The sequence below is a fragment of the Ewingella sp. AOP8-B2-18 genome (assembly GCF_052376015.1).
Taxonomy (GTDB): domain Bacteria; phylum Pseudomonadota; class Gammaproteobacteria; order Enterobacterales; family Enterobacteriaceae; genus Ewingella; species Ewingella allii.
The window spans coordinates 1-115,343 of record NZ_JBQSVB010000011.1 but is presented as its reverse complement, the minus strand read 5'-3'; the positions used below and the strand labels follow the sequence as shown (position 1 = coordinate 115,343).

The window sequence follows — 115,343 nt, the reverse complement described above, 5'->3', positions numbered from 1 at the left end:
ATCGGCCTTGGTCAGCAGCAGCATAACTGGCGTGCCCACCGCGACAGCCCATTCAATCATTTGGCGGTCGAGGTCTTTTAACGGGTGGCGAATGTCCATCAGTACGATCAGACCCTTCAGGGAGTTACGCATCTGCAGGTATTCACCTAAAGAGCGCTGCCATTTGATCTTCATCTCTTCCGGAACCTGCGCGTAGCCATAGCCCGGTAAGTCGACCAGACGAATGCCCGGCTCCACTTCAAACAGGTTAATCAGCTGAGTACGGCCCGGCGTTTTACTGATACGCGCCAGCGCTTTTTGCTGGGTCAGGGTATTTAGCGCACTGGATTTGCCGGCGTTTGAACGACCAGCAAATGCGACTTCAATGCCTTCATCACTTGGCAGATGCCGGATGTCCGGGGCGCTCATGACGAAATGGGTCATATGATAGTTGTAAGTTTGGCTGGTCAAAACGTGCTTCTCCGAAATGCTTAGGTATCTGGCTGGCGATTATAGCTGCAACAGGGGCGGGATGCGTTTCTGTTTTTGTGATCCGAATGATGATGAGAAGGGGTCATAGAAATGAAGGTGTAGAAAATATTCCTTCACGATGTAAGACATTTGCCATTCAAAATGCGGGCTATCACGCTTTATTTCGCGCCGTGATTTATAAAAATATTTAAATTCAGTGAGATATCAGAACACCCAAGAAATCACACTCTCTTCATATGCTGCGTATCTTGAGCCTTAAGCTGATTGGGGTAAAGTAATTCTTACGCGATGAAGGAAAGAATGGAAGCACGGATGAATCAGCCTTCATGGATCATAGGAACTGCATCGCAATCATGGATGAACAAAGCTGGACGCTTTGAAAGGTAAGGGAAAAATTGGGACGTTGAGACCAAACATGGAACGTAATGTCAGAATAACCTTCTTCGGAAGGAGATAAAAAGGCAGCAAGGCTTACTTGCTGCCTTTTTTCTTTGTTCGCTTTCTGCTAGATTCCGCCGCAAATCTATACTAATTGAACACACCTAAGAGCAGATGCCATGAAACAGCCAGCGAAAGCGCCGAGCGCCAATACCGCGACAGCAAAACCTAAGAAGAAAAAAAATCGCGTTGAACTCGATATCGAAGCGCGCCAACGCAAGCGTGATAACAAACGCCGTGGCCGTAAAGCGGGTTCACGCGCTAACCCAGACGCCGCCAAAGAGCAGAATGCAGCAGGTGGCAAGAAAGCCGATCCGCGCATTGGCAGCAAGAAAGCCGTGCCGCTGGTGGTTGAAACTGTTTTCAATAACGCGACTAAAGCCAAGAAAACCGCAAAACCTCAGGCCGAAGCCAAACCTCAGCTGCCGCCAGAAGAAGAGCTGACGCTGCTGGAGAACGATCCGCGCCTCGATAGCCTGCTGGATAAGCTGGACGACGGCGAAACCCTGAGCGCAGAAGATCAGTCTTATGTTGATCAGACTCTTGACCGTATCGACGTGTTGATGGAGTTGCTGGGTATTGAACTTGGCGATGAAGACGACGAAGTTGACGAAGAAGAGAAAAAAGAAGACATGATGCAGCTGCTTAAGCGCGGGAATCCGAAAGAAGATTTCTAAAAATTGCGCTGGGTCATCCCAACGGCAATAGCCTTACTCTTTGCATGTTATATGCTTTGGTTATTCGTTAAACTACGCCGGTTATCGAAAACCAAAGCACGTTTGCGTCATGCGAGCACGATGCGGCAGGCTAAACACCTGCCCGTTATGCGTTCGCGCAGGAGCAGACGTCGCAAGGAGTGAGCATCATGATCTCAACCAGCGCTGCGTCATCGGCTTCTCAATCGCAACCCACCGCCGAGTGGGATTTGGCCCTGATCCAAAAATATAACTATTCCGGCCCGCGCTATACCTCTTATCCCACGGCTCTCGAATTCAGCGAAACCTACGACGACGCTGCTTTTCGTCGCGCCGCCCAGCGCTACCCCGATCGCTCACTCTCCCTGTACGTCCACATCCCGTTTTGCCACAAGCTTTGCTACTTCTGCGGCTGCAACAAGCTGGTCACTCGGCAGCAGCATAAAGCGGAAGAGTACCTCAATGTCTTAGAGCAAGAGATTCGTCAACGCTCCGCGCTGTTTAAAGGCCGTCAGGTGAGTCAGCTGCATTGGGGAGGGGGTACGCCCACTTATCTGGATAAAGCGCAGATAAGCCGTTTGATGGGCCTCCTGCGGGATCATTTCGACTTCCAGCCCAACGCCGAGATGTCGCTGGAGCTAGATCCGCGTGAAATCGAGCTGGACGTGCTCGATCACCTGCGCGCCGAAGGCTTTAATCGCCTGAGCATGGGCGTGCAAGATTTCAATAAAGAAGTTCAGCAACTGGTGAATCGCGAACAGGACGAAGACTTTATTTTCGCCTTGATTGCCCGGGCTAAAGCGCTGGGATTCAATTCGACCAATATCGACCTGATCTACGGTTTGCCGAAGCAGACGGCGGAGAGCTTCGCCTACACCTTGCAGCGCGTGGCTGAACTCAGCCCCGACCGCCTCAGCGTGTTTAACTATGCCCATATGCCCAAGCTGTTTGCCGCCCAGCGTAAAATCAAAGATGGGGATTTGCCGGGTGCCGAAGAGAAACTGCGCATTCTGCAAGAAACCATCTCTTCGCTGACCGACTCGGGTTATCGCTTTATCGGCATGGACCACTTTGCTCGCCCGGACGACGAGCTGGCTATCGCCCAGCAGCAAGGCAAGCTGCACCGCAACTTTCAGGGTTACACCACTCAGGGCGACAGCGACCTGCTAGGACTTGGCGTCTCGGCCATCAGCATGCTTGGCGATACTTACGCGCAAAATGAGAAAGACTTAAAAACCTATTATCGGCGCGTCGCAACCGACGGCCACGCGCTGTGGCGCGGCTTAGAGATGACCGACGATGACTGCCTGCGCCGCGAGGTGATTAAGTCGCTGATTTGCCACTTCGCGCTGGATTTCGAGCCAATCGAACAGCGTTATGCCATTGATTTCTCAAGTTACTTTGCCGAGGATCTGAAGCTGCTTCAGCCATTAGCCAAAGACGGGCTGGTGGACATCAGCCCAACCGGCATTCAAGTTACGCCGCGCGGGCGTCTGCTAATCCGCAACGTTTGCATGTGTTTTGATATCTATTTGCGCAAACAGGTGCGCCAGCAGCAGTTCTCTCGGGTGATTTGATCTGCGTTCGGTCCAAATAAAAACAGCCGCTAATGCGGCTGTTTTTGTCTGCGGACGGCGAGTTATTTCAGCCCGCGTTACTCCATTCCCAGCTCTTTCAGCTTGCGGGTCAGGGTGTTACGCCCCCAGCCCAGCAGCCGTGCGGCTTCCTGCTTGTGGCCCTGAGTGTGGCGCAGCGCGGTGGTCAGCAGCGTGCGCTCCATTTCAGGTTGAGCTTCCGACAGCAGGTTTTGATGACCGGAACGCAGCGCGCGGTCCGCCCACTGTGCCAGCAGCGTCGCCCAGCTGTCCGGCAGGCTTTGCCCGCTAGACTCCGGCGCGGAGCTTTCAAACAGTTCGCTCGGCAGGTCCTGAATCAACACTTCTTGCCCGGCGGCCATTACGGTCAACCAGCGGCAAGTGTTCTCCAACTGGCGCACGTTCCCCGGCCAAGGCAGGCGAGTCAGCGCAGTTTCGGTTTCAGGATGAAGGTTTTTAGCCTCCACACCCAGCTCTTTGGCTGCCACTTGCAGGAAGTAGCGCGCCAGGCGTGGAATATCCTCACGGCGCTCGCGCAGTGGCGGAAGATGGACGCGAATCACGTTCAGACGGTGGAACAGGTCTTCACGGAATTTGCCCTCCTGCACGCGCAGCTCAAGGTTTTGGTGCGTCGCGGCAATAATGCGCACATCGACCTTAACCGGCGCGTAGCCACCTACGCGGTAAAACTGGCCGTCGGCCAACACGCGCAGCAGGCGAGTTTGCACATCGAGCGGCATGTCACCGATTTCATCGAGGAACAGCGTGCCGTTGTCGGCTTGCTCAAAACGCCCCTGACGAATGGTGTTTGCGCCGGTAAACGCGCCTTTTTCATGGCCGAAAAGTTCGGACTCAATCAGGTCTTTCGGAATAGCCGCCATATTCAGCGCGATAAACGGCGCTTTGGCGCGCGGGCTGTGGCGATGCAAAGCGTGCGCCACCAGCTCTTTACCGGTACCAGACTCACCGTTGATCAGCACGCTAATGGAGGAGCGTGAAAGGCGACCAATGATGCGAAACACGTCCTGCATGGCAGGGGCTTCGCCGATGATATCTGCGGTTGGGCCGCTGGCAGGCTGGCTGCGCGGTGGCTGCTGCTGCTCCTGATAATGGCTGATAGCGCGCTCGACCAAGGCCACGGCTTCATCAATATCAAAAGGTTTTGGCAGGTAGTCGAAGGCACCCTGTTGATATGCACTAACCGCCGCATCCAAATCAGAATGCGCTGTCATTATGATGACCGGGAGCATCGGGTGGCGCTGCTTAATCTGCTTTAGCAGCGCTAAACCGTCCATGCCGGGCATGCGAATATCGGACAACAACACGTCAGGGGTTTGGGTGGCGATGGCTTCGAGCACATCATTGCCGCTGTCAAAAGCGGTGCAACTTAAGCCCGCCCCAGTGAGCGCTCGTTCAAGAACCCAGCGGATGGAGCTATCGTCATCGACGATCCAGACTATCCCTCGTTGCATAAGAACCTCACTGGCGAATAGGCAGGTAAACCGAGAATTCGGTATGTCCTGGCCAACTGTTAAATTCAACTTTACCCGAATGCTGGTCAATCAAACTGCGCGCGATAGACAGGCCCAGTCCTGTTCCCCCCTCGCGGCCACTGACCATTGGGTAAAAAAGTGTATCCTGCAAATGCGCCGGCACGCCGGGACCGGTATCTTCGATATCGATACGGGCGGCTAAGCGGTAACGCACGCCATGCAGGGTTATCTGGAAGGCGGTGCGTGTGCGCAATGTTATGGTTCCGCCTTCCTCACCCAGAGCCTGCAAGGCGTTGCGGGTAATGTTCAGCAGAATTTGTTCTATTTGATCAGGATCGTGCGCCAGCTCGGGCAGGCTCGGATCGTAATCACGTATTAGCTCAACATTGTCCGGCTTTTCCATCGAGACCAGCTGGCAAACGCGCTCAGCCACCTGATGGATACTCTGAGTCACGTGCTGGCTCGGGCGCTGTGGGCCGAGCAGTCGGTCCACCAGATTGCGCAGCCGGTCTGCCTGCTCGATGATGACTTTGGTGTATTCCAGCAGGGCGGGATCGGGCAGGGCGCGTGATAAAAGCTGCGCCGCGCCGCGTAATCCACCCAGCGGGTTTTTAATCTCGTGCGCCAATCCGCGAATCAAATCACGGGCGGCCACTTGTTGGGCGTGTTGCAGCTGCTCTTGGCTCAGGCGACGCTGATTGTCCATCGGGGCCAGTTCGACCAGAATAAAACCTTCTGGCAAAGCCTGCGCCGTCAAGGACAGGACGTGTGCCCGACCATCAACCACTAACGTCACTTCACTGTCTGTAAATCCTTGACCTGCCTGTAAGTTTTCGCGCATCAACTCAATATTGAGTGAAAAATAGCCCACCAGTTCCGGCAGCGGCGTGCCAAACAGTTTCCGGGAGCTTTGCGCCAACAATTGTTGTGCGGCAGGGTTGGCATAATGCACAGCCAGTTCGTCATCCAATAGCAGAACGCTATTGATTAGAGAATTCAAAATCTGCCCCGAATCAGGCAGCTTACCAGTTGCCATACCGCTGTCTCCCGCACCGTCGTGGTGCATTTTATCCGGCTACCCGGCAGATTCACGGGTCAGATTGGTTAAGCAGGAAAGAGTGTGGAGAAAAAAGCCCATCCGAAGATGGGCTGAAAGTTTCCACGGCAACAAAAAAATGTCTTACTTATTTTAAGACGCTGAAGGTCTTCACACTGCTGGCCTTCAGTCGGGTGTTTCTTGAGCGCCAGTTGCCCGGCGCTCAGTAGCGATTAAACGCTGTAGTACAGTTCGAACTCAACTGGGTGTGGAGTCATGCGAACACGATCCATCTCTTCTTTACGCAGAGCGATATAAGCGTCGATAGCATCGTCAGTAAACACGCCGCCACGAGTCAGGAACTCACGGTCTTCGTTCAGCGCATTCAGGGCTTCTTCCAGAGAACCTGCAACTTTTGGAATCTCTGCTTCTTCTTCCGGTGGCAAGTCGTACAGGTTTTTGTCCATCGCATCGCCAGGGTGGATCTTGTTGATAACGCCATCCAGGCCAGCCATCAGCAGAGCGGCGAAAGCCAGGTATGGGTTAGCCGCTGGATCTGGGAAGCGAGCTTCGATACGTACTGCTTTAGGGCTAGATACGTGTGGAATACGGATAGATGCAGAACGGTTACGCGCAGAGTAAGCCAGCATAACTGGCGCTTCGTAGCCCGGGACCAAACGCTTGTAGGAGTTGGTAGTCGGGTTAGCGTAGGCGTTGATCGCTTTCGCGTGCTTGATGATACCGCCGATGTAGAACAGTGCCATTTCAGACAGGCCGCCGTATTTGTCGCCAGAGAACAGGTTGTTACCGTTCTTAGACAGAGACATGTGGCAGTGCATACCTGAACCGTTATCGCCAAACATTGGTTTTGGCATAAAGGTCGCAGTTTTGCCAAATGCGTGAGCCACGTTGTGAACCACGTATTTGTAGATTTGGATTTCGTCAGCTTTTTTGGTCATGGTGTTGAAGCGGGTTGCCACTTCGTTCTGACCCGCTGTTGCCACTTCGTGGTGGTGAGCTTCAACAACCAGACCCATTTCTTCCATGGTCAAACACATGGTAGAACGCAGGTCCTGAGAGGAGTCAACTGGAGGCACTGGGAAGTAACCGCCTTTCACCGCTGGACGGTGGCCTTTGTTGCCGCCTTCGTATTTGGTGCTGGAGTTCCATGCGCCTTCGATATCGTCGATAGCAACGTGAGAGCCGGAGATGCTGCTGCCGAAGCGCACATCGTCAAACAGGAAGAACTCTGGCTCAGGTCCGAACAGAACGGTGTCCGCGATGCCTGAAGAGCGCAGGAAGTCTTCTGCACGTTTTGCAGTAGAGCGTGGGTCACGGTCATAACCTTGCAGCGTAGTTGGCTCAAGGATGTCGCAACGAATGATCAGCGTGGTTTCTTCGTAGAATGGGTCAAGAACAGCAGTGCTGGCATCTGGCATCAGAACCATGTCAGATTCGTTAATACCTTTCCAGCCACCGATTGAAGAACCATCAAACATTTTGCCTTCTTCGAAGAAGTCAGCGCTCACTTGGTGAGATGGAATGGTGACGTGCTGCTCTTTGCCTTTGGTATCAGTGAAACGTAAATCTACGAATTTCACTTCATGCTCATTCAGCATCGTCAAAACGTGTTCAGCGGACATACTAGTTCTCCCGAAATTCTCATTATCGTCGTGGAACGAATAACCAATTAGTTGGCATTTATTTGTAAACAACAACCCTAGTGGAACTGGCGTGTGGCCTAAACAGCTTTTATTTATCCCGCGTAATTTTAGGTTGCCGCCTGGGTGGCAACTTCAACGTACTGGGGAATAGCTCTGATAAGACTTTTTTCACCCTTAAAAGTAATAGCGAAATCTGTGCCAACTTTGAGAAAATGCAAACAACGCCATTTTAAAGGGCTTTTGCACCTTTTGAGTATGCACCATAACGGAGTTTTTGCACCTTTTTGGTGCTAGTGGCCAGATCTGAAGCACCAAATTGGTGCGCCAAGCGAGTGCAAAGGCCCGTTTGCACCGTGAAAGGGATCACAAAGTAACCATCATCGAGTTGTTTCGATAAGATCATTGTGATCTTGTTTAGAACCTCGCTTAATACGTGTACAATAGCGCGCTATTTCTAATGCCTGAGGCAAAGCTGTGATCGAAAATTTGCGTAACATCGCCATTATTGCCCACGTTGACCATGGTAAAACCACCCTGGTCGACAAGTTGCTGCAACAATCCGGTACTTTCGGAGAGCGTGTAGAAGCAACTGAACGCGTAATGGACTCCAACGATTTGGAGAAAGAGCGTGGGATTACCATCCTCGCAAAAAACACCGCCATTAATTGGAAAGACTACCGCATCAACATCGTTGATACCCCAGGACACGCCGACTTCGGCGGTGAGGTAGAGCGTGTGATGTCTATGGTCGACTCGGTGCTGCTGGTTGTGGATGCAATGGATGGCCCAATGCCGCAAACCCGTTTCGTGACCAAAAAAGCATTCGCTAATGGTCTGAAGCCGATCGTGGTAATCAACAAAGTTGACCGTCCGGGCGCACGTCCTGACTGGGTTGTTGACCAGGTCTTCGACCTGTTCGTTAACCTCGACGCGACTGACGAGCAACTCGACTTCCCAATCATCTATGCATCTGCATTGATGGGTATCGCGGGCACCGACCATGCTGATATGGCCGAAGACATGACCCCGCTGTACCAGGCAATCGTAGACCACGTTGAAGCACCTAAAGTTGACCGTGACGGCCCACTGCAGATGCAAATCTCTCAGCTGGACTACAACAACTACGTTGGCGTTATCGGCATCGGCCGTATCAAACGCGGCGTGGTTAAGCCTAACCAACAAGTCACTATCATCGATAGCGAAGGCAAAACCCGTAACGGTAAAGTCGGTAAAGTACTGGGCCACATGGGTCTGGAGCGTATCGAAACTCAACTGGCTGAAGCAGGCGACATCATTGCTATCACCGGCTTGGGCGAGTTGAACATCTCCGACACCATCTGTGATCCACAGAACGTCGAAGCGCTGACTCCACTGAGCGTTGATGAACCAACCGTTACCATGTACTTCAACGTAAACACCTCTCCGTTCTGTGGTAAAGAAGGTAAGTATGTGACTTCACGTCAGATCCTTGACCGTCTGAACAAAGAACTGGTGCACAACGTGGCACTGCGTGTTGAAGAAACTGAAGATGCTGATGCGTTCCGCGTATCTGGCCGTGGTGAACTTCACCTGTCAGTTCTGATTGAAAACATGCGTCGTGAAGGTTTCGAAATCGCTGTTTCTCGTCCAAAAGTTATCAACAAGATGATTGATGGTCGTAAACAAGAGCCATTCGAAAACGTAACGCTGGATATCGAAGAACAGCACCAGGGTTCAGTCATGCAAGCCATGGGTGAGCGTAAGGGCGACGTTAAGGACATGATCCCTGACGGCAAAGGTCGTATCCGTCTGGATTACCTGATCCCAGCGCGTGGCCTGATCGGCTTCCGTACTGAGTTCATGACCATGACTTCTGGTACTGGCCTGCTGTACTCCACCTTCAGCCACTACGACGACGTTCGTCCGGGTGAAATCGGTCAGCGCCAGAACGGCGTTCTGATTTCTAACGGTCAGGGCAAAGCTGTAGCGTTCGCACTGTTCAGCCTGCAAGACCGCGGCAAATTGTTCCTGGGCCACGGCGCAGAAGTGTATGAAGGCCAGATCATCGGTATTCACTCACGTTCTAACGACCTGACCGTGAACTGCTTGACCGGTAAGAAGCTGACCAACATGCGTGCGTCCGGTACTGACGAAGCGACTACCTTGGTTCCTGCTATCAAAATGTCTCTGGAGCAAGCTCTGGAATTCATCGATGATGACGAACTGGTAGAAGTGACTCCTCAGTCTGTACGTATCCGTAAACGTCACCTGACTGAGAACGATCGTAAACGTGCAATGCGTGGTCCTAAAGAAAGTTAATTTTCTTCCTCGCTAGACGTTTTCAATCGAACAGGGCGCCTTTGGGTGCCCTGTTTTTTTTGTGTTTTTTACTCAATTTACCTCGCAACCCTGTGGTTCACTCCCTGTTCATACGTCCCTTTTCCCGCTAAAGTTAAGCATCATCTTTGAAATCAGGAGCGTGCAATGCTGTACATTTTTGATATGGGAAACGTCATTATTGATATTGATTTCAAACGTGTGCTTGGGGTGTGGAGCAACCTCAGCGGTACGCCTTTGGCGATACTCAATGAAAGATTTTCAATGGGCGACGTGTTCAAGAAGCACGAACGCGGCGAAATCAGCGACGAAGAGTTCGCCACCTCGCTGTGCGAAGAAATGGGCATTGCGCTCAGCTTTGAGCAATTCAGCGCGGGCTGGCACGCGGTGTTTGTTGGGCTGCGCCCAGAGGTGATTGAGCTGTTCAAAACGCTGCGCCAGCAGGGCCATCGCGTGGTAGTGCTGTCTAACACCAATAGCCTGCATCTCGACTACTGGCCAAAACACTTCCCTGAAATCGCAGAAAATACGGATGCTATTTATCTGTCGCAAGACTTAGGGATGCGTAAGCCCGAAACCCGCATTTTCGAATACGTGCTGAATAAAGAAGGCGTTAGCGCCAGCGAGGCGGTGTTCTTCGACGACGTGCTCGAGAACGTCGAGGCCGCACAGTCCGTGGGTATCAGAGCCGTGCTGGTGGAAGACAAAAAAACCGTACCAACCTGGTTTTCTGCCGCGGAGCATGGATGAGAGTACTGTGGCGTCGAGTAAAAGCGGGCGGGCATTTTGTACACCTGCTGCTTAAGCGTGCCGATAAGGATGGCCTGACGTTACTGGCGGGCCATCTGGCCTACGTTTCGCTGCTCTCCTTGGTGCCATTAATCGCAGTGGTCTTCTCGCTGTTCGCTCTTTTCCCGGTATTCTCCGAGATAAGCGAGCAGCTTAAAGCCTTTATTTTCAATAATTTCATGCCCGCCACAGGCGACGTGATCCAGCGCTACCTCGAGCAGTTTGTCGCCAACTCCAGCAAAATGACCGCCGTCGGTACCTGTGGGCTGATTATCACCGCGCTGCTGCTGATCGCCTCGGTGGACAGCGTGCTGAATAAGATTTGGGACAGCAAAAACAAACGTCCGATCGTCTTCTCCTTTGCCGTCTACTGGATGGTGCTGACCCTCGGCCCAATCCTGCTGGTAGCCAGCGTGGCGATCAGCTCCTACCTGCTCTCACTCAACTGGCTGAGCAACGTCACGGACGTGCATTCGGTGATCGACCGCGTGCTGCGCGTGCTGCCTCTGCTGATTTCGTGGATCTCCTTCTGGCTGCTTTATCAGGTCGTCCCGACGGTGCGCGTGCCGCCAAAAGACGCGTTAATCGGCGCTTTGGTCTCAGGCATATTATTTGAGCTAGGCAAGAAGGTGTTTGCGCTCTATATCCAGCTTTTCCCCTCTTATCAGCTGATTTATGGCGTGCTGGCGGTGATTCCGATCTTGTTCCTATGGGTCTATGTGAGCTGGTGTATTGTGCTGCTGGGGGCGGAGATCACCGTCACGCTGGGTGAATACCGCTCACTGCGCAAACTGCGCACTTCGGACACCGCGGCTTTAAATATCAAAGAACCCTAATGGCGTAACACGAAAGGATTTTTATGATTGCATTAATTCAACGCGTGCTGAATGCCAGCGTGACGGTTGATGGCGAAGTTTGCGGTGAGATTGGGCCAGGATTACTGATTTTGCTGGGTGTCGAACAGGGTGACGATGAGCAAAAGGCAAAAAAACTGTGCGATAAGGTGATCGGATACCGTATCTTCAGTGATGAGAACGGCAAGATGAACCTTAACGTGCAACAGGCAGGGGGCAGCCTGCTAGTGGTTTCGCAATTCACCCTGGTGGCCGATACCCAAAAGGGCAATCGCCCGGGCTTTTCGCGAGGCGCAGCGCCTCAAGAAGCCGAAAGACTGTATGACTACTTCTGCGGGGAATGCAGGGAGAAAGGCATTCCGACTGAAACAGGGCGCTTCGCCGCCGACATGAAAGTGGCACTGGTGAATGACGGACCCGTGACCTTCTGGCTACAAGTCTGATTTAAAAGGCATCGCGCCGGAGAGAATCTACCTATGTATCATTTGAGAGTTCCTGTAACCGAAAAAGAACTGGCGGCGTATTACTCCTTCCGCTGGGAGATGTTGCGTAAGCCGCTGCATCAGCCCGAAGGCTCAGAACGTGATGCCTATGACGCCATGGCACACCACCAAATGGTGGTGGATGAGCACGGCAACACCGTGGCCGTGGGGCGTTTGTATATTAATGCGGATAACGAGGCGTCGATTCGCTTTCTGGCCGTAGACCCGAACGTCCAAGGTAAAGGCTTGGGGACGCTGGTGGCGATGACGCTGGAGTCCGTTGCTCGTCAGGAGGGAGTGAAGCGCGTGGTGTGTAGTGCGCGCGAAGACGCTGAGGCATTCTTTGCCAAACTGGGTTTCGTTAACCAGGGGGAAATTACTACCCCGCAGACCACGCCAGTGCGCCACTTCTTGATGATCAAACCGATTGAGACGTTGGACGACATTCTGCACCGCCCCGATTGGTGCGGGCAGCTACAACAAGCTTGGTATGACCATATTCCGCTGAGTGAGAAAATGGGCGTGCGCATCAGCCAGTACACTGGCCAGCGCTTTGTCACCACCATGCCGGAAGCGGGGAATCAGAATCCGCACCATACGCTGTTCGCCGGCAGCCTGTTCTCATTGGCGACGCTGACCGGCTGGGGGTTAATCTGGTTGCTGCTACGCGAGCGCCACTTGGGGGGAACCATTGTTCTGGCCGATGCCCATATTCGCTACAGCGCGCCAGTCACCGGCCGTCCGCGCGCCATCGCCGACCTCAGCTCTATCAGTGGCGATCTCGACCGTCTGGCGAAGGGGCGCAGGGCCCGCGTTCAGTTGGAAGTGAATCTGTTAGGCGATGAGCCTAACGGAGCAATTTTTGAAGGGACCTATCTCGTTTTACCGGCGTCACCTGATGCTCCTCTCGAGCCGCAGATCAACTGATAACTGTCATCCTGCGAGCCGCGCCTGCCTTGGGCACTTCAATCATTCCAGTCACTTACGGTGTAAGTGACTGGAAGTCATTCAGTTACTGCCTGCTACTATTCCCTGACTCATTTGCTGGTCGATTTGCTTGCCATCGGCGCTGAGAGCGTGAAGCTTGCCGTTGAGCGTCGGTTTGAAATCGACATTCGCCGGAAGCTGCCCTTGCAGATTGAGCTGCAAGTTAGCATTGCCCTCTAGCGGTAGGTGAGGCCATCCCCAGTTTTCTAACACGTTCGACGGCACGGCGCGCCCTGTCAGATTGAGGGAGAAATTGCGCTGCGGCTGTTGGTCAACGTTGCCCGTGGCTTCCAGCAGACCTTCTTTAGTGAAGGCGCTCATTTCGGTGATTTTGACCTGATTGTCTGCGGCTTCCAGTGCCAGAGACGGCCGACGAACGTCGACTTTGTTGAAGGTTGCGTCGCTGGCATTAAGGTTGAGTTTGCCGGACCAGATGCCCCACTCGTGGTTACGCGCCAGAAGTAAATCGCTGCCGTAGCCGTCGAGCGCTGTGAGCTGGAAGGGGAACTGCGGCGAAATATCGATGATCAGATTGCGGTTGGTCATCAACTTGCCGATATACACCTCGGACAGCCAAGACGGCAGGGTTTGCAGCCAAAGCTGGCGCCAGTTTTGCGGCAAAGTGTATTCCAGCGCGGCAACCGTCAGTTCATCTAACTGTAAGCGCTTGTTGGCGCGAGTCCAGCTGCCGGTGGTGCGCAGCAGGCCGCCTTCCCAGCGCCCGCTCACTTGGCGAATGGCGATGCCCTGCGGCGAAAGGTCCAAATTCACTAACGGGTCGATGACATGCAGACTGCCATTGATCATCTCGGTGGCGTTGAGTGAGATTTCACCATCTTCGCTCTGCCAGTCACCGTCTTGCAGATTGACATCTTTCACTGACAGGTCGACATCGCTGAACGCCCAGTCTTGCCCTTGCAGGCGAGCATCAATCAGGTCAAAACGCTTAATACTGACTTTTGGTAACTTGTGGGCGTCTTGTAAGAACACCGACAGCGGCTCGGCGGTTTGCAGGCGGACATTGCTCAAACGCACGTTGTCGATAGTCCAACTGCCATCTGCCGCTCGGCTTGCCTTGCCGGTTAACTGGCCGCGAGCCAAGTCCCCGCCGAAGTTGTTCAGCGTGAGTTGATTATTGTTAATCTGACCTTGAACCAGAATGTTTTCAGCAGGAATGCCGTTGAGGGTCAGCGCAGAGGCACTAAGCTGGAACTCGGCATTTTCGCCAAGCACGCGCCCGGCCTTGGGCTGCCAAGGATAGATGCCAGCATTCACTTTTTGGCCATCAATTTCCCAGTCGTTCACATCACCGACCAGCGCCATTTTGCTCAACTGAAGCGTGTTGGCCTGAATCGGCAAATTCAACGCGGAAGGGTTGAGATTGAGACGCCCGTTGATGAGCGTGATGCGATCGAAGAATTTGGGATCGGTGATTTGGCGCCAGCTCAGGTCGAGATTTACCTGTGCCGCATTCAGCGCGTCCGGCTGGTTTTTGGCCCCCAATGTCACACCATTGAGCACAATGCGGCCTGGTTCTGACCAGCCGTGGTCTATTTTTCCGACTGATAGGTGGTAGTTACTGTTGCCAGTGATCCATTGGCTGACTTGCGTCGCCGCCCAGCGCGTTTGCAACAGCACATAGAGCAGCACAACCGCCAGCACCAACAGCAGGACTAATGTCAGCAAAACTTTACCGATAAATTTCATCGTCTAAATCCGTATCCGTCGGGAAAGGAGTGTAAGAGTACCTTGTTTATGCCGTAAACAGTGGCCTTTCTCAATAGGTTAGCATGACAGAGACAAGAAAATGCGGCGAGGGTTCCAGACCTCTCGCCGCAGTTGCAGGGGTTACAGCGGATGTTTATTTTTCGTGCGGGAAAATCAGGTTCAGCACAATGGCGGTAATGCCGCCAGCCGCAATACCCGAGGAGAGCAGGGTTTTCAGCCAGTCCGGGGCGAATTGCAAAATCAGCGGCTGCTGGGAAACGCCCATGCCGACGGCCAAAGAGAGCGCCATGATCATAATCGCCCGGCGATTCAGGCGCTCGCGGGAAACAATGCGCACACCGGATGCCGCGATGGTACCGAACATCACGATGGTCGCGCCGCCCAGCACCGGCTCAGGAATATGCTGCACAAAGCCCGCCACGGCGGGGAACAGGCCCAGCGCGATCAGCATCAATGCCACCACAAACCCGACATAGCGACTGGCAACGCCGGTTAACTGAATCACGCCGTTGTTCTGGCCGAAGCAGGAGTTAGGGAAGGTGTTGAACACGGCTGAAAGCATCGAGTTCAGGCCATTGGCTAATACGCCGCCTTTGATGCGCTTCATATACAGCGGGCCGCTGACCGGCTGCTCGGAAACGTCAGAGGTGGCGGTAATGTCGCCGATGGTTTCCAGCGAGGTCACCATGAAAATCAGCATCAAAGGAATCAGTAAGTTCCAGTCGAAGCCCAGCCCGTAGTACAGCGGGGTCGGCAGCGTAACCAGATTGGTCTGTGTCGCCGGAGCCGAGGCTGGCAGCATGCCCATCAACCACGCGGCGACGTAGCCCACGGCCATTGCGATCACCAGCGAGGCGACGCGCAGGTAAGGGTTTTTCTGGCGGTTGAGTAGGATAATTACTACCAGAACCACGGCGGCCAGCAGCAAGTTCTTCGGCGCGCCAAAGGTGTGATCGCTCATCGCCGTGTAGCCGCCGCCAATTGACGTCAGGCCAACTTGAATCAGCGACAGGCCGATAATCATTACTACAATGCCCGACACCAGGGGCGTGATCACCCGGCGGGCCAGATGCAGGAAGCGGGAAAGAATGATTTCGGTGCAGGACGCCACCATTAGGGTGCCGAACAGCGCCGCCATCATGGTTGGGACATCCGCGCCGCCGTTTTTCAACGCCATACCGCCCATGATTAACGGCGCGACAAAGTTAAAGCTGGTGCCCTGAATGGAGAGCAGCCCGGAGCCGACCGGCCCCCAGGTTTTAATTTGCAAAATGGATGCGAGGCCGGACGCAAACAGCGACATGCTAATAATGTGCTGAGTATCCTGCGCCGGCAGGCCGAGTGCCTGACAAATAAGCAGCGCGGGGGTGATTACGGCCACGAACATCGCCAATAAGTGCTGACAGGCGGCAAACAGGGTTTGCGGCAGCGGCGGGCGATCTTCAAGGCGATAAATCAGTTCACTGTGCTGTGGGCGGGAAAGTTCGGCGTGCTGTGCGTCTGTCTCGGCAGATTGCGTACTCATGATTTGGGCGTCCATTAAGCGGCAAAGCGGGCATTTTTCATGAAAACCTTTCCAAAAGCAATCGATTGCGAAACCAAATTTTTGAGAGAAAACGCTAATTCTCGTCGCACGTTGACACTGTTTTTCTTGCACTGAATTGCCTATCTGACTTCTAATTCCCTCTCAAGAAAACAACAGCGATCCGGAGTTCTTATAACTCAATAATAATTATGGATTTTTGCACACATGGAGCATTTCAATGATTCATCTCGATACCTATGGCACGCTCGTTGCCGCGACGTTAGTCCTCCTTTTAGGCCGTAAGTGCGTCCAATCAATCTCTTTCCTTAAAAAGTACACCATTCCCGAACCCGTTGCGGGCGGTTTGCTGGTGGCTTTCTTACTTTTACTTGCTAATCAACTCTTTGATTGGGAAGTGAGTTTTGATATGTCGTTGAAAGAACCGCTGATGTTGGCCTTCTTCGCCACCATCGGCCTGAATGCCAACCTTGCGAGTTTGCGGGCGGGAGGTAAGGCATTGGCCTTGCTGGTATTCGTGGTGCTCGGGTTACTGCTGCTGCAAAACGCCATCGGCATTGGCATGGCGAAACTGCTCGGTCTCGACCCGCTGATGGGCCTGCTGGCTGGCTCTATCACCCTTTCCGGCGGGCACGGAACGGGGGCGGCGTGGAGCAAGCTGTTCGTAGAGAAATACGGCTTTGAGAATGCCACCGAAGTCGCGATGGCCTGCGCCACCTTCGGCTTAGTGCTGGGCGGCATTATTGGCGGCCCGGTAGCGCGCTATCTGGTGAGCCACTCTTCGACACCCAACGGCACGCCGGACGACGCGGCTGACCCTAGCGCATTCGAAAAACCGGCCGTCGGGCGCATGATAAGCTCAATGGTTCTGCTGGAAACCATTGCCCTGATTGCTATCTGCCTGACGGCGGGCACTCACGTTTCCAAGCTGCTGCAAGGCTCGGCCTTCGAAATCCCGACCTTTGTTTGCGTGCTGTTCGTCGGGGTTATCCTCAGTAACCTGCTGGCGTGGTTGGGGTTCTATCGCGTCTTCGACCGCGCGGTTTCCGTACTGGGTAACGTCAGCCTTTCGCTGTTCCTTGCGATGGCTTTGATGAGTTTGAAGTTGTGGGAGATGGCGTCGTTGGCGCTGCCGATGATGGCAATCCTCGGCGTTCAGACTCTGTCGATGGCACTGTACGCGATTTTTGTGACTTACAGGGTGATGGGGCGTAACTACGACGCGGCGGTACTGGCGGCGGGACACTGTGGCTTTGGTCTGGGAGCAACGCCGACCGCGATCGCCAACATGCAGGCGATCACCAACCGTTTTGGCCCGTCGCATTTGGCGTTTCTGGTGGTTCCAATGGTAGGAGCATTCTTTATTGATATCGCGAACGCGATTGTCATCAAGCTGTTCTTACTGCTGCCTATTTTCCCAAGCGTGGCGTGATGTGATTGAGTGCCAGGGACGGCACTTAACTCATCTAGGCGTTGGTGTAGCGCACTCTTTCAGGCAGCCAGCGCTCAATCAGCGCGTGTGCATGTTGCGGGAACTGCTGTTGCAGGTAACGCGCAATGCGCTGCACTTCGGGGATCATCGCTTGATCGCGCAGTAAGTCTGCCACTTTAAACTCTGCACTGCCGGTTTGTCGGGTGCCCAGTAACTCGCCCGGCCCACGAATTTCTAAATCTTGTTGAGCAATCACAAAGCCGTCGTTGCTATCGCGCAGCACTTGCAGGCGAATCTGCGCCGTTTTGCTCAGCGGCGTTTTATACAGCAGCACACAGTGCGAGGCGACAGCGCCACGGCCGACGCGCCCGCGCAACTGGTGAAGCTGCGCCAGACCTAGTCGCTCAGGGTTCTCAATAATCATCAGGCTGGCATTTGGTACATCAACCCCTACTTCAATCACCGTGGTGGCGACCAGTAATTGCACTTCGCCCTGCTTGAAAGCCAGCATTACCGCCTGTTTTTCTTGAGCTTTCATTCGCCCATGAACCAGCCCAATTTTTAGTTCGGGCAGGGCTTCTTTTAAGCCTTCCCACGTTGCTTCGGCAGCCTGGGCTTCCAGCATTTCCGACTCTTCAATCAGCGTACACACCCAGTAAGCCTGACGATTTTCCTGCTCACAGGCGCTTTTCACCCGCGCAATGATATCGCTGCGGCGAGTGTCTGGAATGGCGACCGTGGTCACCGGCGTTCGGCCGGGCGGCAGTTCGTCGATGACGGAGGTATCAAGGTCGGCATAGGCAGTCATCGCCAGCGTTCGCGGGATGGGCGTGGCGGTCATGATTAGCTGGTGCGGGTGGAATCCCTGCTGTTTGCCTTTTTCCCACAGCGCCAGACGTTGATGAACCCCGAAACGGTGCTGCTCATCGATAATCACTAAGGCGAGAGAGGAGAAGAGTACCTGCTCTTGAAATATGGCGTGCGTGCCGACGACCATGGAAACTTCGCCGCTGGCGATAGCCTCTTGCTGAGCCTGGCGGGCTTTGCCTTTCTGCTTTCCGGCGAGCCAACCCACCTTAATACCCAGCGGTTCAAACCACTGGCGGAAGTTATTGGCATGCTGTTCGGCCAGCAGCTCAGTCGGCGCCATCAGCCCAACCTGTTTACCTTGCGCAATGGCGCAGAGCGCGGCCAGTGCGGCAACCAGCGTTTTACCCGAGCCAACGTCGCCCTGAACCAATCGCATCATCGGGTAGTTTTTGGTTAAGTCCTGTTCGATTTCGGCCACCACGCGCTGCTGCGCGCCGGTAGGGCTGAAAGGCAGCGAAGCCAAAAACTTATCTTTCAGGCGGTCATCGTGCTTAAGCGGCAAGGCTTTATAGCTTTGAGTGCCGGCCCGGACGGCGAGCATGCTGAGGTTATGAGCGAGTAACTCCTCCATAATCAGCCTGCGCTGCGCGGGGTGCTGGCCTTTTTCCAAATCGGCTAACTGAATATCTGGCGGCGGCCGGTGCAGAAGATGCAGGGCTTTCGGCAGTGAAATCAGCGTCCGGCTGAGTTCTTCAGGCAGCAGTTCGGCAATCGGCACGGTGTCGAGCAACTCAAGGGCTTGATCGGTGAGCTTACGCAGGGTTGCCTGGCGGATACCTTCCGTCGTCGGATAGACCGGAGTCAGAGACTCTTGCAGCACGACTTCGCTGTTTTCGCCCTGAATGCGATATTCAGGGTGAATGATTTCTGCGCCGATGGTGCCGCGTTTTATCTCGCCATAGGCAGTAACGCGCCTTCCGGGAGCGAGGCTGTTTTTCATCGCCGCATTGAAATTGAAGAAACGCAAAGTGACCATGCCCGTGCCGTCGCTAATCTGGCATGTCATCATTCTGCGCCGCCCAAAGCTGATGTCGCTGCGCAATACTTCCCCTTCTATGGTCGCAAAAATGCCCGGAAGCAGGTCATTGATGGCATAGAGGCGGGTGCGATCTTCATAGCGTAGGGGAAGGTGGAGCAGTAAGTCCTGAATGGTTTCGAGGCCGAGTTTAGCTAGCTTATCAGCCTGACTAGCCCCAACGCCGGAAAGCGACGTCAGAGGGATGGCATCGAGCAGGCGGCCCTTCATCTTCTTTTAACCGTCATTTGCATTGCGGACCACCATTCGTCATCAGCCACGATTTGCCCGGTTTCGTCGATCAACGGGCGAGGAAGTTTTTTGCGTTTCGCGACGTTAGATAATACAGGATAACCCCCCTCAAAAAGCAGGCGCTGCTGCTCTTTGTGAGCTAACGGACTGATTTCACGCTGATACATCCCGGCATTTTGCCGCTGGCGCTGTGCTTCATACAGGATGAGTGCAGAGGCGACGGAGACATTCAGCGACTGAACCATGCCCACCATGGGGATAACGATATCGCTATCGGCTAACGCTAAGGCTTCGGGGCTGATACCGGTTTTTTCCTGACCGAGCAGAATGCAGGTCGGGCGAGTGTAGTCGATGGTGCGAAAGTCTACCGCTTTGTCGGAAAGGTGAGTGGCCAGCACTTGCATCCCTTTCGCTTTCATTTTGGCGACGGCGGATTCAATGGTTTGGTGAGTTTTCACCTGCACCCAGCTGTTACTTCCTGCAGCGGAGGAAACCAGCGTACGCATGCGACTTGAGGGCCAAACCGCGTGGACTTCGTGAACGCCAACGGCATCTGCTGTGCGGATAACCGCGGCGATATTATGCGGCTTATGCACTTCTTCCATGCATACCGTCAGGTCTGGCTGCCGGGCTGCAAGCATTTCGCAGATGCGCGCATAACGTTCAGGAGTCATGACGGCTAGTTTCGATTACGGCTGACTTTAATCACGTCCGGCATGATGCGGATTTTGCGCATGATATTTGCCAGATGCACGCGGTCGCGGGTCGTCAGGCGAATAAAGGCGCTATAAACCCGTCCATCTTTTTCTTCGGTACTCAGACTCTGAATGTTCGACTGGGCAGCATTGATAGCAGCCGTCAGGTTCGCCAGCGCGCCCTGATGATTGAACATATCAACTTTGATTTCCGCGATAAACTCTTGGTCTGTTTCTTGGTCATCCCAATCTACAGCCATGAATTTCTCAGGCTCTTTCTGGTATCCGCGAATGTTACGGCAGGATTCGTGGTGAATAACGAGACCTTTACCCGGGCTGACGTGGGCAATAATCGGGTCGCCAGGAATAGGGCGGCAGCACTTCGCGAAGGTGATCAGTACGCCATCTGCGCCTTTGATTGGCAGATTGCGCGTGCCGCTGCTAGCCATAGACGACTGGTCGCCCATGAGATTTTTGGCAACCACCACGCTCATGGCGTTACCTAAGCCGATTTCAGCTAGCAGGTCATCCATCGCGGTGAGCTTCATGCGATCCAGCTCGTTTTTGATGTTCTCTGGCGGCAGATCGGAAATCTTTTTACCACTACCCAATGCGTGATTGAGCAACCGGCGACCGAGTGAAACGGAGTCATCGCGTTTCAAGTTCTTGAGCATTTGGCGGATTTTGGCACGAGCACGTGAGCTCACAACAAAGTTCAACCACGCCGCATTCGGACGTGCGCCCGGTGCCGTAATGATCTCGATAGTCTGGCCGCTGGTCAGTGGCTGCGAAAGCGGGTAAGGCTGTCTGTCGACGCGCGCACCGACACAGGCATGGCCGATGTCAGTGTGAACTGCGTAGGCGAAGTCGACAGGCGTCGCACCCGCTGGCAGTTCTACGATGCGTCCTTCAGGGGTGAAGACGTAAATTTCATCAGGGAAGAGGTCTGATTTTACGCTTTCAATGAATTCGAATGAGTTACCGGCACTTTGCTGGAGCTCAAGCAGGCTTTGCAGCCAGCGCTGGGCGCGAATCTGCGCCGTGGTGCTATTTTCGCCATTCTCTTTGTAGGCCCAGTGAGCGGCAACACCCATCTCTGCCATCTGGTCCATATCTTCGGTACGGATTTGCACTTCAACCGGCACGCCGTGCGGGCCAATCAGCGAAGTATGCAGAGATTGATAGCCGTTGGCTTTTGGAATGGCGATGTAGTCTTTGACTCGGCCTGGACGCGGTTTATACAGGCTGTGAGCCTGACCTAACACGCGGTAGCAGGTGTCGAGTTCTTTGACGATGACCCGAAAAGCATAGATATCCATAATGGAATGGAAGCGCTGCTCTTTCAGGTGCATTTTGCAGTAGATAGAATAGAGGTGCTTTTCGCGACCACTCACCCGACACTGAATTCCGGCTTCGGTCAGACGCCCTTCAATTTCAGAAAGTATCTTCTGAATCATCTCTTTACGGTTACCACGCGCGGCTTTCACCACTTCTTTAATGACGCGATAACGGTTCGGATACAGGGCTTCAAAACCTAGCTCTTCAAGCTCAGTTTTCAGATGGTGGATACCCAAACGGTGTGCCAGCGGGCTGTAAATTTCCAGCGTTTCGCGGGCAATGCGGCGGCGTTTATCCGGGCGTAAAGAGCCCAGCGTGCGCATGTTATGGGTACGGTCGGCGAGTTTGATCAGAATGACGCGGATGTCTTGCACCATCGCCATGATCATTTTGCGGAAGTTTTCCGCCTGCGCTTCTTTCTTATCTTGGAACTTCAGCTTGTCCAGCTTTGAAACGCCTTCGACCAGTTCGGCAACGCTTTTGCCGAACAGTTGCTCCATATCCTGATATGTCGCAGGCGTGTCTTCGATGACGTCATGTAATAACGCCGCCATCAGAGTCTCGTGGTCGAGCCTCATTTCAGCCAAAATACAGGCTACCGCTACCGGGTGAGTAATGTAAGGTTCACCGCTCGAGCGAGTCTGCCCCTCGTGCGCGTCCCGCGCGACGAGGTAAGCCTGCACGAGGCGCTTGATTTGCTCCTCTGGCAGGTATTTTTGAATCAGTTGATTCAGGCTTTCAAAGATGTACAAGTGAGATCCGTTTCGTTAATTAACGACGGCCTTCAGCGATGGCAGTCACTGCCTGAATCTCTGCGGCTTCCTGCTCTTGTTGCTCCTGACGATCGCGAACGTCGAGGATCTGATTAGTAATCAAACCTTCTTCGATTTCACGTAGGGCAATAACAGTGTATTTATCGTTTTCTTCAGCGACCAGTGGATCTTTACCACCAGATTGCAGCTGGCGTGCGCGACGAGCAGCCACCAACACCAGGTCAAAACGGTTACCAATTTTCTCTACAGCGTCTTGAACAGTTACGCGTGCCATATATGTGCTACTCCACAGGGTGACGAAAGACTGGGCATAATACTGAAAGTGACTTCAGTCTGCCAATAGTTTGGTGATTAATCCGTCATGGCGAAGCTTTTGACGGCTCAGACGCAGACGTTCGGCGCGAATAATGGTTTTTAAATCCGATAAAGCCAGATCAAAATCATCGTTCACAATTAAATAGTCGTACTCAGCAAAGTGGGTCATTTCCGCGACGGCTTGCGCCATACGTTTAGCAATGACTTCTTCGCTATCCTGTCCGCGGCCACGCAGGCGGCGATCCAGTTCGTCTTTCGACGGCGGCAATACAAAAATGCTGCGCGCTTGCGGCATCTTTTTACGAATTTGCTGCGCACCTTGCCAGTCGATGTCCAAAAACACGTCAACGCCTGATGCCAGAACTTGCTCAATCGCTTCGCGCGAGGTTCCGTAGTAGTTACCGAAAACTTCAGCGTGTTCGAGGAAAGCTTCTTTAGCGATCATCTCGCAGAATTCTTCTTTCGAGACGAAGAAATAGTGTTCTGCATGTTTCTCTCCCGGGCGAACTGCGCGAGTCGTATGGGAAATGGAAACTTGAGTATCGTAAAGAGGCTGAGTTTTCAGCAAAGCCTGAATCAGACTTGATTTACCTGCTCCACTGGGTGCGGAGATAATATATAGCGTGCCTTGGACCATGATGACGTTTCAACTGAATAGGTTGATAGGAAGTGTGCGAAGAGTGATCTTCCGCACAGTATACACGCTAGCCGCTTCTGGTGCAGCGTTGAGACGTATTTCATCGCAACATCTGTGGATAAAACAGCGCTAAAAGTCATTTTTCCACGATGGATTCCAAATTTTTTTCCTGTTGCAGCAACAAAGTCGAATGTCAGGAATGCATATCGCAAGCTTATTCATCGGCGATGGCGGGACAAAGCATTTCGGTATCTACTCACTGGGCTTAAGTCAGTCCCACAAGGAGGTGCCGATGCGCTGGATAGTTAAATTGCTGCTCTTGCTGTGTTTTCTGCCAACCCAGAGTTTTTCCAGTTGCCCAGACTGGCCTCAGTCACGATTAGATCTCGAAACTCAGGCGCTGACCGCGCAGCTATTGCATTGGGATACGCGTTATCACCAATACGGGCAGAGCCTGATAGACGACGCGACCTACGACAGTTTGCGCCATAAGCAGAGTGACTGGCTGCGATGCGCGGGCCGGCCACTCTCTGAGGCTAACCCACCGCGCGACGCCTCTTCAGCCTCAAGCGCTCTGATTCAGCATCCTTTTGCTCATACCGGATTGAAGAAGCTGCGCGACGAATCGGCTCTGGCTCGCTGGATCATTGGTCGTCAAGACCTTTGGGTGCAGCCGAAAATAGACGGTGTTGCTGTGACTTTGGTTTACCAGAAAGGAAAGCTGGTTTCTCTAATGAGCCGTGGCGATGGCCTGATGGGGCAGAACTGGACATCCAAAGCGGCATTTATTCCCGCTATTTTGCCGACGATTGCCGACACCCGCGAGCAGTTGACTCTGCAAGGTGAGCTGTTTCTGCTGATGAACGGTCATCAACAGAAAGAGTCGGGAGGTGTGAATGCTCGCTCGAAAGTCGCGGGTGCCATGATGCGCCATTCTCCATCAGCGACCTTAAGCCAGTTGGGACTGTTCATCTGGTCTTGGCCGGATGGGCCGAAAACAATGGAGGCAAGGCTCAGCGAGCTGACAAAATTAGGTTTCCCCCTCGCGGAATCCTTTTCCCAGCCAGTGACCACCTCTCAGGATATAGCCCACTGGCGAGAGGCGTGGTTCAACCAGCCTTTGCCTTTTGTCACAGACGGCGTGGTGGTGAGGCAGGGGCAAGAACCCGCTGGCCGCTATTGGAAAAATAATACGGCAGACTGGGCAATTGCCTGGAAATACCCGCCCGAGGCCCAGCTTGCCGAAATCAGGAGTATTGAAACGCTGGTCGGCAGGCGAGGCAAACTGACGGTGATCGTGCATCTCAAAGCGATAAAGCTTGATGACAAAAGGGTCACAAAAGTCAGTATTGGTTCTCCACAGAAGCTTCGGGAGTGGGATCTCGCGCCGGGCGACCACGTTTCTATTGTTCTGGCCGGGCAGGGTATACCCGTGCTGGAGAAGGTTGTTTGGCGGGTGAAGCAGCGGCCTAACTCAGATGCTATCCTCATGAACGATTACACGCCGCTCACCTGCTTTAAACCCACGGCGGGCTGCGAGCAGCAATTCCTATCTCGCCTCACATGGCTGAGTGGCCCGAACGCCTTAAAATTGAGAGGGCTGGGGGAGGCCACTTGGCGGTCACTGATGAATGATAAGAAAGTGACGGATTTGGCAGATTGGTTGAGTCTGACGCCTGAGAGCATTGCTGCATTGCCTGGGCTAGGTCCGAAGCAGGGGCAGAACATTTATGCTGAGTTGCAACTCGCTAAACAGAAAACCTTCAGGCAGTGGCTTTCGGCCATTGGCTTCCCCACCTTTGCACTGAACGTTGCTGCAACTCAGAAGCACTGGCGGGAAGTTGAAAGCCTGACGGCAGAAGGTTGGCAAAAATCGGTGGGAATTGGCAAAAAGAGAGTCGGGGATATTTTAGCGTTCATCCATCACCCAGACGTCCAAGAGTTGGCTGAGTTTCTGGGCCAACAGCGCATACCTGCCTTTGATTTGGCAGGTATGCCCGAATAGCAATTGAGTTGGGTTTCTCAGTGATCGGAATGCGGATAGTTAAATACCGGCAGCCCCAGACGGAAACGCAGGGCGATCAGACGGGCAATAAAGCCAACCAGCAGGGTGATAATTACCACCAAATTGTGTGGCAAAGAGAAGTACTGCAAACCGATGTATATCCAAGCCGACGCGAAGGAAATACCGGCATAAATCTCTTTTTGGAAAACCAGCGGGATCTGGTTGCACATCATATCGCGCAGTACGCCGCCGAAGACGCCGGTTATCACCGCACACACCGAGGCTATGATGGCGCCGTGCCCCATATCCAACGCAACTTGGGTACCTATAATAGAAAAGACCACTAGGCCAAGGGCGTCTAAAACCAAGAACAGTCGGCGCAGGTGACGCATCAGCGGCGCGAGGAAAGTTGTCAGCAGTGCCGCTGCCGCCACAATCACAATGTACTCAGGATGCTTCACCCAGCCCAGCGGGTAGTGGCCCAGCAGCATGTCGCGGACCGAACCGCCGCCAATGGCGGTCGCCGCAGCAATGATAATGACGCCAAAGGTATCCATTTTGCGACGTCCGGCCGCTAAGGCACCTGTCATCGCTTCGGCTGTAATACCAATGATATAAAGAACGGTAAGCAACATAGTTTTCGCTGGTCTTAAAAAAGGTGAAGTGTGGGTCGGCGCTCAGAGTAGAGAGGTTTGATTGTTTGAGCGATTGAGTTTTTCTGACAGATGGCTCATCGGATTATAAAAAATAATCCGTGGGCACAGATAATCCCTTTCTTTAAAAGGATACACAAAGATTGGTCCATCTTCACATTAGAAATAATAAATCGAAATTCTATCCCGATAGGCTGACCTAATCCCCCTTCAATCAACTTCCATAGTGCCTTTTGCACTTTACCGGTAGCGCAAAGTCGCTGTGCAGGTTACGATTATTAAAAATCATCACTCATAACATTGATGTTTGGTGTTGCCTTGAGTTACTGACATGCTCGTCTGGAGGAATGCATGAAACCTGAAAATCCAGTTGCGTTAACGCAGCGCGGACCAGCTGAACATGAAAGACGTGAGCAGATAATCAATGCTGCTTTTGACCATTTTCGTCATTTTGGATATGCCAAAACCTCGGTGGCCGACTTGGCTAAGGCGATTGGTGTCTCAAGTGCCTATATTTACAAGTTTTTCGAATCAAAACAGGCGATTGGTGAGGCGGTCTGCTCCCAGCGCGTAGGGCAGATTGGGCTGGCATTGCGCGAAATTGCTGACAGCGACCAAACTGCCACTTTGCGCTTACGCACTATCTTCAAAGCCTTGATGACGAAAAGCCTGGATCTGTTCTTTGAAGACAGAAAGTTGCATGACATTGCCGCCGTAGCTGCAGCCCAGCATTGGAAATCTGCCCTTAACCATCGCGCGGAGCTTTACAGCATTGTTCAGCAAGTGGTAACAGATGGCCGCGAGTCTGGAGAGTTTGAGCGCAAGACACCTTTAGATGAAGTCTGTCTGGCGATAACCAGCGTGATGACGCCTTTCTCCCACCCGTTGATGCTTGAGCAAAAAACGCCTGAACAACTGGAAGAACGCGTGATAGCTATCACAAGTTTAGTGCTGCGCAGCCTTTCGAATTAAGAAAGGATACAAAAATTTGCAGGTTACGAGTTTACAAAATCGTAATTCATCACATACTGTCACTCAAGGTGACAATAATCCCGCCGACGCTGGTTTGCGATAAAAAACCGGCAAGGCAATATGAACTTTAAGAACGAAAGAGGAACGTTTTATGACTCATCGTCGAGTGGTTATTACCGGCATGGGGGCTGTGAGTCCTCTTGGCTGCGACATTGAAACCATCTGGAAGCGTTTACTGGCTGGTCAGTCAGGCATCCGCGTTTTACCTGATGAAATCGTAGAAACCCTGTCTGTGAAAATTGGCGGTCAGGTCTTAACGAAAGAGCAGGACCCGGAATCAGGCTTTGATCCCGATGAATCAGTCTTGCCTAAAGACCAGAAAAAGATGGACCGTTTCATTCTTTTTGCGATGGCCGCAGCAGATAAAGCCATTGCAGACTCCGGCTGGAAAGCAGAAACCGCCGAGCAGCAAGAGCGCACCGCAACCATTATTGGCTCTGGTATCGGCGGCTTCCCGGCGATTGCTAATGCCGTGCGCGTGAATGACAGCCGTGGTGCTAAACGCTTGTCGCCTTTCACTATTCCTTCATTCTTGGTTAATCTGGCCTCTGGCCAAGTTTCGATTAAACATCAGTTTAAAGGCCCAATTGGCGCGCCGGTAACGGCTTGCGCAGCTGGCGTTCAGGCTATCGGCGATGCCGTGCGTCTGATTCGCAACGATGAAGCAGATGTAGCCCTTTGCGGTGGCGCGGAAGCAGCCATCGATACTGTAAGTCTGGGTGGTTTTGCTGCAGCCAAGGCAATGTCCTCAGGCCACACCGATCATCCTGAAAAAGCCTCTCGCCCGTTTGATAGCGCGCGTGATGGTTTCGTGATGGGCGAAGGCGCAGGCATGCTGGTGATTGAAGAGCTGGAACATGCGAAAGCCCGTGGTGCAAAAATTCTGGCAGAAATCGTCGGTTACGGCACCAGCGGCGATGCATACCACATGACATCCGGCGCCGAAGACGGCAACGGTGCTGGCCGCGCAATGAAAATTGCTCTGCGCCAGGCTGGTTTGCAGCCATCCGACATCCAACACCTGAATGCGCACGCGACGTCGACTCCGGTGGGCGATCTCGGTGAAATTAACGCCATCAAAACCCTGTTCGGCACCGACGGCAAGCTGGCGGTAACCTCAACTAAATCTGCAACCGGCCACTTGCTGGGCGCGGCGGGCGGTCTTGAAACCATCTTCACCATTCTGGCTATTCGTGACCAGATCGTGCCACCAACGCTGAATCTGGACAATAAAGACCCGGCGGCGGAAGGTTTGAATATCGTCGGTAATAAAGCTCTGCCTTACGCGATCAACTACGCGCTCTCCAACGGTTTCGGCTTCGGCGGTGTTAACGCCTGCGTGCTGTTAAAACGCTGGGAAGACTAAGCAAAACTGAGCTTTACACATGAAGCAGATATGAAAAAGCCCGCGAAAGCGGGCTTTTTGTTGGGGGCGAAATCACTCAATATTCTGAATCTGCTCGCGCATCTGCTCGATCAGCACTTTCAGCTCGATGGCTGAGGTGGTGACGTCAGAATTGATGGATTTGGAAGCCAGCGTGTTTGATTCGCGGTTGAACTCTTGCATCATGAAGTCCAGACGGCGGCCGACGGCTTCTTCCTTTTTGAGGATTTTATGCGTTTCTTTTACATGCGCATCAAGGCGGTCCAGCTCTTCTGCCACGTCTACGCGCTGAGCCATTAACACCAGCTCCTGCTCCAGACGGGTGTTTTCCAGCTGAACTTGCGCATCTTCCAGTTTACTGACCAGACGCTCGCGCTGCCATTGCAGCACGTTTGGCATCTGGGCGCGCACTTTGACCACTTCAGCACTGACGCCGTCGAGGCGCGTTTCAATCAGCGTCTTCAGGGCGGCGCCTTCGCTTTCGCGGGCGGTGATGAAATCGTCGATGGCGGTTTCCAGCGCAACCAGCAGTTCATTGCTGATCGCATCTAAATCTTGCTCTTCGGCCAGCATCACGCCTGGCCAGCGCAGAACTTCTAGCGGATTGATTTCGCCTTCGTCGCTCTGCATTTTTACCCATTGGGCGGCGGCAACCAGCTGTTTAGCCAGTTTTTCATTCAGTTGCAGGGTGCTTTGTGCGCTTGGGTCGAGATCAAAACGCAGGTTACATTCGACTTTCCCACGGGTCAGGCGGGAGCGAAGACGCTCGCGGATCACCGGCTCGAGGCTGCGGAACTGCTCTGGCAGACGGATGTAGGTTTCGAGATAACGTTGGTTCACCGAGCGGAGTTCCCACGCTGCGCTGCCCCAGTCGCCCTTGATTTCACGTCGGGCATAAGCGGTCATACTACGGATCATGTCTGCGTACCTGTTGATGTAAAGATGGAGCGATTATAGCTTCCGTGGGCGGGTCATGATAGGCATTCCCTGAAACCCGCGCGCATATTCAGGCTCTTTATACAGATATTATCGGGCGATTTACTCACTAGCCCGCCAGATGCAACGCGAGTGAATTTCTGTATAATGCGCAGCCAAACACGATTCGCGACCCGGAGATCAACCCATGCGTCCAGCAGGCCGAAATGCACAACAGGTGCGCCCCCTGACACTGACCCGTAACTATACCAAACATGCTGAAGGTTCAGTTTTAGTGGAATTTGGTGATACCAAAGTGCTTTGTACCGCCACGGTTGAAGAAGGTGTTCCGCGCTTTCTTAAAGGCCAAGGGCAGGGTTGGATCACTGCCGAATACGGCATGTTGCCGCGCTCTACCCACACGCGTAACTTCCGTGAAGCTGCTAAAGGCAAGCAGGGCGGGCGTACGCTTGAGATCCAACGCCTGATTGCTCGCTCGCTGCGCGCCGCCGTAGATTTGAAAAAGCTCGGCGAATTCACCATCACGCTCGACTGCGACGTTTTGCAAGCTGACGGCGGCACCCGTACTGCTTCTATTAGCGGCGCCTGCGTGGCGCTGGCCGACGCGCTGAATGCGCTGGTTGCCGCTGGCAAGCTGAAAGCCAACCCAATGAAAGGTCTGGTGGCGGCAGTGTCAGTGGGTATCGTTAAGGGTGAAGCGCTGTGCGACCTCGAGTATGTAGAGGACTCTGCGGCTGAAACGGATATGAACGTAGTAATGATGGAAGATGGCCGCATGATTGAGGTGCAGGGCACCGCAGAAGGTGAGCCGTTCAGCCATGAAGAGCTACTGAGCTTGTTGACCCTCGCACGAGAGGGAATCGACACTATCTTCCAGGCGCAGAAAGCGGCGCTAGCGGAATAATTTTTAAGGCGACTGAGAAGTCGCCTTTTTTATGGCCTAAAGGCCGACGACCGACTGAGAACAGAGTAGACAGGAGACCCCCATGAAAGCTTATCAGCGCCAGTTTATTGAATTTGCATTAAACAAACAGGTTTTGAAGTTTGGTGAATTCACCTTGAAATCAGGCCGAATCAGCCCGTACTTCTTTAATGCCGGTTTATTTAATACTGGGCGCGATTTGGCGTTGCTGGGCCGTTTTTATGCCGAAGCCTTAATGGATTCTAAAATCGATTTCGACTTAGTATTTGGCCCAGCCTACAAGGGTATCCCGATTGCGACCACCACCGCCGTGGCGCTGGCCGAGCATCACGACCGAGACGTGCCTTACTGCTTTAACCGTAAAGAAGCCAAAGATCACGGCGAAGGCGGTTTGCTAGTGGGAAGCCCGTTGCAGGGCCGAATCATGCTAGTAGATGATGTGATCACCGCCGGAACGGCGATCCGTGAATCCATGGAGATTATCGCGGCGCATCAGGCCACTCTCGCGGGCGTGCTGATTTCTCTCGACCGCCAAGAGCGCGGCCGTGCCGATATTTCTGCGATTCAGGAAGTCGAGCGCGACTATCATTGTAAGGTGATTTCGATTATCACTCTGCAAGACCTGATTGCTTATCTGGAAGAGAAAACGGAGATGGCCGACCATCTGGCCGCCGTGCGTGCTTACCAGCAGAAGTACGGGGTCTAAACTCTATTAAGTATCGCCACTGAAAGGGAATCAGTATGGATTTGTCGTCGCATAAGCATGGTGCAATGCCCAGTGGGGCGGCAGAAAACCTGTGCCGTTCCCTTTCAGCTCTTCGCAATAACCCCTTGTCTGAGGGAAATCGCCTCAGCCCGGCGGCCTATCAAAAAATTCTGCATTACTGCGGTGTGCGGCCCGATCTTGCGGGCTGGCGCAGATTCCTCCTGCTTTGCCTCTCTCTGCTGGGCTTTTTAGCCTTGGCCTGCGGCGTGGTGTTTTTCATTGCGTGGAACTGGGCATTGATGCCCAAGATGGCCAAGTTCGCCGTGGTGGAATTGTGGATAGTCGCGCTGGCCGTGGTGGTCTGGTGGCGCTGGTATGACAGCGTTGCGCAATCCGCCCTGTTGGCGCTAGGGCTGAGTTTTGGCGGCCTATTTGCCTTGTATGGGCAGGTCTATCAAACCGGAGCCGATAGCTGGGAGCTGTTCCGCGCGTGGGCCATCGTGCTGTTGCCGCTGGCGTTAATTGCCCGCCGGAACGGCCTGTGGTTCTGCTTCTGGGTGGTTGCTAATCTGGCTTTCCAACTCTATTACGTGGGCCGAAGTTCAGCTTTCTTTAGCGATATACCTTTCGCTAATCTCGGCTGGTTCAGCGACTCCACTCTCTATATCTACATTGCGATCCAGGCGTGCTGCCTGATTCTGCGTGAGGCTCTGGCGGAATATGCGCAAAAACGCCCCCCCGATAGCTGGCTGACCAGCCGCTGGTTGCCGCGTTTGATGGCAGCATACCTATTGCTGACCCTGACGCCGCTGGCCGCCGAGGCCATCGTCGCCGCGGACTACAGCACTAAATTAGGTTTACTGCTGTGGGCGATGACGATTCTGGTGGGCTATTTCTACTACCGCCACCGTCGCCCGGATTTATGCATGCTGACGCTGGGCGTAATTAGCGTGGTGTTCATCGGCTGCATACTTATCATGCAGCTTTTCGACCGTCTCTGGGATCTTGGCAGCCTGTTTTTCGCCTGCTGCTTAATGATGTTATGGCTGATGGCCGGGGGCGCGGTGCTGCTTCACTGGCGGAAACAGCTTTATCAAAGGCAGGCGAAGGATAGTAAGCCTGATGCCCTGAGCGGCCTGCTGCACGAGCTGACTGAGCGGCAGTTATTGAGTGAAGAGCAGAGTGCCGAGCTGAAGAATTTCGACCACGCCTCGCACCTGCCTTGGTATCTGCGCGCGGTGCTGGTTCTGGGGGGCTGGGCCGCCGCGCTGATTATTTTGGCCCTGCTGGCATTGTTGCTGTACGCCACTGACCTGCTCGATTCGATGAATGGCATCACGCTGCTGGTGCCTTCCTTGATTATTGCCGCGCTGGCGGCCGGGCTGCTTCGCGCCAAGGGGATTGGTCAACAGCATATCGGCCTCGCGTGGGCCATCGCCGCAACCTATGGCCTATGTTTTAGCCTTTACCTATTTATCAATCCCGACTGGAACAGCCATTTTATTATTGATTCGCTGTGGTTCCTGCCGGTGCTGGCGGTGATGGCGATTTTCATGCCGAACCGCGCCTACCGTTTTATGGCGGTGACGGCGTTCTTATTTATTCTGGTGTTCTCGCTCGGCTATCTGATGAGCTTACAGGTTCATCCCGCTGTTGCGACAGCAGCCACGTCGCTAGTGGTGGCAATGGTTGTGGCGGCGTGGATTGGCGTCATTGCCCGGCAAGACCAGCCGCAAACTAAGGCCCGCAGCGAGCTGACCCTCAGCCTGCTGCATGGCATTCCGGCGGCTTTGATGCTGCTATGCCTCGCTGGCGTGCATTCCGACCTGCTCGACGATTTATTCTGGAATAGCTCCGCGCCGATATTTTTGCCCATGAGTTTGGGCGCGGGCATTGCGGCAGGCCTTATTCTGGCAGGAGTATGTCAGGCGGTGGTGTTCCGCTCGCCAATGACGGCGGTTTACCTGCCCGCCGCCTGCGTTTGTGCTGGCGTGGCGCTGTTCTCGCCGGGCATGGGCTTTGGACTATTGCTGCTGCTGGCCGCGCGCCGTCAGGGCAGCAAAGAGTGGCTGGCGATGGCTGGCGCATTCCTGCTGCTCTATCTCACCTATTGGTACTACTTCCTCGGCATCAGCCTGCTGCATAAATCACTGCTGTTATTGATGACCGGGTTGGTCTTGCTGGGGCTGGCTCTGGCGGCGAAGAAGTTACTGCCAGCAAAAGGCGAGGGGGCAGTTTATGAAAACTAAATCAGGGCTGAAATGGCTGGCGGGAGCTGTCGTGCTGCTGGTGCTCGCGGCGGCTAACCTCTCTATTTATCACAAGGAGCAACTGCTCAAGCACGGCGCGGTGGTTATTCTCGAGCTGGCGCCGGTTGACCCTCGCTCGCTGATGCAGGGGGATTATATGGCGCTAAACTATGCGCTGGTTCAACCCTTGCAGCAGGGGCTGTATGAGCAGGGTGAAACCTGCCGCACCACCGGCGAACAGTGCCTCCCCTCTAATGGCAAATTGGTTGTCACCCTAGATGAGCAGCGGCGAGCGGTGAGCGCGGTGATGGACCAAGGGCAGCCTTTGCATAAGCAGGAGAGGCTGCTGCAATATCATCTGTCTGGAGCCCGTTTGAATATCGGTACGCCGAGTTACTTCTTTCAGGAAGGTCATGCCGAGCGTTTTGAAAAGGCGCGCTATGGCGAGTTTCGGGTGGCTGATGACGGCACGGCGCTGCTGACCTATATGCTCGATGAAAAGGGCGCGCGCATCCTTCCTTGAGCTTTCTCATTGAATTCTCAACAATAAAAAAGGGCCTTTCGGCCCTTTTTACTGCAAACGCTTTAGCTGCCAAACGAGTTAGATCAGCTGCGCGGCGATAAGCGGCCAGCGGGCATCAAAATCCTGCGTCGGGCGATATTTAAACTCGGAACGCACAAAGCGTGACAGCATGCCTTCGCAGTAAGCCAGAAGCTGGCTCGCCAGCAGCGTCTCGTCGGTGCTGTATCCACTACCTTCACGCATTTTCTTTTCACGCAAAACCTGTTTCAACTGTACCTCAATTCGCTCGAAAAGCTGATTGATGCGGCCCTGAAGGCGGTCTTGTTCAAACATTAATGCGTGGCCGGTCATGATGCGTGTCAGGCCCGGGTTGCGCTCTGCAAAACCCAAAATTAGCAAAAGGATCAGTCGCAGCCGGTTCAGCGTCTCTTTCTCATCTTGCAAAATCAGGTTGATGCGGGTGATTAAGCTGTCTTCGATAAACTCAATTAAGCTATCGAACATCCGCGTTTTACTTGGAAAATGGCGATAAAGTGCAGCTTCCGATACCCCAACGTTGGCGGCAAGTTTAGCCGTTGTTATCCGCTGGCTGCCGTCGCTGGACTGAAGCATTTGCGCTAATGCCTGCAAAATCTCCTCGCGCCGATTCCTTTTGGTAGTTTCTTTTTCTGCCATGTCTGAATAGACCCTTGCTAAAAACGGCTTAAAACATGAGAGACCGCACAATTGCCGCATGAATCTTGAAGATCCTGCGGCTTATTAGTTCACTTATCGTGTTTACCCTTCGCATTCGATGCACTTAGCATTGATAGCATTGGGTTTTTAGTGCGGTCTATAGTGATAAGAATCTGTTCAATATCGCGTTTCAAGCGCGGTGCTGAACAGGTTCTTATTGGCGACCTGAGTGGCCAAAGCCACCTGCGCCACGTTCGCTGCTTTCGAAGTCTTCCACCAGATTAAACTCGGCTTGGACAACGGGTACGAAGACCATTTGAGCGACGCGTTCGCCCGGCTCAACCATGAAGGTTGTTTGACCACGGTTCCAGACTGAAATCATCAATTGGCCCTGATAGTCAGAGTCGATCAGGCCAACCAGATTGCCCAAAACTACCCCGTGTTTATGACCAAGACCCGAACGCGGTAAAATCACCGCCGCCAGATTAGCATCACCGATGTGAATAGCCAGACCGGTCGGCAATAAGGTGGTTTCGCCCGGTTTTAACTCAACCGCGGCATCAAGGCAGGCGCGTAAATCTAAGCCTGCAGACCCTGGAGTGGCATACGCCGGTAATGGAAAAGTCGAACCAATACGTGGGTCGAGAATTTTAATGTCGATTTTTTTTAACGGACTAGTTGTGTTCATAACGGCTGACTATCTCATCAAGTAAACGTTGGCCAAGAAGTGCTTTATCGCTGAGCGGTAAAACTTTCTCCCCATCCTGCCAAAAAAGATGCAAAGCATTGGTATCACTATTAAAACCGTGCTCAGCAAGGGAAACGTCGTTAGCGCAAATCAGGTCGAGATTCTTTCTTATCCGTTTTTGCCGAGCGTATTCTTCCACATTCTGGGTTTCTGCGGCAAACCCGACCACATAAGGACGATGGGATTTCATTGCCGCAACACCGGCGACGATGTCGGGGTTTTTGACCAATTTCACTGACATTTCATCGCCTTGCTTTTTGATTTTCTCATCGGCGATTATTTCTGCGCGGTAGTCCGCGACGGCGGCGCAGGAGATAAAGATCTGCTGAGTCGAAATGCTGGCTTCAACCGCGCGTTGCATCTCCAGCGCGCTTTCGACGTCGATTCTGGCGACATGCGCAGGCGTCGACTGATTAACCGGCCCGGCGATAAGGGTTACTTTCGCCCCGCGATCGGCGGCGGCTTTGGCGATAGCAAAGCCCATTTTCCCCGAGCTGTGGTTGCTGATAAAGCGAACCGGGTCGAGTGCTTCGCGGGTTGGGCCCGCGGTGATCATGATATTAAGATGGGCTAAGTCGCGGCGTGGGGCGAAGTGCTCAATCGCCATATCCACGATAACTAATGGGTCGAGCATACGGCCCGGGCCGACGTCACCACAGGCTTGGCTGCCGCTGTCTGGCCCCCACACCAAGGTGCCGCGCTGAGCCAGCTGTTGCAGATTCTCCTGAGTCACCGCCGCGCGATACATCTGTTGGTTCATGGCCGGAACCACCGCGACGGGGGCGGCCGTTGCCAGACACACCGTGGTCAGCAGGTCATTAGCCATGCCCGCGTTCATGCGCGCCAATAAATCGGCGGTAGCAGGAGCAATCAGCACCAGATCGGCCCATTTACCTAATTCAATGTGCCCCATCGCAGCTTCAGCAGCCGGATCGAGCAGGTCGTCTGAAACCGGATAGCCAGAGACTGCTTGTAGACTCAGCGGAGTAATAAAGGACTTAGCAGCTTCCGTCATCACTACCCGAACGTCTGCACCTCTGTCGCGTAAGCGGCGTACCAGCTCAGGTGCTTTATAGGCGGCGATGCCACCACTCACACCGAGCACAATATGTTTGCCGGAGATCCCCGTCATCATGATTGTCCGATTCAAAGCCGAAAGATGCGACATTTTAGCATAACGGCGGTTGATGACAGCAATCCGCTGCTTTCCTCAGCAGGAGAATAAATTATTTGCGTGGCGCCTCGCAGGAGTTAAAACCGGCGAACACAGATGCGGCGCGGCGTGCCAATATGGCGCCGCGAAAAGGAGAGCGCATGAAAATAAAAGATGACGGTTGGCAGGGAGAGCTCGCACCGCGCGAGAAATTGCTGAAATTTGGCGCATCGGCCCTGTCTGATCAGGAGCTGTTGGCAATATTTTTGCGCACCGGTGGCAAAGGGTTACACGTGATGACGCTGGCAAAGAATATGCTCGAGCATTTTGGTTCGCTGCACAGTTTGATGTCGGCAGCTTTCGAAGACGCGAGCAAGGTAAAAGGGCTCGGTCTGGTTAAATTTGCCCAGCTGTCTGCGGTGTCAGAACTGTCTCGGCGCAGCTTCGCTTGCCATTTATCGAGCCAAAATGCGTTGCTAAGTCCGTCAATAATCCAGCAGTATCTGCAAAATATCCTCAGTCACCGAGAAAGAGAGGTGTTTTTGGTACTTTTTCTCGACAATCAACACCGCGTTATTCGCCATGAGGAGATGTTTGCTGGTACCATTAGCAGCGTCGAAATTCATCCCCGTGAAATTGTTCGCGAGGCAATGAAGGTTAATGCGGCAGCCATAATTCTGGCGCATAATCACCCGTCCGGCGTGGCTGAGCCGAGCACAATGGACAGAATGGTAACCGAACAGATAATAAAAGCGTGCCAACTGTTGGGTATCCGCGTCCTCGATCATCTGGTCGTAGGTCACGGAGAAACGGTGTCTTTTGCCGAACGCGGTTGGCTGTAGCCCCATTTTTTGAAGATCCTTGAGGATCTTTAGCTGTTCGGGACTTGAGCACTTACGCTACAGAGCGTATACTACGCCACCTTTGAGAATCTTGGGTTTGGCGTTAAGAGCCTATCTCAGCAGGTTTCGTACCTGATGAATTGGTTTTTTACCCGACGACAGTGAGTCGGTTCTCAGTGGAGTTTGCTGAGATGGGCTCTAAAAGCCTGACGAGGCGGCCATACCCTATACGAAGCTCGAGCTGATTTGATTTTTGGAGATATAGACATGTCCCGAGTCTGCCAAGTTACTGGCAAGCGCCCGGTGAGCGGTAACAACCGTTCCCACGCAATGAACGCGACCAAACGCCGTTTTCTGCCAAACCTGCACTCACACCGTTTTTGGGTTGAGGCTGAGAAGCGCTTTGTAACTCTGCGCGTATCTGCTAAAGGTATGCGTGTTATTGATAAGAAGGGTATTGAGACGGTCTTGGCCGATCTGCGTGCCCGCGGTGAGAAGTATTAAGGAACTGAATCATGGCTAAAGGTGTTCGCGAGAAGATCAAGCTGGTTTCTTCTGCTGGTACTGGTCACTTCTATACCACTACGAAGAACAAGCGTACTAAGCCGGAAAAATTGGAACTGAAGAAATTCGATCCAGTTGTCCGTCAACACGTGATCTACAAAGAAGCTAAAATTAAATAATTTTAGTGGATTAATAAAACCCGGCTCCGGCCGGGTTTTTTATTGCCTGTTATTCGTGGATAAGTATGCTTTAGCGCTACAAGCAGCTAGCCTGATGTGACTTTTTCAATGTTCCGTGGGAGAAACAATGCCTGAATTACCTGAAGTAGAAACCAGCCGCAGGGGCATCGAGCCTTATCTTGCCGGGCATACCATTGTCCATGCCATTGTTCGCAACCCAAGACTGCGCTGGCCGGTTTCTCAAGAAATTCTCGCATTGAGCGATCAGCCGGTGATTAGCGTGCAACGGCGCGCCAAGTATCTGCTGGTCGAACTGAAAACCGGCTGGATCATCATTCACCTCGGTATGTCGGGCAGTTTGCGCATGCTGCGTGAAGAGACAGAAGCAGGTAAGCATGACCACGTCGATTTGGTGATGGATACCGGCTATGTCCTACGCTACACCGATCCGCGTCGATTTGGCGCCTGGCTGTGGACCGATGACTTAGAAGGCAGCAGCGTGCTGTCGCATCTTGGCCCGGAGCCACTGAGTGAGGATTTCTCCGCTGATTACCTGTTTGAAAAATCGCGCAGCAAAAAGTCGCCTATCAAACCTTGGCTGATGGACAACAAGCTGGTGGTGGGCGTGGGGAATATTTATGCCAGCGAATCGCTGTTCGTGGCGGGGATTTCGCCTGACCGGCCGGTGAATAGCCTTAAACCAGATGAAGCCGCGCTTCTCGTCGCCACCATTAAAGCCGTGCTGTTGCGCTCCATTGAGCAAGGCGGAACCACGCTGCGGGACTTCTTACAGTCGGACGGCAAACCAGGATATTTCGCGCAGGAACTTCAGGTTTATGGTCGGGCGGGGGAGCCTTGTCGGGCATGTGGTACGCCGATCCTGAGTAAAAAACATGCTCAGCGCACCACCTTTTACTGCCCAAAATGCCAGCAATAGGATGAGTATACTCAGCCCTCAGCGATTTTCTTCAGCAGGGCCTGAGTGATATTGTCGGGCAGGAAGGGCTTGATATCACCACCGTGGCGCGCCACCTCTTTCACCAGCGTGGAAGAGATAAACGACCACTCTTTTGACGGCATCATGAACACGCTTTCCAGCGTTGGCATCAGATGCCGGTTCATATTGGCCAGCTGCATCTCATACTCAAAATCCGACACAGCGCGCAGTCCACGGACCAGCACGGTCGCATTGTGGTTTTTGGCGAACGTCGCCATCAAGTCACCAAATCCAATCACTTCGACATTGCTCAGGTGCGAGGTTGCCGCCGTTGCCAACGCCACGCGCTCATCCAGACTGAACATCGGTTTTTTACTCGGGCTGGCTGCAATCGCTAAAATCACGTGATCAAACATCAGCGCGGCGCGGGTGACTAAGTCCAGATGGCCATTAGTCATGGGGTCGAATGTGCCGGGATAAATTGCCTTAGTGCTCATAATGGCTCACTTCTGCAGTTGATGGCTTAGCGCCCACAGGGCCGCATATTTGTTGAACGTGTATTGTGCGTTGACGCCCGCCAGAATGAAACCCTGCTTTCCGTCGAGGAATCCAGCTCGCAAAATCCATGTTTTAAAGAATGCGCCCAAGGTATGACTAATAATCGAGAAGAAGCCACAGCGACGGCCCTGCTGATGGCGCTGGTTAGCCCAAGCTTGAGCATAGTTCATCTGTTTGCGTTGGAAAGAGAAGAAGTCGCGGCAGGTCAGATGCAGCAGGTCGCCTTTTAACGACACAACCTTGGCGCTGCCGGTGTTCAGCGACTCATGCACTAGATCGTCGTTGTAGCGGAAATCAGCCGCGCTGTATAAACGGTTTACGCGATCCGGATACCATCCGCTGTGACGCATATAGCGGCCAAGGAACAGATTGAGGCGGCCCAGACTGTAGACTGTATCAGTGGGAAAATCTTGCAGCACGGATTCGATAGATTGACGCAGCTCTGGCGTGACGCGCTCGTCGGCATCGATCATCAAAATGACCTCGCCGGTGGCGTAGCTTTGCGCCAGTTGCCGCTGTTTACCAAAGCCTTGCCAGTCAACGTTTTGGTAAAATTTGGCACCTAACTGCTCGGCGACTTGTTGGGTGGCGTCGGTACTGCCTGAGTCCAAAATCACAATCTCATCGGCCCAAGAGACCGAGGCCAGACAATCAGGCAATAAATCGGCTTCATTGCGGGCGATGAGCACCACGGAAAGGCGCTTTCTGTTGGTCATCAGTGGCTCCGTTGAGGCAGGTAAGGCTCCAGCAAGTGCAACAGGCGCTGCAATGCACCTTGGTTTTGGCGCAGAACTTCCACCGCGTGGCGGCCGTAGTACAGGCGATAGTCTTCGTCAATCAGCAAGGTTGAGATCTCTTTCACCAACGACGCGGTATCGGTGACGGTGATCAGCCCGTCGGCTTGAGTCAGCTTGGCACAGATATCTTTGAAGTTGAACGTGTGCGGCCCCATCAATACCGGAATAGCGTGGGCGGCAGCTTCAAGAGGGTTGTGGCCCCCGCGTTCGACCAGGCTTCCGCCAACAAAGGCCAAATCGGCAATGCCGTACAGCAGCATCAATTCGCCCATGGTGTCGCCAATAACTACCTGCGTGGACGCGGCGGGTACTTCGCCCGTGCTGCGCTGAGTGAAGGTCAAACCGGCTTTTTGCGTCAGTTCGCGCGCGGTGGCGAAACGTTCTGGGTGGCGCGGAACCAGAATCAGCAGCAGGTTAGGGAAGGTTTTCAGCAGCTCTTTATGGGCTTCTAACAGTAAGGTTTCTTCCCCGTCGTGGGTGCTGGTGGCAATCCACACTTTGCGGCGCGAAGCCCATTGGCTGCGCAAAGCAATGGCTTTTGCGGCCAGCTCAGGCGTCACGGAAATATCAAACTTCAGGCTACCGGTCACCGCCAATTGGCTGCGTTTCAAGCCAAGTGACAGGAAGCGAGTACCGTCTTCTTCATTCTGCGCGGCAATCAGGGTGATTTTTTGCATGATACTGCGGATAAACTCGCCCAACTTTTTGTAGCCGTTGCCAGAGCGTTCTGACAGGCGAGCGTTGGCGATCACCAGCGGAATTTGTCGCGAGTGCAGGGCGCGGATCAGGTTCGGCCACAGTTCGGTTTCCATGATAATCACCAGCTTCGGGTTAACTTCGTTCAGAAAACGGTTAACGGAGCCAGCGAGATCATAGGGAAGATAAACATGATGTACGTCTTTACCAAAAGCAGATTGGACGCGCTCGGAACCTGTCGGCGTCATCGTGGTCACAGTAATCGGTAAAGAGGGGTAGCGGTGGCGCAAAGCGCGTACCAAAGGGATTGCCGCCAGCGTTTCACCGACCGAGACGGAATGCAGCATGATACCGCCTGGAGCGACCTTGCCTTTGCAGAAGCCATAGCGTTCAGCCCAGCGTTTACGGTAAGCCGGAGATTTACGGCTACGTAAAAGCAAACGGATCCAGATAAGGGGCTGAATAAGGTAAACTAATACCTGATATAAACGCAGTAACATGCTTTAAATTTCATTTATATGGGGTATCGGAATAGTATCATACCTCAGTAGGAAAGGCGCTAACCTTGCGTGGTTTCCACCGCGGGAAAGGGGGGCAATGTTGACATCGCTAACGAGAGTAGAATGAAAAATATACTAATTATTCGGCGGGATAATATAGGTGATTTAGTCTGTACAACGCCGTTAATTGAAGGGGTAAAAAAAGCCTATCCCAATGCTAACGTTTATTTATTGATTAACTCAGTTAGTCAAGATGTCATTAAGAACAATCCTTTTATTTACCGCACCTATATTTATAAAAAAGCCAAACACAGAGCCAAAAATCAAACGGCTTTAGGCGTTTATTTAGAGCGCGCGAAAATTATCCTCAAACTTAGATCTATCCGTTTCGATGCTGCGATTCTCGCCAACCCTACCCCCTGTAAATACAGCCTTCGTATGGCAAAACTTGCTGGCGTAAAAAATATTATTGGGGCGGATTCCGGCGGGAAAGGTCTTACCAAAGCTTTCACCGAATCCGATTTTACCGGTAAACATCAGGTCGAGAAAACCTTTAGCTACCTAAGTGCAATCACTAATGAAAACATTAGCATACCTAAAGTAAATGTCTTCCCTGAGGAGCATGAACTCGCTGATGCACAGAAGAAATGTGCCTCATTATTGCCTCAGGCGAAGAGGGTTTATGGTGTCCATATCAGCAGTCGCAGCCCTAAAAGACGTTGGTCACCCGAGAACTACGCCGAGATTATTCATCGTCTCACGGCAGACAAAGACGCTGGCGTATTCATTTTCTGGTCACCTCAGGGTACGCTATCCCCTGATGATATTGGTGATCGGGTGCGTGCTGATCGCTTGATGGAGTTATGCGCTGGTCGACAAGTTGCGCTGTATCCTACAAGTTCAATTCGCGAGCTTATTGGCGGCTTTGCACAGTGTGAAACCATTTTGTGTAGTGATGGCGGGCAAATGCATTTAGCGTCAGCATTACATAAAAATCTGGTAGTGCTGTTTGGCGATACCGATATTGATGCCTGGCACCCTTGGTCCGGTAAATATCAAATTTTACAGACCCCTTCGGGCGAATGTATGGATGTTAGCGTCGAAGATGTTTGGCAATCATTTATTGCCGTCGCAAAATAAAATGAGGCGGGCTTCCCCGCCTCGCTTTATTTGTTCACTAAAGATTTATATTTTCCGCAAATATACTCAATGCCATACACATCTAGCTTTTCTTTATGAATTTCGGGAGGGTTGTTATAAACCTCCAGAATCTTTTGGCTCAGTGATTCTGCATTGACTTCTGCCAATCCTCTCTCCATTCCCGTTTTTTCGAGGATCTCGACCGGGCCGCCAGGGCATGCCGTGCTGACCACCGGAGTGCCGCAAATTAAGGATTCAACCAGAACGTTACCAAAGCCTTCACTGTCAGAACTCAAAATGAGCTGCTGGGCGTGTTTAATGTAGGAGAAGGGGTTGGACTTAAATCCGGCAAAAATCACGCGATCGGCGATATTAAGATGCGTGGCTAATTTTTTGATTTTATTAGTGTAATCTTCACTTCCTGTGCCGATGAGCATCAAAGGCGTTTGCAGATTGGTCTGCGCGTAGGCTTCTAATAAGCGATCGTGCCTTTTTTGTACATGGAAGCGACCCACGTGAACCAAATAATCTTGACCCGCCATCTCGCAAGGTTCGTCGGCTAATGACTCGATTTCTTCGATATTAAAAGGATTATTAATCACTTCCAACTTTCTGATGGTGGCCTGAATATTATTCTTTAAATCAAAACCCACGGCCTCAGAAACGGTAACCACATTTTTATTATTATAAACCGCCGCCATTTTGCGACGCTTATTCCAACGATCGAATCCTTTTCGATGGCCGAGGTAGGTAGTCGAGAGAATGCCGTGAATACAGAACCAAAGTCGGTCGGAGCTATAAATATGGCTCTTCATCACGATGCGATCGGTTTTGTGCAGATTGGATAAAATTAAATCAAACTTCCCTTTCTCTTGTTCGCACTCATTAATGGCTTGGTCTAACTGCTTAGCGCGACGCGAAAGTTCAGTCAATTTTCTCCATGGCGAACGGGAATTATCCGCCACGACTTTGTAAGTCACGTTTTCAGGGATCGGATATTGGCACACATCGCGCAGCGAAATCAGCGTCACGTCGGTGTCTGCCGACTGTAAACCCTTACAGAGCGTCAATACGACTTTCTCCGCGCCGCCGCCGGGCAACCCATCAATAATGATTAAAACTCGCATGGTTAATCCAGTATTTTTCTATAGAGGTCAAGGAGTTGCCCTGAAAGGCGGGCAGGCGTTTCTTCTATAATTCTTGCGCGGGCGGCGGTGGCCATGTCGGAGCCTAGAGCCACGACAGGCAGTTCGCGGATGGATTCTGCCAGCGATGCGATATCCAGCGCATCAAAAACAAAGCCATTTACACCCTGTTGAATGAATTCCGCGCCGCCACAGGTCTGGCTGGTGATCACCGGCAGCCCGCAGGACATGGCTTCCAGAATCACGTTAGGGAAGGGGTCATATAGCGTAGGCAGCAGCAACGCGTCGGCCGCCTGATAAAAAGGCAAAGTCTGCTTTTGCACGCCCATAAAGCGAATTCTCTGCTCGCAGCCCAAAGACTGCGCCAGTCCGCGATAGCGTTTTTCATCTTTATCCTGCCCCACGACCAGCAAAATGCTGTTCGTTGCCGCGACGGCGCGAATCGCGGCCTCAAGCCCCTTGCGTTCAAAACCTGAGCCAACAAAGATCAGGCAGTGCGCCTGTTGGGGAATGTTGAACTGCTGGCGCAGCTGATGACGCAGCGCCTCAGTCGCCGGCAGGAACTTCTGATTGTCGATCGCATTATAAATGACGGTGATTTTCTCATCAGGCAGACCGAAGTCGGTCATGATTTCATTTTTAATCATCTGCGCGTTGCAAATCACCGACTTCAGTTCAGGTGCGGCGTACATTTCCTGCTCGGCGCGCATCACATAGCTGTGGAATCTATCGGTGAGCAGGCGTTTACCGCGCCATGCCGGAAGCAGGCGGCTACGCTGCAATAGCCAGCGGCGATGCACGCCATCACCCGCACGGTAAATATCACAACCCGGTATGCGTTCGTGGCTCTGCACGATGTCGAACTTCTCTTGCTGCCAGATTTTACGCGCCGCGTTGGCAAAACCGCGCTCGCGGCTGACGCGGCCCCATTTCATCGGGTCGCAAAGATGGATATGCCAGTTCGGGTTGACGTCGCCCTGCCATTCGCGAGTGATCACGCTTAAATCGAGATCCTGATCTTCTAGCGCTTCAAGCGCGCGTGAAACAAAGCGCTCAGCGCCGCCGTCTGGGCGATATTTTTGGCGAACTAACGCCAGTCGGAAATGCTTCATGAGAGTCGTTTTCTCGCTGCGTCGATAACCGTTTGAGCAGGAATGGCATCAAGGTATCGCTCGGAAGTGTGAGTATCGATATCGTCGGGATCGGGCAATTCACAGAAATCGCCAGCCCAGATAACTTCCCCGTTGGCCTGCCACGGCGACCAGAACACGCGTTTTGAGGGACCAAACAGCGCCACCAGTGGTGTTTGTAGCGCGGCGGCCATGTGCATCGGAACGGAGTCCACGCCGATAAACAGGCTGGCTTTATCTATCAGCGCGGCCAACTGGCGTAATGACAGTTGACCTGCAAGGGACACAACCCCATCTTGCGGGCTGAGGGCCAAGATGCGGTCGATCATTTTCAGCTCGTTTTCCGCCGGGCCGCTGGTCAGCACGACGGTTTTCCCCGCGCCATGCAGAGCAGTGATCGTCTCGGCCATTTTTTCATCGGTCCAGCATTTGAAGAACCAGCGAGAAGTCGGCTGAATCACCACAAAATCACCCGTGATACTCTTCTCATCCAGAATCTGCTCTACGCGCGCTCTGTCTTCCGGCGAGTAGCTCATAGTCACGCGGGTATCCACGGAGGGCAGGTTCAGTGGGCCAAGAATCGACAGATTTTGCTCGACGGTATGTAGCTGATTGTGGCCGGACACATCGACCAAATGAGTGTGGCAGAACTTCCACAGCTTGCCTTTGCGTTTTGGCAGGTCAAAGCCTAATCGAATGGGCGCGCCGGTCAGTTTCGTCACCAAGGCGCTGCGCCATTGGTCGGCGAGATTAACGACCAGATCGTACTTGCGGGCAGTCAACTGCTTGATAAGACGGGATTCATGACCAAGATGAGCGAAGGTTCCCTGTTTTTTCCAAGTGCGGTCGATGGTAAACAGATGGGTTAAATCGGGCTCACTTGCCAACATATCTCGGGTTTCGAGGTACATCAGCATGTCAATTTCGGCTTGAGGATAGTGTTGTTTCAGCGTGCTGATGACCGGCGTTGTTAATAACATATCGCCATGATGACGCAGTTTGATGATCAGAATACGCCGCGGTGGCGCGAATTGCTTAATCGGTTGGGCATTTGCCATCATTCATCACTATCTATGAAATCAAAGCTTGATTCTAAAGGACGCTGGAGGATGTTGCCATACTTCCACGCCTTTCTTGCCTTGCTAGGGAAAATACCAAAGAATAAGCAACAAAAAGTGCAGCGCGTTGTCCAAATCGACTCGTGGACACACTACATTATGTATTATTCCGTGCGAATGGGTCATTTGGCCCCAACAGTTTTCATCAGGCATGTTTTATGACAAAACCCGCATTTATCATCACGATTGACACTGAAGGCGACAACCTTTGGCAAAATCATGAGCATATTCTCACGAAGAATACGCATTTTTTGCCGCGTTTTCAGGCATTGTGTGAGCGTTATGGCTTCAAGCCGGTTTACCTCACCAATTATGAAATGGCGAAAGATGCCGAGTACGTGGAGTTTGCGCGTGACGTGATCGCCCGAGGTCAGGGTGAGGTGGGGATGCATCTCCATGCCTGGAACAGCCCGCCAATTTCGCCACTGACAGATGATGATTGGCGCCATAAGCCTTATCTGATCGAATTCCCTCGTGAAGAAATCCGAGCAAAAGTCGAGTATATGACGCGACTGTTGGAAGACTCATTCCAAACCAAAATGTTGAGCCACCGCGCGGGCCGCTGGGCGATGAATGAGTATTATGCTTCATTGCTGCTGGAGTTTGGTTATCAGGTCGATTGTTCGGTCACGCCGAAGGTGAACTGGCAGACATCTCCGGGCGCACCGCAGGGCAACGGCGGGACGGATTACCGCCATTTTCCATCTCATTCCTATTTTATCGATCCGGAAAATATTGCCCAATCAGGCCAGTCGACGCTGCTCGAAGTGCCGATGAGCATTCAGTACAAATATCCACATTGGATTAACGGCTTAAAGCAGGGCGTTAACGCATTACGCGGCAAAAAGCGTCAGCACTCTGTGCATTGGCTGCGTCCTTCGGGCGGAAATGCCGAAAATATGAAACGTGTTGCTTCCAAAAGCCTGGAGCAGGGCCACGATTTTGTTGAGTTTATGCTCCATTCCTCTGAATTTATGCCCGGCGGCAGCCCGACGTTTAAGACGCCAGAGGATATTGAGATCTTGTATCAGGATTTAGAAAGTTTGTTTGAATGGCTTAAGGAACGTACCCAAGGTATGACGCTGGCAGAATATTATCAGACGAAAGTGAATCAAGATGTCTAAAAAGTGGAAAGTAAAGTTAACCAATTGGTTCTTGCGTCGTTACGTTCCAAGAAAAGGTAGATTGCTCGATAAATCTACCCTGAATGCACAAACGCATTTCGACAGCATTGTGATTTATTCTACGACGGCACTGGGAGATTTTATGTTTAACACCCCAGCAATCCGTGAAGTTAGACAGCGTTATCCGAACGCTTATATCACCCTGGTTGCTCATAAAAAAAATCAGCAACTGGTGGAAAATGGCATTCATTACGATCGCGTTGTTTATTGGGATAACAAGATTAAATCATTGCCTGTTCTAGTTAAGTCACTGAAAGAACATCAGCCTGATCTGGCTTTGATTCTCCATTCTCATCTGCCTTATGATGTCATTAGCGCCGTCATGGCGGGCGTAAAATATATAATTAGAGATAATTATATGAATGGTATTAGCGGGCTCGAAGAGTGGCTTTCAAATTATGTTTTTTATTATTACGGTCACTTCGTACGTAGAAAAATGGAACTCGTCAGTGTACTGGGGTGCGATCCGAATGCTGTCGCAATGGAAATTCCCTCGCCTTATCAGCCCGGAATAAAAGATCCCGACGCGACGGTCATTGGTATGCAAATTGGCGCTTCCACCGAGTCGCGTTGCTGGCCGATAGCTCATTTCGCGAAGCTGATTGATATGATTGCTCAGCGTCACTCGGCGGTCAAAATAGTACTGATTGGCGGGGGCACTGACACAGCTCGCGGTGAAGAACTGCTTCGCCAGCTTTCTGATAAAAATAAAGAAATCGTGACTAATCAAATTGGGAAGACTGACTTACAGCAGCTGATCACTTTGATTGATGGTTTTGATGTTTTAGTCACCGGCGATACCGGCCCATTGCATCTTGCCGTGGGTGTGAAGACCAAAACCATCAGCCTGTTTGTTACCGCAGATTCAAGATCTACTGGTCCTATCCAGGATACTGAGTTGCATCGGATCATTCAGGTATCACGGACCGGCTACACCATAGATTTGGAAGAAATTAGCCCTATGGGGGTTATTCAGCCTGAGCGAGTCTATGCTGAACTGGTTTCACACGTTGGGCTAAAAAATAAACAGTGAGAGCAATTATCGTCTAAGTCTTACGTGATAATTTATTTTCGAGATGAAAGTATCCATGAATGGATACTTCATCTGGTAATATTTCTTTTTAGAAAGAGATGTGTTTTTGCATAGCTCGGCAGCGAGTTTGAAAAGCGCGATATTTTCAGGCGTATAATAGTAATAACCATATACTTTCTTAGTCATTTTTTTTGCTTCAATAAAGCAATTTTCAATCATTGGCGCGACAATCTCCGCAACTTTATCGCGATTTGGACATGTTTGGATATATGCAAGCATCTTACTCATCGCGAATAAGATATCATCAATGTCTTTGGCTTGAATATTTCTCGTAATACCTGAGTTATTGACCCGATAGTAATAAAGTACTTTGTCTATATGAGCAATTTTCTTGGTTTTAAAATATTGGAAGGGCGTGAAAATCACGTCTTCGTAACGACAGCCATTCTCAAAACTCTCTCCATTGAGTATTTCCCTGCGGAAGATCCTGCTCCACAGATGCCAGTTTGAACGCTCAAATACCGGCTTTAAGTAATAACTTTCGGGCTGCAAGCAGTCATAGGGTATACAGCGATGTGTTTCATCTGAAACACCCGGTGGCACGGTGTCGGTGAATTGCAGGAAGTTGAAATCGATAATATCAAACTCACCTTGATGTAAATAAGGTGCTAGCGTCGCATAGTAATCCGGGCTCAGAATATCATCGCCATCCAAAAAGGTGATATAGGTGCCTTTTGCATGGTGTAAACCTACATTTCGTGTCGCCGCAATGCCTTGGTTTTCGTGGCTGATGAAAGAGAAGTTAGAGGCCTTCAGCGTCTGAAGGAGACGATCCACTAAAGTCTTAGAGTTATCTGTAGACCCATCATCAATTATAACAACCTCAACATCGTCATTGATTTGAGAAAACAAGGATCGTAATGCATCTACAATGAAGTTTTCATTATTGTAAAAAGGAACGATAACTGATAACAATGGTTGCTTAGACAACGACATTTTTCTCATTTTCCCGAAGCTGCGACTGCTTTTTTATCGCCGTATTACCAATTAATACACTCAAAATTGTCGCAAGTCCAAAGATTGCAGCTGCTTCGGAGCTAAAGAACAGTACATCACTTAAACCGTAGGTCATCATGGCTAATGTTATCGCCAAGAGAGCGGCATTTTTTTGTACTCTAAACGCAAGGATTAACAACGCTATATACAGCGCTAATAAGAGAATCACCCCCCAAACGCCACGAAGAGAGTAGTTATCAATAATCTCATTATGCAGGTGAATAGTTACATAGGGTACGGCATCTGCTAATTCGGGGTCTTTAAGTGCTATCGCGGCGATATCCTTACCGCGTTGTTCAGCCGATTGGCCAAGTAAATGTTTATTACCGGTAATAATCCCCGCTTTCAACATCGCGATCCGATCCCCCACTGAGTTTTCACGCGTCGAGATCGATTGTTGAGCTATATCTGCTCTAAATGCTGCTATTCTTTTTTCAATAACATCTTTAAGAAAGTAAGAGCTTAAGGCTATCAGTACAACCACGGCTATGCCGTAAGTGTATTTCTGTTTCGTCGAGACGTTTCTAGAAAAGGTGAACATCAATACACTGACTACTGGGAAAACAAGTATTGCTGCGCGTGTCTCTGTATGAATAATTGAAACGAAGCTAATTAAGAAGCCCAAAGAAAAGAAGATGGCATTGAATTTGTTTTTAAGCTGAAGTAGGGAATAGAGCATTAAAATATTAATGGCCGTTATTATATAAGCTGCAACGGTTGCTCTATCAAAATTTAACTCAATACGTAAAGAGGTAGCATGCATCGACTGGTATATAGCGTAACCGTTTACAGCGATGCCCAAGGTGATAAGTGCTGGAATAAGCCAGTTTTTTACTTTTAACTGCTCATTAAGTGCAATGAGTAATATAAATCCTGTTGCAATTAATATTTTCCCAGTTACAAAATATGCCCGATAGAGGTCAATGTATTCGTCAGGTTTTTTGAAAGCTTCAACCCAAAAAAGGTTGGCAAGTCCTAGCACCACAAAGGACAGAGGGGCTAATAATAAACACTTTTGACGAGTGTAGTATTTGAAGTTAAAAATAAGCGCAATAAAAGCAATGTAGCTGGTGATAAACAAAATGTTGCGGCCGTTGCCCCAGTCAAATGAAACAGTACAAATGCTGAGCAGGCATCCAAAATATATCGCGTAACTAAAAATTGGATGAGGCGTTTCTCTTCTGATCATCTATTTATATTCCAAATAGCCTATTCTTCGGCAACGTAACGAGCGAGGATAGCTTCAAACTGTTTTTTGAAGGCGCTGTAATCTAAAGATTGCGTTGTGAACCTGTGCGCGTTTTCTCGTAATTTTTGATAGTTAGGTTCTTGAATCATTTGTTCAAACGCATCTGCACACTCTAAATGACAAAGCAGTTTTGGTGTAACTAATTTATCTTCAAGCGGATCATAAACCTCATAAGGGAAATCAACTTTAATCCCCGTCAGTTTTTGGTGCTCTGCAACGCTGACTTTAGGGACTAATCCCAGCCCACACTCTTTATCTTTCACAGCCTCGGGCTGCCCATCCACAAAGGGAAAAATAACCGGCACGCTAAAATAGAGCGCCTCAACGCAGGAGAGACCAAATGGCTCGGTCACCGGCGTGCTCATGTAGACATCGGTGCGATTGAAGAATTCACTCACATTGTCCTGAAAACCGCTAAAGGTAACGTGATTTTTCAACTCAAGCCTTTCAGTCAACTCTTCCAGCAATTGCCGGTCTGGACCTTTACCGGCAATCTCCAGTTTCACCTTGTGACCACGGTTGAGCAACTCGCGCATCATGAGAAGCGAGACGCTGATTCCTTTTAGTGTGACCAATCTTGAGGCAGTACCAATCCGAACAGTCTCAGGCAGCGTTTTGGCTTCGTAATGTACGCCGGGTGGTGTTTCAATTCTGTTCGGTACCACTTCACATGCAATCGGCAAGTTGAATCGTAGCTCCATCACGCGTTTCGAGGCCCATGAGGCAGACATCACGCCATCTAACATAGCGAAGAAGCCCAAGGTTTTGCTGTTTTTGGGATAGCGCCACGAACAGCCATGATCGTAATAAATGAACTTTCCGCGTTTCGGTTTTGCGGCAAGTACTGGCACTAAGTCCCATACGACAATCACATCAGCATTGGCTTTTTCGATTTTATGTTTAAGTACAAACTTTCGCAAAAACTGAGGGTAACGCGTTGAGAAGCCGTTGAATATCCGGTTGGCATATGACACTTTTTTTCCGGCCAGCTTTTTCTCTATTTCGCTGCCTACCTGACTGTTTATACAAAGAATCTCATTAATGTTGTCAGGATCATTATTAATGTATTGAAGGAAAAGGCGTTCAACGCCTCCCATCTTTTCCAAATTAATAACATGCAGCTTCTTCATTAGCGTTGCCCACCTAAAGCTTCAAATACCCTCGCCGCCGAAATAGACGACATGTCCTTGTCTTCCGCAGTTAAAGACTGCTGATTCTTCCCATAACCGCCAATCAATCCTGGGTCGGTCGGGCCATAAATCGTAATGTTAGGCCTATCGAGGGCCGCGGTGAGGTGGCTCAAGCCGGTATCTACTGACACCACGGCTTTCGCGCCGGCCAGCACGCTGGCGACCTGTTCGAGACTCATCTTCGGCAGTACCACGACGTGCTCGAAACCCTCCGCCAGACGGCAAGCGCGCTGATGTTCGTGCTCCGCGCCCCAAGGCAGTTTAATCACAATGTCCTGATTGCTGAATAAGCCAATCAGCTCGCGCCAGTGACTTTCAGGCCAGTGCTTATCGGCCCGCGTGGTGGCGTGAAGGAAAACCAGATAGCGATTGGCATCGGCAGGCGGGTTTACCAAAAAGCGTGCAGCGATAGCGTAATCGCCCTGTGTTTCCGGCTTCTCATAGCCCAGACTTTTGGCGAACAGCTCGCGCGTACGCTCGACGGCGTGCTGCTGCTTGCTTATCTCGTGGCGCTGGTTGAAAAACCAGCTGGCGAAAGGCTCGCGGGCGCTTTTGGCATCTTGCCCATGTTTACGGCCCTTGGCGACGCGGGTGATCAGCGCCGCGCTCTTGATTAAGCCCTGTGCGTCAATCACCGCATCATAGGTGCGCGATTGCAGTTCTCTTTTGAAATCACAGCGTTGCTGACGCGTTTCCGAGCCAAACCAGTTTTTTCTCCAGCGACGAATGGCCACCGGGATAACGCGATCGACAGCCGGGTGCCAGCTAGGAATTTGTGCAAACCCTTCTTCCACCACCCAATCGAACGAGATACCCGGAATGGCGTTCATCGCATCAGTTAACGCAGGAAGGGTGTGCAGGACGTCGCCCATTGATGATGTTTTGACAATCAGTACCCGCATTACAAATCCTTTCCTGAAACCAACAGCTGTGACAACTCTTGATAAACCTGCTCGGGTTGAATGTCGATCAGACTTTGATGATAACCCTGTTCGGCATCCCCTTTACGCACCTTGTGATAGCCGGTGATGAGGCGAATGACTTTGGCGTGCTGGCTGAGCGGCGGGGTGAAATCAGGGCTGCTCGGGCCATAGAGTGCGACCAGCGGCTTATTCAGCGCGGCGGCGACGTGCATCAGGCCGGAGTCATTGCTGACCACTGCCTGACAGGCGGCAATCAGCACCACGGCTTGGTCAAGTGAGGTTTTACCTGCCAAATTGAGGCACAGCGCCTGCGCGGAATCCGTCAGCGCAGCGCGAATATCTTCACCCGCCGGATGGTCTTTTGCCGAGCCAAAAAGCACCACTTGATAGCCATCGGCAATCAACTTTTCGGCCAATGCGGCGTAGTGGTAGTGCGGCCAGCGTTTCGCCGGGCCAAACTCGGCGCCGGGGCAGAAGCCAATCACCGGCCTTGCAGCAGACAGCGCGAAGGCCTGGCTGACGTCGGCGACTTCGGTCTCCGTGACGCGTAACTGCGGCCACAGCAGAGGCTGGGGCAGGTCGGCCGCAGAGTGAATCTGCTTGGCGTCATAGGCCAGCGCCACGTAGCGCTGCACCATTAATGGAAAAGCGGGCTTATCCAGTACGCGAATATCATTGAGCAGGCCGTAGCGCATCTCGCCTCGCCAGCCGGTTCTTTGCGGAACCTTGGCGAAGAAGGGCACCAGTGCGGACTTGAAGGAGTTAGGCAGAACGAAGGCGCGCTGATAGTGGTTCTCGCGCAGGGCAACGCCCAGACGCCGACGCTCACCCAGTTCAAGCGCCCCGTGCCCTAGAGGCATCGGCAGGGCGCGGCTAACTTCTGGCATTCTGTCGAGCAGCGGACGGCACCAGGCCGGTGCCATCACGTCGATTTCTGCCGCTGGCTCAATGGCCTTGATGGTGCGGTAAAGACTTTGCGACATCATCATGTCGCCCACCCAAGAAGGGCCAATGACCAGCATTTTCATTACTTACACATTCCTTAACTCAACACTGAGTATCAGACCGCGCGGTTAAGCCACGTCATGTATTCAGCCACGCCTTCGGCAACGGTTTTGAACGGTTTGTCATAACCCGCGGCGCGCAATGCAGACATATCAGCCTGAGTGAAAGACTGGTAGCGGCCTTTCAGTTTTTCAGGGAATGGAATGGTTTCAATTTGGCCTTTCTGGTGATGTTCGATCACGGCTTCCGCCACGGCCTGGAAGGACTCTGAACGGCCGGTCCCGCAGTTGAATATGCCGGAAACGCCATTCTGCCAGAACCACAGGTTCACTGCGGCGACGTCACCCACGTAGATGAAGTCACGTTTGAAATCTTCACTGCCAGCGAACAGTTTTGGATTCTCGCCCGCGTTGATCTGGTTGTTCAGATGGTAAGCCACGCTGGCCATGCTGCCTTTGTGGCCTTCGCGCGGCCCATAGACGTTGAAGTAACGGAAACCACAAATCTGTGACTGGGCGTGCGGCAGAATTTCACGCACATATTGGTCGAACAGGAATTTGGAGTAGCCATAGACGTTCAGCGGCTGTTCGTATTTACGGTCTTCCACAAAGCTGGTGCTCTGGCTGCCGTAGGTGGCCGCAGAAGAGGCGTAGAGGAACGGAATTTCGCGCTCAAGGCAGAAGTGCAGCAGGTCTTTGGAGTACTGATAGTTGTTATCCATCATGTACTTGCCATCCCACTCGGTGGTGGATGAGCAGGCACCTTCATGGAAAATTGCGTCGATATCACCAAGGTCATCCCCGGCAACGATGCTGGCGATGAAGTCTTCTTTGTCGCAATAATCAGCAATATCGAGGTCAACCAGATTGACGAACTTGGTGCCGTCTTTCAGGTTATCGACCACTAAAATATCGCGATATCCCATATCATTAAGCGATTTAATAATGTTGCTGCCGATAAAACCAGCGCCGCCAGTGACGATTATCATGAGACTCACCTTTAATCATTTAGAAAACCGCGCACCATGCGCGGTCTATTCAGTTGGCAATATCATAACACTTCATTATGTCAGTCACATTCGGAAGCTATCTGATTCGTTGGATTCTAGTGCATCAGGGCTTAAGGCGTGAACTATGCTACAAAATAAAGAAATTCTGACAGCTTCACTCGTTATTCGTTAGCCGGATTAGTAATGTGTCTGACGAATGAGTCATTTTCAGGAGATAACGTTATGTCCGCTTCGTTTTACCGCCAACTGGAAGAAGAACTTGATCAGGCGCGTGCCGATGGTCTGTTCAAGGAAGAGCGAATTTTGACCTCAGCACAGCAGGCGGAAATTACCGTTGCTGGTGGTGAACCGGTCATCAATTTCTGTGCTAACAACTACCTTGGACTCGCCAACCACCCTGAGCTTATCGCCGCCGCCAAGGCCGGTTTAGACAGCCACGGTTTCGGTATGGCCTCGGTACGCTTTATCTGCGGCACCCAAGATGCCCATAAAGAGCTGGAAAGTCGCTTGGCCGACTTCCTCTGCATGGACGACGCCATTCTCTATTCTTCCTGCTTCGATGCCAACGGCGGCCTGTTCGAAACGCTGCTGGGGCCTGAAGACGCCATTATTTCGGATGCACTGAATCATGCGTCGATCATCGACGGCGTGCGCCTGTGCAAAGCCAAGCGCTATCGCTACGCCAACAACGATTTAGCCGAACTCGAAGCCCGTCTCGAGCAGGCCAAAGCCGAGGGCGCGCGACATATCATGATCGCCACCGACGGCGTATTCTCCATGGATGGCGTGATTGCCAACCTGAACGGGATTTGCGATTTGGCCGAGCGTTTTGACGCGCTGGTGATGGTCGATGACTCCCACGCCGTGGGCTTTGTCGGCGAGCACGGTCGCGGCACCCACGAATATTGCGACGTGATTGGTCGCGTGGACATCATCACCGGCACCCTCGGCAAAGCCATGGGCGGCGCGTCTGGCGGCTACACCGCGGGGCGCAAAGAGGTGATTGACTGGCTGCGCCAGCGCTCGCGCCCGTATCTGTTCTCCAACTCACTGGCACCTTCCATCGTCGCCGCCTCGCTGAAAGTGCTCTCCATGCTGGAACAGGGCAGTGAACTGCGCCAGAAGCTGATGAGCAACGCCCAGCTGTTCCGCGAGAAAATGACCGCCGCCGGTTTCACGCTGGCTGGCGCTGACCACGCGATCATCCCGGTGATGCTGGGCGAAGCGAAGCTGGCGCAAGAGTTTGCGGCGGCCTTGCAGCACGAAGGCATCTACGTCACCGGCTTCTTCTTCCCGGTGGTACCAAAAGGTCAGGCGCGCATTCGCACCCAGATGTCTGCCGCGCACAGCACCGAACAAATCGAAAAGGCGGTGGACGCCTTCACCCGTATTGGTAAAAAGCTTGGCGTGATTGCCTGAGGAACCTGCATGAAAGCGTTAGCAAAATTAAAGCGTGAAGAAGGTATCTGGATGACGGATGCGCCAGTGCCTGAGCTTGGCCATAACGATCTGCTGATTAAAATTCGTAAAACCGCCATTTGCGGTACTGACGTGCATATCTATAACTGGGATGAATGGTCGCAGAAGACCATCCCGGTGCCGATGGTGGTCGGCCACGAATATGTCGGCGAAGTGGTCGGCATCGGTCAGGAAGTCAAAGGCTTCAACATTGGCGACCGCGTCTCTGGTGAAGGCCACATCACCTGCGGCCACTGCCGCAACTGTCGCGGTGGACGCACCCATCTGTGTCGCAACACGCAGGGCGTCGGGGTGAACCGTCCGGGGGCCTTTGCCGAGTATCTGGTGCTGCCAGCCTTCAACGCCTTCAAAATCCCAGACAACATCTCTGACGACCTCGCCGCCATCTTCGACCCACTGGGCAACGCCGCGCATACCGCGCTCTCCTTCGATTTGGTCGGCGAAGACGTGCTGATCAGCGGCGCTGGCCCGATAGGTATCATGGCGGCGGCAATCTGTAAGCACGTGGGCGCACGCCACGTGGTCATCACTGATATGAATGAATACCGTCTGGATTTGGCGCGCAAAATGGGCGTGACCCGCGCGGTCAACGTCAAAAATGAGACGCTAGAAGAGGTGATGACCGAGCTGGGTATGACCGAAGGCTTTGATGTCGGTCTGGAAATGTCGGGCGCGCCACCGGCCTTCCGTTCCATGCTCAACGCCATGAACCACGGCGGGCGCATCGCGCTGTTGGGTATTCCGCCTTCCGACATGTCGATTGACTGGAATCAGGTGATTTTCAAAGGTCTGTTTATCAAGGGCATTTACGGCCGCGAGATGTTTGAAACCTGGTACAAGATGGCGGCGCTGATCCAGTCTGGTTTGGATCTCACCCCGCTTATCACTCACCATTTCTCTATCGATGATTTCCAGAAAGGCTTTGACGCTATGCGCTCCGGCCAGTCGGGTAAAGTGATTCTGAACTGGGAGTAAGCTCCCGCTGCACCAAAGACAAAGGCCAGCATTTGCTGGCCTTTTGCATTGAAAGCGCGGGATGTTTTACGGTTTTTCCACGCCTTTCGGGGCATCGGCGAACCAGGTGTCCCAAGTGCGCTCAACAAAGGTGACGGCAGGCAGCTGTGCCACGCTCTCACCAATAACCTTGAACATAGTGTCAGCGTACACCGGCGCCACAGGTTTCTTGCTGGTACAGAGGCGCGCCCCTTTAAACAGCGTTTTCGGCGGCGTGACTTTGGTCGGCGTTTTGCCCGGCGTGCTGCGGGTCGGCTCATTCAGCAGATCGCTTGGACGCACCAACACGATATCAGACGGCAGGTTCGGTAACATTTGCTGCAACACGCGCACCGTGGTCGGGTGCGGGTGACCGATGGCGATGGCATAGCCATTACGGCGCGCAAGCTGGATGGCGCGCTCAAACTGCTTGCGGATCTCAGCTTCATTCTGCACATCATCTAAAAAGACGTTTCGCTTGATGACGCGCACCTGAGTCCCGGCGGCGGCCTGCACTGACTTGGTATTGCCGATGGTCATACTGTCGAGGAAAAACAGGCTGTGGGTGTTCATGGCCTGCATCACCTTCTCCATACCCGGCAGGCTGGAGGTCATGGCGCTGCCCATATGGTTGTTGATGCCGACGGCGTAAGGGATGCTCTTAATCGCTTGATCCACAATACGTTTCACCTCTTCGCTGCTCATCGACGGCGTTAAGGTATCTTTTTCCAGCGGCTGTTTACTCAGGGGCGCCATCGGCAGGTGGATCAGGATCTCACGGCCCTGCTGGTGGGCTTTCTCCATCATGATGTGCGAGTCTGGCGCATTGGGGAAAATCGCGATGGAGACGGCCTTGGGCATCTGCAACACCTGATTTTCATTCTGTTGGCGGTAACCAAAATCATCAATAAGGATGGCTAATTTCGCTGCCTGAGCCTGACAGGCAAACAGGACGGTGCCGCACAGCGCGGCTAAAACGGACTTTTTATATCGCAATGCTATCTTCCCAACCACGGCTGTGGGTTAACGGCCTGGCCCTGACGACGAATTTCAAAATACAGCGATGGCTGGCCCTGACCTCCGCTGGTACCCACCAGTGCAATGGCCTGACCGGATTTAACCTGATCACCCACGTTCACCAGCGCGCTTTGGTTGTAACCATAAAGGCTCATATCACCTTTACCGTGCTCGATAACCACCACCAGACCGTAGCCCTGCAGCCAGTCGGCCAGCAGAACGCGGCCATCGGCGACGGCTTTGACTTCGCTCCCTTCCCGAGCCGAAATCACGATGCCTTTCCAGCGTAGCTCACCCTGCAGCTGTTCGCCGAATCGGTGCAGAATAGCGCCGCGAACTGGCCAAATATCTTGCCCCGCTGGGCGACCCAGCCCTCCGGTACGCGACACCAGCGCCTGCTCGCCCTGCGTCGGTTTGTAGGTGGAGCCCTTCTTCTTGGCTTGCTGCTCTTTGGCGCGAATAGCCGCGGCCTCTTTGGCCTCTTTCTCTGCGCGAGCGCGGGCGGCGCGCTCGGCGGCGGCAATCTTGTCACGCAGGCGCGTTTCGTTGGCCTTCAGTTCGGACAGGCTCTGCTCGTCTTTTTGCAATGAGCTTTCCAGCGAACTTAGCGTCTGTTTACGCGCTGCGCGGGCCTGTTCGAGCTTTTGCTGCTGGCTCTGCTGCTCGCTCAGTAAGCTTTTCTGCTGGGTCTGTTTGGCTTCCAGCGAGACGCGCTGCGCGGCCAGCGTGGTGCGCGTTTGCTTAAGCTGCTCGATAGACTTCTGACGGGCTTGGTTGAAATAGCCGAAATAGGCCAAAATGCGTTCACTGCGCTCGCTCTCTTCGCCACTCAACAGCAGTTGTAACCCACTGTGCTGACCGACGCGGAAGGCGGCATCCAGCTGTTTCGCCAGAATTTCTTCCTGGCTTTTTTGCTGTTTTTGCAGTTTGTCTATCGAGGCATTTAAATTGGCGATGTCTTTATTGAGGGTGGCGAGGGTCGATTGGGTATCACGCAGCCCACGGCTGGCCGAGGCGATGATCTTTTCCTGCGCCTGAAGCTGATCCTGCAACGAGCTGCGCTGCTGTTTCTGCTGCTTAACGCTTTTCTCTTTTTCGGCGATGCTTTGCTGGAGAGTTTTGAGCTGGTCTTTATTGTCGTCAGCGTGAGCAACAAAAGCAGGAACGAGTAACGAGGCGCAAAGCAAAAATGCGGACGCCGGGCTGCCTGATGTCGTCTTATCATTAATAGAAAGACGGTTTTTCATTGCGCTGAAATTGATGAATTTGCTCAAACTTTTTCCTGCTTGCCGACCGTGGATGATAGACAATCTGGCTGTCCTTCAGGTTATCGTACCACTAATCAACAGCCTGATGCACAAACAAAAAAGGCGTACTAGCCGCGCTAATACGCCTTAAAACTGTAGTGCATAACCGACGTCCTTTAAATGGCCGCAATGCTTAAAATGCGGCCCGTTTAGACGTCGTTCAGGACTATTTAACGATAAATAGCGGCTTACCGCTCATTTCCGCTGGGGTTTTCATACCCATCAGCGACAGCATGGTTGGCGCGATATCGGAAAGCTTGCCGCCTTCGACCACCTGCGCGTCTGCGCCGATATAAATCAACGGCACCGGCAGATTGGTGTGCGCGGTGTGCGCCTGCCCTGTTGCCGGGTCGCGCATTTGTTCGGCATTACCGTGATCGGCCGTCACTAGTAGCTGGCCGCCCACCTGTTTCACCGCCTCGACCACTTTGCCAATGCACTCATCCAGCGTTTCCACTGCTTTTACCGCCGCTTCATACACGCCGCTGTGACCCACCATGTCGCCATTTGGATAGTTACAGATGATGGTGTCGTACTTGCCGCTGCCAATGGCGGTGAGCAGTTTGTCGGTCAGTTCCGCCGAGCTCATTTCCGGCTGCAAATCATAAGTTGCGACATTCGGCGACTTAATCAGAATGCGATCTTCACCGGCGAACGGGTCTTCCATGCCGCCGTTGAAGAAGAAGGTGACGTGAGCATATTTCTCCGTTTCGGAGATGCGTAGCTGGGTTTTGTTGTGGGCCATCAGCCACTCGCCCAAGGTGTTTTTCAGTGAAGCGGGTGGATAGGCGCACTCGGCATCGATATCGGCGGCGTATTCCGTCAGCATCACGAAATCGCCGAAGTTAATCACCTTTTCGCGGGTGAAGCCGTCAAAGTCGGGGCTGATAAATGCGCGGGTGATTTCACGCGCACGGTCGGCACGGAAGTTCATGAAAATCATCGCGTCGCCGTCTTCCAGCGCGGCATCGGCTTCGCCCGCGCGGCGCAGCACGGTGGCTTTGACGAACTCATCGTTTTCATCGCGAGCATAGGCGGCTTGCAGGGCTTCCACGGCGTTATCGGCGGTGAACGCGCCTTTGGCCTGCGTCATCAGATCATAAGCTTGCTGCACGCGGTCCCAGCGATTATCGCGGTCCATGGCGTAATAACGGCCAATAATGGAGGCGATACGGCCAGTGCCCAACTGCTGGAATTTTTCGCTAAAGCGCTGGAGTGAGCTTTCGGCGCTGCGTGGCGGGGTGTCGCGACCGTCGAGGAAAGCGTGCAGATAAATGGCTTTTGCGCCGCGACGATGGGCCAGTTCAATCATCGCCATGATGTGGTCTTCGTGGCTGTGAACCCCGCCCGCAGAGAGCAGGCCCATGATGTGCACGGCTTTACCCGCGGCTACGGCGCGGTCGACAGCCCCGGCCAGCACGGCATTTTCGAAGAAATCACCTTCTTTAATTTCTTTATCGAGGCGAGTCAGGTCTTGATAAACGATACGTCCCGCCCCCAGATTGACATGACCGACTTCGGAATTGCCCATTTGGCCGTCGGGCAAGCCAACGTCCAGACCTGAGGCGGCGATCAGCGTGTGCGGGTAAGTCTGCCACAGGCTATCCATCACCGGCGTTTTGGCATTCAGAACGGCGTTGTCTTGTGATTCCTCGCGGTGCCCGTAGCCGTCCAGAATCACCAGTACCATAGGTTTTTTGTTGCTCGACATGTCAAAAGCCTCATTAAAAGAGTAAATGTTGAATAGGCTCGCCGTGGCCCGCAGCACGGGTTTGGCGTGGCTATTCCCACTTTTTGCGAGAGGATTTTACGTCAGAGTGAAAACACAAATAGCCCTGAGAGATCAAAGTTGGGCAATGTATGGATTAACAAGTGGGATAAATGCGTGTTAATTTTCCGAGATATGCCGCAGTTTGTGGCATTAGGAGATGCATACTGGCTGTATTTGCCGCAGCGCGCAGGTATACTCTCAAGCCTTGAATTTTCCCCCAACTGACGGGAGTTGCTACACCCCATGCAAGATATTATGCCGTTCATTAGTGCGCATCCGGTTCTCAGCCTAGCGTGGGTTGCGTTGCTGATTGCAGTAATTGTGACCACCTTTAAGACGCGTTTTTCTAAAGTAAAAGAGATCTCCCGTGGTGAAGCGACCCGCCTGATCAACAAAGAAGACGCCGTTGTGGTTGACGTGCGCGCACGCGAAGAATTCCGGAAAGGCCATATCTCCATGTCTTTAAACGTGTTGAGCGCCGACATTAAGAGCAACAATTTGGGTGAGCTGGTGAAGCATAAAGCACAGCCAGTTATCGTGGTTTGCGCCAATGGCACCTCTTCCCGCGCTGCGGCAGAAGGCTTAGTGAGTGCTGGTTTTGAACAGGTTTATACCCTGAAAGACGGTATCTCTGGCTGGAGCAGCGAAAACCTGCCACTGGCTCGCGGTAAGTAATTGCTTCAAATTACTCAGTAATACATCTACGACACTTGAGGTGGCTACCATGGCTAAAATTGAAATCTATACCAAGGCAACCTGTCCTTATTGCCACCGTGCGAAAGCGTTACTTAACAGCAAGGGCGCGGCTTTTGAAGAAATCGCCATTGATGGCGATGCGGACAAACGTGAAAAGATGATCGCGCGTACTGGCGGTCCTTCTACCGTTCCTCAGATTTTTATCGACGGACAGCACATTGGTGGCTGCGACGATTTACATGCACTTGATGCCAAAGGTGGCCTTGATCCGTTGCTGTAAGCGACATCAGGCAGTTATGTAATTTAATCAAGTGTTTAAAGGACTATTAACTTAAGGGTACTACTTACATGTCAGAACAAAACAACACCGAGATGGCTTTCCAGATCCAGCGTATCTACACCAAGGATATCTCCTTCGAAGCGCCAAACGCGCCTCAGGTTTTCCAGCAAGACTGGCAGCCAGAAGTTAAACTTGATTTAGATACTGCTTCAAGCCAGCTGGCTGATGAAGTGTATGAAGTGGTACTGCGTGTGACCGTGACTTCTTCACTGGGCGACGACACTGCTTTCCTGTGTGAAGTGCAACAAGGTGGTATCTTCACCATCTCCGGCATTGATGGGAACCAACTGGCACATTGCCTGGGTGCTTACTGCCCGAACATTCTGTTCCCATATGCTCGTGAGTGCATTACCAGCCTGGTTTCTCGCGGTACCTTCCCGCAACTGAATCTGGCACCTGTGAACTTCGACGCGCTGTTCATGAACTACTTGCAACAGCAGGCTGAAGGCGAAGGTGCAGAACCACATCAGGATGCCTGATGAAAACCGTCAATGCTTCAATGACTGTGATCGGTGCCGGCTCATACGGCACCGCTTTAGCCATAACGCTCGCCAGAAATGGCCACAACGTGGTGCTGTGGGGCCATAACGCCGATAACATTCGCACGTTACAGGCTGCTCGCTGCAATCAGGCATTTCTGCCGGACGTTCCTTTCCCTGACAGCCTGGTGCTGGAAACTGACCTCGCCATTGCGCTGGCCGCTAGCCGCAACATTTTGGTGGTAGTGCCGAGCCACGTGTTTGGTGACGTGCTCCAGCAGATTAAACCTCATCTTCGCGCTGACTCTCGTATCGTCTGGGCCACTAAAGGCCTCGAGGCGGAAACGGGCCGTCTGCTGCAAGACGTTGCTCGCGAAATTCTAGGCGATGACATTCCGCTAGCCGTGGTTTCTGGCCCGACCTTTGCCAAAGAGCTGGCAGCCGGCATGCCTACCGCGATAGCGCTGGCCGCCACCGACGCAGAATTTGCTGAAGATCTGCAACAGCTTTTGCACTGCGGTAAGAGTTTCCGTGTCTACAGCAATCCCGATTTCGTCGGCGTGCAGCTTGGCGGCGCGGTGAAGAACGTGATTGCCATTGGTGCCGGGATGTCCGATGGCATCGGCTTTGGTGCCAATGCGCGCACCGCGCTTATCACCCGTGGCTTAGCAGAAATGAGCCGCCTTGGCTCAGCACTTGGTGCTGATCCGTCCACATTTATGGGCATGGCGGGGCTGGGTGATTTGGTGTTAACCTGCACAGACAATCAATCTCGTAATCGGCGTTTTGGCATTATGCTGGGCGAGGGGATGGATGTTCAGGGCGCGCAGGATAAGATTGGTCAGGTGGTCGAAGGCTACCGTAATACCAAAGAAGTCCGTGCGCTGGCACAGCGTTATAACGTTGAAATGCCAATCACTGAGCAAATCTATCAAGTACTGTATTGCCAGAAAGATGCCCGCGAAGCGGCAATCAGCTTGCTGGCTCGTGCCAGTAAAGACGAAAAAAGCAGCCACTGATTGTAAGCCGGGACAGAGCCACTCTATTGGTCACCCGATAGAGCGGCTTTTTATTATCTTATCGAAGCCGTAAGGAACAGTAATGTCGTTAGAAGAGCTGGAACTGGTCTGGAAAAACATTAAATCAGAGGCGAGAGCGCTGGCTGAGTGTGAACCTATGCTGGCGAGCTTTTTTCATGCGACGTTGCTCAAGCATGAAAACCTCGACGGGGCATTAAGCTACATTCTGGCTAACAAGCTGGGCAGCCCGATTATGCCAGCGATTGCCATTCGTGAAGTGGTGGAAGAGGCCTATCGCAATGACGCCCAGATGACGCTGTCCGCCGCGCGCGATATTCTCGCGGTGCATCAGCGCGATGCGGCCGTGGATAAATACTCTACGCCGCTGCTCTATCTGAAAGGTTTTCACGCGCTACAGGCTTACCGCATTGGTAACTGGCTGTGGAAGCAAGACCGCCAGGCGCTGGCCATCTATTTCCAAAATCAAATTTCCGTCACCTTTGGCGTGGATATCCACCCGGCAGCGCGAATTGGTTGCGGCATCATGCTCGACCACGCGACGGGTATCGTCATTGGTGAAACGGCCGTGGTCGAAAACGACGTCTCAATCTTGCAGTCAGTCACGCTGGGCGGGACAGGCAAGACCTGCGGCGATCGCCACCCAAAAATCCGCGAAGGCGTGATGATTGGCGCGGGTGCCAAGATCCTCGGCAACATTGAAGTTGGCGTAGGTGCCAAGATTGGCGCTGGCTCAGTGGTGCTGCAATCCGTTCCAGCACACACCACGGCGGCAGGGGTTCCTGCCCGCATCGTCGGTCGCCCAGAGAGCGAAAGGCCTTCGATGGACATGGATCAGCATTTCAACGGTATTACGCAAGGCTTTGAGTTCGGCGACGGGATCTAAGTCTGGCTATCAATGGCATGTGTTCACATGCCATTTCTGCTTTTACTTCTACTTAAAACACACTCAGCTTTTAATCAGCGCGCCGGGGTAGTCCATTTGGCGCCAGGCTTCGTATACCACCACTGACACCGCATTCGACAAGTTCATGCTGCGGCTCTCTGGCTGCATTGGAATACGGATTTTTTGATTTGCTGGTAGGTTGTCCAGAATCACCGGCGGTAGCCCGCGCGTCTCAGGCCCAAACAGCAAATAATCCCCGGCTTCATAGCTCACCGCGCTGTGCGCTGGCGTGCCTTTAGTCGTGAGGGCAAAAATTCGCTGCGGGTTCTCACTGCTGAGAAAGGCGTCATAGTTAGCATGATGCTTAATGTTGGCGAATTCGTGGTAGTCCAAACCGGCACGGCGCAGCTTTTTGTCATCCCAGCCGAATCCAAGAGGTTCGATGAGATGTAACTGGAAGCCGGTGTTGGCACACAGGCGGATAATGTTGCCCGTATTTGGCGGGATTTCTGGTTCAAAAAGTACGATGTTAAGCATGCGCCCCCCTGTGAGAGGGCGCAGAATAGCAGAATCTTAACGCTGATGCAGCGGTAGCCAGATGATTAGTCGCAAGCCGCCCAACGGGCTATCTTCGGCTTTCACCCAACCACGGTGCTGTTGTACTGCGGTGTCGACAATCGCCAAACCTAACCCCGTGCCGCCGGACTCCCGATCACGCGCCTCATCGGTACGGTAGAACGGACGGAAAATCTGCTCGCGGTCGGCTTCGCTGACACCCGGACCGTCATCATCCACCGTGATGGTGATGCCTTCACTGTCGCAGGCGAAGTTCAGCGCGATACGGGTATTGGAGTAGCGAAGCGCATTGCGAACGATATTCTCAAGGGCGCTATCCAGCGCCGCCGGATTACCAAACAGCTTCCACGGACCCGGAGGTACAGGGACTTCCAGCGTTTTGCCCATCTGCTCAGCTTCAAACTGGGCATTTTCAATCACGTCGGCCCATAGCTCATTGGCTTTTAGCGTCTCCCTCGCAAGTTCGTTCTTATGCTGACTGCGGGAAAGCACTAACAGGTCGTTGATCATGCTGTCGAGGCGCTGTGCTTCCGTCTCTATACGCTGCAACTCTTTGCCTTCACCGTGACGGCGGCGCATCAGTGCGGTCGCCAGCTGTAGGCGAGTCAGCGGGGTTCTCAGCTCGTGTGAGATATCCGAGATAAGCCGCTGTTGAGCTGTAACCATGCGTTCAAGCGCGCTGACCATCTGATTGAAGCTGGCCCCGGTCGCCAGAAACTCCTGCGGCCCCGCTTCCAGTTCTGGATGCTGCTTGAGATTGCCTCGCGCCACGTCGTCCGCCGCATTTTTCAACTTACGAGCAGGTTTTGCCAGACTCCACGACAGCCAGAGCAGCAGCGGAGAACTGATTAACATGGTGACAATCAGCAGCAGGAATGGGCGGTCAAACATCAGGTTGATGAAGTCCCACTGCGGGCTGCTGGCCGGGCGAATCAGGTAAAGTTGATAATTGTCTTCACCATCGCGAACGGAAAAAGGCCCGACCATTTCAAGACGGCCATACTTTTTCTTTTTCGGACGATCTGAGTTATCTGACTGCCCGATGAAGTTACGCACCACCTGCATTTCATTGCGCTGCGCACCAATGACACGGCCTTCGCTGGTCACCAGCAACAGGCGCTGGCCCGGCGGAGCCCACTTTTCGATAGCGCGGAACAGCCGACGCCACCACATCAGGTCATTCGCCGGGTCGCCTGCCAGCTCGGCTTCGACATGCTGTTCAATCATCAGGCCTTGCCGCTGTTCACTATCGAGCAGCGGTGTAAGTTGGCGTGAATCAAGCTTGGGCACCATTAAAACCAGCATCAAAACTAAGGCAACGGTAAACCAGAAAATCGCAAAAATGCGTGCCGTTAGGCTGTTGATCATGTAGCGGATACCATCAAATAGCCGCGTCCGCGCAGCGTTTTAAACCAAGGATGGCCATCCTGACGATCGGGAAGTTTGCGGCGAAGATTGGAGATATGCATGTCGATGGCACGGTCAAAAGGCGTCAGGCGTTTGCCCAGCACTTCTTGGCTCAAATGCTCACGCGACACCACCTGACCTAAATGCTTCGCCAGCAGATAGAGCAGGGTGAATTCAGTCCCGGTAAGGTCTAGCGCGACGCCGCCGAAGCTGGCTTCCTGACGACCCGGATTCAGTTGCAAGCCATCCACTTCCAGCGTCGGTGAGCCGTTAGATTCGCCGGTTTGTTGCTGTTCGCTCCAGTTGGAACGGCGCAGCATGGCGCGAATACGCGCGACCAGTTCGCGATCGTTGAAAGGTTTAGGTAAATAGTCATCAGCACCAAGCTCAAGACCCAGCACGCGATCCAGCTCGCTACCGCGCGCAGTCAGCATGATGACCGGCGTTTGGTGGCGTTGGCGAAGTTCTTTTAAGGTTTCAATGCCATTTTTCTTTGGCATCATCACGTCGAGCAAGAGCAAATCGATACTGTTATCCAGCTTTTCAAGCGCCTGCTCACCATCGTAAGCAACCACCACATTAAAGCCTTCCATTTCGAGCAATTCTTTTAAGAGTGAAGTCAGTTCACGGTCGTCATCAACCAACAAAATTTTATTCATTGTATTTACCTCTAAGACGCAAAATACGTCATCAATTGCCGCTATTCCATGACTTTACGTACTTTTACATGCACTGACGCATGTTTGCAGCGACCGGTTTAGACTGATTTCCAATGATTCGCGATAAGCGATAAAGATATAGGAGTTAATGATGTCCAAGGTAGCTGCATTAGTTACGGCCTCAATACTGACACTGAGTTCGGGTGTCGTTTTAGCGGATACCGCTAATGTGACGCCAGTGGCACCTTCAGCTCAAGATACCAACATGCTGGACAAGCCTCAGGAACGCAACACCATGTTTGATGGCGTTAATCTGACTGAGCAGCAGCGCCAGCAAATGCGTGACTTGATGCATCAGGCTCGTAAAGACTTACCCCATATTAATGTAGATCAGATGGAAACCATGCATCGTCTGGTCACCGCTGAGAATTTCGATCAAAAAGCTGTTCGGGCGCAGGCCGAAGTCATGGCTCAGGAGCAAGTGGATCGCCAGGTTGAAATGGCCCGCATTCGCAATCAGATGTTCAATCTTCTGACTCCCGAACAGAAAAACGTATTAAACCAGAAACATGAGCAGCGCATGCAACAGATGCAGCAGCAAATGGCTGGCTTACAACCTACTTCTGCCCAGAAGCCAAGTAGTATCAGTACCCAGTAATACCCCTGTTTTTCCTTGCCATAGACACCATCCCTGTCTTCCCCACCGAAAGGTGGGGTTTTTTTTGCGGTAAAGCCCACACATTGACGCATTAAATCTGGCGGGGGAACTCCGTTCTTTTTCTCACCTTAGATAAGACATATCTCGTATTATCAGTCAGATGTCGCTTAGAACAATGCTATTCTTAGGATAGTCGCTAATAAAGACGCTGTTTAAAGCCTGCGCGGGTTCTTTTGGCTTTCGCGATTGGCGTCTACATTTAAAGCTCCCTTGAAAGGCCATCAAAGCTCCGCTTTCTGCGAGGAAAATGCCGGAAATATGTTGTAAAAACAGGGTGAATCATTAAATTGCCAAGGGTCAACGCAGTAAGCGTATTCTTGCTGACTTGAATCAATTCAGCGATGGTGTTTTGTTATACTATAAACATCAAACGCCATTAGCCATTTAGTAGTAGTGCCAGCTAGTATCCGGGCCAATAGGCATGCTCAAGAATTCTTAAGAAATTGCATCTACAAGTTCAGAGGTGGTCATGATTAAAAAAATCGGTGTACTGACAAGTGGCGGCGATGCGCCAGGCATGAATGCCGCGATTCGCGGCGTTGTTCGTGCTGCTCTATCTGCAGGATTAGAAGTTTTCGGTATTGAAGATGGCTACTTTGGCTTGTACGAAAACCGCATGCGACCACTGGACCGCTACAGCGTGTCCGACATGATCAACCGTGGTGGTACTTTCTTAGGTTCTGCTCGCTTCCCGGAATTCCGCGATCCTGAAAACCGCAAGGTTGCTCTGCAAAACCTGAAAGACCGTGGTATCGATGGCTTAGTGGTTATCGGCGGCGACGGTTCTTACGCGGGTGCTGACCTGCTGACCAAAGAAGGCGGCATTCGCTGTATCGGTCTGCCAGGCACCATCGATAACGATGTAGCGGGTACTGACTACACCATCGGCTTCTTCACCGCGTTGGGTACTGTGGTTGAAGCGATCGACCGTCTGCGCGACACCTCTTCTTCTCACCAACGTATTTCCATCGTTGAAGTGATGGGTCGCCACTGTGGCGATTTGACTCTGGCTGCTGCGATTGCCGGTGGTTGCGAATTCATCGCCATCCCAGAAGTTGAATTCAAACGTGATGACCTGGTTGCTGAAATCAAAGCCGGTATCGCCAAAGGTAAAAAGCATGCCATCGTTGCTATCACAGAAAAACTGGATGATATCGACGAGCTGGCTAAATACATCGAGAAAGAAACCTGCCGTGAAACTCGCGGTACCGTTTTAGGCCACATTCAACGTGGTGGCGCACCAGTCGCTTACGACCGTATTCTGGCTTCTCGCATGGGTGCTTATGCTGTTGACCTGCTGCTGGAAGAAGACCGCGACTACACTCAGGGCGGTTTCTGCGTCGGTGTTGAAAACGAAAAAATGGTTCATGAATTAATTTCTATCTGTATCTCACCAGAAAATAAGAAAAGTAAATTCAAAGAAGACTGGTACGACACGGCTAAAAAATTATTCTAAAACAGATAATTACTTAGCGATAAAGCCTCCACGCGTGGGGGCTTTTTTTTGCCCGAAAAACAGTTATTCCTGAATGGAATAGAAAAATACTTTTTAGTCTTTAGTTGTTCGATTTTTCTCTGGCAGGCTCTAGGCATCTAATACGATAAATCCAATCCATTGAAAAAATTTCTGGGAGAGAGTGAGATGCGTAAATGGGGTGTAGGTCTGGCATTACTGCTGGTGGCGACGGGCGCAATTGCGAAAGATGTTCAGATTCTGAACGTGTCTTATGATCCAACGCGTGAATTCTACGAGCAATATAACAAGGCGTTCAGCAAATACTGGCAGGGTAAAACCGGCGACACCGTAACCGTGCGTCAATCTCACGGCGGCTCTGGCAAGCAGGCGACCTCCGTTATCAATGGTATCGAGGCTGACGTCGTCACCCTCGCGCTGGCTTATGACGTGGATGCCATTGCCGAACGCGGGCGTATCGACAAAAACTGGATCAAGCGCCTGCCGGACAACTCCGCGCCTTACACCTCCACCATCGTTTTCCTGGTGAAGAAGGGCAACCCAAAACAAATTCACGACTGGAATGATCTGATCAAACCGGGCGTGTCTATCATTACGCCAAACCCGAAAACCTCGGGCGGCGCGCGCTGGAACTATCTGGCGGCGTGGGGCTACGCCCTGCATCACAACAACAATGACAAAGCGAAAGCTCAGGAATTCTTGAAAGCCTTGTTTAAAAACGTTGAAGTGCTGGACTCCGGCGCACGTGGCGCAACCAACACCTTCGTTGAGCGCGGCATCGGCGACGTGCTGATTGCATGGGAAAACGAAGCCTTGCTGGCAACCAAGGACCTGGGCAACGACAAGTTTGAGATTGTGACGCCAAGCGAATCCATTTTGGCTGAGCCAACCGTCTCCGTGGTGGATAAAGTGGTCGACAAGCGCGGCACTCGCGAAGTGGCCGATGCTTACCTGAAGTATCTCTATTCCACTGAAGGTCAAACCATCGCTGCGGAAAACTACTACCGTCCGCGTGACCCAGCCGTTGAGAAGAAGTTTGCCGCTGAATTCCCTAAACTGAAGCTGTTCACTATCGATCAGGTGGCAGGTACTTGGGCCGAAGCGCAGAAAGACCACTTCTCGAGCGGTGGGATATTCGACCAAATCAGCAAACGCTAAATGCCCGTCATACTTGGCGCTGTCTCGGCGTTGGCTGCGGTCGCTTACCTGAATCACTGGCTCAAGCCAGCTCATCGGGATGCGCTCCCTTGCCGCCTTGCTACAGCGCCAATTATTTAGGGCATGAGATATCGCTGATAATAAAAAACCCGGCTCTGTGAAGAGGCCGGGTTTTTTTATGCTGACGCCGCAAGTGCGTCAGAAAAGTGGATTAGGCTTTTTTCGCTTCAGCAGCGGCTTTCACGATAACCGCGAAGGCATCAGCTTTCAGAGAAGCACCGCCAACCAGCGCGCCATCGATGTCTGGCTGAGTGAACAGTTCTGCCGCATTAGCTGCGTTTACAGAACCGCCGTACTGGATGATCACTTGTTTAGCGATTTCAGCGTCTTGTTTAGCAACGTGGTCACGGATGAATTTGTGAACCGCCTGAGCCTGAGCTGGAGTGGCAGATTTGCCGGTACCGATAGCCCAAACTGGCTCATAAGCGATAACCGCGCCTTCGAAGGCTTTAGCGCCCAGCGTGTTCAGCACGGCGTTCAGCTGTTTTGCACACACGGCTTCAGTTTGACCCGCTTCGTTTTCTGCTTCGGTTTCACCGATGCACAGCACTGGGATCAGGCCAGCGTCTTTCAGCACGCCGAATTTCTTAGCAATGAACTCGTCACTTTCTTTGTGATAAGTACGACGCTCAGAGTGACCGATGATGATGTATTTCGCACCGATGTCTTTCAGCATGTCGGCAGAAGTTTCGCCGGTGAATGCGCCAGACAGGTTGGTGTCAACGTTCTGTGCGCCAAGCGCAATGCGGCTGCCCGCCAGCGCGTGTTTCGCCTGTGACAGGTAAACTTCTGGTGGTGCGATAGCAACGCCACAACCTTCAACCGTGCTCAGCTCATTGCGCAGCGCAGCGATCAGTTCGTTAACCATGTGGGTGCTGCCGTTCAGTTTCCAGTTACCCATCACTAATGGATGTCGCATGTTTTTTCCTCCAAAAGGGGACGCGAGTGTCGATTAAAATTTCTGCCAAACAAGCAGATTACCTGCCCAATAGTATAGAGAGGATCACAACTAAAGGCTTTGCTTTTTGTCATTAATTGCCGTTATCCAAGGCTTATGAAAGCGCGAGTTTTACCGGCTCTACGGCGAAGGTCAGGCCCTTCTCGCCATTGTCTGAAATCACGTAACGAATCGCCCCGACCTGCTGCTGGTAGAACTGCTGGCCTTTGCCTTTGTCGATCAGCGATGCCACTTTCGCCACGCTTTGCTCCACTGTCAGGGTACCGTCAAACTCGCGCATTAGGTTCGCCATGTAGCTGATAGCCAGCGTGCGCGCGGCTTTGGCCTCCGGCCCTTGGATGGGCAGGTAGGTGATTTGCAGAGTTTTGATTTTCCCGGTGCCTTTCTCCAATGCCGTTGAAGCATAGAGATTCTCATTAATCTTGCTGGCAGCGCGGGTCAGCAGGTCATTGCCGGTTTTGTCGGTAATGGCGCGGAATTCGCTGATCTGCTGACTCGGGTTAGCAGCGTTATATTTTTCGCGAAAGCTCACCAGCGTCATTTCGAAAGTCGGGGCGCCCGCCAGTAGATAAGGCGCTTTCGGCATCTCCTCGACGGTCTGGTGCTCGGCGGGTGGTTCCGCATTGGCCTGATTCAGCCCTGAAATCAGCAGCAGCGCGGGAAGCGCGAGGCGAAGAATGAAGTTTGCAGTCATAAGCCTGTTCTGTTTTGAAGCGATACCCGATTAGAGCGGGGATCAGGGGGCAATGTCAAAAGGAGTGCGTAAACATTGTCGGCATCTGGCCGGGCTGGGTTACACTTTGCGGCAGTTTTCTGACCCGACTTTGATGGAATGCTTCCCCGATGACCCTGCAACACGCACTCTTTTCATTTAATGGCCGCATGGGCCGCCGTGAGTTTTGGATTTGGATGGTCAGCTGGCTGGTGCTGATGGTGGCGGTGTTCACCTTTGCCGACAGACAGTGGATCGAAATCCAATCCGCCGCTTTTGCCGTGGTGGTTTTGCTGTGGCCCACCGCCGCGGTGATGGTGAAACGCCTGCACGACCGCAATAAATCGGCCTGGTGGGCACTGCTGTTTATTCTGGCGTGGATGCTGGCGGCGGGCCATTGGGACATGATCCCGACCCTGTGGCAGTGGGTGGTCGGCAGGCTGCTTCCGGCGGTGATTTTCGTGATGCTGATTATCGATTGCGGCGCTTTTGTGGGAACGCCGGGCACAAATCGCTTTGGCCCGGAAGCAGAGAGCGTTAGGTTCAAATAGCCTGCGGCTCTAATCTTGATCTTACCAGTAATGCTCGCTGGTCATATGGCCCTGTTTGCGTTTCAAATGCTTACGCATTCCGCGGCTGTCTTTGAGAATTTGCTGGGTATCGCGCACCATCTGCGGGTTGCCGCACAGCATAATATGGCTGTCTTCGGCATCCATTTTCAGCCCCACGGCGGCTTCCAGCGAACCATCTTCAATCAGCGCCGGTACGCGACCCGTCAGCGATCCCGCCACTTCTTCACGGCTCACCACGGTCTGAATATGCAACTTGCCGTTATAGCGCTGCTGAAGCTGCTGCATCAGCGGCAGGTAGCTGAGGTCTTGCGAGAAGCGCGCGGCGTGCACCAGCACCATGTTCTTAAAGCGATCTAGGCCGATGCCTTCCTGCAAAATGGATAAGTACGGGCCAATGGCCGTGCCGGTCGCCAGCATCCACAGGGTGTCGCATTCTGGCACTTCATCAATGACGAAAAAGCCCGCAGCCTCTTTAGTGACCTGAATCTCGCTGCCAATCTGCATGTCGGTCAGCCGTGGGCTGAGCTTGCCTTCCGGGACAGTCACCAGATAGAACTCAAGATTGGGATTGCTTGGCGCATTAACGTAGGAATAGGCGCGCTGGACGCGTTCACCGTCGATTTCTAACGACAGCTTAGCGAACTGGCCCGCGGTGAATGCATCAATGGGCGCACTCACCTGAATACTGAACAGGGCATCTGTCCAGCGGTCGACTTTGGTGATGCTGCCTGTAACCCAATCAGCCATAAAAAAGTACTCCGTGTTAAGTCCATGGTGCAGCGCGTCGGCGCTTCATTTACCTCGCTGATTTTATTTCACATTCACCGAATCCATTATCGATTAAATGTTATCAACCTGTTTACGACGGGTAAGAGATGCTCGCGTGTCGTACCGTTATCTTTACGAAACTGGCACTAAAGCCCGCCACTGGCGTAAACAGAGTTTTCCGCCTGCCTCTCGCTTATTCCTACGGTTTTGTTAATTTATGCGCCGACTGCTTACCCCACCGAAACTGGCTCAATATGCTGGTATTCGGATGCCTTAATGGTTAATGAACTAGAAAATGAAAAAACTGGAAAATATTCACCTGCTGGTGATGTTGATTTTGCTGGTGGCCGTAGGGCAGATGGCGCAAACCATCTATGTGCCGAATATCGCGGATATGGCATCAAGCCTGGCCGTAAAACCGGGGGCGGTTCAGCGAGTGATGGCGGCCTATTTAATCGCTTACGGCTCGTCACAGCTCATCTACGGGCCGCTGTCGGATAAGATTGGGCGCAAGCCGGTGATCCTCACCGGGATGATGATTTTTCTGGTCGGCGCCGCCACCGCCATGATGGCGCAGAGCCTGACGATTTTAATTATTGGCAGCGCCGTGCAGGGTATGGGCACTGGCGTGGCGGGCGTGATGGCGCGTACCATGCCACGTGACTTATACAGCGGCGGCGCGCTCCGCCAAGCTAACAGCCTGTTGAATATGGGGATTTTGGTCAGTCCGCTGGTTGCGCCGATTATTGGCGGTGCGCTGGCGGCGTGGCTGGGCTGGCGCGCCAGTTTTGGCTTCCTGCTACTGCTGTGCGCCGGCGTGGCGTTTTCCATGTATCGCTGGCTGCCGGAAACACGCCCGGTCAACGATGAGCCGCGCGGCATGCTGAGCAGTCTTCACCTGCTGCTGGCGGACGGCAACTTCAGCCGCTATCTCGTCATGCTGGTGGGGGCTTTGGCGGGCGTAGCGGTGTTTGAAGCCAGCTGTGGCGTACTGATGGGCGGCGTGTTGAAGCTCAGCGCGATGACCGTCAGCCTGCTGTTTATTCTGCCTATTCCGGCGGCGTTCTTTGGCGCGTGGTATGCCGGGCGGGCGGAGAAGAGCTTCAACCAGCTGATGTGGCACTCGGTGATCAGCTGCCTGCTGGCGGGCGTGCTGATGTGGATCCCGGGCTGGCTGGGCGTGATGAACATCTGGACGCTGATTGTTCCTGCGTCGCTGTTCTTCTTCGGCGCGGGAATGCTGTTCCCGCTGGCGACGACCGGCGCGATGGAGCCTTTCCCCTATCTCGCTGGCGCGGCCGGGGCCTTGGTGGGCGGCATTCAGAATATCGGTTCCGGGCTGGTGGCGTGGATGTCAGCCATGCTGCCGCAAACCGGGCAGTTCAGCCTTGGCCTGCTGATGTTCGCCATGGCGCTGCTGATTCTGCTCTGCTGGTGGCCGATGGCCAATCGCCAGCAGGAGCAGGGGCATACCATCTAACTCAGTGCGCGAAACATAAAAAAAGCAGAGCCTTGGCTCTGCTTTTTGCTTTTATGGCCGAGTTAATACAGCCAATTAGATGATGAACTCGTGCAGAGCAGCATCTTTGCGGTCAAGGAAGTGGGTCGAGCGAATGCGGCGAATGGTGCGCGATTTGCCGCGGATCAGCAGGGTTTCGGTGGTCGCCATGTTGCCTTTGCGGCTAATGCCTTCCAGCAGGTCGCCCTTGGTGATGCCGGTTGCCGAGAAAATCACGTTGTCGTTGCGCGCCATGTCGTCGAGCTGCAACACCTTACCGGCCTCAATACCCATCGCCTTACAGCGCACCAGCTCTTCTTCGCCAATGCGGCGGTTTTCTGGGGTGTCGCCTTTCACATCGTGACGCGCCAGCAGGCGGCCCTGCATATCGCCGTCCAGCGCGCGGATCACCGCCGCCGAAATCACCCCTTCCGGCGCGCCGCCGATGCCATACAGCACATCAACTTCGCTCTCCGGCATACAGGTCAGAATGGTTGCGGCGACGTCGCCGTCGGGGAAGGCAAACACGCGCACGCCGGATTGCAGCATGGCGCGAATAGCCTCGTCGTGGCGCGGTTTGGCGAGGGTCGCCACGGTCAGTTCGCTCAGTGGTTTACCCAAGGCTTTGGCGATATTTTGCAGATTTTCGGCCAGCGTCAGGTCTAAATTAATCGCGCCTTTAGCGCCGGGGCCGACGGCGATTTTTTCCATGTACATGTCAGGGGCGTTGAGGAAGGAGCCTTTGTCGCCGACGGCCAGCACGGCCAGCGCGTTGGACTGGCCCATGGCGGTCATGCGCGTGCCTTCGATGGGGTCAACAGCGATATCCACCGCGTCGCCCTTGCCCGTGCCAACCTGCTCGCCGATGTAGAGCATCGGCGCTTCGTCAATTTCACCTTCGCCAATAACGATTTGCCCGTCGATGTCGACCTTATTCAGCATAATGCGCATTGCCTGCACGGCGGCGTTGTCGGCGAGATTTTTGTCGCCACGGCCGAGCCATTTGTAGCCAGCCAGCGCGGCGGCTTCGGTGACGCGGGAGAACTCGATAGCTAATTCACGTTTCATGGATAAACCCATTCGAAGAAAAATAAGGTGGGTGAGGCAAATGCTCATCGCTGGGGCGGATTTTAGCATAGGGGCAGGGTAGAAAAAGTGCATAAAAAAACTCCCCGTTAAGGGGAGTTTGCTTGGAGCTGATGATGGCGGGTTCCGCGAGAACCCGACCGGACGCGATCACTCGTCGTGATCTTCCCATGAACGCACGCGCGCCACGGCTTTCTGCCAGCCTTTGTAGCGGAAGTTACGCTCGGTGGTTTCAATGCTTGGGCGGAATTCACGTTCGATAGTGGCTTTGCTGCGCACTTCGTCCAGATCATTCCAGAAGCCCACTGCCAGACCCGCCAGGAATGCGGCACCCAGCGCGGTCACTTCCAGCACCGCCGGACGCTCAACGCGCGTGCCGAGGATGTCAGACTGGAATTGCATCAGGAAGTTGTTAGCCACCGCGCCGCCGTCCACGCGCAGAGCCTGCAGGCGTGCGCCCGAGTCAGCTTGCATGGCGTCCAGCACGTCGCGAGTCTGGTAAGCGATAGATTCCAGCGTGGCGCGAATGATGTGGTTGCTGTTGGCGCCACGGCTCAGGCCGAAGATAGCGCCACGGGCATACGGGTCCCAGTAAGGTGCGCCAAGGCCGGTGAAGGCCGGCACCACGTACACGCCGTTGGTGTCTTTAACTTTGCCCGCGAAGTACTCGGAGTCGGTGGCGTCGCTGATCAACTTCAGCTCGTCGCGCAGCCATTGAATGGACGCACCGCCGACGAATACCGCACCTTCCAGCGCATAGTTCACTTCGCCGCGAGGGCCGCAGGCGATGGTGGTCAGCAGGCCGTTTTTGGAGGTTACAGCTTCAGTACCGGTGTTCATCAGCAAGAAGCAGCCGGTGCCATAGGTATTTTTCGCCATGCCTTTCTGCACGCAAAGCTGGCCGTACAGGGCTGCCTGCTGGTCACCGGCGATCCCGGCGATTGGAATACGCGTACCGCCTTTACCACCAATGTTGGTCTGGCCGTAAACTTCAGAAGAAGGGCGAACTTCCGGCAGCATTTCGCGCGGAATATCCAGCACTTCCAGCATGCGCTCATCCCATTTCAGGTCATGGATGTTGAACAGCATGGTACGTGAGGCGTTAGTGTAATCAGTAACGTGAACGCGTCCCTGAGTCATTTTCCACACCAGCCAGGTGTCGACGGTACCGAACAGGAGTTCGCCACGCTTAGCGCGTTCGCGAGAGCCTTCGACGTGGTCCAGGATCCACTTCACCTTGGTACCTGAGAAGTAAGGGTCAACCACCAAGCCCGTATTTTCGCGGATGTACTCTTCCATTCCGTCTTTTTTCAGCTTCTCACAGATGTCAGCTGTACGACGGCACTGCCAAACGATGGCGTTATAAATCGGCTTACCGGTCTCTTTCTCCCACACGATGGTGGTTTCACGCTGGTTGGTGATACCAATCCCGGCGATTTGGTCAGAGTTGATATCCGCTTTCGCCAGCACTTCAACTAGTACTGAACTTTGCGAAGACCAGATTTCCATTGGGTCGTGTTCGACCCAGCCGGATTTCGGATAAATTTGGGTAAATTCGCGCTGGGAAACGCTGACGATATTGGCGTCATGGTCAAGCACGACCGCGCGGGAGCTGGTGGTGCCTTGATCGAGCGCGACGATGTATTTTTTTTCGTGAGTCGTATCTGCTGACATAATAATATTCCTACGAATTAGAGAGCTGTGAACAATATAGCCAATTACGCTTTACGCTGTTTTGATGCCTGCTGGGCCGCTTTCTCTTCCGCTTCCTCATTGATTTCGTAAGGCAGGTGGCGACCAACCAGCGTCTTATAACCTACAGCACCCAGAGATGCGCCAATCAGCGGGCCAAAAATCGGTACTAAGAAGTAAGGGATGTCACGCGCGCCGGTGAAGGCCACTTTGCCCCAGCCTGCGAAGTAGGCGAACAGCTTAGGACCGAAGTCACGAGCAGGGTTCAGGGCGAAGCCGGTCAATGGGCCCATTGAAGCACCGATAACGGCGATCAGGATACCGATTAACAGCGGAGCCAGCGGGCCACGTGGAATGCCGTTGCCGTCGTCGGTCAGGCCTAAAATCAGTGCCATCAGTACGGCGGTGATCACCACTTCAACCAAGAATGCCTGCAACACGCTGATGTGTGGGTTCGGGTAGGTAGAGAAGATGCCTGCCAGATCCAAACTTTCGACGCTGCCGCGCACCATATTGTGGCTTTGTTCGAAATCGAAGAACAGGTTGTAGTACAGACCGTAAACCAGGGCGGCGGCGCAGAAGGCACCCGCAACCTGCGCGATGATGTAAGGCAGAACTTTGCGTCCTTCAAAGTTCGCAAACAGGCAAAGCGCGACAGTGACTGCTGGATTAAGGTGAGCGCCAGAAACCGCTGCGGTCAGGTAGATGGCCATCGCCACACCAAAACCCCAGACGATACTAATTTCCCACTGACCAAAGGCTGCGCCGGCAAGCTTCAATGCAGCAACACACCCTGCACCAAAGAAAATGATAAGCCCGGTACCCAGAAACTCAGCGATGCACTGACCTTTTAATGTGGAACTCATGGTTTGGCTCATAGTCGGATCCTATAAAGGATAATGTTAAGGGTTAGTTATAATTTTTCTTACTAGACGTACGTGAACGTAATCGGAATAAGACATTCATCAGTAAATGAGAATGTAATGTGAATTTATCGTTAACGAGCATAAACGAGAAATAGCGAAATCAAATTTTGTGTGTTGTGTCATAAAAATGAGCGATTTCGAATGCCAGACTGGTTAGACCAACCGCAAAAAGCGGTTTTTGGCGCTCGTTTGACCCGCGTTTATCCCTATTTCTTTCCTGATTGCGTCCCTAACGCGCACAAGGTCATTCGGATGCCTTCCGCCCGTCAAACCCCTTGTTAGACTGACTTTAGGCGAAATTGCTGGCGTGATCCTTCGACTCGTCTCGCTTTTTAAGCATTTGCTGATAGTTTTGTCGTTAAAATTGCAACAGACTGCGTGTAGGGCAGGGTTGTTGCTAGACAGGGCAGTACTGGCTACATACAATCGTATTTCAAGACATCCGCAGATTTGACGGCGTTTCCATCCCGAAATATCAATAAAATCTGCGTGGTGCGAGAATTCAGAGTCGTGTCCGGACGATGCGACAGAACTTACCAGATGTACGCCTTGCGAACATGAAGAGGACCGAAGAATGTCATTTGAAGTATTTGAGAAATTAGAAGCGAAAGTTCAGCAAGCGATTGATACCATTACTTTATTGCAAATGGAAATCGAAGAACTGAAAGAACAGAACAACAACCTGTCTCAGGAAGTTCAGCAAGCCAGCGGCAACCATGAGTCACTGGTGCGTGAAAACGCGCAGCTGAAAGAAGAACAACACGTGTGGCAAGATCGTCTGCGCGCACTGTTAGGGAAAATGGAAGAAGTCTGATCCAGCCTTCTTTGCATAACTTGCTCCCATAAAAAAAGCCCGCGCTGCGGGCTTTTTTATTGCAGAAGCATCTGCGTTTAGGGAATCACTCGAGGTCGAGTGCATCCTCTGACAGGATGATGCCGGTGTTATCAGCATACAAATGGTCACCGGTGAAGAAGGTGACACCGCCGAAGTTGACGCGGATATCACTCTCACCAATGCCTTCGCTTGCTGCGCCAGCAGGGATTGCGGCCATCGCCTGAATGCCGATGTCCAGGTCCTGCAAGTCATCCACCTGACGCACCGCGCCGTAAATCAGGATGCCTTCCCACTGGTTTTCCAGTGCCAGCGTCGCGAGGTCAGCATCGAGCAGAGCACGGCGAACCGAGCCACCGCCATCAACCACTAACACGCGGCCTAAACCGTTTTGCTCCAACAGATCATAAAGCAAGCCATTGTCTTCAAAGCACTTCACCGTGGTGATCTGCCCGCCAAATGAAGTACGTCCGCCAAAGTTGGAGAACAAGGGTTCAACGACATTCACTTCTTCGTGATAGATGTCGCATAGTTCGGAAGTATCGTATTTCATAGGATTTCATCTGGTTGCTGCATGAATGTGCAGTATATCCCTTTCTGAAGGCTGTTGGCAAAAGCATCAATTGTTAAATTTCGCTTTCAGCCAGACTTAGCTTGGATTGCTAATTGAGTAACAGGCCGACGGCAAACAACACGTTAGTCAATAAAGCGACCTTCACCATGTTCTCCAACAGGGGACGGATACCCTCAGCAGTGGGTTCGCGCATCACCGTGAGGACGTGTTTAGCCAGCAGCGGCAGCGCCAGGATAAAGAGCCAACCGAAGCCGTTGTGCAAGTGCAGTAGGGCAAACAACGCCAGACAGAGCACGGCACCGCTAATGATGAATGCGTGATAGCGACGGGCATTTTTTGGCCCAAGGCGCACCGCCAGCGTGTTTTTGCCGTTGGCGCTGTCAGTTTCGATATCGCGCAAATTATTGATATTCAGGACGGCGGTAGCTAATAAGCCGGTGGCCGTGGCGGGCAGCATAACAACCCAATCAAAATACCCTGCCTGCAAGTAGAAGGTGCCCGCGACGCTTATCCAGCCGAAGAACACTAAGACGGAAATGTCGCCGAGGCCCATGTAGCCGTAAGGGCGCGTGCCGACGGTATAGGTGATAGCCGCGCCAATCGACAGCAAACCGAGGATCAGGAAGCCGACCACGTCGCTGGGTTTCTGGCAGGCGACGGCAATTAGCGCGATACCCGAAATCACGGCTAGCGCCACGGTCAGGATGATGGCGCGCTTCATCTGGCTGGCGTTGATTAACCCTTTTTGCATGCCGCGCAATGGCCCGATGCGATCCGGCGTATCACTGCCTTTTTCAGCATCGCCATAGTCATTGGCTAGATTGGACAGAATTTGCAGCAGCCCGGCGGTGAGCAGCGCGAGGAGCGCCGTTAACGGGTGAAACACGCCTTGCAGGCTGGCGACAGCGGAACCCATCACGATGGAGGCGAAGGCCAGAGGCAGCGTTCGCAGGCGGAGACTTTCAAGCCAGGCTTTGGTCGGCGATGTCGTATTGCAGGGGGTTATCATGCTCATATTTTTTTTCGCTCAATAAACTGATGTTTCGCCCAGAAATAAAAAGGGAGGCATAACGCCTCCCAATGGATAACTTTCGAAACGTATGAGCGAATTATAAGATGAAACGGCTCAGATCTTCATCAGCAACCAGCTGATCAAGATGGCTACGAACATAATCTGCATCAATGTTTATGGAGATTCCGTTACTTTCGCTCGCGTCGTAAGAGATATCTTCCATCAAACGCTCCAACACGGTATGCAGACGACGCGCACCGATGTTCTCGGTGGTTTCGTTAACTTGCCATGCCGCTTCGGCGATACGACGGATACCGTCAGCAGTAAAATCAACGGTCACGCCTTCGGTTGCCATCAACGCTTTATACTGATGAGTCAGTGACGCGCTTGGTTCAGTCAGGATACGTTCGAAGTCTTCCGTCGACAGGGCTTGCAGCTCGACGCGGATCGGCAGACGACCCTGCAATTCAGGGATCAGGTCTGACGGGCTGGCAGTCTGGAAAGCGCCGGAAGCGATAAACAGAATATGGTCAGTTTTCACCATGCCGTGCTTGGTCGAAATGGTGCAGCCTTCAACCAGTGGCAGCAGGTCACGCTGCACGCCTTCGCGGGAAACGTCAGGGCCGGAGCTTTGACCGCCGCGTTTACAGATTTTGTCGATTTCGTCGATGAACACGATGCCGTGCTGCTCAACGGCTTCGATAGCCTGCTCTTTCAACTCTTCCGGGTTAACCAGCTTGGCGGCTTCTTCTTCGATCAACAGCTTGTACGCTTCTTTGATCTTCATTTTGCGCGGTTTCTGCTTCTGCCCGGCCATGTTTTGGAACATAGACTGCAGCTGGCTGGTCATCTCTTCCATGCCCGGAGGGGACATGATTTCGACGCCCATTGGCGCGGCGGCGACATTGATTTCGATCTCTTTGTCGTCGAGTTGGCCTTCACGCAGCTTTTTGCGGAAAGACTGGCGTGCCGCAGAAGGTTCCTGCGTTTCGTCGGCCTGGCCCCAGTTGTTTTTCGCCGGTGGAATAAGCACGTCGAGAATGCGCTCTTCGGCCAGTTCTTCGGCGCGATAGCGGTTTTTCTCGATGGACTGCATTCGCACCATCTTCACCGCAGAGTCGGTTAAGTCGCGAATAATAGAGTCGACTTCTTTACCCACGTAGCCCACTTCGGTGAACTTGGTGGCTTCGACTTTGATGAACGGCGCGTTAGCGAGCTTCGCCAGACGACGAGCGATTTCGGTTTTACCGACACCGGTCGGGCCGATCATCAGAATGTTTTTTGGAGTGACTTCGTGACGCAGCGTCTCTTCAAGCTGCATACGGCGCCAGCGGTTACGCAGTGCAATGGCGACGGCGCGCTTTGCTTTGTCCTGCCCAATGATGTAGCTGTCGAGTTCGCTGACTATCTCGCGCGGGGTCATTTCAGACATGTTTTCGATCCTTACGCTTTAGAAGACAATTCTTCGATGGTGTGGAATTGGTTGGTGTAAATACAGATATCCCCGGCAATGCTCAGCGACTTCTCAACGATGTCACGAGCGCTCAGTTCTGTATTTTCCAGCAACGCGCGAGCAGAAGCCTGAGCGTAAGGACCACCGGAGCCGATAGCAATCAGGTCATTCTCAGGCTGAATCACGTCGCCGTTGCCGCTAATGATTAGCGAGGCATTTTCGTCAGCGACGGCCAGCAGCGCTTCAAGGCGGCGCAGCATACGGTCAGTACGCCAGTCTTTCGCCAGTTCTACGGCGGCTTTGACCAGATGGCCCTGGTGCATTTCCAGTTTGCGTTCGAACAGCTCAAACAGCGTGAAGGCGTCAGCCGTGCCGCCCGCAAAGCCGGCGATCACTTTGTCGTTATACAGGCGACGTACTTTCTTCACGTTGCCCTTCATCACGGTATTTCCCAATGTGGCTTGACCATCACCACCAATAACGACCTGGCCGTTGCGGCGTACACTTACAATTGTTGTCACGAGCAGTTCCTCGTTGCAGACGGAAAAGATCCCCGCACTCTTGTGTTACACATCAGTGTCACACAAGAGCACGAGGCATATTGAAGTTATAGATTGGGGAGGAAAATGGGTTTTCAACCCCCGGTTGCGAGGGGAATGCAACCGGAGATGCCAGCGTTTTTAAGACGCGACAGGGTGCCGTCAGCGCCAGCACGATTATTGTAAGGGCCGATAACGACGCGATTCCAGCCGCCACCGGTGGTGATTCGGCCTTCAAAACCTTCAAATGCCAGCTTGGCGCGTTGCGATTCTGCCTGCTCGCTACCTTTGAAAGAACCGCACTGAACCATAAAGCGCTGGGTTTTTTCCTGCTCTTTCGGTTTGTCCTTCGGTTTTTCCGGCGCGACTTCAGTAATGGCAGCAGGTTGCTGCTGCTGAGGCTGCTCTTTCGGTTTCGGCTTCGGCGCCACAGGCTGAGTTTGCGCCTGAGTCTGAGGAGCACGAACCGGCTGCTGCGTCTGCTGCACGTTTCTCGGCGTAGTCTGCTGAGTATTGTGCTGCACATTCTGTTGCTGCTGTTGCACAGGCTGCCGCTGAGTGTAGGTCGGCTGCACGTTCTGTTGAGAATAAGTCTGCTGAGGCTGCTGCGTATACGGCTGTTGCGACGTGGTCTGACGTTGGGCAGGCTGCGTGCGCGTCGCCTGCGTTGGGTCGTTATACGGCACTTCGGACAGCGTGGTCGGCTGCTGGCGCATGTCGGCCTGCATCTGGTCCAGCAACTGGCGCTGTTCCGGCGTCAACTGCGTTTTAGTCTGCACATTGCCACCCGCCGTCGGCTCAGTCGGGGTAGACACGCCCATCTGACGATTTTCCAACTCTTTGATATAACGCCAGCGTTCTTCAGGTTTTGGCGGCAAGCCGTTGCCCGGCCGAACAGGGTGCGTCGGCAGAATCGCTGCATCTTCAGGTTTATTGTGCGTAATAAAATAGAGGCCACCAATGAACACCACCAGGACCGCAACGGCTAATACCACCATGGTTTTGGAGATCATCGGGGAACTGCGTTTTTTTCGGCTAGTTGGTTTCCGCCGCGCTCCTGAGCGCCCACGGCTTACATAGTCTCTTTGTGCCACTATCGTTTCGCTGCGTCGTAATGATGGAAGAAGTGCGTCATGTTACTGAACCTTGAACCTTATCTGAAACGAAAACTTAATGAAGTATAAACATATAATTAGCGTTTGGGTGCGGCGGTACTACCGCGGATGACCAGTTCGCTTTCCAACAAACGTGAGCCACTTTGTACTGAATGCCCATTGAGCTGCTCAAGCAATAATAACATGGCCTGACGACCAAGCTGGAATCTTGGTTGAGCCACCGTGGTTAAAGGCGGGTCGAAGTACTGACTTTGCTTGATATCATCAAAGCCTACCACCGATAAATCTTCTGGAATGCGCAGACCCATCTTCTTGGCCTGGAACATCGCGCCGATAGCCATCACGTCGTTGTGGCAGAAAATCGCCGTTGGCGGCACTGGCTGCGACATCAAATCGATCAGCGCCAGCGCGCCCGACTCATAGCTAAAATCGCCTTTCGCCGAGTAGTCTGCTTCCACATTTAATCCACTGCGGCGCAGCGCCTGAATATAGCCCTGAGTGCGGTACTGACACAGCGGCATTTGGTCCGGGCCGGTAATGCAGCCAATGCGCTGATGGCCCAAGCCAATCAGATAATGCACGGCTTCATAGGCGGCGGTCAGGTTATCAATGTGCACGGTCGGCAATTCCAGCTCTGGCGCGAATTCATTGGCCATCACCATTGGCGGCAAATTGCGCTGTTCTTCTTTGCTGGCGTCGAAAGGCAGGTCCGAGCCGAGCAGCAGCATACCGTCAATCTGCTTAGTAATAATCAGATTAATAAAGGTTTTCTCTTGCTGGTTCTGCTGGGCGCAATCGCCAATCAGCACCAGATAACCATGTTCAGCCGCGGTGCGCTCGATCCCTTGGATCACATCCGCAAAGTAGGGATCGCAGATGTCGGGGACGATCACCAGAATAGTGCGGGATTCGTTGCGTTTTAAGTTCCGTGAAAGGGCGTGAGGAGAGTATCCAACGGCGAGCACCGCCTGCTCGACCTTTTGGCGAGTGGGCGCTGAGACCTTTTCCGGATTCATTAATGCACGAGATACCGTCGCGGTCGAAACACCGGCCATTTCAGCTACGTCTTTCATCGTCGCCGCGTTTAAATCTTTCTTCTCGTCCAACGCATCTCCCCTTGCAACAGCATCATTCTGATACGACAACATGGATGTTCCTCTCAACGCGACACCCTTCTGGGTGCGCCTAACCTATCCGGCTTTTGGCGGCTGCGTAGCTCATCACATTCTAAACAGATTGTGGTTAGGATTTGTTACCTAATTTGCATCAAAAGTGTGACGCAGATGCTTTTTTTAGATCCATCCCGCATAAATGCAATCGATTAGCTGTCGATAGGGTCGACATCCAGCGTCCATTTAACCTTTTTCGCTTGGGGCAGGGCGTTAATCAGCGACTGCGAGCTTTTCAACAGCTGCTGCAAAACGCGGCGTGAAGGGTGCTGCAATAAGAGCTGCCAGCGGAAACGGCCGTTGCGCTTGGCGGCCAGCGCCGGGACGGGGCCGAGTATCCACAGCGACTCATCTTTTAGCGGGCTGGATTCCAGCAAATTGCGTAACTGCTGCAAGAACAGTTGGGATTGCTGATTATCGTGATCCTCGGAGCGAATCAGAATATGGCTGGTGTATGGCGGTAAAAAGACGCTTTTACGCTCGGCCAGCGTCTGCTTGGCGAAGGCGTCATAGCCCTGCTCCAGCAGCACTTTCAACAGCGGATGTTCCGGATGGTGGGTTTGTAGCACCACCTCCCCCTGCTTGCCAGCGCGGCCCGCGCGGCCTGAAACCTGGGTATAAAGCTGGGCGAATCGCTCGGCGGAGCGGAAATCAGCTGAGAACAGCGCGCCATCGACATCCAGCAAGGAGACCAGCGTGACGTCGGGGAAGTGGTGCCCCTTAGCCAGCATCTGCGTGCCAATCAGGATGCGCGCGCCGCCGCGATGCACTTCCGCTAGATGCTGCTCCAGCGAGCCTTTGCGGCTGGTGGTATCGCGGTCGATACGGGTAATGGGCGTGTCGGGGAACAGCGGGGCAAGCTCCTGCTCAAGCTGCTCTGTGCCGACACCCACCGAAACCAGCTGCGTCGAGCCGCAGTGCGGGCACTGGTGCGGCACCGCGCGCTGGCTGTCACAGTGGTGGCAGCGCAGCTGACGCTGGTTTTGGTGCAGGGTGTAGTAGTGGTCGCAGCGCTGGCACTCGGCTATCCAGCCGCATTCGTGACACAGCAGCGCGGGCGCGTAGCCCCGGCGGTTAAGGAACAGCATCACCTGATTATCGGCTTTCAGATGCTGCTGCATGCGCTGGATCAGCGGCTGAGAAAGGCCAACCTTGAGTGGCATGCCTTTTAAATCAATCAGCTGCTGCTGTGGCGGCTTGGCATTACCGGCGCGCTTGGTGAGTTTTAACTGGCGATATTTGCCCAACTCGACGTTGTTGAGTGTCTCGAGAGCCGGCGTCGCCGACCCCATAATGATCGGAATATTTTCTTCGTGGGCGCGGAACACGGCCAGATCGCGCGCGTGGTAGCGCCAGCCTTCCTGCTGCTTATATGAGCCGTCGTGCTCTTCATCGATGATGATCACGCCCAGCCGGGCAAAAGGGGTAAATAAGGAGGAGCGGGTGCCAATCACAATCCCGGCTTCGCCATTGCGGGCGCGCAGCCAGACGGCGAGGCGTTCGCTGTCGTTCAGGCCAGAGTGCAGCACGTCCACCGGGGCGCTAAAACGCTCGCGAAAGCGCGCGATGGTCTGTGGCGTCAGGCCAATTTCCGGCACCATCACCAGCGCCTGTCTCCCCTGCGCCAGAATATTTTCCAGCACGCTTAGATAGACTTCGGTTTTGCCTGAACCTGTCACACCGGCCAAAAGCCATGCCGAGAATTGCTGGTCTTCGCTGCGAATCGCCCCGACGGCGGTGGCCTGTTCGGTGTTTAATCGCAGACGTTCGCCCACCACGCTGAAGTCGCTGCGCCAGTCGTGAGTCTCGGGCGCAATGCTGCGCAGGTCGGCCAGCCCTTTGGCCCGCAGAGCCTGTAGCGCAGCGTCGGTTAGCTCAAGGTCGCTGACCTGATGGCGATAAATTCCGCCCTGCATTAAGGCCGCCATCGCCTGCTGCTGTTTCGCCGCGCGTTTTAAGCTCTCAAGGGGCGTCGCCCGCCCTTGTTCGGTGGCGAACCACTGCCACAGCGGGGTTAATTCAGCAGGCTTTCCCTGTCTCAGTAAGACGGGCAGGGCGTGGAACAGCACTTCGCCAAGGGGAAAATGGTAATAGTCGGCGGCCCACAGCAGGATGCGCCATAAATCTGGGGTAAACAGGCTGGAGGCGTCGAGCACCTCGCGCACCGGTTTGAGCTTGTCGATGCCAAACTCGCTGCTGTCGCTGACCGCGACGACAATGCCAATTGCATCGCGTTTACCGAAGGGTACGCTAACGCGACAGCCTTTTACTACCACCATGCCATCAGGCAAAAGGTAGTCAAACGTGCGGGCGAGCGGGACGGGTAAAGCAACGTGGGCAACAGGCATTAAGGGGTCCAGACTTTAAAAAAATGACGAGATAGTGTACACTGTGTCGTTCGAAATGCATGAACATCATTGCGCGGCATAAATAGATTCTGTATGATTCGCCGCCTTTGGTGCATTTCGCATCAAAACCTAATCATCCACTACGCGTGGTGTCCGACGAAACAGGGTTGGATAGCGACGCGGCCTTAAGAAGAGGTTTTCCCATGAAAGACGGTATCCATCCTAAATACGTAGAAGTTACTGCAAACTGCTCATGCGGTAACGTGATCAAAACTCGCTCAACAGTGGGTCACGATCTGAACCTGGACGTTTGTGGTAACTGCCACCCGTTCTATACTGGTAAACAACGTGAAGTTGCTACCGGTGGCCGTGTTGACCGCTTCAACAAGCGTTTCAGCGTGCCATCCAGCAAGTAATATTTGCTGTAGAGCAAGAAAAGGCGCCAATGGCGCCTTTTTTGTTGCCTGCTATTTAGCAAAAGGTTGGTAAACCACAACCCGTTTCACTAAAACGCTTCGCTTATCCATTTCACGCACAGCCTGCACGAACAGAGCTCTCTTCCACTGCTCTTCCACTGAAAAACACTCTGCCACTAAAAATGATCCCTGCACGGCGTGGCCGCACAGGTCTTCATCATCAGCTTTTACTTAGTATTCCCAAGTATCAGGGTCAACGCCCAGCTCGCGCATCAGGATTTTCGCTGCTTCTGGAATTTCATCGCTGCGCTCTTTACGCAGGTCTGCATCGTTCGGCAAAGGCTGGCCGGTAAAGGCATGCAGGAAAGCCTCACACAGCAATTCACTGTTGGTCGCATGGCGCAGGTTGTTCACCTGACGGCGAGTACGTTCGTCAGTGAGAATTTTAAGAACCTTCAGCGGAATGGATACCGTGATTTTTTTTACTTGCTCGCTTTTCTTACCGTGTTCAGCGTAAGGGCTGACATATTCGCCGTTCCACTCAGCCATGGGACACCTTAAATTTATCAAAAAAAATAATGTTCTGAAAACCGGGGGATTATGCCCGATTTTCACTGATCTCACTAAATAAATGTCCCTTCAGGACCGGTAATTTCAGAGAAATGTGCGCTGGGTTATTCATTCAGCCACTGAATGCCAGTCCGGCTCTTCCACGCTGCACAAGGCCAGAGGACTCTGATACCTACAATTTTAGCGGGTATTCCCCTGACGCTCAATCTATACGCAAAGAAGTTTAGATGTCCAGATGTATTGACGTCTATCTTGTCAGCGATTAATCTTTGTTACCTCATCCTCAGCACCCCCGGCAGGGAGAAACAACGTATGACGCTCAAGCAAGCGACGATAGCCGTCGGAAGTGGCCTCAATAGTGACCAGCAATATGGCTGTGTGGTTCCACCGATTAACCTTTCCAGCACCTATAATTTCGAAGATTTTAATCAGCCACGAGCCCACGACTACTCCCGACGCGGTAACCCGTCGCGCGATATCGTGCAGCGCGCGCTGGCTGATCTCGAAGGCGGTGCCGGTGCGGTAATGACCAGCAGCGGCATGTCGGCCATTCATCTGGTGTGTACGGTGTTTCTTAAGCCTGGCGATCTGCTGCTAGCGCCTCACGACTGCTACGGCGGCAGCTACCGCCTGTTCGACAGCTTGAGCAAGCGCGGTGCCTATCGCGTGAAGTTTGTGGATCAAGGCGACCCGCAGGCTCTGGCGGCGGCGCTCGAGGAAAAACCTAAGCTGGTGTTGATTGAAACCCCAAGCAATCCGCTGCTGCGCGTGGTAGATATTCAGGCCATTTGCGATGCTTCGCACGCGGTCGGTGCGCTTACCGTGGTGGACAACACCTTCCTCAGCCCGGCTTTACAACAGCCGTTGAAACTTGGCGCGGATTTAGTAGTCCATTCATGTACTAAATATCTGAACGGTCATTCAGACGTGGTGGCTGGTACGGTGATTTCGAAAACTGCCGAGCACGCGACCGAACTGGCGTGGTGGGCGAATAACATCGGCGTGACCGGTGCGGCTTTCGACAGCTATTTATTACTGCGCGGCCTGCGCACGCTCACCGTGCGCGTGAAACAGCAGCAGGAAAATGCGTTAGCTATTGTTGCTTATTTACAGCAGCAACCGCAGGTGAAAAAGCTGTATCATCCTTCTCTGCCAGAAAACCAAGGGCATGAGATCGCTCGCCGCCAGCAGTATGGTTTTGGCGCGATGATCAGTTTTGAATTCGACGGAGATGAAGCCCATTTGCGTCATTTCCTCTCGGCATTGAAGTTATTTACCCTCGCGGAGTCTCTGGGCGGGGTGGAAAGTCTGATATCCCACACGGCCACCATGACTCACGCAGGCATGGCACCTGAAGCGCGCAAAGCGGCGGGGATTTCCGACAGTTTGCTCAGAGTTTCTGTAGGTCTCGAAGACAGTGAAGATTTGATTGCTGATCTGGAACACGCATTCCAGGCAGCGGCAACGAGGTAAGAATGAATGCAATAGCGGTAGCAGCGCCGGCAGGAAGTCGGCAGTTGCACAAATTTGGTGGTAGCAGTCTGGCCGACGTGAAATGTTATTTGCGCGTGGCTGGGATCATGGCCGAGTACGGCAATCCGGGCGACATGATGGTGGTGTCGGCGGCGGGCAGTACCACCAACCAGCTGATCAGCTGGTTGAAGCTAAGCCAAAGCGATCGTCTGTCGGCACATCAGGTGCAGCAGGCGCTACGTCGCTATCATACTGAGTTGATCACAGGGCTTCTGCCGCCAGAAATGGCAGAACCGCTTATTGCTCATTTCATTCAAGACCTTGAGCGTCTGGCCGTTTTGCTTGATGGCAAAATTACCGACGCGGTCTACGCCGAAGTGGTCGGGCATGGCGAAGTCTGGTCTGCCCGCCTGATGGCCGCTGTACTGTCGAAAAAAGAGCTTCCTGCCGCGTGGCTCGACGCGCGCGAGTTCTTGCGCGCCGAGCGCGCCGCTCAGCCACAGGTGGATGAAGGTCGCTCTTATCCTTTATTACAGCAACTGCTGGCGCAACATCCTCAGCATTATCTGGTAGTTACCGGCTTTATCTCGCGCAACGATGCGGGCGAAACCGTGCTGCTGGGGCGTAACGGCAGTGACTACTCGGCCACGCAAATTGGCGCGTTGGCGGGGGTGAATCGCGTCACCATCTGGAGCGACGTCGCCGGTGTTTACAGCGCCGACCCGCGCAAAGTGAAAGATGCCTGCCTGCTGCCGTTGCTGCGTCTGGACGAAGCCAGCGAGCTGGCCCGTCTTGCCGCGCCAGTGCTGCATACCCGTACGCTTCAGCCGGTGTCCGGCAGCGATATCGACTTGCAGCTGCGCTGTAGCTATCAGCCGGAACAAGGCTCGACGCGCATTGAGCGCGTGCTGGCTTCCGGCACCGGCGCGAAAATCGTCACCAGCCACGACGATATCTGTCTGATCGAAATCGCTATCCCTAGCGAGCACGATTTCCAGCTGGCGCATAAAGACGTCGAGCTGCTGCTCAAACGCGCGCAAATCAAACCGCTGGCCACCGGCATCCACCCGGATCGCAACCTACTGCAGCTTTGCTACACCTCAGAAGTGGTAAACAGCGCGCTGCTGGTGCTGGAAGAGGCCGGTCTGCCGGCACGTTTATCGCTGCGTGAAGGTTTGGCGATGGTTGCGCTGGTGGGGGCCGGGGTGTGCAAGAACCCGCTGCACAGCCACCGTTTCTATCAAGAACTCAAAGACCAGCCGGTGGAATTCATCTGGCAAGCCGAAGATGGCATTAGTCTGGTTGCCGTGCTGCGTCTTGGGCCAACTGAGCATTTGATTCAGGGGCTGCATAAGACCCTGTTCCGCGCTGAAAAGCGTATCGGCCTGATGCTGTTTGGCAAAGGCAATATCGGTTCGCGCTGGCTTGAGCTGTTTGCCCGCGAGCAGAAAAACATTTCCGCCCGCAGTGGTTTTGAATTCGTGCTGGCCGGCGTGGTGGACAGTAAACGCAGTTTGCTCAACTACGACGGGCTGGACGCCAGTCGCGCCTTGGCCTTCTTTGAAGACGAAGCCCGCGATCACGATGAAGAATCGCTGTTCCTGTGGATGCGTGCTCACCCGTATGACGATTTGGTGGTGCTCGACGTCACCGCCAGCGGCGATATTGCAGACCAGTATCTGGACTTCGCCAGTTACGGTTTCCACGTGATTAGCGCCAACAAACTGGCCGGGGCCTCTGACAGCAACAAGTACCGCCAAATTCGCGACGCCTTCGCCAAAACCGGCAGCCACTGGCTGTACAACGCCACCGTGGGCGCGGGTTTGCCGATTAACCACACCGTGCGTGACCTGCGCGAAAGCGGCGACAGCATTCTGGCGATTAGCGGGATATTCTCCGGCACGCTGTCATGGCTGTTCCTGCAATTTGACGGCACCTTGCCATTTACCGAGCTGGTGGATCTGGCGTGGCAGCAAGGGCTGACTGAGCCTGACCCGCGCGTCGATTTGTCCGGTCAGGACGTGATGCGCAAGCTGATTATTTTGGCGCGTGAGGCGGGCTACGATATCGAGCCGAGCCACGTTCGCGTCGAGTCTCTCGTGCCGGAAGGCTGCGAAACCGGCTCGGTTGATCAATTCTTCGAAGACGGCGAAGCGCTGAATCAGCAGATGCTGCAACGTCTTGAGGCGGCGCGTGAAATGGGGCTGGTGCTGCGTTACGTGGCGCGTTTTGATGCCAACGGTAAGGCGCGCGTTGGCGTGGAAGCCGTGCGCGATGACCATCCGCTGGCGTCGCTGCTGCCTTGCGATAACGTGTTTGCTATCGAAAGCCGCTGGTATCGCGATAACCCACTGGTGATTCGCGGGCCGGGCGCGGGGCGCGATGTCACCGCCGGTGCGTTGCAATCTGACCTTAACCGTCTGAGCCAGCTACTTTAATTCTCTTAAACCCCTTCCGACGCCTGTCGGGAGGGGCTTCATGCCGTTTTTTCCTCCTCGCCAATACTTTATTCCCCAACTTGAAATTCATTCAATTTGAGTGAAGATTAATCATAGTTAGACGCTTTTTTGTCGTTGACACATTTGCTCGCATCCTTCATTGTCTATCCATACGTTTAGGTGTTTAGACGTCTAGATGCTTACAAATCTAGAACAAATCAATAACAAGATGTCGTGAGCCACGAGGTAGAAAGCATGAGTTTTTTCCACGCCAATCAACGCGAAGCTTTGAACCAGAACCTGTCAGAGTTGCAGGGCCAGTTTAACGTCTCTTTTGAGTTTTTCCCGCCGCGCACTAGCGAGATGGAAGACACGCTGTGGAGCTCTATCGATCGCCTGAGCAGCCTTAAGCCGAAATTCGTTTCCGTGACCTACGGCGCGAACTCCGGTGAACGTGAGCGCACGCACAGCATCATCAAAGGCATTAAAGAGCGTACCGGGCTGGAAGCTGCGCCGCATCTGACCTGCGTGGACGCCTCCCGTGAAGAACTGACGCAAATCGCCCAGGATTACTGGGACAGCGGCATCCGCCACATCGTAGCGCTGCGCGGCGACCTGCCTCCGGGCGGCGGCGTTCCTGAGTTATACGCCACGGATCTGGTGCAACTGCTGAAAGGCGTGGGCGACTTCGATATCTCCGTGGCGGCGTATCCTGAAGTTCATCCTGAAGCCAAAAGCGCGCAGGCTGACCTGATTAACCTGAAACGCAAAATCGACGCCGGTGCCAATCGCGCCATCACCCAGTTCTTCTTCGACGTCGAAAGCTACCTGCGTTTCCGCGATCGCTGTGCCGGACAGGGCATTGATGTGGAAATCGTGCCGGGTATCCTGCCAGTCTCTAACTTCAAACAGCTGACGCGCTTTGCCACCATGACCAACGTGCGCGTGCCGCACTGGATGACGCGCCAGTTCGAAGGCTTAGACGATGACCCGGAAACCCGCAAAATGGTGGGAGCCAACATCGCCATGGACATGGTTAAAATCCTCAGCCGCGAAGGGGTGAAGGATTTCCACTTCTACACCTTGAACCGCGCCGAAATGAGTTACGCCATCTGCCACACGCTGGGGGTGCGTCCGGGCCTTGCCACTCCATTGAGTGCAGCCGTCTAACCATTCAAATCCTATGCATAAAAAAACCGGCTTAATCGCCGGTTTTTAGTTTTTGCTTCTCTTAACTTGTCAGCACTAGCCGGTGTTGCGCATACCCGCCGCCACGCCCGCAATCGTCACCATCAACGCCTGCTCAACGCGCGCATCTGGCGTACTGCCTTCTTTCTCTAACTGGCGTGAGCGGTGCAGCAACTCGGCCTGCAGCACGTTCAGTGGATCAGTGTAGACGTTACGCAGGGCGATAGACTCGGCAATCCACGGCAGGTCAGCCATCAGGTGGTCATCGTTGGAAATCGCCAACACCACCTTGATGTCGCTTGCCAGCTGGTCGCGCAGCTTCTGGCCCAGCGGCCACAGCTCTTTATCCACCAGACGCTGGTCGTAATACTCCGCCAGCCACAGGTCGGCTTTGGCGAAGACCATTTCCAGCATGCCGATACGCGTCGAGAAGAACGGCCAGTCGTGGCACATCGCCTCAAGTTCATCGCGTTTACCGGCATCTACCACGGCTTGCAGGCCCGCACCCGCGCCGAGCCAGGCTGGCAGCATCAGGCGGTTTTGCGTCCAGGCGAAGATCCACGGAATGGCGCGCAGGCTTTCGACGCCGCCGTTGGCCTTGCGCTTCGCCGGGCGTGAGCCCAATGGCAGTTTGCCCAGCTCTTGCTCCGGCGTCGCCGCGCGGAAGTAAGGCACGAAATCTTTGTTTTCGCGCACATAGCCGCGATACATGTTGCAGGAGACGTCGGACAGCTGCTCCATAATGTCCACCCAGGCTTTTTTCGGCTCTGGCGGCGGCAACAGGTTGGCTTCCAGAATTGCGCCGGTATAGAGCGCCAGGCTGCTGATGGTGACTTCTGGCAGGCCGAACTTGAAGCGAATCATCTCGCCCTGTTCGGTGACGCGCAGGCCACCCTTCAGGCTGCCCGGAGGCTGAGAGAGCAAGGCCGCGTGGGCCGGAGCGCCACCGCGACCGATAGAACCGCCGCGTCCGTGGAACAGCGTCAGCAGCACGCCCGCTTTCTCGCAGGTTTTGATTAATGCGTCCTGAGCGCGGTATTGCGCCCATGAAGCCGCCATCACGCCAGCGTCTTTCGCCGAGTCGGAATAGCCAATCATCACCATCTGTTTGCCCTGAATGGTGCCGCGATACCAGTCGATATTCAGCAGCTGAGTCATCACTGAGTCAGCATTGTTCAGGTCATCAAGGGTTTCGAACAGCGGCGCTACCGGCAGAGTGAACGGGCAACCCGCCTCTTTCAGCAGCAGGTGAACGGCCAGCACGTCAGACGGCGTTTTCGCCATAGAAATGACGTAAGCGGCAATTGAGCCTTCCGGCGCTTCGGCAATTACCTGACAGGTGTCGAGCACCTCTTTGGTGTACTCGCTCGGCTCCCAGAAGCGCGGAACCAGCGGGCGCTGTGAGTTCAGTTCGCGGATCAGGAAGGCCTGTTTGTCAGACTCTGACCAGCTTTCGTAATCGCCCAAACCAAGGTAACGGGTGATTTCGGCAATGGCGTCGGTATGGCGGGTGCTCTCTTGGCGGATGTCGATACGCACCAGCGGCACGCCGAAGCAGCGCACGCGGCGCAGGGTGTCCAGCAGCTGGCCGTTGGCGATAATGCCCATGCCGCAGGCAACCAGAGACTGGTAGCAGGCGTAGAGCGGCTCCCACAGCTGGTCATTGTTGACCAATAAATCGTGAGGCTGTGGCAGGCGTTCGCCTTTAAGACGCGCTTCCAAATAGACCTGCGTGGAGGTCAGCTGGCTGCGCAGGCGCTTCATGATCACGCGGTAAGGCTCAATGCCTTCTTCACCACCGGCGCGCTCGCGCAGTTCATCAGTGGCTTCGGTCATGGAAAGCTCGGAAATCAGCACCGCGACGTCGCGTAGGAACAGATCAGTGGCTTTCCAGCGGCTCAGTAAAAGAACGTGGCGCGTGATGTCTGCCGTGACATTTGGGTTGCCGTCGCGGTCGCCCCCCATCCACGAGGTGAAGCGCACCGGCACGGCTTCTACTGGCATTTTGTAGTCCAGCGAGGTTTCGAGCTGTTCGTTGAACTCGCGCAGGAATGACGGCACGCCTTCCCACAGGCTATTCTCAACGACCGCAAATCCCCATTTGGCTTCATCAACCGGGGAAGGGCGGTGTTTACGAATTTCATCGGTATGCCATGACTGGGCAATCAGCTGGCGCAGGCGGCGCATAATCTGCTTGCGCTCGTAATCCGCCAGATCGTTATGGTCGAGCTGCTTGAGGCAGTTGTTCACTTCCACCAATTTGTGGATCAGCGTCCGGCGGGCAATCTCTGTTGGGTGAGCCGTCAGCACCAGCTCGATAGAAAGCTCTTCAACCGCGTCACGCAGCTGCTGGTCGGTCAGATTTTTGGCTTTCAGACGCTCAATCAGCTGCGCCAGCACTTCAGGGTTGCTGGCCGCTTCGCCATTAGGCGAAATGCTGTGGTACTGCTCGGCCACGTTGGTCAGATTGAGGAATTGGCTAAAAGCACGGGCCACTGGCAATAACTCGTCGTTGGACAAGTTTTGCAGCGTGGAGAGCAGCTCTTGGCGATCTGCTTCATTTCCAGCGCGTGAGGATTTGGATAACTTACGAATTTTCTCAACACGATCAAGGATATGTTCTCCCAACGTATCTTTGATGGTGTCGCCAAGCAGTTTACCTAAGGTACTGACATTACTGCGCATTGCGGAATATTGTTCGTTCATATTACCTCTGTTGACCTCGGACCCGATTTTTATAATTTGTAGATAACTTTCACCCGTAAGGCTGTGACGCCTTTTTCTGTCTGCCAAACCTTCTCTTTTTTTAATTACACAACTGTTTTACCGCAAAAACGTCGTTTCCTTCACTAAAAAAAGGCATTTTTCGTCAATGTGGCTGAAATTTAATTACAGCTCACAAGGTATCAGTTTGTCTAATCAGCATATTGTCCAGTATCAAGAGCGCCCTGCGACGCCCTTGATATGGCTGCTCTTTCTTCACTTATACGTGATGGCAGAAGTGATGAACCACTTGCGCGATCAGCTCGCGAGTCGGCTTGATGAAGGCGGTATCGATGTATTCATCCGGCTGGTGCGCCTGCTCAATCGAACCCGGCCCTAAGACCAGTGTCGGGCACAGCTCTTGGATAAACGGCGCTTCGGTACAGTAGTTAACAATCTCCGTTTCCACGCCCAGCAGCTTCTCCACCACCTGCACCAGCTGGTGGTCCGGCGGGCATTCATAGCCCGGAATCGGCGGATGCAGCTCTTCGATGGCGACGCGGCCCGGCCAGCGACTGCTAACTGGCTCCAGCGCTTCTTGTAACAGGCCGTCGAGATCAGACAGCGTCAGCCCCGGCAGTGGGCGGATGTCCATATGCAGCTCACAGCAGGCGCAAATACGGTTGGCCGCATCGCCGCCGCTAATGTGGCCGAAGTTCATGGTTGGATAAGGAATGACAAAGCCGCTGTGGTTGTAGCGCTCTTTCAAAGTGTTACGCAGGCCAATCAGCTGGGTAATGGAGTCATGCATCAGGTCGATAGCGTTCACGCCGCGCGCCGGGTCGCTAGAGTGGCCCGATTGCCCGGTGATGCGAATCGCATTCGAAATATGGCCTTTATGCGCACGAACCGGCTTCAACGACGTCGGTTCGCCGATGATCGCGCAGTCTGGGCGAATGGCGGTATTTTTCGAAAAATAGCTCGCGCCTGCCATGGTGGTTTCTTCATCGGCGGTGGCGAGGATATATAGAGGTTTAGTCAGTTTGGTCGTATCAATATCCCGCAGCGCATCGACGATAAAAGCGAAGAAACCTTTCATGTCGGCGGTACCCAGACCATAGAGCTTATTTTCATGCTCGGTCAGGGTGAAAGGGTCGCGAGTCCAGCGGCCATCGTCAAAGGGGACGGTATCGGTATGGCCCGCCAGCAGCAGGCCGCCAGCGCCTTGGCCCACGCTTGCCAACATATTGAATTTATTGCGAGTATTCGGCACAGGTTGGATTTCAACCTTAAAGCCTAGATCGCGGAACCAGCCTGCTAACAGGTTGATTAGCTTTTCGTTGCTTTGATCTAATGCGCTGTCTGTGGCACTGATCGAAGGTATCGCGATTAATGCCCGATAAAGCTCAATAAAAGGAGGTAATTTCATCTTCACTGTTGACAGCCTTTAGTTAGGGTAGTATTCATATTCATGCAGTTTATGTGAATAAAAATACAATATGCCAGCGCGTAAGGGAACCGGAAATAACGGTCGGTTTAACCCAACGCAGTTGCTGAGAATCTCGCGGGTGAACGGCGTATGACGCGGTGAACCCTGTTACCTAAGAAGTACGCTGTATCGCAAAGCCATACAGTTAAGTTGAGAAGGTGAACAGACCCCATGTTGAATACGCTGATTGTTGGTGCCACAGGCTACGCCGGAGCTGAACTCGCTGCCTACCTGAACCGCCACCCACAGATGAACATAACCGCTTTAATGGTTTCAGCGCAAAGTGCAGATGCAGGAAAATTGCTTTCTGATTTGCACCCTCAGTTAAAAGGCATCCTTGATCTGCCTGTTTTGCCAATGAAAAACGTGGAAGACGCGGCGAAAGATATCGATGTGGTTTTTTTAGCCACTGCCCATGAAGTCAGTCACGATTTGGCGCCGCAATTTTTGGCCGCGGGCTGCGTGGTGTTTGACCTGTCCGGTGCATTCCGCGTCAACAAGCCTGATTTCTACTCCGAATTTTACAGCTTTGAACACCAGCACCTCGACTGGCTGGACAAGGCGGTGTACGGCCTTGCTGAATGGCAAGCCGACAAACTCAAAACCGCGCAACTCATCGCGGTCCCAGGCTGCTACCCAACGGCGTCTCAGCTGGCGTTAAAACCGCTGGTGGAAAATGGCCTGTTGAATGAAGACCAGTGGCCGGTGATTAATGCGACCAGCGGCGTGAGCGGCGCGGGGCGTAAAGCCTCTCTCGGCACCAGCTTCTGCGAAGTCAGCCTGCAACCTTACGGCCTGTTCAATCATCGTCACCACCCAGAAATTGTAGAGCATCTCGGCGTGCCGGTGATCTTTACCCCGCACCTGGGCAACTTCCCGCGCGGCATTCTGGCCACCATCACTTGCCGCCTGAAAGCGGGCGTGACGGCGCAGGACGTGGCGGAAGCCTTCCATAACGCTTACCACGACAAACCTCTGGTGCGTCTCTACACCAAGGGCGTTCCGGCGTTGAAAGACGTGGTGGGCCTGCCGTTCTGCGACATCGGTTTTGTGGTGAAAGGCGAGCACCTGATTGTGGTTGCGACAGAAGATAACCTGCTAAAAGGCGCGTCGGCGCAAGCAGTGCAATGTCTGAACCTGCGCTTTGGTTTCCCAGAAACCCAATCGCTGCTTTAATTTATCTTGGTCTAAAATCAAACATTTACTTAAATCGATTGAGGCGCGAACAGCTATGAATCCGTTAGTTATCAAATTAGGTGGTGTGTTGCTGGACAATGAAGAAGCGCTCGAGCGCCTGTTCATGGCGCTGGTGACTTATCGCCAGCAATATCAGCGCCCATTGGTGATCGTTCACGGCGGCGGTTATCTGGTCGATGAGTTGATGAAGAAACTCAACCTGCCCGTGGTGAAGAAGGCTGGCCTGCGCGTAACCCCTGCGGACCAAATCGACATCATCACCGGCGCATTGGCCGGTAGCGCCAACAAAACCCTGCTGGCGTGGGCGGTGAAAAACGACATCAACGCCGTTGGCCTGTCTTTGGCAGACGGCGGCTCGGTGGTGGTAACGCAACTGAGCGAAGAGCTTGGTAATGTCGGCAAAGCAGAAGTCGGCTCTCCGGCGCTGATTAACACCCTGACTGGCGCAGGCTACCTGCCGATTATCAGCTCCATTGGTATCACCGCCGATGGTGAACTGATGAATGTGAATGCTGACCAAGCCGCGACGGCGCTGGCAGCCACGCTGGGCGCAGATTTAATCCTGCTGTCAGATGTGAGCGGTATTCTCGACGGCAAAGGCCAGCGCATACCGGAAATGACCACGCAGAAAGCGGAACAGCTGATTGAGCAAGGCATCATTACTGACGGCATGATTGTCAAAGTTCACGCAGCGCTAGACGCCGCGCGCTCTCTTGGCCGCCCGGTGGATATCGCCAGCTGGCGTCACGCCGAGCAGCTTCCGGCACTGTTTAATGGCACGGCGATCGGTACGCGTATTCTGGCGTGATCTTCATGCTTAACCCATTGACTGAATTATTAAATCAATAAAATTTTTAAAGGAAATCATCATGGCAGCAACCAAAGGCATCAAGAAAATCGTTCTGGCTTACTCTGGCGGTCTGGACACCTCGGCAATCATTCCATGGCTGAAAGAAAACTACGGCGACTGTGAAGTGGTGGCTTTCGTTGCAGATATCGGTCAAGAGCGTGCTGACCTCGAAGGAATCGAGCAGAAAGCCCTGCGCACCGGTGCTTCTGAGTGCCACGTGGTTGACCTGCGTGAAGAGTTCATCAAAGACTACGTTTACCCAGTGCTGAAAAGCGGCGCGTTGTATGAAGGCAGCTACCTGCTCGGTACCTCAATGGCGCGTCCGTTGATTGCTAAAGCACAGGTTGAGCTGGCGTTGAAAGTGGGCGCTGATGCACTGTGCCATGGCGCGACAGGTAAAGGTAACGACCAGGTGCGTTTCGAAACCACCTACACCGCGTTGGCTCCACAGCTGAAAGTGGTCGCTCCTTGGCGTGAGTGGGACCTGCGTTCTCGCGAAGCCCTGCTGGATTACCTGAAAGAGCGTAATATCCCGACCACCGCGTCGCTGGAAAAAATCTACAGCCGTGACGAAAACGCGTGGCACATCTCTACCGAAGGCGGCGTGCTGGAAAGCCCATGGAATGCAGCAAACAAAGATTGCTGGGCATGGACAGTCGCGCCAGAAGACGCGCCGGACGAAGCTGAGTTGGTCACCGTTAAAGTTGAGAAGGGTGCAGTGGTGGCGGTTAACGGCGTAGAGCTGACACCATTCCAGTGCCTCGAAGCGCTGAACGTGCTGGGCGTGAAACACGGCGTTGGCCGTATCGATATCGTTGAAAACCGTCTGGTGGGCATTAAATCCCGTGGTTGCTACGAAACGCCGGGAGGCACCATTATGATGGCTGCGCTGCGTGGCGTTGAGCAGCTGGTTCTGGACCGTGACAGCTTCAAATGGCGTGAGCAGCTAGGCCATGAAATGTCTTACGTGGTTTATGATGGTCGTTGGTTCGCTCCGCTGCGTGAATCTATCCAAGCCGCCGCTGACGCGCTGGCAGAAGATGTGAATGGCGAAGTGGTGGTGAAGCTGTACAAAGGCACCGCGACGGCTATCCAGAAGAGTTCTCCGAACAGCATGTACTCTGAAGAGTTCGCTACTTTCGGTGAAGATGAAGTGTATGATCACAGCCACGCGGGCGGCTTTATCCGTCTGTTCTCGTTGTCATCCAGAATTCGTGCGCTGAACTCAAAGAAGCAGTAATTCGCGCGTAGAAAATATTTTAAGGGCGCACAGGCTGCGCCCTTTTGCATACATCAAGGAGTACAGGTTATGGCACTTTGGGGCGGGCGTTTCACTCAGGCGGCAGACCAGCGTTTTAAAGAATTAAATGATTCCCTGCGTTTTGATTACCGTCTTGCCGAGCAGGATATTATTGGCTCGGTGGCGTGGTCGAAGGCGTTGGTGACGGTTAACGTGCTGACCGCCGAAGAGCAAATTCAGCTGGAAGAGGCTTTGGGCGTGCTGCTGGAAGAAGTTCGTGCTAACCCGCGCGCTATCTTAGCCAGCGACGCAGAAGACATTCACAGCTGGGTGGAAGGCAAGCTTATCGACAAAGTCGGTAACCTCGGTAAGAAGTTGCACACCGGCCGCAGCCGTAATGATCAGGTCGCCACTGACTTGAAACTATGGTGCAAAGAGCAGGTGCTGAGCCTGCAAGAGGCCGTGCGCCACTTGCAGCAGGCGCTGGTCGCCACTGCGCAAGCGAATCAGGACGCGGTCATGCCGGGCTACACCCACTTACAGCGCGCCCAGCCGGTAACTTTCGCACACTGGTGTCTGGCCTATGTCGAGATGCTGGCGCGTGATGAAAGCCGCCTGCAAGATACTCTGAAACGTCTGGACGTCAGCCCGTTGGGCAGTGGCGCACTGGCGGGCACTGCGTACCCAATGGACCGCGAGCAGCTGGCCGGTTGGTTAGGATTTGCCTCTGCCACCCGAAACAGCCTGGATAGCGTTTCCGACCGCGACCATGTGATGGAGCTGCTGTCGAACGCCTCTATCAGCATGATCCACCTGTCGCGCTTCGCCGAAGACCTGATTTTCTTCAACAGCGGAGAAGCGTCGTTTGTAGATCTGTCCGACCGCGTGACCTCTGGCTCATCCCTGATGCCACAAAAGAAAAACCCGGACGCGCTGGAGCTTATCCGTGGCAAGTGTGGCCGCGTGCAGGGCGCACTGACGGGCATCATGATGACCATGAAGGGCCTGCCGCTGGCGTACAACAAAGACATGCAGGAAGACAAAGAAGGTTTGTTCGACGCGCTCGATACCTGGATGGACTGCCTGCAAATGGCGGCGCTGGTGCTGGACGGTATTCAGGTCAAACGCCCGCGTTGTAAAGAAGCGGCGCAGCAGGGCTACGCGAACTCCACCGAGCTGGCGGATTATCTGGTCGCCAAAGGCGTGCCATTCCGCGAAGCTCACCATATTGTTGGTGAAGCCGTGGTGGAAGCCATTGCTCAGGGCAAAGCGCTGGAAGCTCTGCCATTGGCCGATTTGCAAAAATTCAGCAGCGTGATTGGCGATGACGTCTACCCAATCCTTGAACTGCAATCTTGCCTCGACAAGCGCGCAGCCAAGGGCGGCGTGTCACCACAGCAGGTTGCTCAGGCGATCAGCGATGCTAAAAGTCGCTTAGGGGAGTAATAGCTCACCGCGTTAGACCAGAAGGCTCCTGTTCAGGGGCCTTTTCTTTAGGTGAAAAACGGCAAAAAAAAAGGCGGACATAAAGTCCGCCGAATGTTCACGTAGTCTCTCACTCGCCATCAGCTTACTTGCCTTGCAGCAATACCCTGATTTTGAGCTTCTTTCGTTTTACTTATCTTAATTCTCTTACAATCTTTACGCGTCGTCTTATTGTGCCAATTCGCACACGTCTGCTTCGCTGTTCAGATAGACATCCAGATCGTCGCTTCCCCCGATGTGGCGACCACCAATAAAGACTTGTGGCACAGTTGCACGGCCTGTTACAGCGCGCAGGCTGACCGTAGTCGCGTCTTTACCTAATACAATTTCTTCATACTGAATGCCGCGCTCTTGCAGCATTTGTTTCGCTTTAGAACAGAAAGGGCAGCCCGGCTTGGTGAACACGGAAACTGATTCCTGCACTTTATAATCCGGCGCCAGATACTTCAGCATGGTATCGGCATCAGACACTTCAAACGGGTCGCCCGGCTTGTTTGGCTCAATGAACATCTTCTCGACCACGCCGTTACGCACCAGCATGGAGTAACGCCAAGAGCGCGGGCCGAAGCCTAAATCAGCTTTTTCAACCAGCATGTTCATGCCTTTGGTGAATTCGCCGTTGCCGTCAGGAATGAAGGTGATGTTGGCGGCGCTTTGCTCAGCCTTCCACGCATTCATGACGAAAGTATCGTTGACGGAGACACACAGAATGCTGTCTACGCCGTGGCTCTTAAACACGCCTGCCAGCTCGTTGTAGCGCGGCAAGTGGCTCGAAGAGCATGTCGGGGTAAAGGCACCCGGCAGCGAAAATACAATGACCGTTTTATTTTTAAACAGTTGATCGGTGCTGAGATCCAGCCATTGGTCTCCTTGACGAGTGTGGAAAGTAACTTGTGGAACTTGTTTCCCTTCGTGGCTTGTAAACATCAGTAACCTCTTAATTTATAAAATATAAAACTTGCGCTCTGTCAGTATCGTTTCGATGTGTGCCATTATTAACGATTGTTGTTGATAGTTATAATCGTTGATTGCTATCTTATCTATCGCCGCGAGCTATCGTCTCGACCTGTTATGGCAATGGAGGAAAAATGAATATTCGTGATTTGGAGTATCTGGTGGCTTTGGCGGAGTTCCGTCATTTTCGACGCGCTGCGGATTCTTGTCATGTGAGCCAGCCGACCTTAAGCGGGCAGATCCGCAAGCTGGAAGATGAGCTGGGCGTGATGCTGCTCGAGAGAACCAGCCGCAAAGTGCTGTTCACCCAGGCGGGTTTATTGCTGGTGGATCAAGCCAGAACCGTGCTGCGCGAAGTGAAAGTGCTGAAAGAGATGGCCAGCCAGCAAGGCGAGGCGATGTCCGGGCCGCTGCACATCGGGCTTATCCCGACCGTTGGGCCTTACCTGCTGCCGCAAATCATTCCTACGTTGCACAAAACCTTTCCAAAGCTGGAAATGTACTTACACGAAGCCCAGACCCAGCAACTGCTGGCGCAGCTCGACAGCGGCAAGCTTGATTGCGCGATTTTAGCCTTGGTCAAAGAGAGCGAAGCCTTTATCGAAGTGCCGCTGTTTGATGAGCCGATGAAGCTGGCGATTTATGACGAGCACCCGTGGGCCTCGCGCGATCGCGTTGCCATGGCTGATTTAGCCGGAGAAAAGCTGCTGATGCTGGAAGATGGTCACTGTTTGCGTGATCAAGCGATGGGCTTCTGTTTCCAGGCCGGGGCGGATGAAGACACGCATTTCCGCGCGACGAGCCTTGAAACCCTGCGCAACATGGTCGCGGCAGGCAGTGGTATTACGCTGTTACCGTCATTGTCCGTGCCAAAAGAGCGCAGCCGCGATGGCGTGACTTATCTGGTGTGTGACAAGCCGGAACCGAGACGCACCATTGCTCTGGTATATCGTCCCGGCTCCCCGCTGCGTGGCCGCTATGAGCAGCTTGCGGAAGCCATCAAGGTTCACATGCAAGCTCATATGGATAACGCTGCGTTAAAACAGGCGGTTTAATCCATTCAGGGCGGCAACGCGATACGCTTCCGCCATGGTTGGATAGTTGAAGGTAGTATTAACGAAATACTCGATAGTATTGCCTTCGCCTTTCTGTTCCATGATCGCCTGCCCGATGTGGATAATCTCCGCTGCACGCTCGCCAAAGCAATGAATACCAAGGATTTCTTTGGTATCACGATGGAATAGCAGCTTCAGACTCCCCACGTTCATCCCGGCGATTTGCGCCCGTGCCAGATGTTTAAACTGCGCGCGGCCCACTTCGTACGGTACCTTCATGGCGGTCAGATCTTGTTCGGTTTTACCGACAGAACTGATTTCCGGAATGGTGTAAATCCCGGTCGGAATGTTTTCAATCAGGTGAACTTTGGCTTCGCCCTGAATCATCGCCTGCGCGGCAATGCGGCCCTGATCGTAAGCTGCCGACGCCAGGCTCGGGTAGCCAATGACATCACCCACGGCATAGATATGCGACAGCGCGGTTTGATACATGCTGTTCACTTTCAACAAGCCACGGCTATCAGCCACTAAGCCAATGTTTTCTAAGCCCAGTTGGTCGGTGTTACCTGTACGTCCATTGGCGTAAAGCAGGGCATCTGCTTTGACCTTCTTGCCGGATTTCAGGTGCATGATCACGCCATCTTCAACGCCTTCAATCTTCTCAAACTCTTCGTTGTGACGAATCACCACGCCGTTGTTCCAGAAATGGTAGGAGAGGGCGTCAGACATCTCTTGGTCGAGGAATGACAGCAGGCGGTCACGGGTGTTTATCAAGTCGACTTTGACATTCAAACCACGGAAAATCGACGCGTATTCGCAACCGATCACCCCGGCGCCATAGATGATGACGTGGCGCGGCTCGTGGCTCAGTTCAAGGATTAAGTCGCTGTCGTAGATGCGTGGGTGGCTAAAGTCGACGCCGTGCGGGCGGTAAGGGCGCGAGCCGCAGGCGATGACGATATTGTCGGCGGTAAGCTCTTCATGGGTGCCATCGGCGTAGCGCACGCTGACAGTGTGTTCATCCACGAAGCTGGCGTCACCGGCGAAAAGCTGGCACTGGTTGCGCTCATAAAAACCCTGACGCATGCGAGTTTGCTGATTAATCACTGAGTCAGCGTGGCGCAGGATGTCGGGGAAGCTTGAACTCAAGGTGCGGGAATTGTCGCTATACAGCGGATTTTGGTTGAATTCGATAATTCTGCTGACGGCGTGGCGCAGGGCTTTCGAAGGGATGGTTCCCCAGTGAGTACAGCCGCCACCGACGTTATTATAGCGTTCGATGACCGCAACTCTGGCCCCTTGTTTAACCAGTCCCATAGCGGCGCCTTCTCCGCCAGGGCCTGAGCCGATGATAATGGCATCAAAATGAGATTGCTGTTGCATGGTTCGAAACCTATTTTTTATACAAAATAACAACGAGAAAGTAACATATTAGTCCTGTTTTCCCTACAAGCAGTTGTCAATTCGTGGGAAAACCGCAACATTCAGACCCACTTTATCCTCTCTTTTCTATACCTCGGCGGGTTAAAAAATTTGGTATAGTGAAATCATAACGAGTCATTTTATTAACACCTTTAATAAGAAGAAAACACTGCGGATGAAGGTTATGGGCGTAAGAGCACAACAAAAAGAGCGCACGCGCCGCTCACTGATTGAGGCGGCATTTAGCCAGCTCAGTGCTGAACGCAGCTTTGCCAGTTTAAGTCTGCGTGAAGTTTCCCGCGAGGCTGGGATCGCACCCACCTCTTTTTACCGCCATTTCCGCGATGTTGATGAACTCGGCCTGACCATGGTAGACGAGAGTGGGTTAATGCTTCGTCAACTGATGCGTCAAGCGCGTCAGCGCATTGCCAAAGGTGGCAGCGTGATTCGCACCTCCGTATCGACTTTTATGGAGTTCATTGGCAATAATCCTAACGCCTTTCGCTTACTGCTGCGCGAACGCTCCGGGACCTCTGCTGCCTTTCGTGCCGCCGTCGCTCGTGAAATTCAGCACTTTATTGCAGAACTGGCAGATTATTTACAACTCGAAAACCACATGCCGCGTAGCTTTACTGAAGCGCAGGCAGAAGCCATGGTGATCATCGTCTTTAATGCCGGTGCCGAAGCGCTGGATGTTGATATAGCCCAGCGTCGCCAGCTCGAAGAGAGACTGGTGCTGCAGCTACGTATGATTTCTAAAGGTGCATATTACTGGTATCGCCGTCAGCAGGAGCGCACGGCGGTGTCTCCAACTAATAAGTCCAGAGGTACTGAAGATGACCGAACAACCGAACCAGGATAATGGCACTTTGCTCCTGGCTCTGATTGCCGGACTGTCGATCAACGGCACGTTCGACGCGTTTTTTAGCTCCGTAGTAACCTTCTCCGTTTTTCCCGTGATAGCACTTTGCCTTGCGGTCTATTGCCTGCATCTGCGCTATCACCACAAAGAAATGGCCAAGGGATTACCGACCTTAGCGGCCGCCAGCTTCCTGCTCGGTTTCCTGCTTTACAGCACTATCGTGCGCGCGGAGTACCCGCAGCTGGGTTCCAACTTCCTGCCGTCGCTGATTAGCGTGGTGCTGGTGTTCTGGATTGGTATCAAGCTGAAGAAGCGCAAAGCAGACAACCTCTAATTTTGCCACTGCGGCTTACCCTAGTGAGCACATCAAGGCAGCCAGCTGGCTGCCTTTGTTTTATCTGCCATCCTCACCCGTTATCCCTGATGTCGCAGATCCATTCCCTGATTATTTATGAAACAACAGTTCATTAATATCAAACTACTGTTTAGTAATTAGATGTTGATCGGCTAAACCTTTCTATAATTGCCACATGTTAGAGATGAGTGGCAAAAACAGAAAGGTCTTCGGCCTCCCCCATCGCTAATTTGAATCATGGCAGAGCGGACCCGCGTCCATTTGGATTCTGCCTACGTTTGGCAGTGATTCAATAAGGGGCTGACGGCGATGAAAACACGAAAAATCGGACTACTAAATTACCTTGCTTACGGCTCGGGGGATTTTCTTGGCGCAGGGACGACGGCCTTAACCGCCGCGTGGCTACTCTATTTCTACACCACCTTCTGCGGGCTGACCCCGATTGAAGCAACCTTTATCTTTGCGACCGCCCGCGTGGCGGACGCCGTACTCAGCCCGCTGATGGGCTATCTGACGGATAACTTTGGCGGCACCTGGCTCGGCAAACGCTTTGGGCGGCGCAAGTTCTTCATTCTTCTCGGCATCCCCTGTGTGTTTAGCTACAGCCTGATGTGGGTTGGCGAGATGAACTACGTCTACTATCTGCTAACGTATCTGCTGTTCGACATCGTTTACACCATGATCCTTGTTCCTTATGAGACGCTGGTGCCGGAGATGACCGATGATTTCAAACAGAAAACCAAGTTTTCCGGGGCGCGTATCGCACTCGCACAGCTGTCGGCCATTTTGGCCGCCTTCCTGCCGGGGATCTTGTTGCAACAGCTGGGTAAAGATAATCCCCTCTCTTTCTTCTACTCGAGCTTGGTCTTCTCGGTGATCTGCGCGCTGGTGCTCACGCTGGTCTATTTCTTCACTTGGGAACGGCCGGCGGAGCTCAAGTCGGAAGCCATGTTAAAAATAGAACGCGAGCGCCAACAGCTGACGCTGGGTCAGAGCCTTAAGCGATTGAAAGTTGAGCTCTCTTCAACGCTGCGTATTAAGATTTTCCGCCAGCATCTCGGCCTGTACCTTGGCGGCTATATCGCGCAGGACGTATTCAACGCGGTATTTACTTATTATGTGGTGTTTGTGCTGATGCAAACCGCCACTGTCGCCTCGAACCTGATGGGCGTGATGGCTATTCTGCAATTCGTCGCCGTGATTGCGATGATCCCATTGTGTATTCGCTTCGGGCCCGCGCCCTCTTATCGGCTGGCCGTGACCCTTTTTGCGCTGGCGGTGATCTCCTACGGTTTCCTCTATTTCAGCCACATGAGTGATTCGATGTCGCTGTTACTGTTGATCTCCGCATTGGCCGGGCTGGGGCGAGGGGGGATCAACTACGTGCCGTGGAATATCTACACCTATATTGCCGATGTTGATGAAACCATTACCGGCCAGAGGCGCGAGGGGATTTTTGCCGGCGTCATGACCCTAACGCGCAAGGCTTCGCAAGCTGGCGCGGTGATGTTAGTCGGCATCATTTTGCAACTGTCGGGTTTTGTCTCGGGCAAGAGCGAGCAGTTGCCATCGGTGGGGCATACCATCCTCGGCGTCTTGGTTGTGGGGTCGCTGGTGATGCTGACGATGGGCTTTATTATTTCGCTCTACTTCCGCCTCAATTTACAGACTCACCGCGTGCTGGTGCAGGAAACGCAAAAAATGCGTATCGCCAATCGCCCCGTCCCTGAGCAGATCACCACTGAAGACCGCGCCACCGTGGAACTCCTCACCGGCCTGCAATATGAGTCCTTGTGGGGTAATAACAATATTGGTTATTTGCATCGCAATAACCCGCCGCCGCAAAAAGCGACCTCTGAGGTTATGTCCGATTTACCCATTCAGCAGCAGGGTCAGCGCCCTTAAATAATGGAGAGCATCATGAAGGTTTTTGACGTTAAGCACAGCGCGCTGCTGAGGCAGCCTGAGTATTTTATCTCGCGAAACGAGCTACAGTCGCTGATTCATAAAGTGACTCATAATCTGGTGAATATTAAAGATGAAACCGGCGAGTTCCTGCTGCGTCTGGACGATGGCCGGGTTATTGATACCAAAGGCTGGGCGGGGTGGGAATGGACCCATGGCATCGGCCTATACGGTATTTATCAATATTATCAACAGACTGGCGATGACCAGATGCGGGCAATCATTGACGACTGGTTTACAGCAAGGCTGGCCGAAGGCACGCCAACCAAAAATGTTAACACCGTCTGCCCGTTCCTGACGCTGGCCTACCGTTATGAAGAAACCCGCAATCCGGCTTGGAAACCCTATCTTGAGCGCTGGGCGGAGTGGGTGATGCATGAGATGCCGCGCACCGAAAAATGCGGTATTCAGCACATCGTTTATAACAATGAAAATAGCCAGCAGATGTGGGATGACACGCTGATGATGAGCGTGATGCCCCTGGCGAAGATCGGCAAACTGCTCGGTAGACCGGAGTTTATCGAAGAGGCGACCTATCAGTTCCTGCTGCATATTCAGTACCTGATGGATCGCCAAACCGGCCTTTGGTTCCACGGCTGGACCTTTGACGGCCAGCATAATTTTGCTCAGGCTCGCTGGGCGCGAGGAAACAGTTGGATAACCGTCGCTATTCCTGAGTTTATCGAGCTGCTCGACTTACCGGAGGGCAACGCGACGCGCCGTTATTTACTGCAAGTTTTAGAGAGTCAGATTGCCGCGCTGGCGGCCTGTCAGGACGAAAGTGGTTTGTGGCATACGCTGTTGGATGATCCGAATTCTTATCTGGAAAGTTCAGCAGCGGCGGGATTTGCCTACGGGATCCTGAAGGCCGTTCGCAAACGTTATATAGATTCAAGCTACGCGCCGATTGCCGAGAAAGCCGTGCGCGGCGTGATCAAGCAGATCAATCCGGCAGGTGAGTTGACGGGCGTTTCATTTGGCACCGCCATGGGCAGCGATCTGGATTACTACCGGCAAATCCCTATCACTTCCATGCCTTACGGGCAGGCGATGGCCGTGTTATGCCTGTCGGAATATCTGCGGGTCTATTTGTAGCGAAAAATAGCTGACGGAAGCTTCAGCTGTAAAAAAGGCGGGCTCACTCAGTGGCCCGCCTTATTGTTTTAGACTCTTTCTACCGGCGTTTTTCCAGCAGCACGCCGCATTCCATATGGTGGGTATAAGGGAATTGGTCGAACAGCGCCAGCTTGGTCAGGCTGTGGGTCTGGCTCAGCGTCTCGAGGTTGGCGCACAGCGTGTCCGGGTTGCAGGAGATATAGAGGATACGGTCGTAGCCTTGCACCATCTTCACGGTGTCATCGTCCAGCCCGCTGCGCGGTGGATCGACAAAAATGGTGTTGCAGTCATAACCGGACAAATCCACATCTTTTAAACGATGGAATTCGCGCACGCCGTTCATCGCTTGGGTGAAGTCTTCGGCCGCCATGCGGATAATCTGCACGTTATCAATCTGATTCGCTTCGATATTATATTGCGCCGCCGCCACGGACGGCTTGGCAATCTCAGTCGCCAGGACGCGGTTGAAGTTCCTTGCCAGCGCCAGCGAGAAGTTGCCGTTGCCGCAATAAAGCTCCAGCAGGTCGCCGGTCGAGCCTTCAGTAATGCCCAGCGCCCATTCGAGCATCTTGATGTTCATCTCGGCGTTTGGCTGGGTAAAGCTGTTCTCCACCTGACGATAAATCATGTCGCGGCCCGCCACTGGCAGCACTTCATCGACATAATCTTCGTCGAGCATGATTTTAGTTTTTGCCGCGCGGCCAATCAGCTGAATATCAAAGCCGTCCTGACGCAGTTTGTCGCGCAGCACCGTCGCGGCCGCCGTCCACTCATCATCCAGCTTGCGGTGGTAGAGCAGTGAAGTGATCAACTTGCCGCTGCGCGTGGACAAGTAATCAATCTGGAAGATTTTGCGGCGCAATACCGGCTCTTCTTTAATAGCGGCAATCAGCACCGGCATCAGACGGTTAATCAGCTCGCTGGCGGCGGGGAACTGATCGACGCGCACGCGAGCCTTGGTCTGCTGATCAAACATAATGTGGTAGAGGTCGCCCTCGTCATGCCAGACGCGAAACTCGGCGCGCATGCGATAGTGGCTGACCGGAGAGCGGAAAACCTCAGGAGCCGGCGCCTGAAAAGGCGTCATCATCGCCGTGAGACGTGCGGTCTTTTCCGCCAGTTGGTCGTCGTATTGTTCAATGGGCAGGTTTTCAGGCGTCATGATTTATCTCGTCAACTGCGGGTAAATGGGCGAACTTAGCGGGGGATTGTAGGGAATGCTCCCGCGAAGTCCAGTTTTCCGCTTATTCATGGGCGTTATTACCATGCTTCTCACGCAACCTATTTGATTAAAATTTAATGGCCCTTACGGATGTCTGGATTTCCAAAAGGGTTGATCGTAGGATGCAATTCGGCCTCGATAATAGAGTTAAAAGGGAATCCGGTGTGAATCCGGAACTGGCGCGCAGCGGTATGGGGAAGTCAAGGCGATAGCAGCTTGAGCTGTTACCGACACTGTCTGGTTCTTCTTTCTTTATATAGAGAACTTTTTATAGAGAATGTAAGAGAGATGGGAAGTCATCGCCCGGTGGCGGCATATTATTTTTTTCTTTAATTAGCCAATAAATCCTAAGTCCGAAAACCTGCCGATATTCCGTCGCATTTTCACCCTCGTCGCGAGAACGTGGGTGTTTTTCTGCGGCATCCGCCAATTAAGTTTGGATGCTCAATTCATGACAATTAAAAAGCACGCGCTGCTGACGGTATTATCCGTCACGGCTTTTTCAGGGTGGGCGCAGGACAATACCTCTTCTGATAACAACGACAATCTCGTTGTGACCGCCAACCGTTTTCCACAGCCCGTCTCTTCCGTATTAGCCCCAACCGATGTGGTGACCCGCGAGGATATTGATCGCTGGCAGTCTAAATCCGTGGTGGATGTATTACGCCGCCTGCCGGGCGTGGATATTGCGCAAAATGGCGGCATGGGCCAACTGAGTTCTTTATTTGTGCGCGGCACCAACTCCAGCCACACATTAGTCTTAATTGACGGTGTGCGTTTAAATCAGGCGGGTATTTCGGGCTCAACTGACCTTAGCCAGATCCCTATCGCGTTGGTACAGCGGATTGAATTTATCCGTGGGCCGCGCTCGGCGGTTTACGGCTCCGACGCCATTGGTGGCGTGGTCAACATTATTACCACCCGCGACAAGGATGGGACGACCCTCGGGGCGGGTATCGGCTCGAATGGGTATCAAAATTACAATGGCTCTACCCAGCAGAAGCTGGGCGAAAACACCACGGTCACCGCCGCGGGCGATTATACCTATACGCGTGGCATTGATGTTGTCGCTGACGGCAATAATGGCGGCGTTCCTCAGCCTGACCGCGATGGCTTCATGAGTAAGACGCTCTATCTGGCGCTGCAACACCAATTCACCGAAGAAGTCGGGGGTTTTGCTCGGGCTTATGGCTATGACAATCGCACGGCCTATGATGGTTATTACACCCCTGACAGTCCGTTAATCGATACCCGTCAGCTCTACAGCCGCACCTATGATACGGGCCTGCGCTATGAAGATGGGATTTACGCCACTCAGCTGATTGGCAGTTATAGCCACGTGAAAGACTATAACTATGATCCGAGATACGGGCAGTATGACTCTTCCGCTTCATTAGATGACTCAGACCAGTACAACCTGCAATGGGGCAACACCCTCCAAGTGTGGAAAGGGCAGGTAAGTGCAGGTTTGGATTGGCAGCGACTCACCACCGAGCCGGGCACCAGCTATCTTAATGATGGCTATAGCCAGCGTAATACCGGCGTTTATCTGACAACACAGCAGAAAATTAGCGACTTCACCCTTGAGGGCGCGGTGCGCAGTGATGATAACTCGCAGTTTGGCCAGCACACGACGTGGCAGAGCAGCGCCGCGTGGGAGTTTATCGACGGATATCGCCTGATAACTTCCTATGGAACGGCGTTTAAAGCCCCCAACCTGAGCCAGCTCTATAGCGGTTTTTATGGCGACCCAAATCTGAAACCTGAAGAAAGCAAGCAGTGGGAAGCCGGGCTGGAAGGTTTGACGGGGCCTCTGGATTGGCGTTTATCCGCTTATCGTAACGATATCGATCAGTTAATCGATTTCAACAGTCAGGGGACTTATTACAATATTAATAAGGCCACGATTAAAGGCGTGGAGTGGACAGGTAATTTCGATACCGGCCCATTACATCACGCCATCACCTTGGAATATCTGGATCCACGCAATTCAGAAACTAACACAATATTGGTACGCCGAGCCAAACAACAGGCGAAATACCAGATTGACTGGAATGTGGCGCAGATCGATTGGTCGATTAACTACCAATACTTGGGACAGCGTTACGACACGGACTTTGGCTCATATCCTTACCAGACGGTTAAACTCGGCGGCGTCAGTTTATGGGATCTCGCCGCGTCATATCCTGTCACCTCACATTTAACCGTTCGTGGTAGAATTGCCAACTTGTTTGATAAAGATTACGAGACGGTTTATGGCTACGAAACACCAGGACGTGAATACTTCCTCTCTGGAAGCTATACCTTCTGATAGCTCGATAACGTCTGGCCGTCCGACGGCGCTGGTATTTGACTCCGGCGTCGGCGGATTGTCTGTTTATCATGAGGTCCGGCAGATGCTGCCGGACCTCCACTATATCTATGCTTTCGACAATGTGGCTTTCCCCTATGGCGAGAAGTCCGAAGAGTTTATTGTCGAGCGAGTGGTCGAGATAGTCAGCGCGGTCGCTAAGCGTCATCCCCTTTCTATTATTGTTATCGCCTGTAATACCGCGAGTACGGTTTCCCTTCCTGCGTTGCGCGCCAAATTCAACTGCCCGGTCGTGGGCGTGGTGCCTGCCATTAAACCGGCGGCCAAGTTAACGCGTAACGGCGTGGTGGGATTGCTGGCCACCCGGGCCACGGTGCAGCGTCCTTATACTCATGATCTCATCGAGCGCTTTGCCACGGATTGCCAGATTTTGATGCTGGGTTCGGCAGAGCTGGTGGAAATAGCCGAGGCGAAGCTGCACGGCGCGCCGGTTTCACTGCCCGCACTAAAGAAAATCCTCCAGCCATGGCTGCGTTTAAAAGAGCCGCCGGACACCGTGGTGCTTGGCTGTACTCATTTTCCGCTGCTCAGCGAGGAGTTGGCGCAGGTATTACCCGATGGAACACGCCTGATTGACTCGGGTTCCGCCATTGCCCGCCGCGCGCATTGGCTTATTGAGACTTCTCATCAAAAAATTCCTGCCAAAAAAGAGGGTGTGGAAATAGAAAGTCTGGCGTACTGCATGGCGATGAATGAAGAAGCCGAAATCCTGCTGCCTGTTTTGCAGACATATGGCTTCAGAAGTATCCAAGAATTGCCGCTTTAAACACCTTTTGGCGAAAGAATCAGCGGTCGATAAATTATTTGTATTTTAGGGGTTGCGGCCTTCTGAGAACTCCCTATAATGCGCCTCCACTGACCGGGAACAACGACTGAGAAGTCGCTCGGTGAGGAAGAAAAAAGAAGAATGTTCGAATGAATAATCTCTTGACTCTTCAGCGGGAAAACGTAATATACGCCTCCCGCGCCGCATAAGATTCTTATCGGAACAGCGGCATGCTCTTTAACAATTTATCAGACAATCTGTGTGGGCACTCACAAGACGATATCAGCCACCTCGGT

At 53.2% G+C, this 115,343-nt stretch carries 103 protein-coding genes and 1 riboswitch (1 of these 104 running past the window's edge); of the genes, 50 read left to right on the top strand and 53 right to left on the bottom strand.

What is annotated here, in order from left to right; all coding sequences use genetic code 11:
- Positions 1–450, bottom strand: partial view of a ribosome biogenesis GTP-binding protein YihA/YsxC gene (gene yihA, locus ACT3RR_RS19095; protein ID WP_353503797.1) — the 5' portion only. The gene continues 195 nt to the left of window position 1, outside the view; the window shows 450 of its 645 coding nt (coding positions 1–450); its start codon is at positions 448–450; its stop codon lies off the left edge, out of view.
- A gap of 578 nt (positions 451–1,028) precedes the next feature.
- On the opposite strand from yihA, the gene yihI reads away from it, so the two are divergent.
- On the top strand, positions 1,029–1,586 hold the full coding sequence (yihI, locus tag ACT3RR_RS19090; protein WP_496200925.1) for a Der GTPase-activating protein YihI: 558 nt from the start codon (positions 1,029–1,031) through the stop codon (positions 1,584–1,586).
- A gap of 188 nt (positions 1,587–1,774) precedes the next feature.
- Entirely contained in the window at positions 1,775–3,181 is a 1,407-nt protein-coding gene (gene hemN / locus ACT3RR_RS19085) for an oxygen-independent coproporphyrinogen III oxidase (RefSeq protein WP_496200924.1), read from the top strand.
- 77 nt (positions 3,182–3,258) lie between these two features.
- Here the strand turns inward: hemN and glnG are convergent, their stop codons facing one another.
- From glnG to glnA, 3 genes are all read right to left on the bottom strand, one after another.
- Positions 3,259–4,671 (bottom strand): nitrogen regulation protein NR(I), encoded by a 1,413-nt coding sequence (gene glnG / locus ACT3RR_RS19080; RefSeq protein WP_034794464.1) that lies wholly within the window; start codon positions 4,669–4,671, stop codon positions 3,259–3,261.
- Between the two features lie 7 nt (positions 4,672–4,678).
- The gene (glnL, locus tag ACT3RR_RS19075; RefSeq protein WP_034794669.1) at positions 4,679–5,728 is read right to left on the bottom strand and encodes a nitrogen regulation protein NR(II); all 1,050 of its coding nucleotides are present in this window, start codon (positions 5,726–5,728) and stop codon (positions 4,679–4,681) included.
- 233 nt (positions 5,729–5,961) lie between these two features.
- Positions 5,962–7,371, bottom strand: a complete 1,410-nt coding sequence (glnA, locus tag ACT3RR_RS19070) for a glutamate--ammonia ligase (protein WP_034794466.1) — start codon at positions 7,369–7,371, stop codon at positions 5,962–5,964.
- 495 nt (positions 7,372–7,866) lie between these two features.
- On the opposite strand from glnA, the gene typA reads away from it, so the two are divergent.
- The 5 genes from typA to fabY all read left to right on the top strand — a co-directional run bounded on the left by typA (position 7,867) and on the right by fabY (position 12,760).
- On the top strand, positions 7,867–9,690 hold the full coding sequence (gene typA / locus ACT3RR_RS19065) for a ribosome-dependent GTPase TypA (protein WP_353503800.1): 1,824 nt from the start codon (positions 7,867–7,869) through the stop codon (positions 9,688–9,690).
- Positions 9,691–9,855: 165 nt separating this feature from the next.
- The gene (gene yihX, locus ACT3RR_RS19060; protein ID WP_353503801.1) at positions 9,856–10,458 is read left to right on the top strand and encodes a glucose-1-phosphatase; all 603 of its coding nucleotides are present in this window, start codon (positions 9,856–9,858) and stop codon (positions 10,456–10,458) included.
- On the top strand, positions 10,455–11,333 hold the full coding sequence (locus ACT3RR_RS19055) for a virulence factor BrkB family protein (protein ID WP_353503802.1): 879 nt from the start codon (positions 10,455–10,457) through the stop codon (positions 11,331–11,333). The genes yihX and ACT3RR_RS19055 overlap by 4 nt, the downstream gene beginning before the upstream one ends.
- A 23-nt stretch (positions 11,334–11,356) precedes the next feature.
- Positions 11,357–11,794: a D-aminoacyl-tRNA deacylase gene (dtd, locus tag ACT3RR_RS19050; protein ID WP_034794473.1), complete on the top strand. Its 438-nt coding sequence runs from the start codon at positions 11,357–11,359 to the stop codon at positions 11,792–11,794.
- Positions 11,795–11,827: 33 nt separating this feature from the next.
- Positions 11,828–12,760 carry a fatty acid biosynthesis protein FabY gene (gene fabY, locus ACT3RR_RS19045; protein ID WP_353503803.1) on the top strand — a complete coding sequence of 311 codons (933 nt, stop codon included), beginning with the start codon at positions 11,828–11,830 and terminating at the stop codon, positions 12,758–12,760.
- Positions 12,761–12,841: 81 nt separating this feature from the next.
- Here the strand turns inward: fabY and ACT3RR_RS19040 are convergent, their stop codons facing one another.
- Positions 12,842–14,527, bottom strand: a complete 1,686-nt coding sequence (locus ACT3RR_RS19040) for an AsmA family protein (RefSeq protein WP_496200923.1) — start codon at positions 14,525–14,527, stop codon at positions 12,842–12,844.
- A 154-nt stretch (positions 14,528–14,681) separates the two neighbouring features.
- Positions 14,682–16,073: a nucleobase:cation symporter-2 family protein gene (locus tag ACT3RR_RS19035; RefSeq protein WP_496200922.1), complete on the bottom strand. Its 1,392-nt coding sequence runs from the start codon at positions 16,071–16,073 to the stop codon at positions 14,682–14,684.
- A 238-nt stretch (positions 16,074–16,311) separates the two neighbouring features.
- Here ACT3RR_RS19035 and gltS point away from each other — a divergent pair, with 238 nt between their 5' ends.
- Positions 16,312–17,523, top strand: a complete 1,212-nt coding sequence (gene gltS, locus ACT3RR_RS19030) for a sodium/glutamate symporter (RefSeq protein WP_396132702.1) — start codon at positions 16,312–16,314, stop codon at positions 17,521–17,523.
- Positions 17,524–17,557: 34 nt separating this feature from the next.
- Here gltS and recG read toward each other — a convergent pair whose 3' ends face one another.
- The 5 genes from recG to gmk are packed head-to-tail and all read right to left on the bottom strand — an operon-like array spanning position 17,558 to position 23,418.
- Positions 17,558–19,639 (bottom strand): ATP-dependent DNA helicase RecG, encoded by a 2,082-nt coding sequence (gene recG, locus ACT3RR_RS19025; protein ID WP_486033720.1) that lies wholly within the window; start codon positions 19,637–19,639, stop codon positions 17,558–17,560.
- Positions 19,636–20,334, bottom strand: a complete 699-nt coding sequence (gene trmH, locus ACT3RR_RS19020) for a tRNA (guanosine(18)-2'-O)-methyltransferase TrmH (protein ID WP_396132704.1) — start codon at positions 20,332–20,334, stop codon at positions 19,636–19,638. Before trmH ends, recG begins: the two co-directional genes overlap by 4 nt.
- Before the next feature lie 5 nt (positions 20,335–20,339).
- Entirely contained in the window at positions 20,340–22,445 is a 2,106-nt protein-coding gene (gene spoT, locus ACT3RR_RS19015) for a bifunctional GTP diphosphokinase/guanosine-3',5'-bis pyrophosphate 3'-pyrophosphohydrolase (protein WP_034794480.1), read from the bottom strand.
- Positions 22,446–22,464: 19 nt separating this feature from the next.
- On the bottom strand, positions 22,465–22,740 hold the full coding sequence (gene rpoZ / locus ACT3RR_RS19010) for a DNA-directed RNA polymerase subunit omega (RefSeq protein WP_034794481.1): 276 nt from the start codon (positions 22,738–22,740) through the stop codon (positions 22,465–22,467).
- Between the two features lie 54 nt (positions 22,741–22,794).
- Positions 22,795–23,418 (bottom strand): guanylate kinase, encoded by a 624-nt coding sequence (gmk, locus tag ACT3RR_RS19005; RefSeq protein ID WP_396132705.1) that lies wholly within the window; start codon positions 23,416–23,418, stop codon positions 22,795–22,797.
- Positions 23,419–23,710: 292 nt separating this feature from the next.
- Between gmk and ligB the strand changes: the two genes are divergently transcribed.
- Positions 23,711–25,423 carry an NAD-dependent DNA ligase LigB gene (gene ligB / locus ACT3RR_RS19000; protein WP_496200921.1) on the top strand — a complete coding sequence of 571 codons (1,713 nt, stop codon included), beginning with the start codon at positions 23,711–23,713 and terminating at the stop codon, positions 25,421–25,423.
- Positions 25,424–25,440: 17 nt separating this feature from the next.
- Here ligB and ACT3RR_RS18995 read toward each other — a convergent pair whose 3' ends face one another.
- On the bottom strand, positions 25,441–26,058 hold the full coding sequence (locus tag ACT3RR_RS18995) for a trimeric intracellular cation channel family protein (RefSeq protein ID WP_034794484.1): 618 nt from the start codon (positions 26,056–26,058) through the stop codon (positions 25,441–25,443).
- A gap of 369 nt (positions 26,059–26,427) precedes the next feature.
- On the opposite strand from ACT3RR_RS18995, the gene ACT3RR_RS18990 reads away from it, so the two are divergent.
- The gene (locus ACT3RR_RS18990) at positions 26,428–27,048 is read left to right on the top strand and encodes a TetR/AcrR family transcriptional regulator (protein WP_353503811.1); all 621 of its coding nucleotides are present in this window, start codon (positions 26,428–26,430) and stop codon (positions 27,046–27,048) included.
- Between the two features lie 151 nt (positions 27,049–27,199).
- A complete protein-coding gene (fabF, locus tag ACT3RR_RS18985) occupies positions 27,200–28,474 on the top strand; it encodes a beta-ketoacyl-ACP synthase II (RefSeq protein ID WP_353503812.1) in 1,275 nt (424 codons plus the stop codon).
- Positions 28,475–28,546: 72 nt separating this feature from the next.
- Here fabF and ACT3RR_RS18980 read toward each other — a convergent pair whose 3' ends face one another.
- Positions 28,547–29,410, bottom strand: a complete 864-nt coding sequence (locus ACT3RR_RS18980) for a YicC/YloC family endoribonuclease (RefSeq protein WP_034794491.1) — start codon at positions 29,408–29,410, stop codon at positions 28,547–28,549.
- A 205-nt stretch (positions 29,411–29,615) separates the two neighbouring features.
- Between ACT3RR_RS18980 and rph the strand changes: the two genes are divergently transcribed.
- The 4 genes from rph (at position 29,616) to ACT3RR_RS18960 (ending at position 33,828) form a co-directional block, all read left to right on the top strand.
- A complete protein-coding gene (gene rph, locus ACT3RR_RS18975) occupies positions 29,616–30,332 on the top strand; it encodes a ribonuclease PH (protein ID WP_100935162.1) in 717 nt (238 codons plus the stop codon).
- Positions 30,333–30,414: 82 nt separating this feature from the next.
- Positions 30,415–31,056: an orotate phosphoribosyltransferase gene (gene pyrE, locus ACT3RR_RS18970; RefSeq protein WP_353503813.1), complete on the top strand. Its 642-nt coding sequence runs from the start codon at positions 30,415–30,417 to the stop codon at positions 31,054–31,056.
- A 35-nt stretch (positions 31,057–31,091) separates the two neighbouring features.
- Positions 31,092–33,305: a DUF4401 domain-containing protein gene (locus ACT3RR_RS18965; protein ID WP_496200920.1), complete on the top strand. Its 2,214-nt coding sequence runs from the start codon at positions 31,092–31,094 to the stop codon at positions 33,303–33,305.
- Positions 33,295–33,828: a GDYXXLXY domain-containing protein gene (locus tag ACT3RR_RS18960; protein ID WP_485903834.1), complete on the top strand. Its 534-nt coding sequence runs from the start codon at positions 33,295–33,297 to the stop codon at positions 33,826–33,828. The genes ACT3RR_RS18965 and ACT3RR_RS18960 overlap by 11 nt, the downstream gene beginning before the upstream one ends.
- 78 nt (positions 33,829–33,906) lie before the next feature.
- Here ACT3RR_RS18960 and slmA read toward each other — a convergent pair whose 3' ends face one another.
- From slmA to coaBC, 3 genes are all read right to left on the bottom strand, one after another.
- Positions 33,907–34,503, bottom strand: a complete 597-nt coding sequence (gene slmA, locus ACT3RR_RS18955) for a nucleoid occlusion factor SlmA (RefSeq protein ID WP_353503816.1) — start codon at positions 34,501–34,503, stop codon at positions 33,907–33,909.
- Between the two features lie 214 nt (positions 34,504–34,717).
- Positions 34,718–35,191: a dUTP diphosphatase gene (gene dut / locus ACT3RR_RS18950; RefSeq protein ID WP_353503817.1), complete on the bottom strand. Its 474-nt coding sequence runs from the start codon at positions 35,189–35,191 to the stop codon at positions 34,718–34,720.
- Positions 35,178–36,386, bottom strand: coding sequence for a bifunctional phosphopantothenoylcysteine decarboxylase/phosphopantothenate--cysteine ligase CoaBC (gene coaBC, locus ACT3RR_RS18945; RefSeq protein WP_496200919.1), 1,209 nt, complete (start codon positions 36,384–36,386; stop codon positions 35,178–35,180). The genes dut and coaBC overlap by 14 nt, the downstream gene beginning before the upstream one ends.
- Before the next feature lie 179 nt (positions 36,387–36,565).
- Here coaBC and radC point away from each other — a divergent pair, with 179 nt between their 5' ends.
- The 4 genes from radC (at position 36,566) to mutM (ending at position 38,866) form a co-directional block, all read left to right on the top strand.
- On the top strand, positions 36,566–37,246 hold the full coding sequence (radC, locus tag ACT3RR_RS18940; protein WP_353503819.1) for a RadC family protein: 681 nt from the start codon (positions 36,566–36,568) through the stop codon (positions 37,244–37,246).
- 267 nt (positions 37,247–37,513) lie between these two features.
- Positions 37,514–37,750, top strand: a complete 237-nt coding sequence (rpmB, locus tag ACT3RR_RS18935) for a 50S ribosomal protein L28 (RefSeq protein WP_004931195.1) — start codon at positions 37,514–37,516, stop codon at positions 37,748–37,750.
- Between the two features lie 11 nt (positions 37,751–37,761).
- A complete protein-coding gene (gene rpmG, locus ACT3RR_RS18930) occupies positions 37,762–37,929 on the top strand; it encodes a 50S ribosomal protein L33 (RefSeq protein WP_004392084.1) in 168 nt (55 codons plus the stop codon).
- Positions 37,930–38,056: 127 nt separating this feature from the next.
- Complete coding sequence (gene mutM, locus ACT3RR_RS18925; RefSeq protein WP_396132712.1) at positions 38,057–38,866, top strand: bifunctional DNA-formamidopyrimidine glycosylase/DNA-(apurinic or apyrimidinic site) lyase; 810 nt, start codon at positions 38,057–38,059, stop codon at positions 38,864–38,866.
- An 11-nt stretch (positions 38,867–38,877) separates the two neighbouring features.
- Here mutM and coaD read toward each other — a convergent pair whose 3' ends face one another.
- Genes coaD through waaA form a run of 3 tightly spaced genes read right to left on the bottom strand, consistent with a single transcriptional unit; the run spans position 38,878 to position 41,417 of the window.
- Complete coding sequence (coaD, locus tag ACT3RR_RS18920; protein ID WP_485903820.1) at positions 38,878–39,363, bottom strand: pantetheine-phosphate adenylyltransferase; 486 nt, start codon at positions 39,361–39,363, stop codon at positions 38,878–38,880.
- A gap of 6 nt (positions 39,364–39,369) precedes the next feature.
- The gene (locus ACT3RR_RS18915; RefSeq protein WP_353503822.1) at positions 39,370–40,140 is read right to left on the bottom strand and encodes a glycosyltransferase family 2 protein; all 771 of its coding nucleotides are present in this window, start codon (positions 40,138–40,140) and stop codon (positions 39,370–39,372) included.
- The gene (waaA, locus tag ACT3RR_RS18910) at positions 40,140–41,417 is read right to left on the bottom strand and encodes a lipid IV(A) 3-deoxy-D-manno-octulosonic acid transferase (RefSeq protein WP_496200918.1); all 1,278 of its coding nucleotides are present in this window, start codon (positions 41,415–41,417) and stop codon (positions 40,140–40,142) included. The genes ACT3RR_RS18915 and waaA overlap by 1 nt, the downstream gene beginning before the upstream one ends.
- Positions 41,418–41,540: 123 nt before the next feature.
- Between waaA and ACT3RR_RS18905 the strand changes: the two genes are divergently transcribed.
- Positions 41,541–42,557 carry a glycosyltransferase family 9 protein gene (locus tag ACT3RR_RS18905; protein ID WP_496200917.1) on the top strand — a complete coding sequence of 339 codons (1,017 nt, stop codon included), beginning with the start codon at positions 41,541–41,543 and terminating at the stop codon, positions 42,555–42,557.
- A gap of 26 nt (positions 42,558–42,583) precedes the next feature.
- Here the strand turns inward: ACT3RR_RS18905 and ACT3RR_RS18900 are convergent, their stop codons facing one another.
- Genes ACT3RR_RS18900 through rfaQ form a run of 3 tightly spaced genes read right to left on the bottom strand, consistent with a single transcriptional unit; the run spans position 42,584 to position 45,893 of the window.
- On the bottom strand, positions 42,584–43,684 hold the full coding sequence (locus ACT3RR_RS18900) for a glycosyltransferase (RefSeq protein ID WP_353503825.1): 1,101 nt from the start codon (positions 43,682–43,684) through the stop codon (positions 42,584–42,586).
- A gap of 2 nt (positions 43,685–43,686) precedes the next feature.
- Positions 43,687–44,814 carry a glycosyltransferase family 4 protein gene (locus ACT3RR_RS18895; RefSeq protein WP_496200916.1) on the bottom strand — a complete coding sequence of 376 codons (1,128 nt, stop codon included), beginning with the start codon at positions 44,812–44,814 and terminating at the stop codon, positions 43,687–43,689.
- Complete coding sequence (gene rfaQ / locus ACT3RR_RS18890; protein WP_496200915.1) at positions 44,811–45,893, bottom strand: putative lipopolysaccharide heptosyltransferase III; 1,083 nt, start codon at positions 45,891–45,893, stop codon at positions 44,811–44,813. Before rfaQ ends, ACT3RR_RS18895 begins: the two co-directional genes overlap by 4 nt.
- Before the next feature lie 215 nt (positions 45,894–46,108).
- Between rfaQ and ACT3RR_RS18885 the strand changes: the two genes are divergently transcribed.
- Positions 46,109–47,074: a polysaccharide deacetylase family protein gene (locus ACT3RR_RS18885; protein ID WP_496200914.1), complete on the top strand. Its 966-nt coding sequence runs from the start codon at positions 46,109–46,111 to the stop codon at positions 47,072–47,074.
- Positions 47,067–48,167 carry a glycosyltransferase family 9 protein gene (locus ACT3RR_RS18880; protein ID WP_353503829.1) on the top strand — a complete coding sequence of 367 codons (1,101 nt, stop codon included), beginning with the start codon at positions 47,067–47,069 and terminating at the stop codon, positions 48,165–48,167. The genes ACT3RR_RS18885 and ACT3RR_RS18880 overlap by 8 nt, the downstream gene beginning before the upstream one ends.
- A gap of 6 nt (positions 48,168–48,173) precedes the next feature.
- Here ACT3RR_RS18880 and ACT3RR_RS18875 read toward each other — a convergent pair whose 3' ends face one another.
- The 6 genes from ACT3RR_RS18875 to rfaD are packed head-to-tail and all read right to left on the bottom strand — an operon-like array spanning position 48,174 to position 54,578.
- On the bottom strand, positions 48,174–49,163 hold the full coding sequence (locus ACT3RR_RS18875; protein WP_441656054.1) for a glycosyltransferase family 2 protein: 990 nt from the start codon (positions 49,161–49,163) through the stop codon (positions 48,174–48,176).
- Positions 49,150–50,412, bottom strand: a complete 1,263-nt coding sequence (locus ACT3RR_RS18870; protein ID WP_353503831.1) for an O-antigen ligase family protein — start codon at positions 50,410–50,412, stop codon at positions 49,150–49,152. The genes ACT3RR_RS18875 and ACT3RR_RS18870 overlap by 14 nt, the downstream gene beginning before the upstream one ends.
- 20 nt (positions 50,413–50,432) lie before the next feature.
- The gene (locus ACT3RR_RS18865) at positions 50,433–51,602 is read right to left on the bottom strand and encodes a glycosyltransferase (protein ID WP_353503832.1); all 1,170 of its coding nucleotides are present in this window, start codon (positions 51,600–51,602) and stop codon (positions 50,433–50,435) included.
- Positions 51,602–52,564, bottom strand: coding sequence for a lipopolysaccharide heptosyltransferase RfaC (rfaC, locus tag ACT3RR_RS18860; protein ID WP_496200913.1), 963 nt, complete (start codon positions 52,562–52,564; stop codon positions 51,602–51,604). The genes ACT3RR_RS18865 and rfaC overlap by 1 nt, the downstream gene beginning before the upstream one ends.
- The gene (rfaF, locus tag ACT3RR_RS18855) at positions 52,564–53,613 is read right to left on the bottom strand and encodes an ADP-heptose--LPS heptosyltransferase RfaF (protein WP_486033757.1); all 1,050 of its coding nucleotides are present in this window, start codon (positions 53,611–53,613) and stop codon (positions 52,564–52,566) included. Before rfaF ends, rfaC begins: the two co-directional genes overlap by 1 nt.
- A 32-nt stretch (positions 53,614–53,645) precedes the next feature.
- The gene (rfaD, locus tag ACT3RR_RS18850; protein WP_353503835.1) at positions 53,646–54,578 is read right to left on the bottom strand and encodes an ADP-glyceromanno-heptose 6-epimerase; all 933 of its coding nucleotides are present in this window, start codon (positions 54,576–54,578) and stop codon (positions 53,646–53,648) included.
- Positions 54,579–54,821: 243 nt separating this feature from the next.
- Here rfaD and ACT3RR_RS18845 point away from each other — a divergent pair, with 243 nt between their 5' ends.
- Positions 54,822–56,018 carry a glycine C-acetyltransferase gene (locus ACT3RR_RS18845; protein WP_353503836.1) on the top strand — a complete coding sequence of 399 codons (1,197 nt, stop codon included), beginning with the start codon at positions 54,822–54,824 and terminating at the stop codon, positions 56,016–56,018.
- A gap of 9 nt (positions 56,019–56,027) precedes the next feature.
- Positions 56,028–57,053: an L-threonine 3-dehydrogenase gene (gene tdh, locus ACT3RR_RS18840; RefSeq protein WP_496200912.1), complete on the top strand. Its 1,026-nt coding sequence runs from the start codon at positions 56,028–56,030 to the stop codon at positions 57,051–57,053.
- Between the two features lie 66 nt (positions 57,054–57,119).
- Here tdh and ACT3RR_RS18835 read toward each other — a convergent pair whose 3' ends face one another.
- The 3 genes from ACT3RR_RS18835 to gpmM all read right to left on the bottom strand — a co-directional run bounded on the left by ACT3RR_RS18835 (position 57,120) and on the right by gpmM (position 61,106).
- Entirely contained in the window at positions 57,120–58,067 is a 948-nt protein-coding gene (locus ACT3RR_RS18835) for a divergent polysaccharide deacetylase family protein (RefSeq protein ID WP_496200911.1), read from the bottom strand.
- A 2-nt stretch (positions 58,068–58,069) separates the two neighbouring features.
- On the bottom strand, positions 58,070–59,335 hold the full coding sequence (gene envC / locus ACT3RR_RS18830; RefSeq protein WP_485903861.1) for a murein hydrolase activator EnvC: 1,266 nt from the start codon (positions 59,333–59,335) through the stop codon (positions 58,070–58,072).
- Between the two features lie 226 nt (positions 59,336–59,561).
- Positions 59,562–61,106 carry a 2,3-bisphosphoglycerate-independent phosphoglycerate mutase gene (gene gpmM, locus ACT3RR_RS18825; protein ID WP_353503838.1) on the bottom strand — a complete coding sequence of 515 codons (1,545 nt, stop codon included), beginning with the start codon at positions 61,104–61,106 and terminating at the stop codon, positions 59,562–59,564.
- Positions 61,107–61,409: 303 nt separating this feature from the next.
- Here gpmM and ACT3RR_RS18820 point away from each other — a divergent pair, with 303 nt between their 5' ends.
- From ACT3RR_RS18820 to cysE, 5 genes are all read left to right on the top strand, one after another.
- Positions 61,410–61,841 (top strand): rhodanese-like domain-containing protein, encoded by a 432-nt coding sequence (locus ACT3RR_RS18820; RefSeq protein ID WP_496200910.1) that lies wholly within the window; start codon positions 61,410–61,412, stop codon positions 61,839–61,841.
- A gap of 49 nt (positions 61,842–61,890) precedes the next feature.
- Positions 61,891–62,142 (top strand): glutaredoxin 3, encoded by a 252-nt coding sequence (grxC, locus tag ACT3RR_RS18815; protein ID WP_034794565.1) that lies wholly within the window; start codon positions 61,891–61,893, stop codon positions 62,140–62,142.
- Between the two features lie 68 nt (positions 62,143–62,210).
- Positions 62,211–62,681, top strand: coding sequence for a protein-export chaperone SecB (gene secB / locus ACT3RR_RS18810; RefSeq protein ID WP_034794567.1), 471 nt, complete (start codon positions 62,211–62,213; stop codon positions 62,679–62,681).
- Positions 62,681–63,700 carry an NAD(P)H-dependent glycerol-3-phosphate dehydrogenase gene (gene gpsA / locus ACT3RR_RS18805; RefSeq protein ID WP_353503840.1) on the top strand — a complete coding sequence of 340 codons (1,020 nt, stop codon included), beginning with the start codon at positions 62,681–62,683 and terminating at the stop codon, positions 63,698–63,700. The genes secB and gpsA overlap by 1 nt, the downstream gene beginning before the upstream one ends.
- 82 nt (positions 63,701–63,782) lie before the next feature.
- The gene (gene cysE, locus ACT3RR_RS18800; protein ID WP_034794571.1) at positions 63,783–64,604 is read left to right on the top strand and encodes a serine O-acetyltransferase; all 822 of its coding nucleotides are present in this window, start codon (positions 63,783–63,785) and stop codon (positions 64,602–64,604) included.
- Positions 64,605–64,667: 63 nt separating this feature from the next.
- Here cysE and trmL read toward each other — a convergent pair whose 3' ends face one another.
- The 3 genes from trmL to cpxR are packed head-to-tail and all read right to left on the bottom strand — an operon-like array spanning position 64,668 to position 67,246.
- Positions 64,668–65,141 carry a tRNA (uridine(34)/cytosine(34)/5-carboxymethylaminomethyluridine(34)-2'-O)-methyltransferase TrmL gene (gene trmL, locus ACT3RR_RS18795; protein ID WP_353503841.1) on the bottom strand — a complete coding sequence of 158 codons (474 nt, stop codon included), beginning with the start codon at positions 65,139–65,141 and terminating at the stop codon, positions 64,668–64,670.
- 36 nt (positions 65,142–65,177) lie between these two features.
- Positions 65,178–66,548, bottom strand: a complete 1,371-nt coding sequence (gene cpxA / locus ACT3RR_RS18790; RefSeq protein WP_353503842.1) for an envelope stress sensor histidine kinase CpxA — start codon at positions 66,546–66,548, stop codon at positions 65,178–65,180.
- Complete coding sequence (gene cpxR / locus ACT3RR_RS18785) at positions 66,545–67,246, bottom strand: envelope stress response regulator transcription factor CpxR (RefSeq protein ID WP_034794579.1); 702 nt, start codon at positions 67,244–67,246, stop codon at positions 66,545–66,547. Before cpxR ends, cpxA begins: the two co-directional genes overlap by 4 nt.
- 151 nt (positions 67,247–67,397) lie before the next feature.
- On the opposite strand from cpxR, the gene cpxP reads away from it, so the two are divergent.
- The 3 genes from cpxP to ACT3RR_RS18770 all read left to right on the top strand — a co-directional run bounded on the left by cpxP (position 67,398) and on the right by ACT3RR_RS18770 (position 70,596).
- Complete coding sequence (cpxP, locus tag ACT3RR_RS18780; protein ID WP_353504052.1) at positions 67,398–67,904, top strand: cell-envelope stress modulator CpxP; 507 nt, start codon at positions 67,398–67,400, stop codon at positions 67,902–67,904.
- Positions 67,905–68,433: 529 nt separating this feature from the next.
- Positions 68,434–69,420, top strand: a complete 987-nt coding sequence (gene pfkA / locus ACT3RR_RS18775) for a 6-phosphofructokinase (RefSeq protein WP_353503843.1) — start codon at positions 68,434–68,436, stop codon at positions 69,418–69,420.
- A gap of 186 nt (positions 69,421–69,606) precedes the next feature.
- Positions 69,607–70,596, top strand: a complete 990-nt coding sequence (locus tag ACT3RR_RS18770) for a sulfate ABC transporter substrate-binding protein (protein WP_396132731.1) — start codon at positions 69,607–69,609, stop codon at positions 70,594–70,596.
- Positions 70,597–70,807: 211 nt separating this feature from the next.
- Here ACT3RR_RS18770 and tpiA read toward each other — a convergent pair whose 3' ends face one another.
- Positions 70,808–71,575, bottom strand: coding sequence for a triose-phosphate isomerase (tpiA, locus tag ACT3RR_RS18765; protein WP_034794587.1), 768 nt, complete (start codon positions 71,573–71,575; stop codon positions 70,808–70,810).
- Between the two features lie 133 nt (positions 71,576–71,708).
- Positions 71,709–72,308, bottom strand: a complete 600-nt coding sequence (locus ACT3RR_RS18760; RefSeq protein WP_353503845.1) for a DUF1454 family protein — start codon at positions 72,306–72,308, stop codon at positions 71,709–71,711.
- Between the two features lie 149 nt (positions 72,309–72,457).
- On the opposite strand from ACT3RR_RS18760, the gene ACT3RR_RS18755 reads away from it, so the two are divergent.
- Complete coding sequence (locus ACT3RR_RS18755) at positions 72,458–72,877, top strand: DUF805 domain-containing protein (protein ID WP_353503846.1); 420 nt, start codon at positions 72,458–72,460, stop codon at positions 72,875–72,877.
- 21 nt (positions 72,878–72,898) lie between these two features.
- Here the strand turns inward: ACT3RR_RS18755 and fpr are convergent, their stop codons facing one another.
- On the bottom strand, positions 72,899–73,645 hold the full coding sequence (gene fpr, locus ACT3RR_RS18750) for a ferredoxin--NADP(+) reductase (RefSeq protein ID WP_496200909.1): 747 nt from the start codon (positions 73,643–73,645) through the stop codon (positions 72,899–72,901).
- Positions 73,646–73,961: 316 nt separating this feature from the next.
- Between fpr and emrD the strand changes: the two genes are divergently transcribed.
- Entirely contained in the window at positions 73,962–75,146 is a 1,185-nt protein-coding gene (emrD, locus tag ACT3RR_RS18745) for a multidrug efflux MFS transporter EmrD (RefSeq protein ID WP_353503848.1), read from the top strand.
- Between the two features lie 75 nt (positions 75,147–75,221).
- On the opposite strand, the gene glpX is transcribed toward emrD, so the two are convergent.
- The 3 genes from glpX to ACT3RR_RS18730 form a co-directional block, all read right to left on the bottom strand.
- Positions 75,222–76,232 carry a class II fructose-bisphosphatase gene (gene glpX, locus ACT3RR_RS18740; RefSeq protein ID WP_353503849.1) on the bottom strand — a complete coding sequence of 337 codons (1,011 nt, stop codon included), beginning with the start codon at positions 76,230–76,232 and terminating at the stop codon, positions 75,222–75,224.
- 168 nt (positions 76,233–76,400) lie between these two features.
- Positions 76,401–77,924, bottom strand: coding sequence for a glycerol kinase GlpK (gene glpK / locus ACT3RR_RS18735; protein ID WP_034794600.1), 1,524 nt, complete (start codon positions 77,922–77,924; stop codon positions 76,401–76,403).
- Positions 77,925–77,968: 44 nt separating this feature from the next.
- The gene (locus ACT3RR_RS18730; protein ID WP_034794603.1) at positions 77,969–78,820 is read right to left on the bottom strand and encodes an MIP/aquaporin family protein; all 852 of its coding nucleotides are present in this window, start codon (positions 78,818–78,820) and stop codon (positions 77,969–77,971) included.
- A 622-nt stretch (positions 78,821–79,442) separates the two neighbouring features.
- On the opposite strand from ACT3RR_RS18730, the gene zapB reads away from it, so the two are divergent.
- Positions 79,443–79,682 (top strand): cell division protein ZapB, encoded by a 240-nt coding sequence (zapB, locus tag ACT3RR_RS18725; RefSeq protein WP_100935183.1) that lies wholly within the window; start codon positions 79,443–79,445, stop codon positions 79,680–79,682.
- A gap of 85 nt (positions 79,683–79,767) precedes the next feature.
- Here zapB and rraA read toward each other — a convergent pair whose 3' ends face one another.
- The 7 genes from rraA to priA form a co-directional block, all read right to left on the bottom strand.
- On the bottom strand, positions 79,768–80,253 hold the full coding sequence (gene rraA, locus ACT3RR_RS18720; protein ID WP_034794610.1) for a ribonuclease E activity regulator RraA: 486 nt from the start codon (positions 80,251–80,253) through the stop codon (positions 79,768–79,770).
- 109 nt (positions 80,254–80,362) lie between these two features.
- Complete coding sequence (locus tag ACT3RR_RS18715) at positions 80,363–81,289, bottom strand: 1,4-dihydroxy-2-naphthoate polyprenyltransferase (protein ID WP_485903793.1); 927 nt, start codon at positions 81,287–81,289, stop codon at positions 80,363–80,365.
- A gap of 94 nt (positions 81,290–81,383) precedes the next feature.
- On the bottom strand, positions 81,384–82,718 hold the full coding sequence (gene hslU, locus ACT3RR_RS18710; RefSeq protein WP_353503851.1) for an ATP-dependent protease ATPase subunit HslU: 1,335 nt from the start codon (positions 82,716–82,718) through the stop codon (positions 81,384–81,386).
- 11 nt (positions 82,719–82,729) lie between these two features.
- Entirely contained in the window at positions 82,730–83,260 is a 531-nt protein-coding gene (gene hslV, locus ACT3RR_RS18705; protein ID WP_353503852.1) for an ATP-dependent protease subunit HslV, read from the bottom strand.
- Positions 83,261–83,373: 113 nt separating this feature from the next.
- Complete coding sequence (ftsN, locus tag ACT3RR_RS18700) at positions 83,374–84,372, bottom strand: cell division protein FtsN (protein WP_396132738.1); 999 nt, start codon at positions 84,370–84,372, stop codon at positions 83,374–83,376.
- Positions 84,373–84,470: 98 nt separating this feature from the next.
- On the bottom strand, positions 84,471–85,541 hold the full coding sequence (gene cytR / locus ACT3RR_RS18695; protein ID WP_396132739.1) for a DNA-binding transcriptional regulator CytR: 1,071 nt from the start codon (positions 85,539–85,541) through the stop codon (positions 84,471–84,473).
- Positions 85,542–85,714: 173 nt separating this feature from the next.
- Positions 85,715–87,910 carry a primosomal protein N' gene (gene priA, locus ACT3RR_RS18690; RefSeq protein WP_353503854.1) on the bottom strand — a complete coding sequence of 732 codons (2,196 nt, stop codon included), beginning with the start codon at positions 87,908–87,910 and terminating at the stop codon, positions 85,715–85,717.
- Positions 87,911–88,113: 203 nt separating this feature from the next.
- Here priA and rpmE point away from each other — a divergent pair, with 203 nt between their 5' ends.
- Positions 88,114–88,326, top strand: coding sequence for a 50S ribosomal protein L31 (gene rpmE, locus ACT3RR_RS18685; RefSeq protein ID WP_353503855.1), 213 nt, complete (start codon positions 88,114–88,116; stop codon positions 88,324–88,326).
- 231 nt (positions 88,327–88,557) lie between these two features.
- Here rpmE and metJ read toward each other — a convergent pair whose 3' ends face one another.
- Positions 88,558–88,875: a met regulon transcriptional regulator MetJ gene (metJ, locus tag ACT3RR_RS18680; RefSeq protein ID WP_034794630.1), complete on the bottom strand. Its 318-nt coding sequence runs from the start codon at positions 88,873–88,875 to the stop codon at positions 88,558–88,560.
- Positions 88,876–89,208: 333 nt separating this feature from the next.
- Here metJ and metB point away from each other — a divergent pair, with 333 nt between their 5' ends.
- From metB to metF, 3 genes are all read left to right on the top strand, one after another.
- Positions 89,209–90,369: a cystathionine gamma-synthase gene (gene metB / locus ACT3RR_RS18675; protein WP_496200908.1), complete on the top strand. Its 1,161-nt coding sequence runs from the start codon at positions 89,209–89,211 to the stop codon at positions 90,367–90,369.
- 2 nt (positions 90,370–90,371) lie between these two features.
- Positions 90,372–92,807 (top strand): bifunctional aspartate kinase/homoserine dehydrogenase II, encoded by a 2,436-nt coding sequence (locus ACT3RR_RS18670; protein WP_353503857.1) that lies wholly within the window; start codon positions 90,372–90,374, stop codon positions 92,805–92,807.
- A 255-nt stretch (positions 92,808–93,062) separates the two neighbouring features.
- Positions 93,063–93,977 (top strand): methylenetetrahydrofolate reductase, encoded by a 915-nt coding sequence (gene metF, locus ACT3RR_RS18665; RefSeq protein WP_353503858.1) that lies wholly within the window; start codon positions 93,063–93,065, stop codon positions 93,975–93,977.
- 75 nt (positions 93,978–94,052) lie between these two features.
- Here metF and ppc read toward each other — a convergent pair whose 3' ends face one another.
- Positions 94,053–96,701 (bottom strand): phosphoenolpyruvate carboxylase, encoded by a 2,649-nt coding sequence (ppc, locus tag ACT3RR_RS18660; protein ID WP_353503859.1) that lies wholly within the window; start codon positions 96,699–96,701, stop codon positions 94,053–94,055.
- A 277-nt stretch (positions 96,702–96,978) separates the two neighbouring features.
- The gene (argE, locus tag ACT3RR_RS18655) at positions 96,979–98,133 is read right to left on the bottom strand and encodes an acetylornithine deacetylase (RefSeq protein ID WP_353503860.1); all 1,155 of its coding nucleotides are present in this window, start codon (positions 98,131–98,133) and stop codon (positions 96,979–96,981) included.
- 225 nt (positions 98,134–98,358) lie between these two features.
- On the opposite strand from argE, the gene argC reads away from it, so the two are divergent.
- From argC to argH, 4 genes are all read left to right on the top strand, one after another.
- Positions 98,359–99,363, top strand: coding sequence for an N-acetyl-gamma-glutamyl-phosphate reductase (argC, locus tag ACT3RR_RS18650; protein WP_034794648.1), 1,005 nt, complete (start codon positions 98,359–98,361; stop codon positions 99,361–99,363).
- 55 nt (positions 99,364–99,418) lie between these two features.
- Positions 99,419–100,192, top strand: a complete 774-nt coding sequence (gene argB, locus ACT3RR_RS18645; protein WP_185688876.1) for an acetylglutamate kinase — start codon at positions 99,419–99,421, stop codon at positions 100,190–100,192.
- 61 nt (positions 100,193–100,253) lie between these two features.
- Positions 100,254–101,474 carry an argininosuccinate synthase gene (locus tag ACT3RR_RS18640; protein ID WP_353503861.1) on the top strand — a complete coding sequence of 407 codons (1,221 nt, stop codon included), beginning with the start codon at positions 100,254–100,256 and terminating at the stop codon, positions 101,472–101,474.
- Positions 101,475–101,543: 69 nt separating this feature from the next.
- Entirely contained in the window at positions 101,544–102,920 is a 1,377-nt protein-coding gene (argH, locus tag ACT3RR_RS18635; RefSeq protein ID WP_353503862.1) for an argininosuccinate lyase, read from the top strand.
- 207 nt (positions 102,921–103,127) lie between these two features.
- On the opposite strand, the gene ACT3RR_RS18630 is transcribed toward argH, so the two are convergent.
- The gene (locus ACT3RR_RS18630; RefSeq protein ID WP_396132745.1) at positions 103,128–103,886 is read right to left on the bottom strand and encodes a glutathione peroxidase; all 759 of its coding nucleotides are present in this window, start codon (positions 103,884–103,886) and stop codon (positions 103,128–103,130) included.
- Between the two features lie 161 nt (positions 103,887–104,047).
- Here ACT3RR_RS18630 and oxyR point away from each other — a divergent pair, with 161 nt between their 5' ends.
- Positions 104,048–104,968: a DNA-binding transcriptional regulator OxyR gene (gene oxyR / locus ACT3RR_RS18625; RefSeq protein WP_353503864.1), complete on the top strand. Its 921-nt coding sequence runs from the start codon at positions 104,048–104,050 to the stop codon at positions 104,966–104,968.
- On the opposite strand, the gene sthA is transcribed toward oxyR, so the two are convergent.
- Positions 104,951–106,351 carry a Si-specific NAD(P)(+) transhydrogenase gene (sthA, locus tag ACT3RR_RS18620; protein ID WP_034794659.1) on the bottom strand — a complete coding sequence of 467 codons (1,401 nt, stop codon included), beginning with the start codon at positions 106,349–106,351 and terminating at the stop codon, positions 104,951–104,953. The genes oxyR and sthA overlap by 18 nt on opposite strands.
- A 223-nt stretch (positions 106,352–106,574) precedes the next feature.
- Here sthA and fabR point away from each other — a divergent pair, with 223 nt between their 5' ends.
- From fabR to bglB, 4 genes are all read left to right on the top strand, one after another.
- A complete protein-coding gene (gene fabR, locus ACT3RR_RS18615; protein ID WP_353503865.1) occupies positions 106,575–107,252 on the top strand; it encodes an HTH-type transcriptional repressor FabR in 678 nt (225 codons plus the stop codon).
- Positions 107,227–107,586, top strand: a complete 360-nt coding sequence (locus tag ACT3RR_RS18610; protein ID WP_353503866.1) for a YijD family membrane protein — start codon at positions 107,227–107,229, stop codon at positions 107,584–107,586. The genes fabR and ACT3RR_RS18610 overlap by 26 nt, the downstream gene beginning before the upstream one ends.
- Positions 107,587–107,916: 330 nt before the next feature.
- Positions 107,917–109,512: an MFS transporter gene (locus tag ACT3RR_RS18605; RefSeq protein WP_353503867.1), complete on the top strand. Its 1,596-nt coding sequence runs from the start codon at positions 107,917–107,919 to the stop codon at positions 109,510–109,512.
- Positions 109,513–109,527: 15 nt separating this feature from the next.
- A complete protein-coding gene (bglB, locus tag ACT3RR_RS18600) occupies positions 109,528–110,667 on the top strand; it encodes a beta-galactosidase BglB (protein ID WP_496200907.1) in 1,140 nt (379 codons plus the stop codon).
- 79 nt (positions 110,668–110,746) lie between these two features.
- Here bglB and trmA read toward each other — a convergent pair whose 3' ends face one another.
- Positions 110,747–111,850, bottom strand: a complete 1,104-nt coding sequence (gene trmA, locus ACT3RR_RS18595; RefSeq protein WP_496200906.1) for a tRNA (uridine(54)-C5)-methyltransferase TrmA — start codon at positions 111,848–111,850, stop codon at positions 110,747–110,749.
- A 173-nt stretch (positions 111,851–112,023) separates the two neighbouring features.
- Positions 112,024–112,294, top strand: a riboswitch (cobalamin riboswitch).
- Between the two features lie 67 nt (positions 112,295–112,361).
- On the opposite strand from trmA, the gene btuB reads away from it, so the two are divergent.
- A complete protein-coding gene (gene btuB / locus ACT3RR_RS18590) occupies positions 112,362–114,221 on the top strand; it encodes a TonB-dependent vitamin B12 receptor BtuB (RefSeq protein WP_496200905.1) in 1,860 nt (619 codons plus the stop codon).
- Entirely contained in the window at positions 114,166–115,047 is an 882-nt protein-coding gene (gene murI, locus ACT3RR_RS18585; protein WP_441656052.1) for a glutamate racemase, read from the top strand. The genes btuB and murI overlap by 56 nt, the downstream gene beginning before the upstream one ends.
- Positions 115,048–115,343 lie beyond the last annotated feature (296 nt).

Coding starts and splice junctions, on each gene's coding strand:
- yihI (WP_496200925.1), top strand. CDS start 1,029: ATGAAACAGCCAGCGAAAGCGCCGAGCGCCAATACCGCGACAGCAAAA.
- hemN (WP_496200924.1), top strand. CDS start 1,775: ATGATCTCAACCAGCGCTGCGTCATCGGCTTCTCAATCGCAACCCACC.
- glnG (WP_034794464.1), bottom strand. CDS start 4,671: ATGCAACGAGGGATAGTCTGGATCGTCGATGACGATAGCTCCATCCGC.
- glnL (WP_034794669.1), bottom strand. CDS start 5,728: ATGGCAACTGGTAAGCTGCCTGATTCGGGGCAGATTTTGAATTCTCTA.
- glnA (WP_034794466.1), bottom strand. CDS start 7,371: ATGTCCGCTGAACACGTTTTGACGATGCTGAATGAGCATGAAGTGAAA.
- yihX (WP_353503801.1), top strand. CDS start 9,856: ATGCTGTACATTTTTGATATGGGAAACGTCATTATTGATATTGATTTC.
- ACT3RR_RS19055 (WP_353503802.1), top strand. CDS start 10,455: ATGAGAGTACTGTGGCGTCGAGTAAAAGCGGGCGGGCATTTTGTACAC.
- dtd (WP_034794473.1), top strand. CDS start 11,357: ATGATTGCATTAATTCAACGCGTGCTGAATGCCAGCGTGACGGTTGAT.
- fabY (WP_353503803.1), top strand. CDS start 11,828: ATGTATCATTTGAGAGTTCCTGTAACCGAAAAAGAACTGGCGGCGTAT.
- ACT3RR_RS19040 (WP_496200923.1), bottom strand. CDS start 14,527: ATGAAATTTATCGGTAAAGTTTTGCTGACATTAGTCCTGCTGTTGGTG.
- ACT3RR_RS19035 (WP_496200922.1), bottom strand. CDS start 16,073: ATGAGTACGCAATCTGCCGAGACAGACGCACAGCACGCCGAACTTTCC.
- gltS (WP_396132702.1), top strand. CDS start 16,312: ATGATTCATCTCGATACCTATGGCACGCTCGTTGCCGCGACGTTAGTC.
- recG (WP_486033720.1), bottom strand. CDS start 19,639: ATGAAGGGCCGCCTGCTCGATGCCATCCCTCTGACGTCGCTTTCCGGC.
- trmH (WP_396132704.1), bottom strand. CDS start 20,334: ATGACTCCTGAACGTTATGCGCGCATCTGCGAAATGCTTGCAGCCCGG.
- rpoZ (WP_034794481.1), bottom strand. CDS start 22,740: ATGGCACGCGTAACTGTTCAAGACGCTGTAGAGAAAATTGGTAACCGT.
- gmk (WP_396132705.1), bottom strand. CDS start 23,418: ATGGTCCAAGGCACGCTATATATTATCTCCGCACCCAGTGGAGCAGGT.
- ligB (WP_496200921.1), top strand. CDS start 23,711: ATGCGCTGGATAGTTAAATTGCTGCTCTTGCTGTGTTTTCTGCCAACC.
- ACT3RR_RS18995 (WP_034794484.1), bottom strand. CDS start 26,058: ATGTTGCTTACCGTTCTTTATATCATTGGTATTACAGCCGAAGCGATG.
- ACT3RR_RS18990 (WP_353503811.1), top strand. CDS start 26,428: ATGAAACCTGAAAATCCAGTTGCGTTAACGCAGCGCGGACCAGCTGAA.
- fabF (WP_353503812.1), top strand. CDS start 27,200: ATGACTCATCGTCGAGTGGTTATTACCGGCATGGGGGCTGTGAGTCCT.
- ACT3RR_RS18980 (WP_034794491.1), bottom strand. CDS start 29,410: ATGATCCGTAGTATGACCGCTTATGCCCGACGTGAAATCAAGGGCGAC.
- rph (WP_100935162.1), top strand. CDS start 29,616: ATGCGTCCAGCAGGCCGAAATGCACAACAGGTGCGCCCCCTGACACTG.
- pyrE (WP_353503813.1), top strand. CDS start 30,415: ATGAAAGCTTATCAGCGCCAGTTTATTGAATTTGCATTAAACAAACAG.
- ACT3RR_RS18965 (WP_496200920.1), top strand. CDS start 31,092: ATGGATTTGTCGTCGCATAAGCATGGTGCAATGCCCAGTGGGGCGGCA.
- ACT3RR_RS18960 (WP_485903834.1), top strand. CDS start 33,295: ATGAAAACTAAATCAGGGCTGAAATGGCTGGCGGGAGCTGTCGTGCTG.
- slmA (WP_353503816.1), bottom strand. CDS start 34,503: ATGGCAGAAAAAGAAACTACCAAAAGGAATCGGCGCGAGGAGATTTTG.
- dut (WP_353503817.1), bottom strand. CDS start 35,191: ATGAACACAACTAGTCCGTTAAAAAAAATCGACATTAAAATTCTCGAC.
- coaBC (WP_496200919.1), bottom strand. CDS start 36,386: ATGATGACGGGGATCTCCGGCAAACATATTGTGCTCGGTGTGAGTGGT.
- radC (WP_353503819.1), top strand. CDS start 36,566: ATGAAAATAAAAGATGACGGTTGGCAGGGAGAGCTCGCACCGCGCGAG.
- rpmB (WP_004931195.1), top strand. CDS start 37,514: ATGTCCCGAGTCTGCCAAGTTACTGGCAAGCGCCCGGTGAGCGGTAAC.
- rpmG (WP_004392084.1), top strand. CDS start 37,762: ATGGCTAAAGGTGTTCGCGAGAAGATCAAGCTGGTTTCTTCTGCTGGT.
- mutM (WP_396132712.1), top strand. CDS start 38,057: ATGCCTGAATTACCTGAAGTAGAAACCAGCCGCAGGGGCATCGAGCCT.
- coaD (WP_485903820.1), bottom strand. CDS start 39,363: ATGAGCACTAAGGCAATTTATCCCGGCACATTCGACCCCATGACTAAT.
- ACT3RR_RS18915 (WP_353503822.1), bottom strand. CDS start 40,140: ATGACCAACAGAAAGCGCCTTTCCGTGGTGCTCATCGCCCGCAATGAA.
- waaA (WP_496200918.1), bottom strand. CDS start 41,417: ATGTTACTGCGTTTATATCAGGTATTAGTTTACCTTATTCAGCCCCTT.
- ACT3RR_RS18905 (WP_496200917.1), top strand. CDS start 41,541: ATGAAAAATATACTAATTATTCGGCGGGATAATATAGGTGATTTAGTC.
- ACT3RR_RS18900 (WP_353503825.1), bottom strand. CDS start 43,684: ATGCGAGTTTTAATCATTATTGATGGGTTGCCCGGCGGCGGCGCGGAG.
- ACT3RR_RS18895 (WP_496200916.1), bottom strand. CDS start 44,814: ATGAAGCATTTCCGACTGGCGTTAGTTCGCCAAAAATATCGCCCAGAC.
- rfaQ (WP_496200915.1), bottom strand. CDS start 45,893: ATGATGGCAAATGCCCAACCGATTAAGCAATTCGCGCCACCGCGGCGT.
- ACT3RR_RS18885 (WP_496200914.1), top strand. CDS start 46,109: ATGACAAAACCCGCATTTATCATCACGATTGACACTGAAGGCGACAAC.
- ACT3RR_RS18880 (WP_353503829.1), top strand. CDS start 47,067: ATGTCTAAAAAGTGGAAAGTAAAGTTAACCAATTGGTTCTTGCGTCGT.
- ACT3RR_RS18875 (WP_441656054.1), bottom strand. CDS start 49,163: ATGTCGTTGTCTAAGCAACCATTGTTATCAGTTATCGTTCCTTTTTAC.
- ACT3RR_RS18870 (WP_353503831.1), bottom strand. CDS start 50,412: ATGATCAGAAGAGAAACGCCTCATCCAATTTTTAGTTACGCGATATAT.
- ACT3RR_RS18865 (WP_353503832.1), bottom strand. CDS start 51,602: ATGAAGAAGCTGCATGTTATTAATTTGGAAAAGATGGGAGGCGTTGAA.
- rfaC (WP_496200913.1), bottom strand. CDS start 52,564: ATGCGGGTACTGATTGTCAAAACATCATCAATGGGCGACGTCCTGCAC.
- rfaF (WP_486033757.1), bottom strand. CDS start 53,613: ATGAAAATGCTGGTCATTGGCCCTTCTTGGGTGGGCGACATGATGATG.
- rfaD (WP_353503835.1), bottom strand. CDS start 54,578: ATGATAATCGTCACTGGCGGCGCTGGTTTTATCGGCAGCAACATTATT.
- ACT3RR_RS18845 (WP_353503836.1), top strand. CDS start 54,822: ATGTCCGCTTCGTTTTACCGCCAACTGGAAGAAGAACTTGATCAGGCG.
- tdh (WP_496200912.1), top strand. CDS start 56,028: ATGAAAGCGTTAGCAAAATTAAAGCGTGAAGAAGGTATCTGGATGACG.
- envC (WP_485903861.1), bottom strand. CDS start 59,335: ATGAAAAACCGTCTTTCTATTAATGATAAGACGACATCAGGCAGCCCG.
- gpmM (WP_353503838.1), bottom strand. CDS start 61,106: ATGTCGAGCAACAAAAAACCTATGGTACTGGTGATTCTGGACGGCTAC.
- ACT3RR_RS18820 (WP_496200910.1), top strand. CDS start 61,410: ATGCAAGATATTATGCCGTTCATTAGTGCGCATCCGGTTCTCAGCCTA.
- grxC (WP_034794565.1), top strand. CDS start 61,891: ATGGCTAAAATTGAAATCTATACCAAGGCAACCTGTCCTTATTGCCAC.
- secB (WP_034794567.1), top strand. CDS start 62,211: ATGTCAGAACAAAACAACACCGAGATGGCTTTCCAGATCCAGCGTATC.
- gpsA (WP_353503840.1), top strand. CDS start 62,681: ATGAAAACCGTCAATGCTTCAATGACTGTGATCGGTGCCGGCTCATAC.
- cysE (WP_034794571.1), top strand. CDS start 63,783: ATGTCGTTAGAAGAGCTGGAACTGGTCTGGAAAAACATTAAATCAGAG.
- trmL (WP_353503841.1), bottom strand. CDS start 65,141: ATGCTTAACATCGTACTTTTTGAACCAGAAATCCCGCCAAATACGGGC.
- cpxA (WP_353503842.1), bottom strand. CDS start 66,548: ATGATCAACAGCCTAACGGCACGCATTTTTGCGATTTTCTGGTTTACC.
- cpxR (WP_034794579.1), bottom strand. CDS start 67,246: ATGAATAAAATTTTGTTGGTTGATGACGACCGTGAACTGACTTCACTC.
- cpxP (WP_353504052.1), top strand. CDS start 67,398: ATGTCCAAGGTAGCTGCATTAGTTACGGCCTCAATACTGACACTGAGT.
- pfkA (WP_353503843.1), top strand. CDS start 68,434: ATGATTAAAAAAATCGGTGTACTGACAAGTGGCGGCGATGCGCCAGGC.
- ACT3RR_RS18770 (WP_396132731.1), top strand. CDS start 69,607: ATGCGTAAATGGGGTGTAGGTCTGGCATTACTGCTGGTGGCGACGGGC.
- tpiA (WP_034794587.1), bottom strand. CDS start 71,575: ATGCGACATCCATTAGTGATGGGTAACTGGAAACTGAACGGCAGCACC.
- ACT3RR_RS18760 (WP_353503845.1), bottom strand. CDS start 72,308: ATGACTGCAAACTTCATTCTTCGCCTCGCGCTTCCCGCGCTGCTGCTG.
- ACT3RR_RS18755 (WP_353503846.1), top strand. CDS start 72,458: ATGACCCTGCAACACGCACTCTTTTCATTTAATGGCCGCATGGGCCGC.
- fpr (WP_496200909.1), bottom strand. CDS start 73,645: ATGGCTGATTGGGTTACAGGCAGCATCACCAAAGTCGACCGCTGGACA.
- emrD (WP_353503848.1), top strand. CDS start 73,962: ATGAAAAAACTGGAAAATATTCACCTGCTGGTGATGTTGATTTTGCTG.
- glpX (WP_353503849.1), bottom strand. CDS start 76,232: ATGAAACGTGAATTAGCTATCGAGTTCTCCCGCGTCACCGAAGCCGCC.
- glpK (WP_034794600.1), bottom strand. CDS start 77,924: ATGTCAGCAGATACGACTCACGAAAAAAAATACATCGTCGCGCTCGAT.
- ACT3RR_RS18730 (WP_034794603.1), bottom strand. CDS start 78,820: ATGAGCCAAACCATGAGTTCCACATTAAAAGGTCAGTGCATCGCTGAG.
- zapB (WP_100935183.1), top strand. CDS start 79,443: ATGTCATTTGAAGTATTTGAGAAATTAGAAGCGAAAGTTCAGCAAGCG.
- rraA (WP_034794610.1), bottom strand. CDS start 80,253: ATGAAATACGATACTTCCGAACTATGCGACATCTATCACGAAGAAGTG.
- ACT3RR_RS18715 (WP_485903793.1), bottom strand. CDS start 81,289: ATGAGCATGATAACCCCCTGCAATACGACATCGCCGACCAAAGCCTGG.
- hslU (WP_353503851.1), bottom strand. CDS start 82,718: ATGTCTGAAATGACCCCGCGCGAGATAGTCAGCGAACTCGACAGCTAC.
- cytR (WP_396132739.1), bottom strand. CDS start 85,541: ATGTTGTCGTATCAGAATGATGCTGTTGCAAGGGGAGATGCGTTGGAC.
- priA (WP_353503854.1), bottom strand. CDS start 87,910: ATGCCTGTTGCCCACGTTGCTTTACCCGTCCCGCTCGCCCGCACGTTT.
- rpmE (WP_353503855.1), top strand. CDS start 88,114: ATGAAAGACGGTATCCATCCTAAATACGTAGAAGTTACTGCAAACTGC.
- metJ (WP_034794630.1), bottom strand. CDS start 88,875: ATGGCTGAGTGGAACGGCGAATATGTCAGCCCTTACGCTGAACACGGT.
- metB (WP_496200908.1), top strand. CDS start 89,209: ATGACGCTCAAGCAAGCGACGATAGCCGTCGGAAGTGGCCTCAATAGT.
- ACT3RR_RS18670 (WP_353503857.1), top strand. CDS start 90,372: ATGAATGCAATAGCGGTAGCAGCGCCGGCAGGAAGTCGGCAGTTGCAC.
- metF (WP_353503858.1), top strand. CDS start 93,063: ATGAGTTTTTTCCACGCCAATCAACGCGAAGCTTTGAACCAGAACCTG.
- ppc (WP_353503859.1), bottom strand. CDS start 96,701: ATGAACGAACAATATTCCGCAATGCGCAGTAATGTCAGTACCTTAGGT.
- argC (WP_034794648.1), top strand. CDS start 98,359: ATGTTGAATACGCTGATTGTTGGTGCCACAGGCTACGCCGGAGCTGAA.
- argB (WP_185688876.1), top strand. CDS start 99,419: ATGAATCCGTTAGTTATCAAATTAGGTGGTGTGTTGCTGGACAATGAA.
- ACT3RR_RS18640 (WP_353503861.1), top strand. CDS start 100,254: ATGGCAGCAACCAAAGGCATCAAGAAAATCGTTCTGGCTTACTCTGGC.
- argH (WP_353503862.1), top strand. CDS start 101,544: ATGGCACTTTGGGGCGGGCGTTTCACTCAGGCGGCAGACCAGCGTTTT.
- ACT3RR_RS18630 (WP_396132745.1), bottom strand. CDS start 103,886: ATGTTTACAAGCCACGAAGGGAAACAAGTTCCACAAGTTACTTTCCAC.
- oxyR (WP_353503864.1), top strand. CDS start 104,048: ATGAATATTCGTGATTTGGAGTATCTGGTGGCTTTGGCGGAGTTCCGT.
- sthA (WP_034794659.1), bottom strand. CDS start 106,351: ATGCAACAGCAATCTCATTTTGATGCCATTATCATCGGCTCAGGCCCT.
- fabR (WP_353503865.1), top strand. CDS start 106,575: ATGGGCGTAAGAGCACAACAAAAAGAGCGCACGCGCCGCTCACTGATT.
- ACT3RR_RS18610 (WP_353503866.1), top strand. CDS start 107,227: ATGACCGAACAACCGAACCAGGATAATGGCACTTTGCTCCTGGCTCTG.
- ACT3RR_RS18605 (WP_353503867.1), top strand. CDS start 107,917: ATGAAAACACGAAAAATCGGACTACTAAATTACCTTGCTTACGGCTCG.
- bglB (WP_496200907.1), top strand. CDS start 109,528: ATGAAGGTTTTTGACGTTAAGCACAGCGCGCTGCTGAGGCAGCCTGAG.
- trmA (WP_496200906.1), bottom strand. CDS start 111,850: ATGACGCCTGAAAACCTGCCCATTGAACAATACGACGACCAACTGGCG.
- btuB (WP_496200905.1), top strand. CDS start 112,362: ATGACAATTAAAAAGCACGCGCTGCTGACGGTATTATCCGTCACGGCT.
- murI (WP_441656052.1), top strand. CDS start 114,166: ATGGCTACGAAACACCAGGACGTGAATACTTCCTCTCTGGAAGCTATA.